This is a genomic window from Roseovarius tolerans, assembly GCF_028885395.1.
Lineage (GTDB): Bacteria > Pseudomonadota > Alphaproteobacteria > Rhodobacterales > Rhodobacteraceae > Roseovarius > Roseovarius tolerans.
Genome location: NZ_CP118494.1, coordinates 1,235,041 through 1,345,181, shown reverse-complemented (window position 1 = coordinate 1,345,181; position 110,141 = coordinate 1,235,041). Strand labels below are relative to the sequence as shown.

Below are 110,141 nucleotides of genomic sequence, written 5' to 3'. Positions count from 1 at the left end.
TACGAGGAAGAAAAGCACGCGCTGCTGTTCGGCCAATGGGCCGGGCTGGCCGTCTACGCCGATGTCCCCGAGCCGGGCGATGCCAAGCCGCTGGAATTTCTCGGCATGCCGCTGCTGCTCATCCGCGACAAGGATGGCGACGTGCGGGTCTTTCAGAACATCTGCCGCCATCGCGGCATGATCCTCGTCGAAGAACCGCGCAAGATCGAAGGCGCCATTCGCTGCCCCTACCATTCCTGGTGCTACTCGACCAAGGGTGCGCTCGTCTCCACCCCGCATGTCGGCGGGCCGGGCCACAACACCCACGCCTCTATCCGCCGCGATGAGCTTAGCCTCAACGAGGTCCGCAGCCATATCTGGCGCGATATCGTCTGGATCAACGTCTCGGGCGACGCCGCGCCGTTCGAGGAGGCGATGTCCGATCTCATCGCCCGCTGGTCCGAGTTCGACCTGCCGCTCTATCACGGCGGCCATGACAGCCGGTTCGAGCTGGAGGTCCAGACCAACTGGAAACTCGCGGTCGAGAATTACTGCGAGAGCTATCACCTGCCCTGGGTGCATCCCGGCCTCAACAGCTATTCCAAGCTGGAAGATCACTACCACATCGAGAAACCCGGCGAATATTCCGGTCAGGGCACGATGGTCTACCGCCAGCTGACCAACGAGAACGGCGAGAAGTTCCCCGATTTCGAGGATGTCGGCGCGAAGTGGAACGAGCAGGCCGAATATATCGCGGCCTATCCCAACGTGCTGCTCGGCGTGCACCGCGACCACGCCTTCGCCATCATCCTCGAACCCAAGGGGCCGGAGCGCACGGTCGAGCATATCCACCTCTATTATTCGGTCCCGCGCAGCGACGAGGGGCTGCGCATGCGCAACACCCAGCTGTGGAAGACCGTTTTCGAAGAGGACATCTTCGTCGTCGAAGGCATGCAAAAGGGCCGTCACGCCACCCATTTCGACGGCGGGCGCTTCTCTCCGGTGATGGACAGCCCCACGCATTGCTTCCACGATTGGGTCGCAGGCAAGGTCGAGGCGCATCGCGCCATGAAACAGGCAGCGGAATGAAGGATCTCGACGCCAACATGATCAGCGCGCATCAGGCGGGCGACCGCCGCGCGCTGATCCGGCTCTATGCGCAGGCGGCCAATGCGGTCAACGACCTCGACGCGTCCTGCTTCTACCTGACCCACGCCTACGTATTCGCGCTCGAGGCGGGCGCATCCGAGGCCCAGACCCTCCACGCCCGTTTGAAAGCACACGGCCGCGAGGCGTGATCTGACCTGCAGCCAGCCTAGCGGAGCGGCAGCGCGGCAAATATCGCCGCGCCGATCTCGGCAATCGCCGCGTTCCGATCTGTCATATCCGCATCGGCCCCGGTCATGAATATCGTGACCAGAGCCGGGTGGTTCGGTGTCGGCCAGACCACGGCAATTATGGAGCGAGAGCCATGACCGCCCGCGCCGGACTTGTCCCCGATGATCCAGCCCTCGGGCAGGCTGGCACGCAGCAGATCATCCGCGACCGCATCCGCGATCATCCAGTCCGAGAGTTGCTGACGTGACGCGGCCGTCAACATGTCACCGAACAGCAGCGCCTGCAACGTGGACAGCGCCGCGCGTGGCGTCGTGGTATCCCTCTCATCGCCCGGTGCGCCCTCGTTGAGCGCGGTCTCCCAGCGATCGAGACGGGTGGTGGCGTCGCCCATGTCGCGCAGGGTTTCGGTAAATCCCTCTGGCCCGCCTATCGTTGCCAACAGCAGGTTGCCCGCCGTGTTGTCGCTCATCGTAATCGCGGCACGGCACAATTCCCCGACGGTCATTCCGGTCCCGAGATGCCGGTCCGTCACCGGAGAATAGGTGACCAGATCGTCGCGCCCAAAGGTGATGCGGCGATCCAAAGCCTCCGCCCCGGCATCGACGCGGGCAAGAATCACACCGCAGAGCAAAGCCTTGAACGTGCTGGACATCGGAAAACGCTCGTCGGGCCTGGAGCCCCACTCCTGCCCACTGTTCAGATCCGTCACCGCATAGCCGATGCGCCCACCGATCCGCGCCTCGACGTCTTGCACGGTTTGCCGCAAAGCATCTTGCGCAGCGGCGGCGGGGCCGCACGTCAACACGATCAGCGCCAGGAGTCCGACCCCCGACAGGGTGAACTCGCGTATCATCTTCAGCATCGTGACGTCCTCGGTCTGCGTTCAGGTCCTGATCGGCACCTGCCGGGCGCACACTAGGCCGCCTCCGCCTCACACATCAACTTGTAAAGATGCCAGGTCGCGTGCCCCAGCAACGGCAGCACGAAGAACAGCCCCAGGAACGCGGGCAGCATCGCCACGAAGGTCAGCCCCGCGATCAGCGCCGCCCAGATCAGCATCGGCACCGGGTTCTCGATCACCACATGCAGGCTGGTGATCATGGCAGTCACGAAATCCACCTCGCGATCCAGCAGCATCGGCAGCGCCACCACCGTCAGGCTATAGAGCAGCAGCGCAAAGACCGCCCCCACGCCGGACCCGACCGCCAGCATGCTCAGCCCTTGGGACGTGAAATAGATCTCCAGCGACGAGGACACGTTGGTCATCGTCGACAGCCCCAGAAAGAGCGCAAAGATCATATGCGCGAGGAAGAACCAGAACAGGAACACCATGATGATGATCGCGCAGATCGACGGCAACTGCCGCCGCCGCTGATACGCGATCACCGCGAAAATCTCCGCCGCCACCAGCGCGCGGCCCTCGCTCAGCCGGTGGCTCACCTCGTAGAACCCCACGGCGGCGAACGGCCCCACCAGCGGAAAGCCGACGGCGGCGAAAATCAGCCAGTAACTCTTGCCCGTGGCCAGCGTGATCCAAGCCAGCAGCATCCCGATCACCACATAGACCCCGGCGAACGTTACCGCATAGCCCGGCGCCTGCCGCATATCCGCCCAGCCCCGGCGCAGCGCCTCGCCCAGCATGCCCGTCCGCACCGCGCCCATCTCCGGCACGCCCAGGGGCTTTACCTCTCTTGCTGGCATCGCGCATCCTCTCCCGTTTCGGCAAAGGTTAGCGGCAGGCGCATCTTATAAAAAGATGCAAGTTGAACTCAGCTTAGCACCGGCGAGCGCTGTCCCGGCCAATCGGTCGACGCGTGCCAGGCCTCGGCCAGCTCCAGCAACTCGCGATCCGCCCCGCGCTTGCCGATCAGTTGCAACCCCATCGGCAGGCCCTGCGGCCCGAACCCCGCCGGCACCGCCACCACCGGCAAGCCCGCCAGCGAGGCGGGCACCACCACCTCCATCCAGCGGTGATAGGTGTCCATCGCCTGCCCGGCTATGGCAGCCGGATAGACCTCATCGGCCGGAAACGGCCAGACCTGCGCCGTCGGCAGGGCCAGCACGTCATGGCTCTCGAAAAGCCGCGCGGCGGTGGAAAACCACCCGCTGCGCGCCACGCTCGCGCGGTGCACATCGAGCGCGCTCAGGCGTTGCCCCGCCTCCACCTCCCAGACCGCCTCGGGCTTCAATCGCCCGCTCTCCAGCAGCGGCGAAAGATTGGCCGACACCGCCCAATGCCGCAGCGTCACCCACGCCTCCCACAGCGCCTCGCGGCTATAGGGTGCGGCCAATGCCTCGACCTGCGCCCCCAGCCCCTCCAGCACGCCAAGCGCGGCCTCGCAGAGCGGCAGGATGCCCTCCTCATAGGGCCAGGCCCCGCCCCAATCGCCCAGCCAGCCGATCCGCACGCCCGCCGCACGCGGCGCGATATCCGCCAGGTCCGGCACCTCCATCCCATGCGGCTGCCGCCCGTCACGCCCCGCCATCACCGACAGCAAGAGCGCCAGATCGCGCGGGTTGCGCGCCATCGGCCCGTTCGTCGACAGCTGATGCAGAAAGGTATCGGCGCGCGGCTCCGAGGGCACCAGCGACCAGCTTGGCCGCATCCCGTAGACATTGCACCAGCCCGCCGGATTGCGCAGGCTGCCCATCATGTCCGACCCGTCCGCCAGCGCCAGCATGCCACAGGCCAGCGCCACCGCCGCCCCGCCCGACGAGCCGCCACAGGAGCGCGCCGGATCATAGGGGTTCACCGTCACCCCGTGCACCGGGTTGAACGTATGGCTGCCCAGCCCGAATTCGGGCGTGTTGGTCTTGCCGATGAAAATCGCCCCCGCCGCGCGCATCCGCGCCACGTGGCAATCATCGCGCTCCGCCACCTGCCCGGCGAACAGTGGCGAGCCTTGCGAGGTCGGCAACCCCGCCACATTCGCCAGATCCTTCACGGCCATCGGCAACCCGTGCAGCACTCCGCGCGGACCGCCCTGATCCACCGCGCGCGCCTCGGCGATCAGATCGGCGGCGTCGCGCAGGCTGACGATCGCGTTGACCTTTGGATTGACCGCCTCGATGCGGTCCAACGTCTCGCGCATCACCGCCTCGGCGCTCACCTCGCGCCGCACCATCCGCCCGATCACCCCTTCCGCTGTCTCGCTGATCATCTCCACGCCCCTGCTTCATCTTGCCATAAATATTCCGGGGGAGTCGCCGCCCCGCGGCGACGGGGGCAGCGCCCCTCACATCGCCTCAGCCCGTGCTCCCGCCCGCCTTTTTCTTCTCCGCCACGACCTTCTCCGCCAGATCGCGCGCGATGGCAAAGGCGCCCTTGATCCGGTCCGCCTCACCCTTCCAGTCACGCCGCACGACGATCTTGTTGTCGCGCACCTTGGCCAGACCTTTCTGATCGTTGATGAATTCCACCAAGCCCTGCGGCGAGGCGAACTTGTCGTTGTGAAACTGGATCGTCGCGCCCTTGGGCCCGCCATCAAGCTTGGCAATCCCCGCCCGCTTGCACATCGCCTTGATCCGCACGACCAGCATCAGCATGTTGACCTCGCGCGGCAGCTTGCCGAACCGGTCGATCAGTTCTGCCGCAAAGCCTTCCATCTCGACCTTGCTCTCCAGCCCGCTCAAGCGGCGATAGAGGCCCAGCCGCACATCGAGATCAGGCACATAGGTCTCGGGAATGAGCACCGGCACACCGAGATTGATCTGCGGTGCCCATTGCTCATCGGCCTCCGACAGCCCGTCAATCTGCCCCGACCTGATCTTGGCAATCGCCTCTTCCAGCATGGATTGATAGAGTTCATAGCCGACATCGCGCATCTGCCCTGACTGTTCCTCGCCCAAGAGGTTCCCCGCCCCGCGAATGTCGAGATCCTGAGACGCGAGCGTAAATCCCGCCCCCAGCGTGTCGAGACTGCCCAGAACCCGCAGCCGCTTTTCCGCGCCGGGCGTCAGCGGCACGCGCGGCTTGGTCGTGAGATACGCATAGGCGCGCGTCTTGGAGCGGCCCACACGCCCCCGGATCTGGTAGAGCTGGCTCAGCCCGAACATGTCGGCGCGGTGGATGATCATCGTGTTGGCCGTCGGGATATCCAGCCCCGATTCCACGATGGTCGTGGCCAGCAGCACATCGTATTTGCCGTCGTAAAAGGCGTTCATCCGGTCGTCGAGCTCTCCGGCCGCCATCTGCCCATGCGCCACCACATAGGACACCTCGGGCACCTGATTGGCCATGAATTCCTCGATCTCGGGCAGGTCCTTGATGCGCGGGACCACGAAAAACGACTGCCCGCCCCGGTAATGCTCGCGCAACAGCGCCTCGCGCACGGTGACGGTGTCGAACTCGCTCACATAGGTGCGGATCGACAGGCGGTCGATGGGGGGCGTGCCGATGATCGACAGATCTCGCACGCCCGAGAGCGACAGTTGCAGCGTGCGCGGGATCGGCGTCGCGGTCAGCGTCAGCACATGCACGTCCGAGCGCAACTGCTTCAATCGCTCCTTATGCGCCACCCCGAACCGCTGTTCTTCGTCGATGATCAACAGGCCCAGATTCTTGAACCGCACGCTCTTCGCCAGCAGCGCATGCGTGCCCACCACGATATCGGCCTCGCCCTTCGCCATCGCCTCGCGGGTCTTGTTCGCCTCGCCCGCGCTCACAAACCGCGAAAGCGGCCGCACATTGACCGGAAAGCCGCGAAACCGCGCCGCGAATTCCTGATAATGCTGCCGCGCCAGCAGCGTAGTCGGCGCGATCACCGCCACCTGCAGGCCTGACATGGCCGCCACAAAGGCCGCGCGCATCGCCACCTCGGTCTTGCCAAAGCCCACATCGCCGCAAATCAGCCGGTCCATCGGGCGGCCCGCGCCCAGATCGGCCACCACATCCTCGATCGCGCGCAGCTGATCGTCGGTCTCCTGATAGGGAAAGCGCGCGGCAAACGCCTCCCAGGCGTGATGCTCGGCCTCGACCACCGGCGCGCGGCGCAATTCACGCTCGGCAGCGACCCGGATAAGGCGGTCCGCCATCTCGCGAATGCGCTCCTTGAGCCGCGCCTTCTTGGCCTGCCACGCGCCGCCGCCCAGCTTGTCGAGCAGCCCTTCGTCATGGCCATACCTCGACAGCAGTTCGATGTTTTCGACCGGCAGATACAGCTTGGCGCTCTCGGCATATTCCAGCACCAGGCACTCATGCGCCGCCCCCGCCGCCGTGACCACCTCCAGCCCCAGATAGCGCCCGATCCCGTGATCCACATGCACCACCAGATCGCCCGCGCTCAGCGCCTGCGCTTCGGTCAGGAAATTCTCCGCCCGCCGCTTGCGCTTGGCCCCGCGAATAAGGCGCTCGCCCAGCACGTCCTGCTCAGCGATCACCGTCAGCCCGGGCGCGATGAACCCCTGTTCAAGCGGCCAGACCGCCAGATGCAGCCCGCGCTTGCCCAGCGCCTTGGCGCTGCGGATGGTGACCGTCCCCAACAGCCCCTCATCCTCCAACAGCCCCTCGATCCGCTCGCGCGCGCCCTCGGAATAGGATGCGACCACCACCGGCCCCTCGGCCATGCGTGCGTCAACATGATCCTTCAGAACTCTGAAAAGGTTGATGTTTTCCTGCTGTCGCTCAGGTGCGAAACTGCGCCCGATGCGCCCGCCCGCGTCGATCACCCCCGGCCCGGTCGCCTGCGGCAGGGCCACGAATTGCAGCACCCGCCGATCCGCCACCGCCGCCTGCCAAGCGTCGTCATCAAGATAAAGCAGCCCCGGCGGCACCGGCTTGTAAACCGTGTCGCCGCGACTCTTCTGGCTCAGCGCATGCTGGCGCGCCTCGTATTGATCGGCAATGCTCTCCCAACGCGCCACGCGCGCCGCGCCGACCTGATCATCCAGCGTGATCGACGCCTCCGGCAGATAGTCGAAAATCAGTTCCAGCCGCTCGTGAAAGAACGGCAGCCAATGCTCGACCCCGGCATGTTTGCGCCCCGCGCTCACCGCCTCATAGAGCGGATCATCGGTGCCCGCCGCGCCAAACTCGATCCGGTAATTCTGCCGGAAGCGCCGGATCGCGGCCTCATCCAGAATGACCTCCGACACCGGGGCGAGCTCGATCCGCTCCAGCGTCTCTGTGGTGCGCTGCGTGGCCGCATCGAACCGGCGAAGCCCGTCCAGAATGTCACCGAAAAGATCAAGCCGCACCGGCCCCGCCTCGCCCGGCGGATAGATGTCGATGATACCGCCGCGCAGCGCGTAATCGCCGGGTTCCGTCACCGTGGGGGCCTGCGAAAACCCCATCCGCACCAGAAAATCGCGCAACGCCTTCTCATCGATGCGCTCGCCCACCGCGGCGGCAAAGGCGGCCTCGCGCAGGACATCGCGCGCGGGCACGGCCTGCGTCGCGGCATTGAGCGTGGTCAGCAGCACGAACTGCTTCGGCGCGCCATGCACCAGCGTGGCCAGCGTCGCCATCCGTGTGGCGGAGATATCGGCATTGGGCGACACCCGGTCATAGGGCAGGCAATCCCAGCCCGGAAAGCGAATGACCGGCATTTCGGGGGCAAAGAACTCCAGCGCGGCGGCCATCGCCGCCATCCGCTTGTCGTCGCGCGCGACATGGATGACCGGCCCGCCGCGCACCTCGGCCTCTTTCAGCACCAGACGCGCGTCGAACCCTTCGGGCGCGCCGCCCACCTTGATGTGATCGCTCATTGCCTCACCCGTTCCGTCGCGCCGTGCCGTTCAGCTCAGCACGTTCGCGTTCATGTTCTGATACATGCCCCACATCGCGGTGACAAAGATCGACGCCATGCCGATCAGCTGGATGTGCAACCTGTGGCGCTGAATGCGCTTGACCAGCGCCTCGCCCGCCAGCGCCTGATCCTGGATGATATGCGCGGTGCGCACCGACAGCATCGCGACCATCAGCAGCGGAAAACCCAACAGGAAAATCGCCTGCGCGAACTCGTTGCCATAGACAAACGCCAACAGCGCCACGCTTGTCACCGCGAAGGCCACCAGCCCGGCCAGCAGCAACCCGCTCTCGCGCGCGACATAGAGAATGCGATTGGTATTCACCCGCACCAGATCCTGAAAATCGTGCATCGGCGCGTCGCTCTGGCTCTTGCGCGCACGGATCGCCATGTCCCACGGCACCCCCAGCACCCAATGCGAGGCCGACGACCACGTCACCGCCAGGGCGATCCAATACCACAGGTTGCTGAAAGAGCGCATGTCGATGAGCTCGAAAACATTGTCGTACCAGTCCAAGGCCACGCCCCTGTTTCACTTCCGTCGCCTCTCTTAGCGCCGGTGCGCGGCAATTCCTACCCTTGAGATGTGCGAATTTCCATGCCACTCAATTGGCACCCCGAGATCACCAGAAAGTCCGCCCATGCGCCCGACCCAAGCCGCCTTCCCCGCCACCCGCCTGCGCCGCACTCGCCAGTCGCCCGCAATCCGTGACATGGTGGCGGAAAACACGCTGACCTCGGCCGATCTGATCTGGCCGGTCTTCGTGCGCGATGGCGAGGGCGTCGAGGAACCGGTGCCCTCGATGCCCGGCGTGATGCGCCGCTCCATCGACCGCGTGGTCGAGGCCGCCCGCGAGGCCGCCGATCTCGGCATTCCGGCGATCTGCCTCTTTCCCTTCACCTCCGCCGAGAACCGCACCGCCGATTGCGCCGAGGCCTGGAGCCCCGACAACCTGAGCAATCGCGCCACCCGGGCGATCAAGGCAGCGGTGCCCGACATCGCGGTGATGGCCGACGTCGCCCTCGACCCCTATTCCGACACCGGCCATGACGGCTTTGTGGTGAATGGCGAGATTGTCAACGACGCCACCGTCGAGGCGCTGGTGAAACAGGCGCTGAGCCAGGCCGAGGCGGGTGTCGACATCATCGGCCCCTCGGACATGATGGACGGGCGCATCGGTGCCATTCGCGCGGCACTCGAGGCAAACGGTCACCCGAACGTGATGCTCATGTCCTACGCCGCCAAATACGCCTCGGCCTTCTACGGGCCGTTCCGCGATGCGGTGGGCGCGGGGGCGGCGCTCAAGGGGGACAAGAAAACCTACCAGATGAACCCCGCCAACTCGGATGAGGCGCTGCGCCTCGTCGAGCGTGATCTGCGCGAGGGCGCCGATATAGTGATGGTCAAACCGGGCCTGCCCTATCTCGATATCTGCAGGCGGGTGAAGGATAATTTCGGCGCGCCCACCTTCGCCTACCAGGTCTCGGGCGAATACGCGATGATCATGGCCGCCGTGCAGAACGGCTGGATCGACGAGGAGCGCGCCATGCTGGAGAGCCTGATGTGCTTCAAGCGCGCAGGCTGCGACGGGGTGCTCAGCTATTTCGCCCCCAAGGTGGCCCGCCTCTTGTCCTGACAAGCCCCACACGCGCAAGAACCCGCGTAGACACGCAATCCCTAGTGACAGCAGCGGACAGCCTGTCTATACTATGTGGCATCAAACCCGGCATCAGACCGGCATTTCCAGAGGCAACGAAACGGGCAATGACATGAGCAACCTTTCACGACGCGGATTCACCTTCGGCCTTTTGGCTGGCACCCCGCTGCTTGCGGCCTGCGGCAACGGCGTCGGCAGTCCGGGCGCGGCCCGCATCGACGCGCGCGTCGCATCCACCAAAAGTCACATGTTCGCCAACTATCCCGGCACCCGCGATCTCGCCGAGAAATCGACCGGCATCCTGATCATGCCGGTGATCACCGAAGGTGGCTTTTTCGTCGGCGGCGGTTATGGCCAGGGCGCGCTTCAGATCGACGGTGTCACGGTCGATTACTACTCCGCCACCAAGGGCAGCTTCGGCCTGCAATTCGGGGCCCAGCAATTCGCCCATGTGCTCTTTTTCATGACCGACGAGGCGCTCCAGCGTTTCCGTCGCTCTTCGGGCTGGGCCGCAGGCGCCGATCTTGAATACGTCTTCAACGATCGCGGCGACAACCTGCGCGCCGAAACCACCACCTCCACCGCCCCCGTCGTGGCGGTGATCTTCGGTCAGGCGGGCCTGCTTGCCGGGGCTTCGCTCGAAGGCATGAAATACAGCCGCATCATCCCCTGACACAGGGCAAAGCTCAGACGGACGGCCGGTCTTGCACCGGCCGTTTTGCATTGCCCCCGCCCACCGTCCCGGCACAAGTGCTTTCTTTTTGGCAAAAATACTCAAATCCCCCGCCTGCGCCCTGTGCCACATCGGGCAATCTTCCCCCTAGCAAGCCCGCCCCCCATCGCCTAAGTTCATCCCCAAGTGAAACCGGGCCCGGGGGCGTCATGAGTGAGACCGGACTACAAAAACTGGCGTTTTTCCTGCTGGTGGCGCTGATCCTGTTCGTCGCCGCCGCAGGAGGCGTGTGATGGCACAGCGCTTCGGCGGAAAGTTCAGCCCCGACGGCAATGGCACCACGCCCCCCGCCCAGACCGGCGGCTATCGCGGCGCGCGGCGCACCCGCGCGGGCGGGCGCGTCAACCTGCTCTTCATGGCCCCGCTGCCCCTCGCCGTGCGCGCCTTCACCTCCGGCCCGGTGGACATGGCGTTCAACCTCGCCGCCCTCGGGCTGTTGCTGCTCGCCGCATGGCTCACCCGTGAGGGCATTCTTGCGCAAGAGGCCTATGAGGCGCGCAAGATCGCCCGCCGTCCCGCCATCCCGCGCAAGATCTTCGCCTCGCTGCTCACCGGCGCAGGTCTCGGCGTCGCGGGCTTCGCCACCGGCGGCGGCCTTCTGGAGCCGCTGATTTACGCGGTCGCGGGCACCGCGCTGCACAGCCTCGCCTTCGGGTTTGACCCGCTGCGCGACAAGGGTGCCGAGGGCGTCGACAGCTTTCAGACCGACCGCGTCGCCCGTGTCGTCGATCAGGCCGAGGATTATCTCAAATCCATGTCCGACACGATCCGCCGCACCGGCGACCGCGCGCTCGAATCGCGGCTTGATCAGTTTCAGATCACCGTGCGCGACATGCTCCGCACGGTCGAGGACGACCCGCGCGACCTTACTGCGGCGCGAAAATACCTGGGCGTCTATCTCATGGGCGCACGCGACGCTTCGGTCAAATATGCCGATCTCGCCACCCGCGCCCCCAACCCCGAGGCCCGCGAGAAATACCTCGCGCTGCTGTCCGACCTCGAACAGAATTTCACTGCCAAGACCCGCGCGCTCATGGCCGACAGCACCACCGATCTCGATATCGAGATCGAGGTGCTGCGCGACCGGCTGGAGCGCGAAGGCGTTCACCTTGAGACCAAAGATTTAGCGTAAGAGGACCAACCCATGTCAGAGACCACCCGTCAAAAGGCCGAAGCCGCCCTCGCCGATGTCGAGGCCGTCAGCCGCGCGATCCTGCCCGAGCCGTCGGAGGCCAATGCCATCGTCGCCCTCGATCAGGCCGACGCTCCCGCCAGCGCCGAGATCACCCGCCGCATGGGTGAAATCGACATGGCCGACACCCAATCCATCGTCTCCTTCGGCTCCGCCGCGCAGGCCGAATTGCAGGAAATCTCGCAGAGCATGCTGCAGGGCGTGCGCAACAAGGATGTCGGCCCGGCGGGCGACTCCTTACGCGGCATCGTCACCACGATCCGAGGCTTCTCGGTCTCCGAACTTGACGTGCGCCGCGAGCGGTCGTGGTGGGAGAAACTCTTGGGCCGCGCCGCCCCCATCGCCAAGTTCACCGCGCGCTTTGAAGAGGTGCAGGGCCAGATCGACAAGATCACCGACGACCTGCTGACGCATGAGCATACCCTCCTGAAGGATATCAAGTCGCTCGACATGCTCTACGAAAAAACGCTCGCCTTCTATGATGAGCTGGCCCTCTACATCGCGGCGGGCGAGGCCAAGCTCAAGGAACTCGACGAAAAGGACATCCCCGCCAAGGAGGCCGAGGTGCAGGCCGCCCCCGAGGCCGATCAGGTGATGACCGCGCAGGAGTTGCGCGACCTGCGCGCCGCGCGCGACGATCTCGAACGCCGGGTGCATGACCTGAAACTGACCCGTCAGGTCACCATGCAATCCCTGCCCTCGATCCGCCTCGTGCAGGAAAACGACAAATCGCTGGTGACCAAGATCAACTCCACCCTCGTCAACACCGTGCCGCTCTGGGAAACCCAGCTGGCACAAGCGGTCACCATCCAGCGTTCGGCAGAGGCCGCCAAGGCCGTGCGCAGCGCCAATGACCTGACCAACGAGCTTTTGACCGCCAACGCCGCCAACCTGCGCGAGAGCAACAAGATGATCCGCCAGGAAATGGAGCGCGGCGTCTTCGATATCGAAGCGGTGAAAAAGGCCAATGCCGACCTTATCGGCACCATTCAGGAAAGTCTCCAGATCGCCGACGAGGGCAAGGCCAAACGCGCCAAGGCCGAGGAAGACCTCAAGAAGATGGAAGCCGAGTTGCGCGACACGCTGGCCTCGGCCAAGGCGCGGCGCGATGGCACAGGCGACACCGCCGGCACCGCCGTGCCCAAGGGCTGAACCGGGGCATGCGGGCAAAGCAGTACACGGCATGGATTGCGGGCGCGGCCCTTGCCGCGCTCGCGGCCTGCGACGTGCCCGCCCCACCCCCCGCAGAACGCCCGACGGCGCGCCCGCCGGGCGGCGCACCCACACCCGCCCCCGGCCCCTCCTACGACAGCCGCGCACTCGCCAGCTATTACGAGCGGATCGAGCGCAACCTGCTGTCGCGCGGTCTGTTGCGCACCGATGGCGGCGGGCCGGACACGCCCTATACCGACACCGATCTCCTCCGCAATTTCGAGCGGATCGTATTCTTCGACGAATACGCCCCCGGCGGCGGCTATCGCCCGTCCTCGGGGCGCGCGGGCGGCTTGCGCAAATGGCAGGGGCCGGTGCGCATGGGCATCGAATTCGGCGCCTCGGTGCCGCGTGATCAGCAGGTGCAGGATCGCAACACCATCACCGCCTATGCCAACCGCCTGTCGCAGGCCGCGCGCCACCCGATAAGCGCAAGCACACGCAACCCCAATTTCCACGTTCTCGTGATGTCCGAAGATGACCGCGCCGAGGGGCTCGCCCGCATCCGCCAGATGGTGCCGGATATCGACCCGGCCACCATGGGCATCTTCCGCTCCATGCCGCGCAGCATCCACTGTCTGGTCGTGGCCTTCTCCGGCAAGGGCGACCCCCACACCTATACCCAGGCCATCGCCTGGATCCGGGCCGAGCATCCGCCGCTGATGCGCGAATCCTGCGTCCACGAGGAACTGGCGCAGGGCTTGGGCCTCGCCGATGACAGCCCCGCCGCCCGGCCCTCGATCTTCAACGACGACGACGAATTCGCCTGGCTCACCACCCAGGACGAGGAATTGCTGCGCCTGCTCTATTCCCCCGACCTGCGCCCCGGCATGACCCCCGACCAGGCCCGCCCCATCATCCGCCGCCTGCTGGATGAGCGCGCGGGCGGGCCGGTCTGACCCCCGATCACAGGAGCTTTTCATATGCCCATCTTCGATTTTCTTTCCGGCCAGTTCATCGACGTCATCCACTGGACCGACGACACCCGCGACACCATGGTCTGGCGCTTCGAGCGCGAGGGCCACGAGATCAAGTACGGCGCAAAGCTGACCGTGCGCGAGGGGCAGGCCGCCGTCTTTGTCCATGAGGGGCAGCTGGCCGACGTGTTCACCCCCGGTCTCTACATGCTCGAGACCAACAACATGCCGATCATGACCACCCTGCAACACTGGGATCACGGCTTTCGCTCGCCGTTCAAATCGGAAATCTACTTCGTCGCCACCAACCGGTTCACCAACCTCAAATGGGGCACCAAGAACCCGATCATGCTGCGCGATCCGGAATTCGGCCCCACCCGCATCCGCGCCTTCGGCACCTATACCGTGCGCGTGAGCGATCCCGCGAAGTTCCTCTCTGAGATCGTCGGCACCGACGGCGAATTCACCATGGACGAGATCAGCTACCAGATCCGCAACATCATCGTGCAGGCGTTTTCCCGCATCATCGCAGGCAGCGGCATCCCGGTCCTCGACATGGCTGCCAACACCCGCGATCTGGGCAAGCTGGTGGCCGGAGAGATCACCGCCGTGGTCGCCGAATACGGGCTGGAGATCCCAGAATTCTACATTGAAAACATATCCTTGCCGCCCGCAGTTGAAGAAGCTCTTGATAAACGCACCTCGATGGGGCTGGCGGGCGATCTGGGCCGCTTCACCCAGTATTCCACCGCCGAGGCGATGACATCAGCGGCCAAGAACCCGTCGGGCGGCGGCGGCATCGGCGCCGGTCTCGGCATGGGGATGGGCATGGCGATGGCGCAGCAGATGGCCGATCAGAGCCGCGGCCAGGGACCATGGGGCACGCGCCCCGAGGCCGCCGCCGCCGCCCCCCCGCCGCCACCGCCCGTCGAACATGTCTGGCACATCGCCGAAGACGGCCAGACCCACGGCCCCTATTCCAAGGCCCGTCTCGGGCGCATGGTGACCGAAGGCAGCCTCACCCGCGACAGCCATGTCTGGACCGCCGGTCAGGACGGCTGGAAACGCGCCGAGGACGTGACGGAACTGGCGCGGCTCTTCACCGTCATGCCGCCGCCCCCGCCGGGCGCGTAAACCCATGCGCCGCCGCGCCACCATCACGCTGCACTGGCTGAACCTTCTGCTCCTGCTCTTCGTGCTGGGCGATGGCGGCGCGACCCAATGGCTCTCACTGCTCTACGCGGCTTGCGCGCTCACCATGTGCGCGCTGGCGCTGGTCTTCGGGCTGATGAGCGGGCCGGGGCCGAAACTCGAAGGCGCGGTGCGCGCCCTGCACCCGTGGCTGCACCGGGCGATCTATGCACTGCTCGGCTGGGGAGCGCTGGCGCTTCTGGCAGAGACGCTCGCCACGCACCTTCCCGGCCCCACCGCACGCAAGCTGCTTCTTGCGCTGCTGGCGGTCACCGCGCTGCACGCGGTCTTCAACCTCTGGCGGCACACCGCCCTTGGCGACGGCGCGCTGCGCCGGATCACCCCGCGCCGCATTCACCACATTCTGTGATCGCGCTGCGGCCCCTCTGCCGGTCAGCGGCTCGCGGTCATGCGCCAGCGCGACACCGCTGCGGTCAGCGCCTGCGACGCTTCGGTGAAGTCCGCCTCAAGCATATCACTCGCGGCATCCGGTCGGCCCTGCTTGATCAGCTGCGCCGCGCGCGACGCCGCACGATGAAACGCGGCATGCCGCACAATCGTTTCACTCGCCTCCTGCTCCAATCGCACGTCGCTCGGCAGACTGTCCAGCCACCGCCCGAAGGCACAGCCGTGATGGTCGCCAGCCTGCGCCACAAGCGCCTCATCGGCCCCCTTTCGGATCGCAGCCCGGAGCCGGAATTTCCATGCACCATGCGCGCCGATGGCGTCGGTCAGATTGTCGTAGAGCGCGAGGTCAGTCATTGTGCATCCTTGTCTTGCGGGGTCATTCAGGTAAACGGTCACATGACCTGTGACTTTAGCAAGAAGGGGGGCAGGACATGTCGGTGACAGATCACCGCTTTCCCTGTGCAAGCTGCGGGTCGGATTACCGCTATGATCCCGGCGCGGGCCAGCTGATCTGCGACCATTGCGGCGACGTGGCCGAGATCGAGACCGGCGGACCTTGGCAGGGCGGCATCAAGGAACTCGATTTCCGCGCCGCGCTCCGCGACCAACTCCCCGCGCAGGAGATGGAAGAGACCCGCACCACCAAATGCACCAGCTGCGGCGCGCAGGTCGAACTGGGCACCGACACCCACGCCACCGAATGCCCGTTCTGCGCCTCGCCCGTGGTCACCGATACCGGCACGCACCGCCATATCAAGCCGCGCGCGCTCCTGCCCTTCGCGCTGGATGAGGCACAGGCGCGGAAGGCGATGACCGACTGGCTCGGGCGGCTCTGGTTCGCGCCGAACGGCCTGCAGGACTACGCCAGAAAAGGCCGCAAGATGGAAGGCATCTACGTCCCCTACTGGACCTTCGACGCCGACACCAAATCGCACTATCGCGGCGAGCGCGGCACCGTCTATTACGAGAGCCGCACCGTCATGCGCGACGGCAAGCGCCAGACCGTTCAGGTCGCAAAGGTCCGTTGGCGCGCCGTCTCGGGCCGGGTCGCGCGGTTCTTTGACGATGTGCTGGTGTTGGCCTCCACCTCGCTGCCCAAACGCTTCACCGACGCGCTGGAACCGTGGGATCTCTCGGCACTGGAGCCCTACACGCCGGAATATCTCGCCGGTTTCCGCGCCGAAGGCTACAGCGTCGATCTCGACGAGGGCTTCACACAGGCCCGCAACAAGATGGACGCCACCATCGCCCGGGATGTGCGCTTCGACATCGGCGGCGACCGGCAGCGCATCCACGACATCGACACCGCCGTGAGCGACGTGACCTTCAAGCATATCCTGCTCCCGGTCTGGCTCGCCGCCTATAAATACCGGGGCGAAACCTACCGTTTCGTGGTCAACGCCCGCACCGGCCGGGTGCAGGGCGAACGGCCGTGGTCGGCGTGGAAAATCGCCGTCGCGGTCATTCTGGGTGCGGCCCTTGCAGGCGGCATCGGCTATCTGGTCGCGCTGGAACAGGGCGGTTTCTGATGCGCTCCACCGTCGCGATCCAGATCACCACGGCGCATGCCGGTGGCGAGGTGGGCGATGTCATCACCGGCGGCGTCGCCCCGCCCCCCGGTGCCACCATGTGGGAGAAATCCCGCCACATCGCCCGCGATGACCGGCTGCGCCGCTTCGTGCTGAACGAGCCGCGCGGCGGCGTCTTTCGCCACGTCAACCTGCTGGTTCCGCCCACCGAGCCCCGCGCCGACATGGGCTTCATCATCATGGAGCCTTGCGACACCCCGCCGATGTCGGGCTCCAACACGATCTGCGTCGCGACCGTGCTGCTGGAAACCGGCATCCTTGCCATGCAAGAGCCCGAAACCCGGCTGACACTGGAGGCCCCCGGCGGTCTGGTGGCGGTGCGCGCGCGCTGCGAAGCAGGCCGTGTCACGGAAATCGCACTGGAAAACCTGCCCTCCTTCGTCGCCCGCCTCGACGCCACGCTCGACGTGGCCGGACTGGGGCACATCCCCGTCGATACCGGCTTTGGCGGCGACAGTTTCGTGGTGGTCGATCCCGCCACGCTCGATCTGGCGCTGACCCCCGAAAATGCCCGGCACCTAGCCGAGACCGGCACCCGCATCACCCGCGCCGCGACCGAGCAGCTGGGGTTCGACCATCCCACCAACCCCGACTGGCGGCATATCTCATTTTGCCTCTTCGCCACCCCGCCCGAGCGCGACGGCACCACGCTCCACGCCCGCCACGCCGTCGCCATCCGCCCCGGCAAGATCGACCGCTCGCCCACCGGTACCGGCCTTTCAGTGCGCATGGCGCTCCTGCATGCACGCGGGCAGATGACCCAAGACGACCGCTACAGCGCCACCTCGCTCATCGGCGCGCGCTTTGACGGGCGCATCCTCGGGACCACCACCTGTGGCCCCTTGGCGGCGATCCGCCCGGAAATCGCGGGCCGGGCATGGATCACCGGGCAATCAACCCTTATGCTGGACCCCGAAGACCCCTGGCCCGAGGGCTATCGTCTCTCCGACACATGGCCCGGCACAGAGGAGCCTGAATGACCAACGCCTACGACACGCTCCACACCATTCTCGATGCGCGCCGATCCTGCCGCGCCTTCCTGCCCGATCCGGTAGCGACAGACGTGACAGAACAAATCATACGGTCTGCAGGCCAAGCGCCCTCATGGTGCAACGCGCAGCCCTGGCAGGTGACGGTCACGCGCGGGGCCGAAACAGACCGCTTTCGCAGCGCCCTCCTTGATGCGGTCGGCAATGACACACCCGCCCCCGACCTGCCCTGGCCCGACAGCTATCCGGGCGCGCACGGCGCGCGCCGCCGCGAATGCGGGCTGCAACTCTACGAGGCCGTGGGCATCGCCCGCAACGACCGCGCGGGCCGGGCCGAGCAGAGCATGCAGAACTATCACCTCTTCGGCGCGCCGCATGTGGCCATCGTCCATTCCACAGCCGCCCTCGGGCCTTACGGCGCAATGGATACCGGCGGTTTCATCACCGCGTTCATGCTGGCGGCGACGGCGCTCGGTGTGGGCAGCATCGCGCAGGCCTCGGTCGCAGCCTACGCCCCGATGATCCGGCGGCATTTCGATCTGCCCGAGAGCCGGTTGATCCTCTGCGCCATCTCCTTCGGCCTGCCCGACCCGGCCCACCCCGCCAACACGTTCCGGACCACGCGGGCAGACCTCGACGAGGTGCTCGATCTGCGGGGGTAACGGGGGGCTGGAGCGGTCGTAGAATGACCGGCAGAAGGTGCTGCGCGGTCGCAGGGCCGGGGACTGGCGATGCAACAGCTGATGCCTGCGCTTTATCCCAGCCAAGTCAGCGGCCTTATGTATCAAACGCACCAACCGGATTCTGGGGTGGGCCAATAAAATGACTCCACTTGAGGCTAGGCTCTATGTCATGTTTCTCAAAAGGGAGTTTTTGTATGTCCAAAAAGAATATGTCCGAAAAGAACGAAACTGGGACTCAGCCCCAACAGCCGCATCAAATTATAGGCGACCCGGGCATTGTGCCGACGATATTTGTAGACGGCTTTCAAGGGATTTCTACGATCAACGAAGTTACGAAGATCAATTTGTTTCAAGTCGTTCAAGACCTTCGGTCTCCAGACGAGATGGCGCGAGTCGTTGTGGCGCGCTTGGCTATGTCGCCTGCGACCCTAGTTCAATTCCGAGATTGGCTGAACAAGCACGTGCAGACCGTCGAGTCAGACACAGAATAGGCCAACTCAAATGGCCCCCAATCAAAGCAATGACTCGGGCACGTCGCCAAACATCAAGCCATCTATTATCGCTGGTTCGCGAAGGCGTTTGTATGCCCAAGACGAGCATAGTGTTATGATTAACAGGGATAAATTCGAGGCACTTGAGGGTGTGTGGGCCGACCAGAACCTTTTAACGCATCTCAGTTTGGCGTTGATTGTTTTTGGTGTTTCACTTGGCGTTGAGATGGGGGTCGCCGCGTACAAAACAAAAGATGATGTTGCGCTGGCAACCCTAATTGTATGTATTGGGGCTATTGTTTTAGGCGCTATTCTTGGTTTTTTCGGTTGGCGGAAGAAGCGCAAATACAATAGTTTAAGAAGCAGTTTGTTTGACGATCAGCAACTAGTTTCCGATGAAACCACTTTGATTTCATCTGACGGGACAGAGATAAAAATAGATAACCTCAGTCGAGGCTGACGAGCCTCCGATCAATCACTGATAAGCATTGCAACATAAACGCTGCGCTAAACTTCCCCCTGGAGAGCTTGTTGGCAATGTTCACTTCTTTCTCGTTGATTCCAATAGCCGCCAGCTTTTCAACAAGTTGGGCGTAAGTCACCCCCTGACGTTTCAACTCTGCTTTGAGAAGGCTAGCGGCCTTCTTTTCCCATTCCGTTTGCTCTGGCATATATCACCTATGGTGTAAAAACTAACGTATTTAGTATATAACCTATTGCAAACAGTATGTCGCTATACTATATTCGATATGTAAATAACGGATATAGTAGAAAATGGCCCAACACTTCCTTCTCTCAGCAGCATCGCGCACCCTCAGCCTTCGCCAGATTTACAAGGCGGGCGAGGAAGCGGCTTACCAGACGTTTTGCGAAATGCGCTGGCCTGAGACGAATGGCGAGGCGGTTTGCCCGCGCTGCGGCCATGACGATACCTATTCGATCAGCACCCGCCGCAAGTTCAAGTGCAAGGCATGCGCGCACCAATTCAGCGTGACCAGCGGCACGATCTTTGCCAGCCGCAAGATGGACTTTGTGGACCTTCTGGCTGCGATCTGCATCATCGTGAATAGCGCCAAGGGCGTCTCCATGATCCAGCTTTCCCGCGATCTGGACTGCCAATACAAGACCGCTTTCGTGCTGGCACACAAGCTGCGCGAGGCAATGGCGCAAGAGGTCCAGACCGGCGAAGTGCTGGAAGGCCACGTCGAGATTGATGGCGCATACTTTGGCGGTCACATTCGCCCCGAGAACAAAAAGGCAGACCGCAAGGACCGCCGCTTGAAGGCTCACCAGACCGGCAAGCGCCGCGTTGTGATCGCCATGCGCGAGCGTGTTGGCCGCACCTTGCCCATCGTTGCCATGACTGAGGGTGAAGGCGTTGCGTTGGCAAACGAGAACATCTGCCGCATGGCAACCATGTCAGCCGACGAGGCCAGCCATTGGGACATGCTGCACATGGGCTGGAACGTTGACCGCGTGAACCACAGCGAGTGCTACAGCGACCACGGCAAGCACACCAACATGGCGGAAAGCTATTTCTCGCGTCTGCGCCGCATGGTCTCAGGCCAGCATCACCACGTCAGCCCGCAATACCTGCACCAGTATGCGAACCACGCCGCATGGCTTGAAGATAACCGCCGCTTTGACAACGGCGAACTGGCGCACCGCCTTGTTGCTAATTCGATGGGCGCGCCGGTCAGCCGGAACTGGAAAGGGTATTGGCAGCGGGCGGCTTGATGGACCTACAATTGATTGTGGATAACAGTTGACAAACGTCAACATCTGGACCCATCGCGCCGAATCAGATAAAAGAAAAGGCGACGGGTGGTCTAGACCCGTCGCCTTAAAGAGAAACCGCCGTTGGTGGGCGGTGATTTTTACGAATTCGTGGCGGTACTATCCACTTTTTCGCACAGATCGTCAACCCATCAACGGCTCAATATAGGAGCCTAACGATGGCAAACTTTATCGTTACTTACGACCTAAATGGCCCTGATCCGTCTCACCAAGAGATGGATCAGACAATGCGCGCTCTGGGAGCGTCTCGCATACTCGAAACCGTATGGTGGCTTGACTACAGCGGGTCGGCCTCTGGCCTTCGCGACCATCTTCTTGCCACTCTCCGCGCTGAGGATGGGTTATTGGTGTGCAGGTGTTCTGCTGCTGCATGGAATAGTCTCCTTGTAAAGGGTGAAGCATTCAAAAACGCCTTTGAGAAGGCGGCATAATGACTCAGGCTGGCCCTTTATTGGGCCAGCCACATTCGCCCTTCACGCTTCACCACCCCCTTGACCCGCAACTTGTTCAACGCAGAGGCTGTGCGCCAGTAGACCCGTTCATGCGGCACGTCAGGCCGCTTGGCTGCTATGTGCGCCACCAGTTCCTTGCGGGTCATAGGGCGGTTGCTAAGGGCTTCTAGGATTATGTGGGCCATGTGGCCCCTGCGCATTGCGTCACCAGCCCTTGGCCTGAACACTCGGGGCAATCTGACGCCGCGCATTTTTAGCAACGCCTCGACCTTATCGCGCCCCTTGTCATCGCCAAGGATCATCTGCTTTCGCAGCGCCAATAGCGCGTTGTCTATCGTTATGTCCTTCATACCCAACATTATGATTCACATGCGGAATCTATGCATGTAGAATGTTGGTGCGTTTGATACATAAGGCCGCAAGTCAGTCGTAATTCAACACGCAGCGCACCCTATCAAATCGCCAGGCCGCTGGACGGCGTCATGCCGGAGGCATGCCTCTGGCATGACGATCGCGCGGCACCTTCGGTGCGTTTCGCGCGGGAGGCGCGGCTGTCGGGTCTAGGCCCAAACACCCCCCCCGCTCGATCGCCACCGTGCGCGCCCCTGATGCGCCTTCACGTTGAACACGGCGCAAGCCTGCTCTAACACCTGAACCACGGCCTTGCCCCGTATCAAACCCAAAGGTTCCCCCATGCGCGCCCTTCTGCAACGTGTCTCCCACGCCTCCGTCACCGTCGACGGCGAGACAATCGGCCAATGCGGCCCGGGCCTGCTGATCCTCGTCTGCGCCATGCAGGGCGACACCGACGCCGAGGCAGACCGGCTGGCGGCAAAAATCGCCAAGCTGCGCATCTTCACAGACGACGCGGGCAAGATGAACCGCTCGATCCTTGACGCGGCTGGCTCTGCCCTCGTGATCAGCCAGTTCACCCTCGCCGCCGACACCTCGCGCGGCAACCGGCCCGGCTTCTCCACCGCCGCCGCCCCCGACGAGGGCCGCCGCCTTTACGAGTATTTCGCCGCCCGGATCGCGGCCCATGGCATCGCCATCGAAACCGGGCGCTTCGGGGCGGATATGAAAGTGTCGCTACTCAACGACGGCCCCGTCACCATCTGGATCGAAAGCTGAGCCGCGCGCAAGCCATTGCCCCCGCCGCCCTTGGGCGCTATCACCACCTCTGATCACCCCACACGCAACGGAGGGCCAGCGCGATGGCAGCCTATCAATACGTCTATCACATGCAGGGCGTCTCCAAGACCTACCCGGGCGGCAAGAAATGCTTTGAGAACATCCATCTCAGCTTTCTGCCCGGCGTGAAAATCGGCGTCGTCGGCGTGAACGGCTCGGGTAAATCCACCCTGATGAAGATCATGGCCGGGCTCGACACCGACTTCACCGGCGAGGCCTGGGCCGCAGAGGGCGCCAAGGTCGGTTACCTCCCGCAGGAGCCGCATCTCGACGAGAGCCTCACCGTGCGCGAGAACGTGATGCTGGGCGTCGCGGGCAAGAAGGCCAAGCTCGACCGTTTCAACGAGTTGGCAATGAACTACTCGGACGAGACCGCCGACGAGATGGCCCAGCTTCAGGACGAGATCGACAGCGACAACCTCTGGGATCTCGACGCCCAGATCGACGTCTCGATGGAGGCGCTGCGCTGCCCGCCCGACAATGCCGACGTCACCACCCTCTCGGGCGGCGAGAAACGCCGCGTCGCGCTCTGCAAGCTGCTGCTCGAAGCCCCCGACATGCTGCTCCTCGACGAGCCGACCAACCACCTCGACGCCGAAACCATCGCCTGGCTGCAACAGCACCTGATCGACTACAAGGGCACGATCCTGATCGTCACCCATGACCGCTATTTCCTCGACTCGATCACCGGCTGGATTCTGGAATTGGACCGCGGCCGCGGCATCCCCTACGAGGGCAACTACTCCGCCTGGCTGGAGCAAAAGGCCAAGCGGCTGGAGCGCGAGGCCAAGGAAGACAAGTCCAAGCAGAAGACGCTCGAACGCGAACTGGAATGGATGCGGCAGGGGGCCAAGGCGCGCCAGGCCAAGCAGAAGGCCCGGATCAACGCCTATAACGAACTGGCAGGCCAGTCCGAGCGCGAAAAGGTCGGCCGCGCCCAGATCATCATCCCCAATGGCCCGCGTCTGGGCAGTAAGGTGATCGAGGTCGAAGGGCTGAAAAAGGCCATGGGCGACAAGCTCCTGATCGAGGATCTCAGCTTTTCGCTGCCCCCCGGCGGCATCGTCGGCGTGATCGGCCCCAACGGCGCGGGCAAATCCACCCTCTTCAAGATGCTCACCGGGCAGGAAAACCCGGATGAGGGCAGCATCGACTACGGCGACACGGTGGAGCTGAGTTACGTCGACCAGTCCCGCGATGACCTGAAACCCGATGAGACGGTGTGGGAGGCGATTTCCGGCGGGGCCGAGATCATCCAGTTGGGCGACGCCCAGATCAACTCCCGCGCCTATTGCGGCGCGTTCAACTTCAAGGGCGGCGACCAGCAGAAAAAGGTCTCGCTGCTCTCGGGCGGCGAACGCAACCGCGTCCACATGGCGCGGCTCTTGAAAGAGGGCGGCAACGTGCTCCTGCTCGACGAGCCGACCAACGACCTCGACGTCGAAACCCTCCGCGCTCTGGAAGACGCCCTCGTCGATTTCGCCGGCTGCGCCGTGGTCATCTCCCACGACCGTTTCTTCCTCGACCGCATCTGCACCCATATGCTTGCCTTCGAGGGCGAGGCCCATGTCGAATGGTTCGAAGGCGCCTTCTCGGATTACGAGGAAGACAAGAAACGCCGTCTGGGGCCGGATGCCCTGGAGCCGAAGCGGGTGAAGTATAAGAAGTTTGCGAGGTAAAGGGGCGAACACAGCCTACAATTGAAAACTGACACAGCGCGCAGTAAGTTGCCTCTCAATTGAATTGGAGGCATGTGCGCTTTGAAATTTATTGACGTCCCTTTGACTGACCTTGTTGTCAATCCGAACAACGACCGCCATGGGCCGAAGGGCGATGAACAAAGTGCCATTGATTGGCTGTTTTCCGAACATCACGGCAAAATGTTATCCTTAGCCAAGGACATTGTGTTGCAAGGGTCTGTGTTTGATCCGCCATTGGTCAAGAAGAATAATGGAAAATTCACAGTTTACGATGGCAACCGCCGAGTGACATGCCTTAAGGCACTTTGCGGCTTGTGCAGCTTGCCTGACGAACTTCAAAGTCAATTTTCGAATTTGCAAAGGCGTTTCGACTGTTCCTCAAACATGACAATAAGCTGTCAGCTAGAGGCGGACCAACACACAATAGATCAAATCGTGAGCCGCCGACACAACGGCACAGACGGCGGTCGTGGTCAACTAGGCTGGGACACGAGAGCCAAGCAAAATCATGCAAAGCGCATCGGAGTAACGACTCAATATCCAATAGCAGAAGCAGTCGAAGAATTCTTGGCTGATCACGGTTATCCTTATGCACGTCAAATAAAGCGTTCAACGATTTATAGACTAATCAATGCAAAACGAAGGCAAAGGCAATTTGGTATCGAGTTAGAAGCCGATGGAAAGTTAAAGCTATTGCGTGATGAAGATGATATTTTGGCCGCCCTTTCCAAAGTTGCAGACGATATCTTGGAGAAAAACCTCACCCTAAAGAACGTTCTGAATTCCGAAGGTGTTGATAAATATATGGGTAACTTGGAACAAGCTGGACTGATTGAACCGGCTAATACAAACGAACAAGGAAATTCAGCAAAAGAGAAAGAGGGGAGAGACGGTCGGTCAATAAGGCCGAAAAGAAAACCTGAACGCGAAAATCTAATCCCCAAAAAACATTATGACTTTGAATGGCCGCATGGGTTACACAAAGTTGAAATGATTTGGCAAGAACTGCAATTCACTCTGCGATTTGACAGACACGCGATATCTATACCAATCCTATTCCGGACTTTAATCGAATTGCTTACAGATTACGCTGCCAGCAAGATTGATCAACCTTCAAAACAACAAGACAAGTTGTCATCACGCGTTAAGAAGGTTGCTTCTTACTTTTGCAGCGTTGAACTTATGACGATAAAAGAACGAGACGATCTTGAGCGCTTGCTTGGATATACAAAGTCGCCACGGGAGCTAGAAGTGTTAAACCGTTGCGTTCACAGCAAAACAACGCTTCCAGCCAAGGAAGATTTAGCTGCGCTTTGGACAGAATTCGAACAATATCTATTGCTCTGCATCGAAGTAAAGCGGCAATAAGCCGCGCGATCGCCGACGCGCGCCCACGCGGTGGCGATTTGGTGAGGCTGGGTGCACCGCTCAAAAGTCACACGGATGTGGCTGAGATAAAGTGCCCCGAACCCCCGTCAGATCGCCCCCGCGCGCGTCGGCCATCGCGCGGCGGGCCGGTCGCTCTCCTGTCTGCCCACCTGTCCGGCAACTTGGTTTTTAATATCCGTCATCCTCGGGCTTGACCCAAGGATCTCCCTGCCAACAGATCCTCGGGTCAAGCCCGAGGATGACGATCAGACAGCACCCGTAGGGTGGGTTTCCAACCCACCACCCCGCGTCACTCCTCCCCCGTCACCCGCTTCTCCAGATAGGCATCCAGCCGCACCTCGCCCGCGATCTTCATCTGCGCCCATGTCCGCAGCAGCCGGTTGATCCGCGCGTGGTAGCCCCGCCCCATCCCGCGATAGAACCGCGCCACCGACCGGTCGAGGTAGAGCGTCACCTTCTCGCGCGGCTCCTCGACCTCCAGATCGGCCTCCAGCGTGTGCCAGGCCTCGGGCACCGTCTCGGCCAGCGTGGCGGGCACCCAGTCCTCGCGGCTGAGATGGATGAGGTCGCGCATCAGCATGTCGCGGGCGCGGGCTTCGGTCTTGGTCATGCGGGCCATTGGGGGTCTCCGGTTTTGGCGAAAACTCACCCTGCCCGCAGCCACGTTAACGCCGCCCTGCCCGCGCGCACGGCCACCGACGCGATACCGACGCAATACCGACGTGATACAGTCCCCGCCTCAGGGCTCCGCGCTCACCTGCAACGGATCGACCCGCGCCTCGCCCGCGCGCATCCCCGGCACCGCCCGATCAAAGCGCAGATAGGCAATCGCCCGGCCCCCGGCCTGGGTGAAAAGCGTGCCCGCCGCCTTGCCCTCGGGCGTGGTGACGGGCGTGCCGATGGGCGCCTCGCCATGCACCGCCACCAGCGTAAGTCCTTTGCGCAGCTCGGTTTTATGCCGCATCCGGGCGGTCACTTCCTGCCCCACGTAACAGCCCTTGCGGAAATCCACCCCATTGATCCGGTCGAAGCCGGCCTCCAGAATGAACGTATCGGGGGTCAGCTCTACGCCCGTCTCGGGGATGCAATGCGCGACGCGAACAAGGTCGAAATCACTGCCATCGTCGCCCTCCTCCGCGCCATAGAGCCGCCAGCCCAAATCCGGGTGCCGCGGGTCGGTTAACGCCCCGTCCGGTGCGTCTCCGGTGCCTCTACGGACCCGCAGATCACTCTCGGAAATCGTCACATCGGCGCGCAATTTATACATGTTGAGCCGTTGCGCCAAACCGTCGGCAAGGCTCTCATCCACATCAAGCAGGATCGCATCGCCTTGTCGCAAAAGGAAAAAATCGGCGAGATACTTGCCCTGCGGGGTCAGCATCGCGGTGTAGACAAGGCCACGATCCAGCCCGCTCAGGTCATTGGTGATCAAGCCTTGCAGAAAATGCTCCGCATCCGTGCCGGTGATCTCGAAAATCTTTCGCGCCATGCCGTTCCCCTGCCGTTTGCGGTGTAATATAGGGCGTCATGCCTGACACGAAAGGGGTCCTCGCATGCGCGCCGCACTCTCGGTGATCATTCCCACGCTCGACGCGGGCCAGGGCCTGCCCGCCTGCCTCGGCGCATTGGTCGAAGGGCTGGAGGCCGGGGTCATCCGCGAGTTGATCGTAAGCGACGGCGGGTCCGGCGACGCGACCCTTCAACTCGCGGACGCGGCAGGCGCAATCATCGTCCAAGGCGCGCCGTCACGCGGCGGGCAACTGCGGCGCGGCGCACAGGTCGCGGGCGGCGACTGGCTCCTCTTCCTGCACGCCGACACGGTGCTGCCGCCCAACTGGCCCCAAGCCGTGCAGGCACAGATCGCCGAAGGCGGCCCGGCGGCGTTTCGACTCCGCTTCGACACATCCGGCCCGATGCCCACACTGGTCGCGAGCTGGGCCAACCTGCGCAGCCGTCTGTTCGGCCTGCCCTATGGCGATCAGGGCCTGCTGATCGCACGCGCCGATTACGAGGCGGCGGGCGGCTTTGAGGATATCCCGCTGATGGAAGACGTCGCGATGGCCCGCGCCCTCAGGGGTCGGATCAGGCTGTTGCCACTGGCGGTGACCACCTCGGCGGCGCGCTACCGGCGCGACGGCTGGCTGCGGCGCGGGACACGCAACGTGTTGACGCTGATCCGTTATCTCTGCGGAACGGACCCGACGCGGCTGGCAAAGGCCTATCGACGCTAGTGCGCTGCGGGATGGCCAGCGCCCACAAGCCGGAGCCGGATTGACGCCGCCCGGCAAGGGCGTAAGGTCTGCCCGACCCGCACAGGAGACCGACCCAGATGAGCCTTGCCAACGGCCGCCCCTATCTCGCTATTCCCGGCCCCTCCGTCATGCCCGAAGAGGTGCTGCGCGCGATGCACCGCGCGGCGCCCAATATCTATGAAGGTGACCTGATCGAGATGACGGCGGGCCTCATCCCCGACCTGCGCTACGTGGCGCGCAGTCAGGGGCATGTGGCGATCTATATCGCAAACGGGCACGGCGCATGGGAGGCCGCACTTGCCAATGTCATCGCCCCCGGAGAGCGCGTTCTTGTGCCCGCGACAGGCCGGTTCGGGCATGGCTGGGCCGAGGTCGCCGAGGGTCAGGGCATCGCCGTCGAGATGCTCGATTTCGGCAAACGCACGCCGGTTGACCTGAACCGTCTGGAAGCGGCGCTGCGGGCTGACAAAACGCATAAAATCAAAGGTATACTTGCCACCCATGTCGATACCTCCACCTCGGTGCGCAACGATATTGCGGGAATGCGCGCGGTGCTCGACGCAGTGGGCCATCCGGCGCTCCTGATGGCCGATTGCATCGCCTCGCTGGCCTGTGACCGGTTCGAGATGGACACCTGGGGCGTCGATGTGATGGTCGCGGGAAGCCAGAAGGGACTGATGGTGCCGCCGGGCCTCAGCTTTGTCTTCTTCTCTGACAAGGCAGCGGATGCCCGGCGCAGGATGGAACGGGTGAGCCGCTACTGGGATTGGACCAATCGGGCCGATCCGCAGATGTTCTACCAGTATTTCGGCGGCACCGCGCCCACCCATCACCTTTTCGGCCTGCGCGCCGCGCTCGACCTTATCAAGACTGAAGGTATCGAAGCGATCTGGACACGGCACGAGACGCTGGCCCGCGCGATCTGGGCCGCCTGTGAGACATGGGGACAGACCGGCCCGCTGGAGCTCAATATCGCCGATGCCGATCTGCGCAGCCGCGCCGTGACTGCGCTCCGGATCGGTGCGCCGCATGGATCGGCACTGAGGCAATGGGTGCAGGACAATGCCGGTGTGACGCTCGGCATCGGGCTGGGCATGGCAGAGCCCGGCGACCCGGCCTGGCACGGATTCTTCCGCATCGGTCATATGGGGCATGTGAACGCACATATGATCCTCGGCGCGCTTGGCGCGATCGAATCCGGCCTGATCGCGCTTGATATCCCGCATGGCCCGGGGGGCATGGCGGCGGCGGCGCGGGTGATCGCCGGGCGCTGAATGGCAAACGGGCCCCGAAACGGGGCCCGCGTCAACTTCTGTCGTGGCAGCGCCGATCAGGCGCGTTCGGCGTATTCCATGGTTTCGGTGTTGACGATGATATCCTCGTTCTGCCCCACGAAGGGCGGCACCATTACCTTGACCCCATTTTCGAGGATCGCGGGCTTGAAGCTGTTGGCCGCAGTCTGGCCTTTGACCACCGGCTCGGTCTCGGCGATCTTGCATGTGACTTTCTGCGGCAGGGTCGCGTTCAGCGCCTCGCTGTCGTGGAATTCCACGGTGATCGTCATGCCGTCCTGCAGGAAGGGGCGACGCTCGCCAAGGATCTCGGCAGGCAGTTCGATCTGCTCGTAGGTCTCGGTATCCATGAAGACGAGATTCTCGCCCTCCTGGTAGAGAAACTGCTGATCCTTCTGCTCCAGCCGCACACGCTCGACCTTGTCGGCGCTGCGAAAGCGTTCGTTCAACTTCGATCCGTTGCGCAGGTTGCGCATCTCGACCTGAGCAAAGGCACCACCCTTACCGGGCTTCACGTGATCGACCTTGACCGCGGCCCAGAGGCCACCGTTATGCTCCAGCACGTTGCCGGGGCGTATCTCGTTTCCGTTGATCTTGGGCATTGTGTTCAAACCATGACAAAAGGTTGATAAATCATCAGGGGCACCTATATCTCGCGTCATGCTGGGTGGCAAGACAACGAGATATCGTCTGGTGGACAGCGAAGCTATGCAAAAATTGCATAGATGTTATGCGTTTCTGCTCTATCCGAATCGTTCAAACTCCCTCATAACCACCCTCACGCCCAAAACGCAAGAGCAATAAGAACAGGACGAATGATGAAGGATTTCGTTGACGGCACGGCTTTCAATGCTGAACAGGGCAACCGTGCGCGCAAACTTTTTGCAGCCGTTGTACTGGCTGCGTTGGATGATGCCATTTCCGACGACAAGAAATATGGCAATGGCCCCGAGCAGATCGCTCGTTGGGCACGCTCCCGCGACGGCCGTGAGGTTCTCAGCTGTGCGGGTATCGATCCGAACGAGCGCGTTGTCTCTGGCCTGATGGACTTCGTGTCCAAGGGGGTTCGCACCTCCGTGGCGCTGTCGCGCGAGGAAAGCGAGCGGCGCAATGCCGCCGCACAGGCCGAAGCCGCCTGACCACCGATCGAACGACCGGTTTCAAGGGCCCTGCCGCACGCGGCGGGGCCTTTGCTTTATGGCATCCGGTCGGTATCACGACACGAGCGGACCACAGCAGGGGCAGGCCATGACACGCGCAATCATGATACAGGGCGCCGGGTCCAATGTCGGAAAATCCATGCTGGTGGCCGGCCTGGCGCGCGCGTTCACGCGGCGTGGACTGAATGTCGCCCCGTTCAAGGCGCAGAACATGTCCAACAACGCCGCAGTGACCGAGGATGGCGGCGAGATCGGTCGCGCGCAGGCCTTGCAGGCGCTCGCGGCGGGCCGCGCGCCACATACCGACATGAACCCGGTGCTTCTGAAGCCCGAGAGCGAGACCGGCGCGCAGGTGATCGTGCAGGGGCGGCGCGTGGGCACCCTCGGGGCGCGCGACTATACCGGTGAGAAGCCCCGCCTGCTGGCCCCGGTGATGGAGAGTTTCAAGCGCCTGAGCAGCACCGCCGATCTGGTTCTGGTCGAGGGCGCGGGCAGCCCGGCAGAAATCAACCTGCGTAAGGGCGACATCGCCAATATGGGCTTTGCCGAGGCGGCAGGGGTGCCGGTGATTCTGGTCGGCGATATCGACCGGGGTGGCGTGATCGCTCAGGTGGTCGGCACGCAGGCCGTGCTTGCCCCACAGGACGCCGCGCGCATCAGGGGCTTTGCCATCAACAAGTTTCGCGGCGATGTCAGCCTCTTCGATGAAGGGCTGCAAGAAATCGTCACCCGCACCGGCTGGCCCTCGCTCGGCGTGGTGCCGTGGTTCCACGATGCCTGGCGCCTGCCGCCCGAGGATGTTCTGGAATTGACCTCATCCCAAGGCGGCCCCTGCAAGATCGCGGTGCCACATCTTGGGCGGATCGCCAATTTCGACGACCTGACACCCCTGGCCAATGAACCGGACATCACCGTCGAGATCGTCGAACCCGGCACCGCCCTGCCCGGCGATGCCGACCTAGTGCTGATCGCGGGCAGCAAATCGACCATCGCCGATCTGGCGGCCTTCCGCGCCAACGGCTGGGATATCGACCTCGCCGCCCATATCCGGCGCAAGGGGCACGTGCTGGGGATCTGCGGCGGCTACCAGATGCTGGGCCGCAGCATCGCCGACCCGGACGGGATCGAAGGCGCGCCCAGCAGGGTCGACGGGCTGGGGCATCTGGACGTGCACACCGTGATGCAACCGCACAAGCGCCTCGCGCTCAGCGACGCACAGGACATTGCCACCGGCGCGCCCCTTTCGGGCTATGAAATCCACTTGGGCGAAACCACCGGGCCGGATTGCGCCCGCGCCTGGCTAAAGGTGGGCGAACGGCCCGAGGGCGCGATGTCCGATGACAGGCGCATCCGGGGCACCTATCTGCACGGGCTCTTCGGCAACGACGCCTTCCGCGCCGCCTATCTGGCCGGGCTCGGGGCGTCCTCGGCCCTGCTTTATGACAGCGCGGTCGAACGCACGCTGGATGCGCTCGCCGCGCATCTGGAAATGCATATGGATCTGGATTTGCTGCTGTCGCTGAGCGCAGACCTGCCCTAGTCGAAGTCCTGGCTCGTCAAGGCACGGTGGATTTCGCGGCGCACCAACTTGCGCACGTTGCGCGTGATCCGCTCGCCAAGGGTGCCCTGCAACTCCTGCCGGACGATCTCCGCCACCATGTCGCGCAGCGTGTCCTCGTCGATCACGGCATCATCGAGGGAAAAGGCGTTCTCCGACGTGCGATCCTCTTTCGGCTCGTCCGTATCCCATGCCTGCGCATAGGCATCAGAAGCCTGCTCGTCCGCAGGATCAAGATCCGGGTCCGATGACAGCTCGTCCGCATCCTGCCAGTCAAGCGCCGTTACCGCCCCGCCGGCGTAGTCATCCTCTGACAGGCCATCCGGCTCCCATTGATCGTCGCGACCGGCCACGGCCGTCTCGAACTCCGCCGCCTGTGCACCAAGAGGCGTTGTCTCGTCATCGCCCGGCGTGTCGCACGCGTCATCATGCGCTTTGAGCACGCTGGTTTCAGCGGCGCTTTCCGCCTCCTCCGAACCATCATCCTGCGTCACCGGACCCTGCGCGCCGGTCTCCTCGACCGCGGGGCCGTCGCCGGTGGAAGTATCATCGCCGTACTGAGGAGCCGCGTCTGCGACCGAGGCCGTGGTTTGTGGCCCCGCATCAGCCACAGGCGCGATTTCCTCGGCGGCCGCCTCGGCCCCGGTTGCCTCGGCCGCCGAATCGTCAATCCGCAAGGACGGGGTCAAAACAAGCTTGTCCGACTTGCTCTCACGAGGCGACGCATGGTCACCCTGTCCATCATTGCTGTTGGACACGAGACGGCGGATTGAGGACAACACATCCTCAATATCAACATTGGTCACGGGTTCGGACATGCTCTGCTACCATTCTTGCCTCGCCCGAGTTTACCCCCGGGTGCCATTTCACACAACCGATTCAGAAAGTTTTCACTTTTTCCCAAGAGCGCGCAGCACTTTGTCGAGCTTTTGACCCTGCGGGCTGATCGGAACCGGGGCTGTCTTGACCAGATCGTAATAAGCCGCCGGATCGTAGGTCTGCACCCCAAGGTTCAGATCCCCCGCCGTCAACTCTCCGATTGCCGCCAGCACCGAGTAGGCGGCGATCACCACGTCGGCATTGGCCGAGATCAGGTTCGCCTGCGCGTCAAGCAGGTCCTGCTCGGAATCGAGCACGTCCAGCGTGGTGCGTGCGCCCAGCTTGGCCTCTTCGCGAGTGCCCTCGAACGCGACCTGTGCGGCGCGCACCGCCTCGCGGCTCGCATCGCGGCTGGCCCGCGCGGCACGCAGATTGGCATAGGCATTGCCCACGTCCTGCTTGACCTGCAGCCCCACCAGATGCAGCTGCGATCTCTGTGCATCACGCTGCGCCATGGCCTGCCGGACCTGAGACGAGAGCCGCCCGCCCTGATAGATCGGACCAGTCAGCTCCAATCCGACACTGCCGCTGCGCGACCGGTCGGAATCCATGATGTCATCCGAGGTTCCCAGACGTGCGGTCAGGTTGAGCGTCGGCTTCATCGCGGCGTCTGCCGCACGCATGTTCAACTCCGCAGCCGCAACATTGCGCTGTGCTTCCAGGATATCAGGATGACGACGCACCGCGACAGCCTTGGCCGCGTTCACGTCACCCGACAGGCCGGGCAGATCTCCGGGTGCGCGCAACGCGCCCGGATCGCGGCCCACGGCCTCGCGGAATTCCTCGATTGCACGGGTCAGATCACCTTGCGCCGCCGCCAATCCGCTCTGCGCGAGCGCCACCGCTGATTCGGCCTGGGCCACATCGGTCCGCGTCACCTCGCCGACCTCGAACCGGTCCCGCGCCGCGCGCGATTCCTCGCGCAAAAGCCTCAGGTTGTTCTGCCGCAGCGCAACGAATTCCTGATTTCGGATCACGTTCATATAAGCCTGCACCGCAGTCAGCAGCACCAGCTGCTCGACGCTGATCAGCGTCTGCCGCGTGGCGAGAACGGTCTCTTTCGCGGCCTCGACCAACAGGTCGTTGCGCCCGAAATCATAGAGCAGAAGGCTACCGGTGATCCCCAGATTGGCGGTTGTTCCAGTGCTTGCGGTGTTACGGGTCCGGCCAGAGATACGAGCACTGCTGAAATCGCGTGTTATATCCGCCGTCCAGTTGATGATCGGCCGCAGCGCCGATAGCGCCTGCGCGACATCCTCATCCGCCGAGCGCAGCAGCGCGCGGTTCTGCTCCAGCAAACCACTGTTGAGATATGCACTTTTAAGCGTATCCGCCAAGGTTTCCGCGCGTGCCGCAACCGGCGCGGTCAGCATCCCCACCATCGCAACAGCGGCACAAAGACCTGCGGGGTTCCACCTGAACGTCATGTCTTCGCCCTTTCTGCGCGGCGCGCGGTTTCAGAGTGTAAAGGCCGCGTGCCGCTCAAAGCCCGGAAGCACGGGTGCCCCGGCATTGAACGCATAGCGCCAGTTGAGCCGGCCATCGATCTTGTAACCGATGCGCACCACGCCAAGCGCCCCCTCGAGGAACAGGCACGCCATGCGTCCTCCCTCCTTGAGCTGGTCCGTAATCGCCTCGGGCAAATGCTCCACCGCACCTTGCAGCAGTATAACGTCATAGGGGCCGTGATCCGGCGCACCTGTGGCCAGATCGCCCTGCTGCATGATGACATTGTCTGCACCATGCTCAAGCAGCGTGCGCTGCGCCTCCTCGACGAGGTTCGCGTCAGCCTCGACCCCGACAACCGCTTCGGCCATCCGTGCGATCACCGCCGACGAATAACCATGCGCAGCACCGATATCGAGCACAAGATCGTCGCCTTCAATGTCGAGCGCATCAAGCATCTTGGCCAATGTGCGCGGGTCGAGCATCACACGCCCCTCTCCCAGATCGAGATTCTCGCCAAGGTACGCGGCCTCGCGCAGACGATCCGGGACAAATGCCTCACGCGGGACCGACAGCATGGCGTCGATGATCGGAAACTTGGTTACATCGGAGGGGCGAACCTGCGTGTCCACCATCATGGTGCGACGGGCGGCATAGTCGGTCATGAGCTAAACTCTCGCGTTCGGAATCCTGTGGTTCGGTTCTGACACAGAACCCGGGCGGCGGCAATGTCTATGGCCCCGCCTCCCGGTCAAAACGCCGCTTTGACCACTTGCGCCGAGGCATCGGATCGGATAATCCGGCGCAACCACCTGGAGCGGCGAGTTGGCGGAGTGGTGACGCAGCGGATTGCAAATCCGTGTACACCGGTTCGATTCCGGTACTCGCCTCCATTTTAAATCAATCACTTAGCGCAAGAACACTTCTAACCGGTCGCCACCGTTTACAGGGCCGTTTACAATCTTGTTCACGATCCACCCTGTTTCGCCTGTGCCAACTTGCTCAATACCTTGTCAGTTTCAGCCGGTGATACCTGGGCATAGTGTTCGATGACATTCGCGGCATGGCGCAGCGACCATCCCATATGATTGGCTATCTCAGACAGGCTCAGCCCCGCGTTGAGCAGCCTGGTTGCCGCCGTTCCCCGGCAATCCTGCAGACGAAGGTCAGGGCTGAGCCCCGCCTTGTCTCGCCATTGCCTTACCCCTTCTGATGCCCTGTGTTCTGTGAGTTGGCCGCCACTCGCATTTGTCAGAATCAAAAGCCGATCTTTTGGAGTGGCGTCGATGACCTCTGCCAAGGCCGGTGTAATGGGAATATGCGCGATCCGTCCTCTTTTATTGGTCCGTACGCGCAGCCTGCGTCCGTGCGGTGTCTGTTCGACGGCAGTCCGCGTCAACTTTATCAGGTCACCCGGACGCAGCCCTGTCTCACATGCCACGCACAAAACGCGCCGAACCCATTCGGGTGCCCTCGAGTTGATCGCCTCACGGTCGGATGGCGTCCATACAACTTCGGACCGGTCTACGGTGTAAAGGCGAGGAAGCTTGTGACAGTGATGTTCTGAGAGATGCCCCTCTTCAACAGCCCAGTTAAGGACACGGGCCGCATGCGTGCCTGCCATATCGTGTTGCTTTGGAGAATGCTTCCATTCTGCACGCCACTTGTTCACCTCACCTCGTGAGGCACGCTCTTCAAAGATGATTGCGGGAGCATCATGGAAATATGCGGCAAACCGAAGGAGCCACTTTCGTTGGTCCGCCAGTGATCGCTTTGATTTAGCCCGTGCCGCGCTAGACAAAAACAGGTCCACCATTGTCGGTGTCATCAGGCTAACAGGCTTCGGGCGCGCCATGGCTTCGGCAAAAGCTAGGTGAAAATCTTGATCGTTCGGGACTGCGATGTCATCGACCCAGAACTTGGGGCCACCCCGCCATGCGTAGAAATGAAAACGGCTCCGACCGCTTGCCAACTTTCTTCTGACCCGATGAACTCCCTTAGGAAACGCCACGCTTCGCCTTCCACTTCGCAAGCGGAGTCACGTTCTCACGGCCTTCGATTTCGCCAATTGTAATTGAAACGCGGCCATCGGGCGAGGTCTCAATACAGATTGACTGGAAGCCCTCAGCCCTGAGCACCTTCGCAATACCGGCGACCTCTTCGGCTTTTGGCAACATGGGCCTGGGCATTAAACACCCTCCGTGACTTCATGGATCCATTTCAATACAGCGCCATTTATCGACGTAGTCACCTTCACATTGATTGCAGACTCCGGCTTTGAGACCGTCTTTTGTTTTAGTGAAAACGTCTTGGGGAAGCAGCTGAAACGCAGATATTGGGTTGTGAAGTCGGCATCATATTCGATTCCAGGCACGCCACCTTTTTCCAAAGATATCCACACACGGTTTGCTGGAAATTGTTCTGCCGCCAATTGACTAGCAAGCATGGATGTAACATCCAGGAAGTTAACTCCCTCAAGCTCGAACTCTTCACGGCCAAAAAGCTCCGGAAAGCGCGAGTTCTTATGTCCTGTATACTCGTAATCAGAAGCCGTCGTGACCTGAGGGATACACCGCTCCAGGCGCTGCACATCATCGGCCGCCAGCGTAAGGCTCTTTGCAGCTGCCCATGCACAAATCAATTGGACACCTTCTCGCAGAGAAATATCCGGACGATACCTGCCCCGGGCCAGCTGCCTCAGGCCATGCTTTGCCAATGCCCGGTCTACAGTTGCAATCTCTGTGCGCTCGACAGACATAACCCCAGCCAAGCTCGCATTGAATTCAGTCGGGGTCATATTGCGGTATCTTCCAGAAATAGGACATATCACGGCCTAGGGTAAATCATATTCAGCCCACGTCAATAGGGTGAATTCATTTTATTCTAAAGGTTACTTGATGAGATCTGTAACCGAAGCAAGACAGCGGCTCTTCGGATACTCGAACTTTACAGTCGTGCTAGCATACACATTTTCAAGCAACCACCACGCAGCGAGGATTCCATGGACGCGGCGCATGTCCAAAGCCGCCACCTGATCACACGTTGCAGAATTGGCCCTCCGGGCCACTGCGCAATGGCACGCGCTATGGCACTTGTGACCTGCCACTGGCCTACTTTTGCACCGCAACATTGCCGGTTTTGTCTCCGCCGCTGACAAACGCTCATGCATTTCGTTTCAAATCGGCAAAGTGCTTGGAAAACGACGCGTGCAACAAAAATCCGGCCAAGCGACAGCAGAACACTTGGAGAAGCTTCGAGGGTCGCTACTCGCGGTTTTTTTGCTGACATCAAGCTTCTGCAGACGTTCCTCGAGAACAATCTCGCAGATCATTACCAGGTGCGCCTCAAGCAGGATTTCACGGCTCCTGGTCTGCCCCCACTGAGTGGTCCGTTTTAAATGTTAGTGCATGGTCGGCCTTTGGTCTATCGGAACGATGCTTTCGGGCGCTGGTGGGCGGTATCCCAGAGCGCTGTGCGGTCTGACTGTGTTGTAGTGGCGGCGCCACTTCTCGATCAGAATCTGGGCCTCGCGTAGCGAGTAGAAGACCTCACCGTTCAGAAGCTCATCCCGGAACCTGGCATTGAAGCTTTCGCAGTAGCCGTTCTCCCACGGAGATCCTGGCGCAATAAAGGCCGTCTTGGCGCCCACCGCGCCGATCCAAGCGCGTACCTTTTTGGCGATAAATTCCGCGCCATTGTCGGATCTTATGTATTCCGGCGGACCGCGCAGGATGAACAGGTCGGTCAAGGCGTCGACCACATCGACGGAATTGAGTTTGCGTTTGACGCGGATCACCAGGGCCTCCTTCGTGAACTCATCGATGATATTGAGCGTGCGATATACCCGTCCGTCGTGGGTCCGATCCTGGACGAAGTCGTAGGACCAGACATGGTTTGGGCGCTCAGGTCGGAGCCGGATGCATGAGCCATCGTTCAGCCAGAGCCGCCCCTTCTTTGGTTGTTTTTGCGGGACTTTCAGCCCTTCCTGCCGCCAAATGCGTTCGACGCGCTTGTGATTTACATGCCAGCCGCTGTTGTTCAGCATCCCGGTAATCATGCGATATCCATAGCGCCCAAACTCTCGCGTCAACTCAATGATGTCCTCAGTCAGCCGTTCTTCGTCCGGCAAACCGCAAGGAACCTTGCGTTGTGTCGAACGATACTGTCCGAGTGTACGGCAGGCCCGGCGCTCAGATACGCCAAGGGTCTGCTGCACATGATCAATGCACTGACGGCGACGGGAAGGGCTTAAAAGTTTCCCCGTGCAGCCTCGGCCAGGATCATCTTATCCAGCGTCAGATCTGAAACCGCACGCCTGAGCCGGGTATTCTCGGTCTCCAACTGCTTCAAACGTTTGAGCTGATCCCGGCTCATGCCACCATATTCTTTGCGCCATCGATAATAGGTCTGCTGCGTCACGCCAATCTGGCGCACGGCATCGGCAATCGAGCTGCCTTGCCCCTGCAACACTTCAACCTGCCGCAGCTTCAGCACGATCTCTTCGGGTTTGTCTCTCTTTCCAGCCATCTCTGCTCCTCCTGAAATGGGATAATACTATCCCAGTTGGTGGACCACTTCAGTGGGGGCACTCCACTCACCCCGTCTGGCCAGTTTCGGACGCCTGACGGAAGCTTTCAGATGACGGCAGCAACCCCAGAGCAGGCCGTCGCAGCCAGTTGTTTATACCCCTAAAAACGATCTTGCCCAGTTGAATCAGCAATCCACTTGGGAAGGGCAAGAAAAGCCGTTTTCAGATCAAATTTCCGACACAACCATATGGTGATGGTGCTGCCTAACTAAGGATTAAGGCAGAATGCTTGTGATGTGCTTTGAGGGAGCAACAACAGATCCAGTCTTCTTAGGCGTAGCCGGAATCAGTGCCGTCGCTGCATTTGTTATGCTCTGGGTGCTGAAATTTCAGAGATTTAATGGCAAACTCTATTACGTGCTTACATTCGTCGCCATGATCTGGACTTTGCTGATGGTCGGATTTGAGGCTGCATCAAGCACTTTCTCTTGTCAGTTCCAATGGGCGACCATGGCTTGGCTTGGCAATGCTTTAGTGCCTATTGCGTGGTGTTTTTTCGTCTTTGCCTATGTGGACAATGCCTCATGGCTCAATAAGCGCAGCGTCAATGTCATATTGGCGATCGCACCCACAGTTATTTTCGCTTTTGCCGCCACAAACCAATGGCACAACCTCGTATATACAGATGCTTCGATCATTCCGCCGGGCGGGGACTATATTGATTACTCTCATGGGCCAGGTTTCTATGTGATTATCGCAGCTTTATACGCATTCGTGCTCGCGACCCTTTTATGTCTTGCTAAGGCATTCGTCCGAGCGAGAAAGGCTGTCTGGCCACTGCTGACTATGCTGGTCGTGGTCACGATAATTCCTCTTGCTGCAAACGCCGCTTATGTAGGCTTGAATTATACCGTCTTTGGGCTCGATCCCACAGCCTTCATGTTCACGCTCGGGATCGTCGCATTCACTTGGCTGCTTGCCACAAACAAGACAATGGATATGGCCACTGTTGGCCAGTCCATTCTATTCAATACGATAAGCGAACCAGTTGTTCTGATTGACAGGCACCGAAGCATAGTTTTGATGAACACAGCGGCTAAACACAGCGGGCTGCTTGATGGCGCGGATGGTCTTCCAACGGACATGCTTGCAAAAATCGAACGGTTGAGCCAATCCAACGACGTCACCCACCTGACCTTCGGACTGCGGGCGTATGAACCCAGACTTCAAGAGATTGAAAACCCACTTGATCCATCAGGCAGCGTTCTTGGATGGAGCATTACATTTATAGATATCACCAATCGGATCGCCATCAGCTCAGCCTTGGAACAGGCGCTTCAAAGGGCAGATGATGCCAGCCGGGCAAAAGATGAGTTCGTATCAGTGATTAGTCATGAGCTCCGGACACCTTTGACATCGCTCAAAGGGGGCTTGGCACTCGCGCTCAGCGGTCGCCTTGGGGATCTGGCCGCACCGATCCGTTCCTCGCTAGAGGTCGCTAGCCGAAACGGCGACCGTCTGTCACGATTGGTTGACAACATTCTTATGGCACAGAAAATCGACATCGAAGCGTTGGCCTTGGCACAAGAGCAGGTCGATCTCGGAACTCTCCTAGAAGAGAGCATCGAAGAAAATAGAATGTTCGCTTCTGCGCGGAGCGTGACACTCACTAAAGCACAAGTCGATCATTCTGCGCTCATTATGGGAGATGCCTTCGCCGTCCGGCAGATCATCGACAACCTCATATCAAATGCGATCAAGTTTTCGGACGATCAAGGTGTCGTCGAGTGCGGCGTCACGATCAATGACGAACGAATTAGGCTATCAATCAAAGACAGCGGCCAGGGAATTCCCGAAGGCAGTGAAGACCAAGTCTTCGGGCGTTTCGGGCAGATTGGAAATTGTGGACGAACCTCTTCCCAAGGATCAGGGCTCGGTCTGCACATCTCGAAAAATCTCGCGAAGCAAATGTCCGGAAACCTCTATTACGAAAGTCAAGTCGACCTTGGCACGACGTTTTATCTCGAGTTTTGGTTAACGGACCAACAAGCTCAAGGGCCCGCACAGCTCGCAGGGTGAAGAGTGTTGTGCTATCGTAAATCCAAGCGCCGCAAACCACCAAGGGCCACTCAGCGCGCTCCTGTCAACGCCGGAGTAAAATCCAGCCACAGGGCGGCGCAAAAACCGGCCACTTTGGGTTTGGGCGTAACGCGCGGCACGAGGCGGCGGCCAGTCAGCCGCGCTTCCCAAATAGCTGGCGGTTGACTGGCCGCTTTGGCCCGTCAGGGCCAAATCTGGATAGGCTGGATCAGGCGTTGTTGTTGGACTTGCGCGCGCGGCTTTGAGCGAGACGATAGCTCTCGCCGTTCATCTCGAGAATGTTGACGTGGTGCGTCAGCCTGTCGAGGAGCGCGCCGGTCAGGCGCTCGGTGCCGAAGGTTTCGGTCCATTCGTCGAACGGCAGGTTGCTGGTGATCAGCGTGGCACCACGCTCGTAGCGCTGCGAGATCAGCTCGAACAGCAGCTCGGCGCCGGTCTTGGAGAGCGGCACGAAGCCCAGCTCGTCGATGATGAGCAGCTTGACGCTGGCCAGTTGCTTTTGCAGGCGCAGCAGACGGCGCTCGTCGCGGGCCTCCATCAATTCATTGACCAGCGCTGCGGCGGTGGTGAAGCGGACGGGCAACCCCTTCTGGCAGGCCGCCAACCCGAGGCCCAGGGCGATGTGCGTCTTGCCGGTGCCGCTTGGCCCGAGGGCGATGGTGTTCTCGCGCCGCTCGATCCATCCGCAGCGGGCCAATTCCAACACCTGCATCTTGTTGAGCTTCGGGATCGCCTTGAAGTCGAAGCTGTCCAGGCTCTTGGCGGCCGGGAACTTCGCGGCCTTGATGCGACGCTCGATCATCCGCCGTTCGCGGTCGATCATTTCCATTTCGACGAGGCGCGCCAGGAACTGGACGTGATCCAGCCCTTCAGTGGCGCATTGACGTGCCTGCTTCTCGTATTCGCGCAGGAAGGTGGGCAGCTTCAGCGTCTTCAGGTGATGGTTGAGCAGGATCTGCGGAGCCTCCGTCATCCCGTCGCCTCTGTCATCAGGGTCATGTAGCTGGCAGCCGAGGTCGTCCCAACATCGGCACGCGGCAGGTAGGGATAGCTGGCCAAGTCAAGCTTGGGCGGGCGCTTCTCGATCCGACAGAGCAGAATGTGCTTGACCGCATCGAAGCCCGTCGCGCGCAGGCGCAGGGCCTCCTTGACCGCGCCATGCAGGTCGTCGAGGCCGAATGTCTCCAGCAGTCTCAGGACTTGCACATACTCACGCCGTCCCATCTTCAGCATGTGTGCCTCCATGAGGCGGCGCAGGGTCTGGAACTCTTCGGGCAGATCCCACGCTGCCAAGGGCGCAGCCTGATCCAGGGCATTGATCTTGCGTTCGATCAGCGGGAGATAATGAATCGGATCGAAGACCACATCCTCGCGCGCGTAACACCGCGGATGCCGGGCGATCACGTCTCCACGGCAGCCGATCACGACCTGATCGACATAGCCGCGCACCCAGACATTCTGATGACCATAGGCGACGGGAACCGAGTAATCGTTGGTCTCGTAGCGCACGAGCGATTGCGAACTGACCTGGCCGCTGGCTTGCGCGCAAGCCTCGAATGGAGCCCCGGGCAGTGGCTTCATCGCCGCCAGATCGCGCTGCAGCCGTTCGCCAATCGTTTCCTTATGGCCACGCAGGATCTCGTTCTGGCGATTGCGGCACTGGGCCTCCAGATCCGCGTTGAACGCGTCCCAGCTGGCAAAACGCGGGACCGGCACCATGAAGTTCCGGCGGGCGTAACCAACGATGCCCTCGACTTTACCCTTGTCGTTTCCCTTGCCCGGCCGCCCGTAGCGGTCATGGAACAGGTAATGCGACTGCAGGGCACTGAACAGCGTGGCGCGCTGGCGCGTCCCGTCGGCCAGGATCTTCGAGACCAGGCAACGATCGTTGTCATAAAGGATGGAGTGCGGGACGCCGCTGAAGAAGGCAAAGGCGTGGACGTGGCCATCCATCCACGCCTCCGCCGTCGCCGCGGGATAGGCCCGCACAAAGCAGGCGTCGCTGTGCGGCAAATCCAAGACGAAGAAATGGGCCTTCTGCTCGACGCCATCGATGATCACCATGGCTTCGCCGAAATCCGCCTGGGCATCCCCGGGCGGGTGGGCGAGCGGCACGAACATCTCACGTCCACGCCGCTCGCGGTCCCGGATATAGTCCTTGATGATCGTGTAGCCGCCGGTGAAACCGTGCTCCTCGCGCAACCGGTCATATACCCGCTTGGCGGTATGGCGCTGCTTGCGGTGGGTCTCACGATCCCCGTCCAGCCACGCGTCGATAATCTCGGTGAACCCGTCCAGCTTCGGGCGCTTGATCGGCTTCTGGCGCCGGTAACCGGGCGGCGCTGAAAACGCCAGCATCTTGGCTACGCTGTCGCGCGAAACATTGAAATGACGCGCTGCTTCTCGCTGGCTCATGCCTTCGCCACACGCCAGGCGAACCTTCAAATACAAATCCACGGTATGCATCTCCACGCCCCCTCTTGCCGTCACAAGAAGAGCAAAATGGCCGGTTTTTACACCGCCCGCAGCAGGACTATCCCGCCGCTACCGTGGCCGAGTTTTGCACCGCCGTTCTCAACTTTATCTGAAAATGCAAATCTGCTTTTTCGTCGATCCGACAAAACTTAAAGCTACCTGCATTAAATAAAGTAGTGTCCGCATTTTGTGTTGGTAAGTCTTCGTTTCGCCAAAAACTGAGCTACTCCCCGATTGTTGGACAGGACTTGGCGTAAATTAAGCTACTCTTTGCTCCTGCTGATCGGGTTGGGTTGTTTCATTTCGCTGCCAATAGACCACAGCCGGTGGTTTGCCGCCAAGGGAAGAGTGTGGTCGCTTGTGGTTGTAAAACTCCATCCATTTCCCGACGCCGGCCCTGGCCTCTGATCCGGTCTCCCAAGCATGCAGGTAGACGCACTCGTATTTCATCGACCGCCACAGTCGCTCCACGAAGATGTTGTCGAGGAACCGGCCTTTGCCGTCCATGGAGATGCGGATGGTTGATCTGCGCAGCCGGTCGGTCCAGGCAAAGGACGTGAACTGAGAGCCCTGGTCAGTGTTCATGATCTCAGGAGGCCCGAACTTGTGGATGGCCTCGTTCAGGGCTGCGACGCAGAAGTCTGCCTCCAGCGTGTTCGAGATGCGCCACGCCAGAACCTTGCGTGTGTGCCAGTCCATGATGGCGACCAAATAGAGGAATGGCCAAAGGCAGGTGGCAGGTCGCGCCATGGCGACCCGGTGTGTTGATTTTCACTGAGAACTGACCCGGCAACTGCAGAAATTGTCATTGAGAATTGACCCATGTGCAACCTTGCCCCTGCTTGATTCAGCTGGGTGCTATTGGAGTGGTAGGCATGGGATTTTTGAGGGTTATTCGGAAATGGGCGCTGCGAGACAAGATGCCCAAGGCGCGCGCCATTACCGCCTTAGTTTTGCCAAGTTCACATAGCATTTTATAAGATACCTCGGCCATGCATCGCATCCGAACCACTTCCTTTTGAAGGGGGATAAGATGAAAATTCTCGCAGTAGATGACGATCCACTCATCTTGGAGCTTCTAACTGAAGTACTCCGAGCGGCTGGCTTTTCCAATCTCTCGGTATGCCATTCTGCAACCGAAGCACTAGAGAAAATACATCAAGCCGATACCCCATTCGATTGCTTTCTCCTTGATATCCAAATGCCCCGGATCGATGGGATCGAATTGACTGAGCGACTTCGCCGGATGGCAGACTATCGCAACACCCCTATTCTGATGATCACTGCGATGTCAGACCGTAGCTACATTGACAGAGCGTTTGCGGCAGGTGCCAGCGACTATATCACAAAGCCGTTCGACGTTGTGGAGATCCACTCCAGATTGCGGCTGATTCAATCTCTACTCGGAGAGCACCTCAGCCTCGAGGAGCGCAATCCCACCGCTCAGGAGAAGTCGCCAGCATCGATAGTTACTTCTGCTGACCTTGAAAAGCGGCTCGCTCTTCTAGATATCGATGGATTCATCGACTATCTGGCGCTTGAAAACTACTTGATGCAAGTGTCACGAGTCTCGCTTTTCGGGATGATCACCTTTGGGATTGTGGTGCCAGATATGGCTCGTACATTCCGCGCGAGCAGCGTCTTTGAATTTGAAGCCGCGGTGAGTGACTTTGCAGAAGCTATTTCTGAAACCCTGAAACCAGAGAGTTTCTTTGCAAGCCATGCTGGAGAGGGCCATTTTGTTTGTGTGCTAACCAATTCGCATACGTTCGCCCATGAAGAATTTGAACGACAGCTGTCCCAAACAGTACGCGAAATGGACCTTCATTTCTGCGACGGTCGCGCAATCTCGTTGCTGCCCATAGTTGGTGAAGGCATTTCGCTGCAGCTCAAGTCTTCGCGGGGCATATCCAACGCACTCGTTCAAGCACTGCAATCCGCAGAGGAACGGGCGATGAATCCAAATGCACAAAATCGCGCTCCGTCAGGCAAACTCATGCGCCTGCTAGGCTTTGGTTAAATTAGGCATCAGGGACAGATCATGCTTCAACAAAACACGGCCATTCGGCTTGAAAAGATTCGAACTCACTTTCTCACCGAACTCGAAAAACAGTATCTTGAAGTGGAAATGCTTCGCGGTCGGTTGGATCAGGTAGCCGATCCTTCAGAAACGTGCTACACGATAGGGCGTATTTGTCATAAGATCGCCGGGACTGCAGCGACCCTCGGATTTCCAGACCTAGGGAATATCGCTGCGGAAATCGACGATTATATTGCTTCGAATGATGCGACGCGCCCTGAAGCCCTATCTGAAATGCGCGACCACGCGGACCATTTGTTGGTTCTTATGTCCCTTATTTTCGACGACGAGTCCATGTTTGCATAAAACTATCAGCTGTGAACACATGCCGACACACAGATGACAGGCTGACAACAACCGGAGCCGAATTATTCAAATCTGGCACCCCAGAAGACTGTCAGATCATGAACCAGACTTTCTAGCCCACAAGCTTGGAAGTATATGAGGGATCCATGTCTCCTGAGCATTGATCAAGGCGCGCAAGAGCAGCTTTCACGGCCCTCTTGAAGTTTAACTTTTGCGTCTTGTTCAAGCTTATTGGACGACCGGAAACAATATCCTCAGATGTCAGGTCAAAGTTCCATCGTTGAGAGTAGTAGCTTTGCAGCTTCTCATGAATGGACGCTTGCGCCCCCTCGGTTACAAACCTACTTTCACTCGTGGTCGCACAAAGAATGGTGCCATTTCCCGCATGTGAAAGAAAAGTGTCTTCGGCACCAAACTCGGCTTTAATCGCCCATGTAAATGCTTCGAAGAATTTCAAGAAACCTGCTGCGTCCGTACTTGCAAAGATCCTGTTAATCTCCCGGATCCTGACCGCAAACAGATGGGCGTCGCAGCCTTCTGTTTCAGCGACTTGTTCAAGGTAGTTTTGAAATACCGAAATGGGTAGGAGCCCTTCTAGCCGGATTTGCATAGCTTTCGATGGGAACAAAGCATCGCTGTCTTGCATATGATTGAACGGTGCAAGAGGCGGTTTACAGCCCATAATATTTCTCACAGCGATGTAACTATCTATCGCAGCCTGCCGCTCTTGAACGAGTCGCTCCGCAACATTGATCCGCGTGAGAACCTCGAAAGCATCAAATGGCTTCTTGATATAGTCAGTGGCACCGTTCGCAAAGGCCTGCGATATCGACACGTGATCTCTATACCTAGTGATCATCAGGATCGGCGCGCTATTGTAAGCCTCAAGGCGTCTAATCTCTCTACATACCTCGATACCATTCATCTCTGGCATCTCGATATCTAGAAGTATGCAGTCGAAAGGCGGGTCTTCTGTCTGAAGAATTTCCAACGCGGCCGAGGCTGAAGATTTTAATGTTACGTCGTGGTGTCGCTCCTTTTGCAGAAAATCGCTTAGCAAGTTCAGCGAAACCAGGTCATCGTCTACCGCTATGATCTTCATGTCGCTCTTAGCTCCTGCATACTGCAGCCTCACACCAAAACTTGACGCCTGTCGGTCGCTACGCCCGCCACAATGTAACGACAGCTCACAGGCCGTTATGCACCTATAGGTAGTATTTCGGAATTTTGTTCAAATTATGGACGGACTTGCAAGATCGGTAAAAGAATCCCACGAGGGCAAACTGACGGAAGACCAAAGCGTGAACCGAGTCGGCCGCATGACTCTAGCCATGTAGATTCACAACTTCGCCCAACTCCTGACAAAGCAAACTCATAATTCAGAGTTTTCGGCTTGCATTCAAGAGCTTGCCTTCTCGATCAATAAGACAATCAAAAAGTAAAACGCCCATAAAATGACATCATTCTGCTTTACTCAATCAGAAGCAGAACAACGGTCTCTATTTACCTGTGGTGAGCTTCGGCAATGCGAATTCTTCTTGTTGATGACGACGTCGTCTTTGCAAAGCTCGTAGTCACGAAACTCGCTGAACTGGGCCTGCACGACGTGACCGTAGCCCACAGCGCCGAGGAGACCCTAGCCCTCCTCGACCAAGAGCCATCACCTTTTGACTGTTTTCTTTTGGATATCGCCCTGGGGGATTCTAACGGCATTGATCTGTGTCAGGTTTTGCGAATGCGCGCCGACAACAAATTGGCACCCATCATCATGGTAACTTCGCAGCGCGGTAGCGCTCTGATGTCGCGTGCGTTTACCGCAGGTGCGACCGACTTTATGCGCAAACCGCTGGATCACAACGAAGTTGTCGGACGCATCAAGACTGCAATGTTACTAGTTGAACTCACAAGAAAAGCTAAAGCGCCGATCGGAGCTTCTGAAATCCCCCCGAGACCCAACTATCTCTCTGATGATAACGTTGCACTCAAACCTGTCTGGTTTCCGCAAATCAAGGGCATGGCACAGTTCTCTCAGTTCCAGAAAAAACTCTCAGAACTGCGCTCTCGAAATGAGACGCCAAAGCTATACCGCGCTCATATCAAAGATTTTGGCGCTTTTTCTAGGCAGCTCGACTTAACGGAGTTGAAGCGACATCTGCACACAGTAAGCTGTGTGATCTCTGACGTAGTAAGTGGAGAGCAGTTCCTATTTTCCTATCTCGGCCGAGGTCGGTTTATCATTTGTTTGCAAGACGGTATTTCAAAGAACTTCGGCGAGACGGCCGTGAACTTGCAAGATCGAGCGAACCTTCTACTGAATCAGCCTCAATACTCTGGGTTGATCGCTTTGCAGCTTCAGGTTTCTGAAATCACCGGACTACTTTCAGAGTCAGCGAATTCAATAACTTCTGATCGGCAGGAAGAGCACTCTCTAAACCAAGACGCGCTTGCTCTTGATCTGCCAAGGGTTGACGAAATCGAAGAGAAAATGTTTCAAAAAGCCTTGGCCGAAGAGAAGAAACAGGACGTGACCTAAGGCCTGTGGAAATTTAATCTTTATCATGCGAGTTATTTCTATACTTGGTTGAAGTGCGACACACTAAGAGGGCGGCGTGATGAGAGAGTTGCAGCGAATACTGCACGTAGATGATGATGATGACATTCGAGCCATAGCAGCTATGGCTCTGGAGTTGATTGGTCTGTTTGAGCTCCTGCAATGTGCTTCTGGCAAACAGGCAACCGAAGAGGCGGCATCCTTTAGTCCAGACCTTCTGCTTCTGGATTACATGATGCCCGATATGGATGGCAAAGAGACGCTCTGCGAGCTCCGCAAACTCCCCGGCCTAAATGATGTACCCGTTGTATTCATGACAGCACGGGTCAACGAAGACTTGTCAAACGATCTTCGCCGCGATGGTGCGTTGGGCGTCATAGCAAAGCCCTTCGATCCGATGGACCTCGCCGCTCAACTCCGCGAACTCTGGCAGATTCATAACGATGTTGAATCTGAGAGGGCGATGTTGGGAAGCTAACTTCCAAGGTGCCTCTAGAACAGAGCCCCCAGGTAAACGTCCCTGACCCGTTTTTCATCCTCTGCCCTCCTATCCCAGTCGGGAAATCGTAGCGGAAGACTCCACCTTCCAACGGTCCAGTTTGCGGGTTTCAGATCACACCCCATTCACCGACAATCTTCGCGGTGGCGTGCGCAAGCTGACCGAACAGGCGATCCAGGCGAAACTGGCTGCGCTCGTGAACGCCTTTTCCTGGCAAAGGCTCGGGGATGGACGCGCACGTCTGGTGCGCCATTGTAACTTACCCGAACCGCACCTTTTCGTCATCCGGTGCGACCGCGCGGTCGCACACGTTCAGGCGGTTCACGTCGAGCGCTCCGCTTCCGGTCTAATGCTGCGCACCGGCCCATAGCCATGACGGACAACCCGCTGACGACCATCAGGCCGCTTGCGCGCCGGGGTCTTGGCCAATGCGTGCGCCTCCTCTTTCTGTGAGGCGGTCAAATTCTATACGAAAAGTAGAACCGACGCCCAGTTCGCTGGCGTAATCAATGGTGGCGTTGTGGCGCTCGATGATCTGCTTGGTGATGTTGAGACCAAGACCAGTGCCGCCGACCTTGCGCACATCGGAGGAATCTACTTGGCTGAACTTTCCAAACACGCGGTCCTTGGCACCTTCTGGAATACCAACTCCTTCGTCTTGGACTGAAATACGTATGCGGGAGCCAAGGTTTTCCACCCACACTTTTACCGTGCTGCCCTCTTCCGAAAATTTCAGGGCGTTCGACAGCAGATTATTCATAACCTGTATCAGGCGACTTCGGTCGCCCATGAAACGGCAATCGTCTTCGCAGGGAATGGTCGTGACATGGATACCCAACTTGGTAGCATACCCTGCCGTCGCTTCAACGGCCTCATCTACCAAGTCGTTCGCCTCGACCGGTTTGAAATGAAACGCTATCTCGCCTGCTTCAATCTTTTGCAGATCGAGCAGATCGTCGATCAAGTTGGCAAGCCGATGCCCGTTCTTGGCCGCCATGCCGATGACGGGCTTTAGTTTATCAGGCACCTCACCAAGTATTCCATTGTTGACTAGGTCAAGCGACCCCGTGATCGAGGTTAACGGCGTTCGTAACTCGTGGCTGACAGTCGACAGGAATTGTGTCTTGACCTCCAAGGCAGCCTTAGTTGCTTCGTGTTCCGCCTTGATGAGTTTCATTTGCTCCAGCCTGTATTGATAGCTGAGATAGAATTTCACTGATATGTCGGCAATAAAGTAGAGCACGAAGATAGTCGTGAAGAACTCCAGCCAGATTACGGAACTGAGCGGCGGGACAAAATGCAACACATCAAGAAGCGCGATGTATAGGAACGCGAAAGCGTAGATACACAGACGCAAAAGCAGAATGCCGATCATTTGGCTATTGTACATTGCCGCAAAGATCGACGCAGAGAATAGGAAGAAGAGAGGCGTGAAATGCCCACCCGGTGTTTGCTGAACAGCAATATTGATCACAAAAAAACTGATCGCGGTCGCGCTGAGGACTGTGTTGCGGGCGATGCGTTTGAGAATCCGTCGGCCCATAACTGGGTCCTGACCACCCCAAGCTCTGGACTGGCGCCCGAGGAGCACGTCTAGCATCTCGGTAATGACCACGACTCCATAGAAAGCGAATATGGAGATGGGGTCAAAGTAGCAAGCCGTCAGCACGGCCGCAGCTAGAAAGCTCGCCTGCCGCTTCCAAACAAGCTGATTGGCAAGGAGTATGTAATCCTTGATCCTCTGTTCGCGACCGTCAGAGCTGAACCAATCGCCCCTGGTCAACCAAAACGATTTTAGGTGCTTCATGCGTACCTCTGCCGCTGTGGTAAGTGTTAACGGTACAGCGCCAATGTGTTGAAAATCAGCCGCTCGACAGGCACGACACGGCTTTTACTTGCACAATCTGAGGCAGAGCCCAGAAAGTATTCATTGCTTGTGGCGGTACGCGCCGCAAGCAGGCTTGGGCATCGATCACCATATGTGACCCGACCAAGGCGCACGCCGTGCTGTGGTCACGCCGCTCGGGAACGAGCCTCCTTCGAAGCGATATAAACCCCCGATAGGTCCGGAAACACAATGTTGGACTGTGGGATTTCGTCCACAGGACCGAAAACAGGCGTGCGTGCCAGAACTGCGTCGCGCTGCTCGCGAAACTTGGCGGTCAAAAGCTGGACGGGCTTTTTCAAACCCGGGTAAATGCGAGGTTTCATCGCCACGTCATAGCCGAGATAGCGGCGGTAAAACGCGGCATGCTCTGGCCGCACGGGGGCAAGGGCCAAGTCAATGTCGTAGAACATGGCAGCGAGAAACGGGATGCGCAGAGCCAAAAAATGCAATGGCACTCGATTCTTTCGGGCCTCGGGATCGATCACGAAGCGGGTCGGATCGAGAACCGTTTGTCCGCGCTTGAGATTATCCAAAACCTCGGGAAAAACTTCCAGCGTCGGCGATATGAGACAGAGCTTCGACACAAGATGCAGCCGTACCGACGCCAAAACCTTCCCATCCATTTCAACCCCGACGTGGACGCAATTCGCAGTCTCGTCGAATGCGTCGGCCATGATTCCGCGCTCGTTTTCCGCAATCGACCGTTCGGCGCGATAGCATTTGTAGCGCAGACGATATACATCCTCGAGGTCCTGGCTTTCCGTGAGAACCTTATAGCGAGAGTGCTTCAACGCCTCGATAACTTGCTTTTTCATGATGGGTCCTTCCATCCGTGCGCGACTACGGCGTTGCCTTGCACACGAGGAGGTCGCTATAGCCGCGGTATACGGAGTTCTGCCTGATAATCTCGAAACCCGCAGACGTGATAGCCGATGCTATCTCTGCCTCGGTGTGCGTCCAGTAGACGCCTTCCTGTTGTGCTTTGAGGATTGCCTTGTTCTGCTTCGCGATTTCTCGCCCCTGCCAGAAGACCTGAAGCGCGCCGAGAAGGCCGCGTTCTTTTTTCAAGTTTGAGAACAGATACCTGCGCCAGTCGGCTACATTCATGTAACGACCGAGATCTACGAGATAAAGCCATCCGCCGGGACGGAGCAACCGCCGCAGGTCGCGTAAACGTAGCTCGTGCTCAGGCATCGCGTAAAGTGCGTGAACGCAGATGACAAGATCGGCAGCACCCTGCCCATCAATCTCTTCAATCGCTCGTGTGTCGTATGTGATATTCCCGTAAGCTGCCAATTTGGCTCTTGCCAATCCGATCATGCCTGCATCGGGTTCAACCAAGCGGATTTCGCTGCCGGGACAGGTGCGAGCTGCGATTTCGGTATAGTTGCCTGTTCCGCCGCCGATGTCATAGATCAAACGCGGCGTCTTGATTGCTGCAAGAAAATCTTCGAACTCGTGCATAAGCGCCAGATACTCTGGGTTGTGTGTAGACAGAAGGTCGTAGGCAACTGCATAGGCGCTCCAATCGACAGATGCCGACCGGTCATCGACTTTAGACCTGTCGAAATTCATGGGGCTACGCCCCTCAACACTCGCGTGTGACGGCATGAACGAGAGACTCCAAGATTTGATTGGGGATGGCTTGCTGAACGACCTCTATTGTTAACAACAGGTTACGTCACGAAGCTGATATTGCAAGGCTTTTGTCAACAATGCGCGCGATTAGGGCTTCAACGTTTCTGATTTCGCAACAGGCGGCATGCCCACTGGTGCATGCGACCTAGGTAATCTCTGGGTAAAAGGTCTATCACAGGTAGATTAATGATCGCCAAAAAATATACTTTAAAATCAAGGAACAATCTTAAATTGCAGAGTGGATCGACTGAAAATTCTAGGATCTTGGAGCCAAATGAGCTCGTCGTTTCGACCGCGTGAGACATTCCCACCCACTCCACAGCGCCTGCGGTCCGCAGCAACAAAAATGTGCTCCAAAAGAGGCAACGAAGGCTAATTCCGAGCGCAAATTGTGCCGATCCGACAAAATGCCACCGCAATTCTGAGCGATACATCAGCGAATCTATTGGGTGGAATGAATCTGGAGGCGGAATGAAAGTACACGCATTCGATGACGACCAAGCCATGCTTGATCTTGTCATGCATTTTCTTGGCATCGCAACTCATCACAACGTCAACGCGGCCCCGTCGGCGATGGCGGTTCTCAAGTCTGTCTCCGAAGAGGAAGTCTAGAATTCTTTTCGATATCGAGAATATCGCACTTGGATGGCGCGTTAGATTTGAGCAGCCTGATCTGACTGTTTCAATTTGATTGTAGGTTTAACTCGCCCACTATCCCTCAGCATGAGACAGAGGCCCGGGCATCCGCTCAGAAATGCGCAAAGGCATAGGTGTAAACATGGGTCCGTTACTCCGGCCCGAGCCGCATGCATGACCCGCCATTCAACAAAGGCGTCTGTTATTCGGTTTTATTGACGGAATGTCGAGACCCTATCTTCTCCACAACCGCTCAATGCGACCGGCACTGACTTACAAGCCAGAATGCTTTAGCAGTGCAGCACACTTCCGATAACCGTGCCTCCCCTATTGCCTCATCAGCCCGATTGCCTCGCCAGCCCGAGCGTGCGCGCTATGCGCACTTCACGGATTGAATCAACCTTCGACATTGCCTGGCCAAAACCCATCAAACTTCCGGATGTTCGAAAGAGACTCTTCAGGCTCGTGCCCTTCGTTTGCCGTTTCCCTAAAACATGACTGTGTACGAGTTCAGCGGAAGCATCCGGCATAGGCCACGGTGAGGTCAGCGCACGTGCTCACGGTCCATTTGGGTGAGCTCTCCGAGGTTGCCACCCGGCCGGCTGCTCATTGGGATTGGTTGCTGACCGGTCGCGGGAAAAGTGGAAGACCGCGGCCGGTGGTGCGCCCCGTTCCAAGGTCGGTCATCACGAACATCGATCCAAAGCCGGGCCTTTTCGCACCACCCCGTGTCGGAAGTGGCTCGGTCGTGTCGTCGCCATGCAGGCGTTGAGCGGCACGCACAGGGTCACCGGCGCGAACGATACCGGGCGAGAAGTACCAAGCTCACCGTTCTGATACTGCCGCCGCTAGGTAGTCAGCAGTGATCGGCCAATGCCATGCAGGCGCTGTGGCTGCCGCCTGGCGGTGGTCGATAAAGCTTTCCTCCAGAATGCGCAGTTCGTCATCATCTGACCAATACCGGCGGCGATCACCATCGGCAGCGAAAAAAGCTTCAACTTGAGGGCGATTGATGAATTCGGACATAAGGTCGGACTTTCCATCGGATCTATGCCGGAATCAGACGGTCGACGCCGGAGGCTTACAGTTCAGCCAAAGAGGCTCAAAAAAGAATGCACCACATTATGAGCCAAACGGTCCCACAAAAATGCCATCATCAAAACCCAACCATAAGGTGAGCGCAAGAGATCTAGAGTTGCAAGCTGGCAGGATATGGAACTATGAGAATTCTCATTGTCGATGACGATAGTACTTTTCTCGATTTGCTCGAAATGAGCTTGGCGGAGAATGGCTTCAAGGAGGTTGTTCAGGCCTCATCGGCGGACGTTGTACTTGAGTTTTTGGATAACGAAGACCCCTATTTCGATTGCTTCGTTCTGGATATCCAAATGCCTGGTACAGATGGGATCAAGCTTTGTTCCGAAATTCGATCCCGCCCGGCTTTCCGGTTGGCCCCGATTATCATGCTGACATCTTCGGACAGCAAACACGCGATGCGGCAAGCATTTAATGCAGGGGCGACAGATTTTCTCCATAAGCCCTTGAACTCTTTAGAGCTTGCCGCCCGGATCAACACGGCATCCCTTCTGGTCGAATCTCTGAAAAGGGAAGCCGCGCCAGTGCTGACAGTCTACGAAAACCCAACTATTGACGGCGAGTTGAATGGGTTCCATCCCGGCACTCGCATCACCTTCTCCAAAATTCGCTCAATGCGTGATTACTTCGAGTTGGAGAACATCTTCCTCCGTATGGATCAGAGTTTGTATGCCGTCAGTCTCTTCACGGTAGAGCTCAAGGGTTTCGAGGCGGTCGCAGAAAGTGCAAACCATCACGACGCCCTCCACTTGGTGCATATGACGGCAAGCATCATTCCACGTGTTTTGATGTCTCAGCGGCTCCTTTTTTCTTACGTCGGATATGGAAAGTTCACTTGCGCACTGATGGCACGCACCCCTGTTGTTCCGCAGTTATTGCAGTCGAGGCTCCGTGAAAAACTAGACTTCCACACAAAGCCGCGGGCCAAACTCAATTGGGAGAGCGATGCGTTGATTGTCACATCCTTGTCCAACCGTAGGATTATGGCTCCCTCGGAAGCAGTGCGGCTTTTGCGACAAGAAACTAAAAAGTTAAAAAGTTGTACAGATAGACCGGTACCCGCGTTCGAAGACGAGGCAAATCGGCTTTTCAGCTCCAAGAGCTAGGCAATGTGAAGTTGTCCCCAGATATGCTAGCGCCTTGCTTCGTAATTTTGGAATCCAAGTATAAGCGCGGATGTCATCCGAAAAATCGTTTCAAGGATGCGTTCAAACCTGACCCTGTGGCGCAATCACTGGGCTTGCGAATGCAGTTATAGTCTTTGGGCTCTTGGCCATAGGTCACCGCGGCAGTCACAAATCTACGTATGGACCGGATTTCTTAGAAGCTGATACTCTTATATTTCCCCTCAGTATCTTAACAAGGGGCCGTTTCTAGCGGCCCCAGTACCAATTGAACTCACCTATTATCGTATCGTTCCGACACCCGGCCTCGGGTCCGCAACAAAGCCGTCGGCATTTGGCATTTAGATTTCGGCCAGCATATCTGTCTCAAGCCTCTTATCGCGATCATCACTTATGATGTCCCCCGCCCGAGAACATGGACGCAGACGGCAGACACGAATGAGCGAAATGCCTTTCTACTAAGGGCCACATATCCCTGCGTCCCCTGTCAACTACAAGAAGCCTTCACCACCGCAGTGTCTGCACCGCATCGTTTTCAAACCAAAACAAGCACTGCATCGAACCCATTTGGAATTGCCCTGAGTATCTCTTCCAATCACTATATCACCTTTTCCGCCGCAGATCTCACAGGCAATCCGGCCAGTCGAATGACAGCGGGCGCACCTTTGCTTATCGGATTTTCCTGGATCTTGAGGGTTTTTTCCTGACATTTTGGTGACAGTCCTTTGTAGCACCGGCAAACATCGCGACAGTATATATCGGTCCGACTGTCACTCAAGAAACAACATGACGCTGATCTTGTTTCGGCAATTCAAGCTATTTGCTCAGCTCGCGGCCGACATCTAGTACGGCGCTGCATCTGGCTTTGGGTGCACCATATCGAATGCATAGACGGCCCACAGGAGACCTCTAATGAGGGCAGCGATGCCGCGCCGCAGCTTAACTAGACCTGCCGTTTTCAATGCATCATGGCAAAGCGGAAAGTTATTGAAAAGGGAATAGACTCCATCTGACTTAACTCGGGTTACCCATCGTGGGTTTGCGCGGCATTTGCCACGAGCCGCTTGGTGACCAAGCGCATCACGGCCATAGCGAATTCGGGATCTTCATATTGCAATCGCGTAAAGCGTTTCTCGTCGAGTTCGTAGACAACCGTATCCTCCGGGCATCGAACCGTCGCCGACCGCGCGGCACTTTTATTGAAGAAGGCCATCTCGCCGAAAATCTTTCCGGCGGTCACAGATACATGCTGATCCTCGATTTCAACACGACCCTCGGCCAGGTAATAGAGGCTGTCGACTGGATCACCCTTCTTGAAAATGACATTGCCCGCCGGAATGACGCGTTTCTTACCGTAAGCCATAGCGGCGGAGAAATCGGGTTCCGACTCGTCCGTCATATGCGTCACCAACCTGCGAAGCGCGATGAGTTCGTAGAGGCGATAGGCGTTGATGGAGAGCAAGATGACTTCAATCGCCAGAAGCGGCCAAATCTGAAACAAGGCGCTATAGATGATGAAGCAGACCGAAGACAAAATTACGAGGACACGAAGCCAGATCGTCGAATGTATCGAGAAAGTCGCCAATTTGAACAGAACAGCGAGCCAGCCAACGGCCTCAATGATCTGGTGTGTGGTGATGAATTCCATTGGCTTACCTTCCTGGTGCGCCTTTCGAGCCAAAACCATGTCAAAGATTTGGTCAAACGCTACCGTATCAGTGTCGCTTCGATTCGGAATTATGAGTTAGTATTTGATACCAAGGTTTTGGTCCCACGGTCAGGATCATTTGTCTCCCATATGCTTTTGGAGGGTATGGGCAATGAGGCTGCCATGGCCAAAGATCGCGCCGTGGCTGCGATGCCGCATGTTTTCTTGCGGGGGGGTCTTTATCAGCCGCCAGCCCAACCATATCGCGATTGATGCAAAGATGACGCTGCCGAGCGCCTGTCCGATCAAAACCCCATGCGCTCCCATCAAGACCCCGCCAGCGACGACAAAGGGCCAAGTGCCCAGGGTGTGTTGCCCCCAATTCAACCAAGTCGAATAAGACGGGCGGCCCAGCGTGTTGAAGGACGCGCTTGCCACAAAGACCGAGCCACTGAAGAACGATGACAGTGCCAGAGGGAAGCAGTAGAGGTAAATCAATTCCCTCGTCAGGTTCTCCGCATTGAAGAGATCAGAAATCGGGCCACGGAAGGCGAACAGTATCATGGTTATAAAGAGCACATAGATCGCAACAAACTTGATGGCATCGAGATACGTGCGTCTAACCCGATCAACATGGCCGGCACCGAAATTCTGTCCGATGATCGGCCCGATGGCCCCTGAAAGTGCCCAGATCACAGAGAAGGCGACCGGTGCCATTCTCCCGATCACGGCCATCCCGGCCACCGCTTCTGGCCCGTATTTCGACATTTCGCGGGTTACGATCGCCGTTCCAATGGGCGTGGCCACACTGGCCAGCACGGCCCGATTGGCAAAATGTGTCACCGTCTGGAGGTCACGCCAGAGCAAGCGCAAGCGTGGACGGACAAACGCATTGTGCTTGCGCAACGCTGGATAAAGGGCAAGGCCGAGCGTCACGAGCCGTGCTGCCACCGTTGCCCAGGCCGCACCCGGCAAGCCCATGCCGAGGGAGAAGATTAGAATTGGGTCAAGCACCGCATTTGTCAAAGCTCCGAAAAGTGCTGGGTACATTGCCAGCCGGTTCTCGCCTTAGCACCGCAATGAGACGACGGTGACCATCGAAAGGCCCGACACCCACGTGAAGGGCAAGACAATCCAAAGATAGGTCGCTGCAAGTTCAGCCACCTGTCCCGTGGCACCGAGAAGGCCCACGAAAAACTCAATATTTGTCAGCAGAACCAGAGGTATGGCGATCCCGACCACCATGACAAGCATCACTGTGCTTGTGGCGTATTCACGGGCCTCCAGCTCATCATCCTCGCCGATTGATCGCGATACCAAAACGCTAGCTGCGACCGACAGGCCAATATTGATTGCACTGGTAAAGAAGAGGAGAGCGCTGGCATAGCCCGCCGCAGCGGCCATTTCCTCATACCCGAGCATCGAAATGAATATCAGGTCAATCAGATCGACCGCATAGATCGCCATCAGGCCGATGCTAGCCGTAAACGATGAAACGGAAACGTGACGCATAATACTGCCGGTCGTGAATTTCGCGTTTTTCCCTCTCGTCATCTCAGGCCTTTCGTAATTGGGCCGGTCATCGACAGCAAAAGCATTTCAGGGCTGCATAAATACCCTATTGCAAAAAACTAGTGTACGAAGGTTACGCAGATGCTGGTAGCCTAAAGTATCATAGGCCGCCAAAGGCTAGCCGCTCGCCACAAACGCTGTCTACTGCAGATAGGGCATACATCTTGCCTAGCTTCAGGTTCGCCTAGCATGATTAACTTGGTTTGAGACGCGCCTGGTTTTTCCGAGTAAGCATGTCTTCAATTGCCCTGTAGACCGACCATTTTGGACATTCTAGGCCGCTGGGTTTCCGTGACCAAAGGCCCCATTATAGAAAATTCGAATGATTTCGCGACTCCGCGGCAAAATCTAATGGTGCTACATTCAACACGCTGGACTCATGGGTGCTTTGATATTGCAGGGAGTTACGCGCGACGCCAATTCACCGGCACGTCCGTCGCTCAGACGTTGCAAGCTTCTGGCGTGTATGCATGACGTACCGCCGAAGCTCCTCTGTAATCAGGCCCTGGGCTTTACTTGGTTCAGACTTTTCTTTTGAATAAGCTTTTCCAAGTAGAACCCCGCGACGATTTTCCTGATCCTTGCGGTCTCTTTCTCCAAGTTCTTCAACTCCGACAACTGCGGGCAGCCCATCCCCCCAAACCACTTCCGCCAGTTGTAGTACGTTGCGTCGCTGATCCCGACACTGCGGCACGCCGAGACCACATCTCCACCTGCCGTCAGCTTATCGGCCCCTTTCTCATCCTTGATGGCTTCTTCGGCACGGAGATACATCTCTCGGCCCTCTTCATCACTTGGAGTTTTACCCCGTTTCTGATCCGGGTTTCACGCGACCTTTAGGTTTATGGAGTTCACATCAACCCCATGTTTCGGGGACCCGCCCGATCCCGCCAGGCGGATGAAGGATGCGAAACGAATTCAGCGGCGGATAAGTTGGCACCTTCAGTCGAAGATAAAGCGATGGGAGACGAGGTATGTGTCATCGCAAGGAACTGGGGTCTTTGGGGGCGGCAGAAATCAGGCGGTCAAATCGCCCATATTCTCCCTTTAACCAAAGAAATTCCTTGCACCGCGATGCCATTCGTCCGCACTAAAATACGGAATAAGTCAGTTTACAGTACCTCGCTAAGTTATTGAAAAATATAGTAGCAATAAGCGTCTGGTTTACATTTTTTTCCAAAAGAATCTGATGTCGCCTACGGATTGCAAATCCGTGTACACCGGTTCGATTCCGGTACTCGCCTCCATTATGCATCACCAACCTGCATCAATCGTCCGAACCCAGCCCATGGCTCACGCGCCACGTCCGGTGCCAAGTGGCGACCGAATGCCACCCTCGCCTTCCATCTATGCCATCCGTTGACACCGACCGAAGGCAAGGACTTTCAAGGACCTGCGGGTTTCCCTGCCTTGAACACGGCGCGAAACTGCGACATCGTGACCGGGCAGTCTTTGCTCTTTGGAAGGGTCGGCTGTCGGCGCGACAAACCAAGGCAGAGAGTATCATGAGCGGATTACTGGCGCTTTTCGACGATGTGGCGGCGATTGCCAAGCTCGCGGCGACGCAGCTCGACGATGTCGCTGCACAGGCCAGCAAGGCCGGGACCAAGGCCGCGGGTGTGGTCATCGACGACGCCGCCGTGACGCCGAAATACGTGACCGGCCTGCCTGCGGCGCGCGAATTGCCCATCGTGTGGAAGATCGCGCGAGCGTCGTTTTTCAACAAGCTGGTGATCCTATTGCCCGCAGCACTGCTGTTGCAGGCATTTCTGCCCTGGATGCTTACGCCGCTTCTGATGATCGGCGGGGCGTATTTGTGTTTCGAGGGGGCCGAGAAGGTCTGGCATCTCATCGTGCCGCACAAGGACAAGGGGCCGCAGCAGGCCAAGACGCTGGATGCGGCGCATCTGGAAGAGCAGCGAGTAAAGGGCGCGATCAAGACCGATTTCATCCTGTCCGCCGAGATCATGACCATTTCCCTGTCACAGATCGACATCGGCAGTTTCTGGATCCAGGCCCTCGCGCTGGCGGCGGTGGCGATCGGGATCACGGCGCTGGTCTATGGCGCTGTGGCGCTGCTGGTGAAAGCCGACGATCTGGGAATTTTCCTGAGCGCGAAAGGCCGACTCGCCGCGACCCGAGCTTTGGGCCGCGGCATCGTCAAATCCATGCCTGCCGTGATGGCGGGGATCGCCACCATCGGCACCGTGGCGATGCTCTGGGTCGGGGGCAGCATCCTCGTGCACGGGCTGCACGATCTGGGCTGGCATCTGCCCTATGAGCAGATCAAGCAGGCCGCCAAGCGGGTGGCAGAGGCGGTCGGTTCTGCCCCGGGCTTCGTGACATGGGTGGTGACGGCGGGACTGGACGGCATCATCGGGCTGGCCAGCGGCCTCGCGTTGATCCCCGTTGTCACGCGCGCCCTGGTTCCTGTCTCGGGGTGGCTGTTTCCGGAGAAGGCCTGATTTGACAGCGCAATGGATTGCGCCTTGCGCGAGACGTCGCGGAGCGCCTTTGGGCCTTCACTGAAGCGTCGCATCGAACGTGATCACGCGACGCTCGCCCTCGCCTGCGACATCCGTCGCGATCTTCGCGTTCAGAATGTCACGACCCGAGAATTCGATCGCGGTCTCGTCCAACTCGGCTTGCTGCGCGCGGATGGTGTAGCCGTTTTCCTCTAGCGCCACGGACCAATCGCCGAACAGAGCCTCCACGTCCTGCGCCGTGCTGAACGAAAACATCCGGATACTAGAGCCAATCGCCCTGTCCATCATGACCTCAGCGTCATCAGGCAACACAAGCACGTCCGGCACCCAACCCTGCGGCATGTCCTCCGCATAGACGATCACGGTCGCAAAGAGCGACAGGACAAGAGCGAGCAGCATTTCCTTGATGTGCCCGCACACGCGGCGCAACGACGGGCGATCATGACGGGCGAGCGGAGAGAATGGGACGCAGATCGCGCCCGATTGGGGAGATAAAATGCACATACCGCCAGAATATCGCCGCCCCGAGGATGTTCAACATCGTTTCGAGACCCGACAAAGACAACGGCGGTTTTTTGCAAGCCGCAGCACAGGTCAGTAGGCGGTGCTGCATTTGGCAGAGGTCCAATCCCCTCAGGGCCGCGTGGTCAGCCTTTGACGATATGTGGCGAGGGCCTCCTGATCTTCCGGAATGGCTCGTCCGAGGGCCTGCGCCAGATCGAAGAACCCCTTGCCCGGCAAGCCGGAATGCCGGTTGACCACCCCCGCTGCCACGAAGGGCCGGTCTGCCGCCGCGTCCTCGCGCATAGTGGCTTCGAGCGCCTGTGTCACCTTGCGCACAGAACCCGGCAGGTAAAGCCCGAGCGCCCGGGCCAAGGCGCTGTATGTTATCGGTCTGGCGTCGGTATCAAGGCTGTTCAAATGCGCGCGCACCCGGTCTGTGAGGGTCGCGGTCCGGGCTTCGGTCCGGGCCTCGCGGCGCGGTGGCGGCACTTCGAAAATGCGGCCATTGTCATGCAGGTCCGCCGCCCAGGACCGGGTCGGCGCAAATACGCTGACGCGCGTGATCGGGCCACTCTGACCGGTGCGGGTCTCGACATGGCGCTCGATATCGCCATTGGCGAGGCCTGCCGAAAGCGTTTCCGGGGTAAGCCCGAGACGCCGTGCCAGAAACTCGGGGTCGATCCGCAGCTCGCCCTCGCTGTGATCCACGACCGAGGCGGGCACCGGGCGTGTCAACTTTGGCGACGGGGCATCATTGGACGTGTAATAGGGGTTCACCCCGGCGTCGTGATCGGTCACGTCGATGATCTCGGCGATTTCCGGCAGCGCCGCCCGCAGCATCGTCTCGATCCCCTCGCGAAGGGTTTGGGACGAGGCCGCACAGCCCTGGCACCCCCCGGCAAAGCGCAGATGGACGCGGGCCTTTTCCACCCGATCCACGCTGACACTGCCGCCATGCGCCGCAATCGCCGGATTGGCCTGCCGGTCGAGCAGGTCCTGCACCTGATCTAGGAGGCGCGCATCGTCATCTCGGGGCGGCTGCGCCGTGCCAAGCGGATGATCGCAGGTATCAAGTACCCTGCGTATCGCCTCCGCGATGCGCGGCTTAAGGTCCGTCCACTCTGCCCCCGCGCCGCGCCGGACATGGATCGATGCCCCGCCGACCTGCACTTGCTCCACCCCGTCGATGGCGAAAAGGGCGCTGGCCAAGGGGGCGCTCTCGGCCTCGGCCGCCGTGAAGCTCGCACTTGATCCGGGCTGAACATCGCTGTCGAGCAGGAACCGCATGGTCATCGGGTCACGGTCAGAGGCCTGCACGCGAACCCGGCGCTTGGGGGGTGTAAGGTCAGACATCTTCGAGATCGCTTGCCTCCATCTCCCGCAGCGCCTTGAAGGTGTAAATCCCCGAACTGTGGCCATCGCTGAACGCCACGCCAATGCCGTAATTGCCGACATTCCAGATCCGCGTGGGTGCCACGTCGAGCGGCACGGTCGCGGGATCAAGCAGTCGCGCGCCCGACATCTCGTCGCGGCAGGCCGCACACTGGCAGGCCAGCCGCATGTCGCGCGGGTTCACCGCCATCTCGGCCCCGTCTTCCCAGGTGATCCGCAGGGTGGCGTCGTCATAGCGCATCGCGACGGGCAGTTCCGGGTTTCCATCCGGGTCGACGGCCCCGGGGGCGGGCTGTCCCGTGCCCTTGGCCACCTGCCAGTCGAACGGCGTCTGAAGCCCACGTCGGCCACCCTCCACCCGGCCTGCCAAGGCCGAGGCAACATCACGATACGCCTGCGCGGCCTTGCCCTGAGGTGCGCTCAGGATCGCGGGCCGCCCGGTATCGCCGCTCTCTACCACCTCCGGGTCCAGCGGCACGCTGCCGAGGAAGGGAACGTCGAGCGCCTGCGCGATCCGCGCACCACCGCCCTGCCGGAAAATATCAGTGACCGTGCCGCAGCACGGGCAGGTAAACCCGCTCATGTTTTCAACCACGCCGATGATCGGCACGCTGACCTGTTCCATCATCCGCAACCCGCGCCGCACGATCCGCAGGCTGACATCCTGCGGCGTGGTCACAACCACCGCACCGTTAAGCGGAAAGGCCTGCGCCAAAGTGAGTTGGATATCACCCGTCCCCGGCGGCAGGTCGAGCAGCAAGAGGTCGATGCCCTCCCAATCGACCTGCGTGATGAACATCTGCAGATACTTGGTCACCATCGGCCCGCGCAGCACGGCGGGCTTGTCATCGCTCGTAAGCATGGCCATCGAGATGACCTTAATGCCATGCCCCTCCGCCGGGATCACTTTCTTGGCGGGCGACATGGCGGGAGGGCCGCTGTCGGAAAGCCCGAGCATGCCGGGAATGGAGGGGCCGTAGAGATCCGCGTCGACGATCCCAACACGCAGCCCGCTTTCGCGCAGGGCGAGCGCAAGGTTGACCGTCACGGTCGATTTGCCGACACCGCCCTTGCCGCTGCTGACCGCGATCATCGCGGGCAGGCCGCTGCGCGGGTCCGCATCCTGCTGCTGCGTCTGGCTCATGGTTTGGATCCTGTAGGTTCGGTGTTCGTGGAAGTTGTCGAGAAATTCGCGCATAGCTGGCCGATCTCGAACGGGGCGAGGTCGCTTGCCACGCAGGCGCAATAAGCGGCCCCGTCACGATCCTCGAAATAGCGGCAGTCGCCACAGGTGCCAAAGCCGCGATCCCCCCGGTGCCGCGCAAGGTTTGAGGCGATATCCGGCAGGGCGCGCGCGAGGGTGGCGTGATCGGCGTCGCTCAGACCGGCCAGTGCCGAGACAAGGTGGCGCAGCGGATCGCGCGCAAGGATCTCGCGGCCCTGCCCCGTCACCTCGAAACGCACGCTGCGTTTGTCGGTGTCCGAGGCATGGCGTTCCAGAAACCCGCCCTGCACCAATGACTTGATCACCTGCGAGGCCGTGCCGCGCGTCGTCGCCTGAAAGCTGGCAAAGGCCGAGGGCGTGCGCGACGCCCGATTGGCGCGCGCGAAAAATCGCAGCGCCGTCCATTGCGCAGCGGTCAGCATATCCTCGCGCCCCTCGGCGCGCGCAGACCGCCCGACATGCACGAGCATTTCGGCCAACTGCTCAAGGTGTTCAATGTGGGGGATACGGGATGACATGATGATTTGATAGCGATTCAAAACCAGTTTGACAAGGGCCGCCTGATCTATATGATTTCGATTCAAAACTAAATCTCACCGTAGACCGAGCCCATGAACAAACCCATCATCCCGAGCGATCCAAAACACCATCGCAACCGGCCAAGGCCGGGCTTTCTAAGTGCCGATGACGAACAGCGCCTCGCCCGGGCATGGCAGGACAACCGCGATGTCGACGCGCGCAACCGGTTGGTGCGCGCCTTTGCACCGCTTGCCATGGCCACGGCCAAACGTCACTCCAGGGACAAGAAACTGGATGACCCAGACCTGATCCAACATGCCCATATCGGCCTCATCAAGGCCGCGAACGGCTTTGATCCGGACAAGGGGTTCCGCTTCTCGACCTATGCAGCCTGGTGGATCAGGGCCGAATTGCAGGAGTATCGCCTGCGCACCTGGTCGATGGTGCAACGCACACGCACGGCAAAATCCCGCAAGGTTTTCTTCAATCTGCATCGCCTCGAGGATGACGTGAATGCGCCTCCAGGCGAGACCCGCGATGAAAAGAATCGCCGCGTCGCCACGGCCCTCGGTCTTGAACCATCCGAGCTCGACGCCTTCAGAACCGAATTCGCCGGGAATGACAGTTCGCTCAACCGGCCCGCCTCGTCAGAGGATGGCGATGACATCATCAATTTGCTGCAAGACCCAGATTGCGACGTCGAACAGCAGGTTTCCGACCGGCTGGACCGCAACAAATTCTGGCAAGAGGCAAAGACCCATTTCGGCAAGCTGCCCGACCGCGAACGCGTGATCGTCGTCTCCACGGTTTTGAAGGATCCGCCGATGACGCTCGAAGAACTCGGCACGGTCTACGGTATATCGCGCGAGCGGGTGCGCCAGTTGCGCGAGCGTGGCCTCGAACGGCTGCGCGGTTCGATGGGCGACAGTCTGGACCATCACCGCCCTGCCCTCGCGCCCCGGTAAGGCAGGGGACTGCGCGTTCGACTTATGCGTTTGCAAACCGACACCGGACAGATTACGCGTCAGGCACATGCGCTGACGCGGGCGCACGATCGCCCCGCCCTGATACGGCCATCTTCGGTCCGCGCAGTCGCCAGACACTGAAAGGGGATTCACATCACCGCCAAGTTCAAAAAATCGCCGGATTTTCCAAGTGCGCGACCCAGAACAGAGACGCCGATGGAAAAGACCAACCGCGCCGTCAAGTTGATCGCCGAAGAGGAAAACACCCAACGGCAGGAAAAAATGGCCCGTCTTCGCAAGGCCCGTCACGAAAGCGAGAAGAGCGCGGCGACACCGGCGGATGAGACACAAAAGAAAACCTGAGTCAGCACGCGGCTTCAACGGCGCGGGGTCAGGCACTGCCACGCGTCGTATTGCGACAGGAACACCTGACCGCCCATTTCGTCGAGAAAATGACTGCGCTTCAGGCGGTCCATCACCGGCCCCTTGACCTCGCTCAGGTGCAGGGTGATGCTCGCCGCCTTGAGTCGTTCATTGATCGCCTCAAGGCTTTCCAGCGCGGAAAAGTCGATCTCGTTCACCGCCGAGCACATCAGCACCACGTGCCGCAATGCGCAATCCTCGGCGATGCGGTCCTGCACCAGATCCTCGAGAAACCGCGCATTGGCGAAATAGAGGCTCTGATCCACCCGCAGCGTCAGCAGCGCGGGATCGGTATCGACGGTGTGCCGCAGAATGTTGCGGAAATGCTGCGTGCCGGGCACCAGCCCCACCTCGGCCACATGCGGGCGTGAGGTTTTGTAAAGATGCAGCGCCAGCGACAGGATCACCCCGGCGGACACGCCCGCCTCCACCCCCATTCCGAGAGTGAGCAGGATAGTGGCCAGAACGGCGGTGAAATCGGCCTTGGAATAACCCCAGGATTTGCGCAGGATCGAGAAATCCACAAGGCTGAGGACGGCCACTATGATCGTCGCTGCCAACACCGCCTTGGGCAGGAAGAAAATGAGCGGCGTCAGCGCCAGTGCAGCGATGGCCAGCCCCACGGCGGTGAACGCCCCGGCTGCGGGCGTCTCGGCGCCCGCGTCGAAATTCACCACCGAACGCGAAAAGCCCCCGGTGACCGGATAGCCACCGGTAAAGGCCGCGCCAAGATTGGCCGCCCCCAGCCCGATCAGTTCCTGATCAGGGTCAATCCGCTGGCGTTTCTTGGCGGCCAACGTCTGCGCCACCGAGACGGATTCAACAAAGCCGATGATCGAGATGAGCACCGCAGGCAAAAGCAGCGTAGACAAGAGATCAGATGAAAGATCGGGCAATGTCAGTGGCGGCAGGCCCTGCGGCACCGTCCCCACGATGGCCACGCCACGCGCATCCAGCCCAAAGAGCCAGACGGCAAGGGTCGAGATCGCAACCGCCGCCACCGGCCCGGTCTTGGCCAGAATATCGGCCATGCGCGGCGCAAGGCCCGCGCGCAACAAGAGCGGCTTGAGCCCTTTGCGCACCCAGAAAAGGAACCCGGTTGCCAGCACCCCGACAATCAGGGTCGGCCAGTTCACTGCACCGAGATGCGCGACAAGCGTGCGCAGCATCTCGATCAGGGTATGTCCGCCCGCAGGCACGCCGAGGATATGCTTGAGCTGACTCGTGGCAATCAGGATGCCTGACGCGGTGATGAACCCTGCGATCACCGGATGGCTGAGGAAATTGGCGACAAAGCCCAGCCTTAGCAGCCCCATGCCCAACAGCATCGCCCCCGACAAAAGCGCGAGCGTCAGTGCCGCTGCAGCGTAGCCCATGCTGCCGGCCTCAGCGACCTGCCCGATGGCCGCTGCCGTCATCAGCGACACCACCGCCACCGGCCCCACCGCCAGTGCGCGGCTGGTGCCGAACAGCGAATAAAGAATGATCGGCACGATCGAGGCATAGATCCCCGCCTGCGCGGGCAGCCCCGCCAAGAGCGCATAGGCCAATGATTGCGGGATCAGCATGATCGTCACGATCACCGCCGCCACCAGATCATTGGTCAGCGTGGCGCGACTATAGCGGCGCCCCCAGTCGAGGGGTGGGAAGTAACGGGCAATGCGGGTCATGCGCGGTGGTCTTTCAGTAAAGAGATATCAGGCGGGGAGAGGGGGCCGCCACCTCATCCCCCGGCGCTGATCTTCTCGGGCCGCGCCAGCCATTCGCGTCCGCGCAGCATCGCCTTCCAATAGATCGGCGGCAGCATCTTTTCCTTGAGCAGCCAGGCCAGACGGCTGGGTTTGGTGCCGTCGATGATAAACTTCGGAAAGCTGGGCTTCATCACCCCGCCATAGCCGAACTCGGCCAGCACGATCTTGCCGCGCTCCACCGTCAGCGGGCACGATCCATAGCCATCATACTGCGCCACCGGTTCGCGACCACGGATGTCGGCGACGATATTCTCGGCCACCACCGGGGCCTGAATCCGCGCTGCCGCCGCCGTCTTGGCATTGGGCGCATTCATCACGTCACCCAATGACCAGATGTTGTCATGGGTCTTGTGGCGCAGCGTCGCCTGATCCACGTCGATCCATCCGGCGGCATCGGCCAAGGGCGAGACCCGGATGAAATCCGGCGCGCATTGCGGCGGGCAGACATGGAGCATGTCGAACTCCATCGTCACGCGTTCGGGGGCGCTGTCGGGCTTTGCCACCTCGAAAGTGGCCTGCTTCGCCGGGCCATCCACCGCCACGAGATTATGAAAGAAATCCAGTCGTGCGCCGTATTTGTCCATGTAGGATTGCAGCGCGGGCACGTAATCCTTGACCCCGAAGAGCACCCCGCCCGCGTTGCAGAACCCGATCTCGATATCCCTCAGACGGCCCGTGCGGTGCCAGTGATCCGCCGAGAGATAGAGTGCCTTTTGCGGCGCACCCGCGCATTTGATCGGCATCGGCGGTTGGGTGAAAAGCGCGCGGCCCTCCTTCAGCTCCTGCACCAGTTCCCATGTGTAAGGGGCCAGATCATAACGATAATTCGAGGTGACGCCATTGCGCCCGAGGGTCTCCTCCAGACCTTCGACCCTTGCCCAATCGAGCTTGAGCCCCGGGCAGATCACGAGGCGGTCGTATTTCACCACCCGACAGCCATCGAGGATCACGGCGTTGTCCTTGGGCTCGAACGCGGCCACGGCGGATTTGATCCAATGCACCCCGCGCGGGATGAGGCTGCCCATGGTCTTCGCGGTCTCGGCAGGCTCGAAGATGCCGCCACCGACCATGGTCCAGCCGGGTTGATAGTAATGGATTTCCGCAGGGTCGATCAGGGCGATCTCCAGCCCCGGCTTGCGCGCCATGAGGCTGGCCGCCACCGCGATGCCGCCCGCGCCGCCGCCGACGATCACCACATCGAATTTCGCATCGCCGGTATCGGTCGGCGTCTTGCCGCCATTGACGATCCGCCGCGCAACCCCGGCCATGTCGTAACCGGCGGCCTTGGTCGCGGCGAGAATTTCGGGGACCAGGCGGGTCTTGGCCTGACTCAGCGACCAGAGTGTGGCCGAGCGCGTACCGGTGCGGCAGTAGGCCAGCACCGGACCGGGCAGTTCCATCAGCGCCTGCCCGAACGCGTCAGCATCACCGTCCTGCACAATGCCCGAGGTGACGGGCAGATAGCGCGCCTCCAGCCCCGCCGCCTTCGTCGCCGCCTCGATCTCGTCGAAGGTCGGCTGATCCGCCCCCTCCCCATCGGGACGGTTGCAGATGATGGCACGATAGCCCGCCTCGCGGATCGCCGCCACATCCCCGGCGCTGATCTGGGGGCTGACCGACAGAGCGTCGGTCACCTTGTTGAATTGCATTGCGTTTCCTCCCGTTCGGGGTCCTGCGCCCTGACCTCAGAGTGCGTTGACCGGCACTTTCAGCATCGGATTGCCGTCGCGGTCCGTCGGCACCTCGCCCGCGCGCATGTTGACCTGAAGCGAGGGCAGGATCAGGCGCGGCATGTCGAGTGTCGCGTCCCGCTCGGTGCGGAACTTGACGAACTGTTCCTTTGTCTTGCCGCCACCAACGTGGATGTTATGCGCCTTTTCTTCGGCCACCGTGGTTTCCCACCGGATGTCCCGGCCATTCGGGCCGTAATCGTGACACATGAAGAGGCGCATGGCGTCGGGCAGCGCCAGCACCTTTTGAATGCTGTCATAGAGCGTCGCCGCATCGCCGCCCGGAAAATCCGCCCGCGCCGATCCGCCATCGGGCATGAAGAGCGTATCGCCCACGAAGGCCGCGTCCCCCATGACATGGGTCATGCAGGCGGGGGTATGGCCGGGGGTGTGCATCGCGAAACAGGTCATGCCACCGACGGTGTAGGTATCGCCATCCTTGAACAGCCAGTCGAACTGGCTGCCGTCGCGCTGAAACTCGGTGCCCTCGTTGAAGATCTTGCCGAACACATCCTGCACGATCAGGATATTCTCTCCGATCCCGATCTTGCCACCAAGTTTGTCCTGAATATAGGGCGCGGCAGAAAGGTGATCGGCATGGACATGGGTCTCGATGATCCATTCGAGGCGCAGCCCGCGCTCCTTCACCGCCGCGATCATCGCGTCGGCATGCGCATAGGTGATACGGCCCGCCGCATAGTCGATGTCCATCACCGAATCGACGATCGCGCAGGCATCCGAACCCGGATCCTTGACGATGTAGCTGATCGTATTCGTGGCCGCGTCGAAGAACGCCTCGACCTCTGGTTGCACGTCTATGTTCACAGGATAATCGGCCATGGTTTGCTCCTCGGTAGACAGGTTGCAGCGTCCCTAGCACGTCCGCGCATAACGGTCGGTGACTCCGTCACAAACATTCTAGAAACAGAATGTGTAAAACGCGCAAGAAACCGCGCGCCACCAGAGGTGCTGATGATTTGCGTCAAGGTCGCGCTGTCGCAGTCGTCTATGCTGCCTTTAGGTGACGGCACCGGGCCCGCGTCGGTGGACCGGGTCGCACGCCCTGTCGGAAAGGAGGCCAATTTGGCCCCGGCTGATGAACATTCCAGGACCACGGACGGCGCGGAGTTGTCTGCGCCGCAGCAGACGCACGGGCAGCTTGTCCCGTCATCGCGACGCGAACGTCCCAAAGCATCGCGCCGCTGGCGGATCTGGGTCCTGCTCGCTGCTCTTGGGCTGGTCTTGACGGCACTGGTCCTGGCCCAGAGTTGGATGAACCGCCCGCCAGTCGTGCCGGTCGAGACTGTCGCGCCTGCACCGATCACCCGTGTCCTTGCCATCAACGGGCGGATCGCGGCGGATAACTCGGTCGAGGTCACACCGACCATGACCGGCACACTCACCGCGCTGCCGGTGGCCGAAGGCGATGCGGTCGAGGCCGGTGATACCCTCGCTCAGGTTGACCCGAACGCGCAGCGCACGCTGTTGCGTCAGGCGCGGGCCCGTCTGGACGCGGCCCGGGATGCGCAGGCCGAGGCGCGCGCCGAATTCGACCGCGCCGCTGCCCTCGACACGACCGTGGCGCGTTCCGTGCGCGATACCTACGCACACAAGCTGGAAGCCGCCACGCAGGAGGTCGCCCGCCTCAGCGCCGCACTCGATCAGGCACGCATCGCGCTGGAAAATCATACCATCCGCGCCCCCGTCTCGGGCCACGTGGTGAGCCTCGATGTCGAACAGGGGCAACTCGTCAGCCCATCCACCCCGCTGATGACCCTTGCCGATCTCGGCACCCTGCTGGTCGAGGCCGATGTGGATGAGGCCTATGCCACCCAGATCGCCACCGACCAGCCCGCCGTGCTGCAACTCGCCGGAGAAACGCAGATCCGCTCCGGGCGCGTCAGCTATGTCTCGCGACGGGTGGACATCGCCACCGGCGGGCTGGCGGTGGAGCTGTCCTTTGACACGCCGGTCGTGGCCCCCGTGGGTCTGACCGTCGCGACCAACATCATCGTCGAAACGCGCGCAGCGGCCCTGACCGTGCCGCGCACTGCGCTGACAGAGGTGGAGGGCGAGACCGGCGTGTTCCTCCTGCGTGAGGGCCGCACCATGTTTCGGCCTGTCTCGGTCGTGGACTGGCCCGCCGCCCGGCTGATCGTGACCGAGGGTCTGGCCGTGGGCGAGCGCCTTGTGACCGAGGCCAGTGGCATCACTGCCGGTCAGGCCGTGACGATGGTGCAGCCCTGATGCTCTATGCACTCAAGATCGCGGCGCGTTACCTGACCGCCAATATGGCGCAGACCGCGCTTCTGGTGGTGGGCGTCGCGGTCGGGGTTTTCATCTTCATCTTCATGTCGGCGTTGATCGGCGGACTTGCGCAATTCATCCTCGCGCGCACGGTGGGCGATATCGCGCATATCACCATCGAGGCCGAGCCCGACGATCCGGCAATCCTGATCGCGCCGCAAGGGCATGTGCTGGTGGTCACGCAGCGCGGTCGTACCCGCACCGCCTCGCTGGCCGAGGCTGCCACCTGGCTGTCGCTGATCGAAGGCGTGCCGGGGGTCAAGGCGGTCTCGCCGCAGATCACCGGGGCGGGGTTTCTCACGCGCGGCGCGCAGGTGGCGCAGGTCAGCGTGACCGGGATCGAGCCGGGTCGCGAGGCCGCGATCCTCGATCTGCCCGGCTACATGCTCGAGGGGCGGGCGCGCTTGGGCTCGGGCCTGATCGTCCTTGGCCGGGAACTGGCCGAGGATCTCGACCTGTCGCTTAATCAACCGCTGCGCCTGCAAAGCTCCGAAGGTGTCACCGCCCTGCTGACCCTCTCGGGCATCTTCGAGACCGGCAACGGCGCGATCGACGGGGCGCGCGCGTTTGTCAGCCTCTCGAGCGCGCGCACCCTCTTTGCCATGCCGCAGGGTGTCAGCCGGATCGAGATCAAGCTCTTCGATCTCAACGCCGCTGGTACCACGGCAGCGCGCATCCGCAGCCTGACCGGGCTGGATGCCGTGCCCTGGACCGACGGTGCCGAACAGCTGATGGAGGCGCTCGCTGCGCAGGCGCAGACCGGCTATTTCCTCAAAACCTTCGCGCTCATCACCATCGTGATCGGCGTTGCCTCGGCGCTTTTGCTCTCGACCTATCGCCGCCGCCCTGAAATCGGCATCATGCGCGCCATGGGTGCGGGGCGCGGCTTTGTGGTCTTCGTCTTCGTGGCGCAGGGCGCGCTCGTTGGGTTGATGGGGGGCGTCATGGGGGCGGCCTCGGGGTATCTCGCGCTACTGCCCTTCCCCCCGCGCGAGGCGTTCGAGCCGGGCACCCTGCCGATGGACATCACCCAAGGCTCCTACGGCCTGGCCATCACTCTAACGGTGATCGGCGCGATCCTCGCCTCAATCCTGCCTGCGCGCTCGGCGGCGCGGGTCGATCCGGTCACGGCGATCGGCCAATGAGCGCGCTCCTGGATGTCCGCGATCTGGTCAAGACGTTTGGTATCGGCGAGGCCGAAACCCGCGTGCTGCGCGGCCTTACGCTGCATCTGGAGCGCGGCGAGATGGCGGCGCTGCTGGGGCCCTCGGGCTCCGGCAAGAGCACGCTTCTGACGATCCTGGGCACCTTGATGAAACCAACATCAGGCCAGTACCGGATGCTCGAGCGGGATCTCATTGCCGCCGACGACCGCGCGCTGACCGAGTTTCGCAATGCCCATATCGGCTTTGTATTTCAGTTCCACAACCTGCTGCCCGATTTCACCGCGCTGGAAAACGTGATCTTCCCCACAGCCGTACGCGAGGGCCGCGAGACACCGCAGGCCCGCACGCGGGGGCGCGCCCTGCTCACCCGCATGGGGCTTGCAGACCGGATCGACTTTCCCGCCACCAAGCTGTCTGGCGGCCAGAAACAACGCGTCGCCGTGGCGCGCGCCCTGATGAACAGCCCCGAACTGGTCCTGGCGGACGAACCGACAGGCAATCTCGATCGCGTCTCGGCGATGCAGGTGATGGACCTCATCGCACAGATTAACCGCGAGGAGGGCACCACATTCCTGATCTCGACCCATGACGAGAAGATCGCCGCGCTGTGCCAGAGGCAGATCGTGGTGGGCGACGGTGTGGTGACGGGCTAGGCTGCGGCGTTCACGAAGGGATATACCACCATGCCGCCGAACAGCGAAGCGGTGACAAGAAGAGCAGCCGTCAGCATTCGGGCCTCCGGGGTTTGCGGGCAAAGCCCATGTAAAGGCTGGTGGTGAGCGGCAGGCGGCCAATGGTCAGATCGCCACGGCGGTTGATCCCGCGCGGTCCAGGCCCGGTGAACGGCCCGGCCACGAGCCCGGCATCGGTGAGCGCGCGGCGCAACTCGCGCTGCTTGATGCCGAGCGCCAGAGCGATTCGCCCGCCCCCCGGCCCGGTTCAACGGGCGATGCGTCGCAGGCCGGGGCGCGCGATAAGGCCCCTTTCCGCCTTCCCATCCGTGGCTTACGGTTTATCTGGCTTCCCGAAGGAGACGCCATGCTTCTGCACCTCGATACCGTCACCAAAAGTTATCCGGACACTGAAACCCCGGTGCTGCACGGGGTCTCACTGGATCTCGACGTCGGCGGGATGCTGGCGCTCACCGGCGAGTCGGGTTCGGGCAAGAGCACGCTTTTGCACCTGATCGGTGGGCTCGACACCGCCGATAGCGGGCGGCTCGAGATCGACGGCACCGATCTCACCCCGCTTGACGATGCGGGGCGCGCGGGATTGCGGCGTGGCACCGTCGGGGTGATCTTTCAGCAGTTCAACCTGATCCCGTCACTCAGCGTGGCGGGCAACATCGCGTTTCAGGCCCGGCTGGCTGGGCGGCACGACCCGGCACGCGATGCCGAATTGGCGACACACCTCGGGCTGCAGGAGCATCTCCACAAATATCCCGAACAGCTGTCGGGCGGGCAACAACAGCGCGTGGCCATCGCCCGCACCCTTGCCGCCGGGCCGAAGCTTGTGCTGGCTGACGAGCCGACCGGCAATCTCGACGAGACAAGTTCCGATGCGGTCATGAGCCTCCTGCAGGAACTGGTCGAGGAAACCAGCGCGGGCCTCATCCTCGTCACCCATTCCGAACGGCTCGCCGCGCGCCTGCCCCGGCGGTTGCATCTGCGCGCCGGGCGGCTGACATGAGCCGCGTCATTCTCTCGGCGCTGCTGTCGCATTGGCGGCGCAACCCGTTGCAGCTGATCACCTTGCTGGCCGGGCTGGCGCTCGCCACCGCGCTCTGGTCGGGCGTGCAGGCGATCAACGCCGAGGCGCGCGCCAGCTATGACGCAGCGGCGGCCACCTTGGGCGACGGGCAGTATGCGCAAATCACCGCGCGGGACGGTGGCGCGATCCCGCAAGAGACGTATGTCGCCCTGCGCCGTGCCGGTTGGACCGTCTCGCCGGTGATCGAAGGGCGCATCGATGGCGTGCGCCTTATCGGGCTGGAGCCGCTGACCACCCCCGGCGGGCTGGGGCCGGTGCGGGCGGGCGGCGAGGCTGATCTCGGTGCGTTCCTCTCGGGCAGCGGTCAGGTCTTCGCCCGTTCCGACACGCTCGCCCGCCTGCCGGATCTGGCAGCTAAGCCGGTGACCGCCCCCGATGTCGCCCCCAATACCGCGCTGACCGATATCGGCGTGGCGCAGCGCCTCCTGGATCGCGAGGGGCAGATCGACCGACTGATCGTCCTGCCGGACCAGCCTCTCACACAGCGCCCGCTGTCGGACATTGCCCCCGATCTCATCCGCAGCGCCCCACAGGAGGGCGGCGACGTGGCGCGGCTGACCGACAGCTTTCATCTCAACCTCACCGCCTTCGGCCTGTTGTCCTTCGCCGTTGGCCTCTTCATCGTGCAGGGCGCGATCGGTCTTGCGTTCGAGCAACGCCGTCCGATGGTGCGGACCCTGCGCGCCCTCGGCGTGCCGCTGCGACGGCTGATCCTCCTCATGGCGGTGGAACTGGCGCTGCTGGCACTGCTTGCGGGCGGGATCGGCGTGGCGCTCGGTTATCTCATCGCGGCGGCCCTCCTGCCAGATGTGGCCGCCACGCTGCGCGGCCTCTATGGCGCGGATGTAGCGGGGCAACTCAGCCTGCGCCCCGTCTGGTGGCTCTCGGGTTTGGGCATCGCCTTGGGCGGCACGGCGCTGGCCGCAAGCGGTGCGCTCTGGTCATTGGCTCGCATGCCACTTCTGAGCGGGGCACAGCCGCGGGCGCTGATGATGGCGCGCTCGGGCACCGGGCAGGCCACGGTCGCCGTATTGCTCCTTTTGGTCTCCGGCGCTCTGGCGCTCTGGGGTGATGGTCTGCTTGCGGGCTTTGCCATGCTCGGCGCGCTGTTGATCGGCGGGGCGCTTGCGTTGCCGCCGCTGTTGGGGCTGGTGCTGAGATGGGCCGAGACACCCGCGCGCAGCGCCACCGCAGAGTGGTTCTGGGCCGACACGCGACAACAGGTGCCTGGGCTGTCGCTGGCACTGATGGCGTTCTTGCTGGCGATGGCGGCGAATGTCGGCGTCTCCACCATGGTCTCGTCATTCCGGCTGACCTTCACCGGCTTTCTCGATCAACGCCTTGCCTCGGAGCTTTACGTCAGGGCTGCGGATGCCGCGCAGGCCGAGGTGATCCGTGAGGTGGCGCGCGATCACGCCGATGCATTGCTGCCGCTTTTGTCGACCGAGCGGCAGGTCGCCGGGATGCCCGCCAAGGTCTATGCCGCGCGCGATCATGCGACCTATCGCGACAATTGGCAGTTCCTGGACGCCGTTTCCAACCCTTGGGACAGGCTCGCGCGCGGCGAGGGCGTGCTGATCAATGAACAGATGTTCCGCCGCTCCGATCTGAGCCTTGGCGATGAGGTGACCATCGCGCCGGGCACTCGCATGGCCGTGCTGGGTATTTATGGAGATTACGGCAATCCCATCGGGCAGGTCATAGTGACCGAGCCGCTCTTTCGCGATCTCTACCCCGAGGTGGTCGCCCTGCGCTTTGGCCTGCGCAGCGACCCCGGCCAGGTCGCAGCCCTGCGCGAGGCCCTGAAGGAGGCCGGTGTTCCGCAGGCCGCCATCACCGATCAGGCCGCACTCAAGCGCATGTCGCTCGCGGTGTTCGAGCGCACCTTCACCGTCACCACCGCGCTCAACGTGCTCACGTTGGCGGTGGCGGGCTTCGCCATCCTGATGAGCCTGCTGACGCTCGCCGCAATGCGCCTGCCGCAACTGGCCCCGGTCTGGTCGCTCGGCCTCACCCGGCGCAGCCTCGCGCGGCTCGACCTTTTGCGCGCGGTGGTGCTCGCGGCGCTCACCGCCGCGCTTGCTTTGCCTTTGGGCCTCGCCCTCGCATGGGCGCTTCTGGCGGTGGTCAATGTAGAGGCGTTTGGCTGGCGGCTGCCGATGTATCTCTTTCCGCTCGATTACTTGCGGCTGACCGGGCTGGCGCTGCTGGCGGCGGCGTTGGCGGCAAGCTGGCCCGCATGGCGGCTGTCGCGCACCCCGCCCGCGCAGCTGCTCGGAGTGTTCCGCAATGAACGTTAAGACGCTTTTTCTGCTGCTTTTTCTGCCCGCACAGGCCATGGCGCAGGGTTTTGCCGGGCTGGGCACCACCGCCGACGGCTTTGCCACGCCGCAGCCGGACCGCGCGCTGGAGTTTCCCGCCGATCACGGCCCACACCCCGCCTATCGCATCGAATGGTGGTATCTGACCGCCAACATGACCGGCCCTGACGGCACTCCCTACGGGCTGCAATGGACGCTCTTTCGCTCCGCCCTCGCCCCGAGGGATGGCGAGGGTTGGGAGACCCCGCAGCTTTGGATGGGCCATGCCGCCGTGACCACGCCCGAGGCGCATCACGTGGCCGAACGGCTTGCGCGCGGCGGGATCGGTCAGGCGGGAGTGGAGCCCGCACCATTCCACGCTTGGATCGACGATTGGGCCATGCAGGGCCCCGATTTCGATACGCTCACCCTTACCGCGTCGGGCCCGGATTTTGCCTATGATGTCGATCTCGCAGCTACCGGCCCGCTGGTCCTGCATGGGCAAGACGGCTATTCGGTGAAATCGGCGGCGGGACAAGCCAGCTATTACTATTCGCAGCCCTTCTACGATCTCACTGGCACGCTGACACTGCCCGAGGGCAATGTCGCGGTCACAGGGCAGGCGTGGCTCGACCGGGAATGGTCTTCGCAACCGCTGGCCGAGGATCAGGACGGCTGGGACTGGTTCTCGCTCTCGTTTGACAACGGTGACAAGTTGATGGGCTTCGTGCTGCGCGGCGCCAGCGATTTCACCGCCGGCACCTGGATCACCGCCCAAGGCGCGGTGACCGCCTTGCCCGATGGGGCGTTTTCCGCAACGCCGCTCTCATGGCACGAGGTGGCCGGGCGCGATGTGCCGGTCGAATGGCAGGTGCGCCTGCCCGAACAGGGCCTGGACGCTACGGTGACGGCGATCAATCCCGATGCCTGGATGACCACCTCGGTGCCCTATTGGGAAGGGCCAGTGACCATCAGCGGCAGCCACACCGGCACCGGCTATCTCGAAATGACCGGCTACGATGAGTGATCCGGTCACGCCGCGCGATCTGCGGCGTGACCGGCTGACCCTTAGCCGCCAGGTGTGAGCTTGTGGATCGAGCCTTCTTCCATGGCGGTATAGAGACTGCCATCCGGCCCGAGAACCAGCGCGCGGAAGCGGCCCGATTGCATCGGCAGGGTCATTTCGGTAACATCGAAAACCGATATCTCCTCGTCGAGTTCGATCACGTCGATACGCTGGCCGATCGGCGTGCCGCCAAAGCCGATGCCCATCAGGCTGACCGCCAGGGCGCCGTCCCAGTCGCCCCATTGCTCACCCTCCAGGAACGCCGCCGCAGAGGTGCCCTGCGACCAGCCATTGTTGGTCCAGATCGGCGGCATTGCGTCGGGATAGGTCTCGAAATCGGTCATCGGCATGAAAGAGGCGCGCTCGTAGCGGTTCATCCCCTCCGACTGGTTGGGCATGTAGCCGCAATACCCGTCCGGGCAGTCGCCGCGCCCAGCCATGTTGTCGCGCGGATCCCAGCCGCCATTCCCGCCATTCTGCAAGACGGTGATCTCGTCCGAATGCCAGGGCCCGTGTTCAGCCACAATCGATGTCCCGGTGCCGGGGTGAAAGGCGATGCCCTGCACATTGCGATGGCCATAGGTATAGGTCCGATTGTCAAAACCTTCAGGCGGCGTGTTGTCTTTATGGGCATTGCCGTCGGTATCGAGCCGCAGCACCTTGGAGCCCATCATCGTCGGGCTTTGCGGGATCTCCGGATTGTGGTTGTCGCCCGTGGTCAGCCACAGCGCCCCGTCGGGGCCAAAGCGCACGCGCCCGCCATTATGCGCACCGGGGCCGCCGAACGGGTGATCGCTGGCCTCCACCTTGTAGGGCACGTCATCGACAATGTCGGTGCGCTCGGACACGGCGGAGAAATCTTCGCCCACCACGAGGCGCATCAGGCGGTTGGTGCGCGGATCGGATTTCTCGGAGGTCGAATAGACATAGATCCGGCGGTTGTCGGAGAAACCGGGGTCGATGGCGACGCCCATCATGCCCGCTTGCCCTTCGCAGACAAGATCCTCGGCGGTCGAGGCATAGTCCTCGCTGCCGGACATGCCGAGAAGCGCATTCACGGTGCCGTCGGGCATCCGGACCGAGAGCCCATTGCATTTCTCCGTGAAGAACATCGTGCCATCCTCGAGAAATGTCATATCCCACGGGCTGTCGAGCCCGTCGAGCACGATCTCGTGTTGCAGGCTCGTGGTGTTCATGCCGGATTGCGCAAGCGCGGGGCTTGCGCCGATCACGGTGGCGATGGCCCCTGCGGTCAAGCTGGCCAAGGCGCGTTGGGTTGGTCGAATCATCATGGTTTCCTCTCTTCAACGGCCGTCGCTTGCGGCCGTTTTCCTGGTTCGCGGCTCGCAGCATAACCCGGAATGCGTGTGTCGCAACACCCGACTGGTCATAAAAGGGGAAACCACCACATCCCCGCCCATGCTCAAAGGCGTGCCTCCCCCGGCCTCGCGCTTATACCCCTTTGTTGGTGCTGACAGCGGTTTTCAGCGCCATTGCCACAGTCCGGTGAGGCCCCGCGCGCGGGCTCGACGCGACGGTCCGGGCGATCAATCCCGATGCCTGGATGACCTCCTCGGTGCCCTATCGGGAACGGCCGTTGACCATCAGCGGCAGCCATTCCGGCGCCGGTTGTCTGGAGATGACCGGCTATGACGAGTGATGCACACACGTGTCTGTGACACGGCACCGGGCCATTCCCCCTACAGCCCCGCGCCGATTTCGGCTATGACGGCACATGCCGCAATGCAGCAAGAAAGGGCGCCCCATGCCGAAGAACCAAAAGCCGATCAACCTCGCCCTTCAGGGCGGCGGCGCGCACGGGGCCTTCACCTGGGGTGTGCTCGACTATCTGCTGGAGGATGGACGCCTGCGCATCGCGGGCGTCTCGGGCACCTCGGCGGGAGCGATGAACGCCGTGGCACTGGCCGACGGCTATACCCGCGCAGGCCCCGAAGGCGCACGCGCGGCGCTTGATCACTTCTGGCGCGCCATGAGCACGAGTGCGCAACATACCCCCCTCCGACGCACGCCGATGGACCGGCTGACCGGCAACTGGGGGCTGGAGAACAACCCGTTCTACCACTTCATGAACGCGCTGACGGGCGTCGCGTCGCCCTACCAACTCAACCCGATGAACATCAATCCGCTGCGCGACCTGGTCGAGGAGAGCATCGACTTCGAGATGGTACGCAAATGCACGGCGTTCGAGCTGTTCGTTTCGGCCACCAATGTCGAGACCGGGCGCGTCAAGGTTTTCCCACGCGAGGACCTGACGGCGGATATGGTCATGGCCTCGGCCTGCCTGCCACACCTCTACCGCGCGGTCGAGATCGACGGCGTGCCCTATTGGGACGGCGGCTATATGGGCAACCCGGCGCTGTTTCCGCTCTACGGAAAGACCGGCACCGACGACATTGTCGTCGTCCAGATCAACCCCGTCGAGCGGAAAGGCGTGCCGCGCTCGGCGCAGGAGATCGAGAATCGGCTGAACGAGATCAGCTTCAACGCCAGCCTGCTCAAGGAACTGCGCGCCATCGACTTCGTCGACCGGCTTATCGCGCAGGGCAAGCTCTCAACCGATCACTATCGCCCCGTCAAGGTCCACCTGATCGAGAACGAGGACGCGCTCAAGCCGATGGGGGCATCGTCCAAGATGAACGTGGAATGGGCCTTCCTCACCCGCCTGCGCGACATCGGACGCGAGACGGCGGCGACATGGCTCGACACCTTCCATGATCGCATCGGCGTCGACAGCACCGTCGATCTGCGCGCCATGTTCCAGGGGATCGGGGCCGAGCATCAGGGCTGACGCGCGGCCCCGACCGCTCAGGCGACGCTGCTGGCCTTACGGTCAAATGTGTAGACGGCGACCGCCGACCGCTCCGAGTAGCGCAGCGAGAACGGCATCTTCAGGCTGTCGAACACCTCGAACTTTCGCTTAACGAATTGGTTCATGTCCTCCAACGTGTCGAAACGGATGGTCACGACAACCAAGCCTTCCTTGTCCAGAAGAATGCTCAGGCTGGCGATATTCGATTCCAGGATCGCTCCGCCGATCTCTTCCGACAGGAACGATACGCCGACCTTGGCCTCGGTGATCGACGTGAATTTCAGGTTGTAGATTTTGCTGTACATGCTCAGGTTTCCGCCTCGTCCATCATTTCGAACATCGCATCAAGCAGATCAGCATCGCGGATCGGCGATGCCTGGACCTTGTATGCCGCCGGACCGAGCCCCTGCCCGGTCCGTAGAGTGTTGCCCTCGGCCGACAGCGCAAGATCAGCCCCCTCCTCGATGGCCAGCCCGGCCTGCACCAGCCGGGCGCGCCCGGTCTTGTCGATGGGTCCGTTCATGCAAAGCCCCAGAAATGCCCGCGCCGTCGAGATATCTACGATCTCTGCCCCGGCAAGCGCGTCAAGCACGCCTGCGCATTTCTCGGCCAGCATCTCCTGCTGATCGGCCTGCATCTGGATCGTCAGCGCCATGTCCGCGGCAACCCCGCGCAGCAGATCAACCTGCTCCGAAGACATATGCCTCGGCTCGAAATCGACGGCACAGACCGTGCCCAGCACATAGCCCTCCTGCGTCACCAGCGGAAAGCCCGCCCAGAACACCCACTGCGGATCACCTGTCACCAGAGGGTGATGGCGAAAGACGTCATTCTCGCGCAAATCCGGCACGATGTAGGGTTTTGTGTCAAGCAGCGCGTGCTGGCATAACGTCGCCTCGCGAGCCACCTCGCTCACACCTGTCAGGCAGCCCGTGAAGTTCTCCGACAGGAAATATTGTCGGGCCTCATCTAGAAGGCCGGTATAGGCGACCGGCACCCCCGCGATGTGCCTGAACACGCGGGTATAGATATCAAAGCGCGCCTTATTGGCGGTGCCCATCAAGCCGGTGCGCCTGACCGCCGAAAGTCGACGGTTCTCATTGGCAGGCAAGCGCGCCGAGACGAATTCATGGTGTGACATTCTTCCTCCGTGAGGTTGGTACGTGGATCAACGGTCACGGGGTCCGGAAGTTTAACATTGACTGTACGAAACGGCTCTACCTTCCCTCGATCCTGACGGAGAACCTGCGCTGTGCGCCGGCAGGGGGCGCGGGAAACGGAGCCGCGCGCTGCACCACGGTCAATGCGGCGCGATCGAGCCGGGTGGACCCCGACGACTGCGCCAATCCCAACGAGGCAAGCCGACCACCGGTCGCGATGCTGAACTGCACCAGCGCGGCCCCCCGGGCCTCGGCACGCGGGCGCGGCACGCGGGCAAGATGGCGCATCACCTCGCCGGGATAGCTGCTCGCGGCAGCGGTGCCCGGTTCGTCGCTTTTTATCGCGGTCTCGCGGCCTGCCCGCGTCGCGGCGGCAGTGTCGCGCCCCGCGGTGCTGCCCCGGGTTGCATCGCGCGTGGCATTGTTGCCGGACCGGCCCTGCACCTCGGCCTTGCGCGCGGGTTTGGAGGTCTGCCGGACCATGGTTTGTTGCTCGATCTCGCGGGGCCGCGCCTGTGGGCGGCGCGAGACCTCCACCCCGTCCACGGTCTCCGGCACGGCCTCGAGCGTCTTTTTCGGCGCAACCTCGGCGGAGGTGCGCGACGATGGAGCGGCAGCGACGGGCGGTGCTGCCTCGACCGGACCAGACTGGCGTGCAGACAGCACCGGCACCGTGGCCGCGGAGGGCCGAACCGGCACAATCTGATCTGCCCTTGCGGGCTCGACAGATTTCGTCACCTCCTCGACGGAGGCCGCCCGCACAGCCGGGGCCTCAACCTGCCGTGCCACGTGCTCCGCTTCTCGGTTGGGCGTCACCGTGCTTTTCGACACGGGCTGCGCCGCGCCCGCGACCATATCGGCAAAGGCGCTGCCCAGTACCACCTCGGACGCGCCTGCCCCGCCTTCGCTTGTGACCTGCGGGCGTGTCTCCATCCGCCATGCCCCCAGCCCGTGCAACACCACGGCAATTGCCACGCAAAACGACAGCATCAGGCGCGACGTGCGGATCATGGTAGCCCCCGCTCGGTCACCATCACCACGCGGCGAGCTCCGGCGCGGCGCAACGCCTCGCCCAGCCGGATCAGGTCGGGCGCAGGCAGCGCGGCATCGGGGACAATGCGCACGATCTCCTCGGGCCCGACCTGCGCCATGTAGGCCGCCGCATCCGCCACCGCCGCGCCGCGATAGGCCAGCCGCCCGTCGGCATGGACCACCAGCGCATCAGTCGGAGCGCGCCCCTCCAGATCGGCGGTGCGCACCAGCTTCAGCGCGCCATCGAGCGGCGGCGCGAGCGTGGCAGCGGCCATGAAGAAGATGAGCATCAGGAAAACGATGTTGATCAGAGCGATCGTCGGCTCGCGGCGGGGGCGTTCGGCTTTCATGACGGCACCAGCACCTGCACCGAGAGCCCCGGCACCCCGCGCAAGGCGATGAGCAGATCAGTCAGCCGCTGCGACGTGACCTGCACGCCGGTGCTGACCAGCGCCCGTGTCTCTCCCTTGATCAGCGGCGCGAGCGCCCCGGCCAATGCGTCGAACGGCACCTCACGCGCGTTCACGCTCAGGCTGTCTTGGCGCAATTGCAAGAAGATCGGAGGTGTCCCGGACACGGCCCCCTGCCCTGCCCCCGCCGTGGCCAGATCGACCTCGGCATATTGCGAGAACGTCGAAGACAGCATGAAGAACAACAGCAGCAAAAAGATCACGTCGATCAGCGAGGTGAGTGACAGCTTGCGCCGCCGGAACGCCTCCCTAGGCATCCTGGGGCACCGCCCGACCCTGCGGCATAGGCTTCGGGGCCCGCTGCAGATCAGGGCCCAGCACGACGCTCAGCGCATGATCGGCAAGCGCCCGTTCCTTGGCGATGCGCGATTCGAACCACGACAGCACCACCGAGGCGGGCATCGCCACCGCCAATCCGGCAGCCGTGGTCAGCAGCGCCACCCAGATTCCCCCCGCGAGCAGCGACGGATCGACCTGCGCGCCCGCCGATTGCAGCGCCTGAAACGCCTCGATCATGCCCAGAACCGTGCCGAAGAGGCCCAGCAGAGGTGCCACCTGCGCCACCGTATCAAGAAAGCGAAAACCACGTTCGAGCCGGGAAAACCGCGCCTCGGCCTCGGCCTCGATGCGCCGGAGCGCAGCGCGGTTGCGCGGATCAGCGGCAAAGGCGCGGGCAATGACCGGCGCAAGATAGCTGCGTGAGGCCTCCAGAGTGCGGCGTGCGGCATTGCTCTCGCCCTGGTCCCACTCCGCCACGGCAGCACGCAACGCATGATGCCGCCCCACGCCCGAAGCCTGGAACTGCCACAACTTGTAAAGGATCACCGCAAGCGTCACCACCGAAAGGCAGGCGATGATAGCGATCACCGGCCCGCCCATCTCGATCAGCGCGGCAAGCCGCGCGAGCATCGCATCCATCCGGGTCATCCCGTCACCTCGATCCGTGTCTCGCTTGCCAGGCGTAGTCCGTCCACACATGTGGCAGGTGACAGACCGTTCCCCTCGCAGGTACCTATGCCGTTGATCAGAACCCCACCTATGGCGTCACAGCCCTGCCCCGCCAAATCGAATTGCCGAACCCGCGGCCGCCCCTCGGGCACGACCCCGAAATCAAACAGGCTCATGGTGGTCACGCGCCCCTCGGCGTCGAACAACACCGCCTCGGCAACAAGACTGTCGATCGCCGTCCCCAGATCGTTGCGGATGACAAAGCTCAGCCGACACCCGCCTGCGTCGGTCGCGGCGGCAGCGTTGAGGGTGATCGTCAGTGCCGCCCCATCGGCGGCTTGCGCGGGCTTCGCTGCGGCCCCGCCCGCCAGCGCGAGAATGGCAGCGAAGGTATGGCAGATGTGTCCCCGGCACGGCACGGTCATGACAGCTCCTTTCCGCCCCGCTCATAAGGGGCATTCGGATCAAGGGGCTGGCACCGAGGCTGGCTGAGAGGGTGAGTTACGCGCACGGCGTGGCGCACCGCTGATGTCTGCATATCAATTCACGAGCAAAAAAGTCAAGTACATCAACCGGACTGCCGCGCCCCTGCTCGCACCACGCCCATGCCGCGCCTCGGAATGTCCGCCGAACGATCGTTCGCACCCCCGTTCCAAGACGTGCCCGGCAGGTGCATCAGAGCGATTGAGCCGGAACGCCCCGCCACGGAAATGACCAACGCCGGGACGGACATGCGGACGCAAAAGCGGGAATTATAATGATTTCAGGATTTTACTGGTGCCCCCACACGGACTCGAACCGCGGACCTACTGATTACAAATCAGTTGCTCTACCAGCTGAGCTATAGGGGCACGAGCGCGTCATTAGCGATGAATCCACGGCGGTTCAAGAGGGTTTGTTCCCGGTGCCACCGCATGGGGATTGCGGTTTCACTCCGCCCAAAACCCCTTATATTGGCCAATGAACCAAAGAAAGAGGCGCAAGGTCCCCATGCAGGTCGCACTCCACGCAGGCGCACATATGACGGATGAGGACAGGCTGATTGCCTGTCTCGCCGAAAATCGCGACACCCTCGCGCGGTTCGGCACGAACGTGCCGCCGCCGCCCAGCTATCGCAAGCTTTTGCGCGACATCCTTCAGCAGGCGCAGGATGCGGGGCTTGCGGGCGATGCGCGCGACGTGGTGATCGACGCGATCAGCACCGAGGACGTCACCGACAGGCTCGTGCTCTCCAACCAGGGTTTCTTCGGCACGCCCAAGATGGCGGTCGGCGGGCCGATCCTCTACCCGGCGGCGGATATGCGGCTCAGCCTCTTCCGGCAAATTTTCGCGGGCGACGAGATCGAGCTTTTCCTCGGGCTGCGCAACCCGGCGATGTTCCTGCCCGCCTTGCTGCACGGCACGCCCTACACTTCCATCGCGCGCCTTCTCAACGACAACGATCCCGCCGACATGCGCTGGTCAGAGTTGATCGCACGGATTCGCAACGCCCATCCCGACATGCCGATCACCGTCTGGTGCAATGAGGATACACCGCTGATCTGGTCGCAGATCGTGCGCGAGATGGCCGGGATTGATGCCACAGTGCCGATCGCGGGCGAATTCGCGCTGCTGTCCGAGATCATGACCAAGCCGGGGCGGCAACGCTTTCACGCCTATCTGAAGGCACATCCCAACATGACTGAGGTGCAGAAACGCCGTGTGATCGCGGCCTTCCTCGACAAGTTCGCCGACGAAGAGGCGATCGAGGAAGAACTCGACGCGCCCGGCTGGACCGACGAGATCGTTGCACGCCTCAGCGATCTTTACGACGAGGACCTCTACGAGATCCAGCGCATCGACGGGGTGCAGATGATCACGCCCTGACCGGGCATTCACCCGCCCTGCGACACGTGTTACCCTCAGCCTGACGTCTGCCGCGCGCAGCGGTGGGATAGTCAAGCAGCAATGACGAGGCGGGTGGTGACCCAAAGACTCAGCATACGGCCCCTGGCACTGATGGTTGCGCTGCTCTTCGGCGGCGTTCCGGTCCTCGCCGAGAGCGGCCAGACCACAACTTCAGCCCAACCGCCTGCCGGGTTGTTGTGGAATCGCACCGGCCTGCCGGCGGTGTTTCCGCTTCAGATCAAGACACCACCGGGGCCGGACTATCACCTGACCCTGATCGACACGCAGACCGGCGAGGCCGCGCTTGCCGCCTATATCGAGGGCGGCGCGTTCTTCAGGGTACTGGTGCCGCCGGGCACATTTCACCTGCGCTTTGCCACGGGCACGGAGTGGCAGGGCGAGGATGTTCTGTTCGGGCAAGGCGAGGCGACCCACCGCTTCGAGTTGCGTCGCGCGCTGACCTTCGAGACGCGCGGTCTGGGCACCAAGGCGGGCCATATCGTAACGCTGACGCCCGGCACATCCGACGAGATCACGCGCGCCGCGCGCAAGGATCAGTTCATTTGCCAGTCCTTCAGACCGGGGTTTGCATCTCCCGCGCGTTCACCTCTCGACCGGCGGGCAGATCAGGGACCGCGAGGCAAGGGTGATCTCATCGACGGCGAGCCCATGTTCCATGAGCCTCTTGCGCGACCGCGCCATGACGTGCGATCCCGCTACTGCGGCTGACCAATCTCCCGGAGATGATCGCCATCTGAGCATTGCATCACGCCATGTAACGGGCCAATCGCACTAGAGACCAGCCGATGTCAGCAGACGTTGATCGTCGGCACGCCACTCACGATTTTGCCCCCAATGGGCAGGAACAATGGCTGCGGGCAAGACCGGCTGCAGCCTTTGGATCAGGTATCAAATGTCGTTGGTGTCAATGCACCGCGCCGACATCACGCCATGCCCAGCGCTTCCTTGTACATTTCCAGCACCGCCTCTTCTTCGGCGATGTCGTCCTTGTCGCGTTTGCGCAGCGCGATCACCTTGCGCATGACCTTGGTGTCGTAGCCGCGCGCCTTGGCCTCGGCCATGACCTCTTTCTGCTGGTCGGCGAGGTCTTTCTTCTCGGCTTCCAGACGCTCGAACCGCTCGATGAACTGGCGCAGCTCATCTGCGGTCACGCGATAGGTGCTGTCGGACGTCATATCGTTCATTGGGGGCCTCCGCTCTGGACAGGGAGCATGACTATCCGTGCGCGGGTCGCCATGCAAGCGGCATCTGCGCGCAGGGCTTGCAGGGCGCAGCGCTTTCGCTTACGCGCAGGCGCAAGCGTCCTCTGACCAAGGAGAGAACCCGCCATGGAAATCCTGATCTGGCTCGGAGCCGCGCTGTCGCTTGGCGGACTGGTGGGATTGGTGTGGTGTATCCTCACCGTCTGGAAGGCCCGCCGCGCAGGCCAATCCGACACCGACCTGCGCGCCACCATTCAACGGGTCATGCCGCTCAATACCGGCGCCTTGTTCCTGTCGGTGCTTGGCCTGATGATGGTGGTGGTGGGCATCATGCTCGGCTGAGCCGCCAACGCCCGCACGCTTACACCTTGGTCGCCGACACCGGCGGCGTTACCCGCCGCTTGAGCACCGCCTCTCGCCAAGAGATGAAGCTGACCGAGCCGACGATGACCGTGCCCCCCAGCACCACAAAGATATCGACACCCTCGCCAAAGACCAGCGCGCCCAACAGCACAGCCCAGACCAGTTGCAGAAACGTGACCGGCTGCGTCACCGTCAACGGGGCCGACCGAAACGCCAGCGTCATCGTGTAATGCCCCCCCGTCGCAAGGCAGGCCACGCAGAACAGCACCCCCAATTCCCACCATGTCGGCGTGACCCATACCGCCCAGGCCATCGGGGCCAGCCCTACCGTCACGGTGATCGACAGCATCGCCACGACCACCCCGGCGCTGATCCGACCCGATATCATCTTGGCCAGCAGATAAGAGCCGCCGAAAAAGATCGCGGTGAACAGCATCGCCAGGTGCCCGGTGCCCACCTCGCGAAACCCCGGCCGCAGGATGATGAGCGCACCGCAGAGCGCCACCACCACCGCCATCACCCGGCGCGCCGCCAGCGTCTCACCAAGGAAAAGCGCCGCTCCGAGTGTTACATAGATCGGCGACAGGTAATTCATGGCCGTCACATCCGCGATGGGAATGCGCGCCATCGCATAGAACCACAGCCCGACGCCCAGAGTATGAAACGCGCCACGAGCGCCGATCAACCCCCAAGTGCCCCGGTCGAGCCGCAGATCGCGCAGCGTGGTCAGCAGCGGCAGCAAGAAGATCAGGCCCATCGCATACCGCAGGAACGCCGCCTGCGGGGCAGGTACCCGCGTGCCCAGAACCTTCACCAGCGCCGTGACCCCCACAAAGAGTAGCCCCGTCACCACCATCCAGAACACGCCCCATCCGGGACGCGCGGCGGCCTCCGCCGAAATACCCTCGTTCGCGCTCATGGCATGCATTAACTCACGCCGCGCATCATCTGTCGAGCGTGCCCGACCTGCTTTCCCATGCGCCAAGCGCAACACCAAGTCCCGCTAGCTGCATAGCTCAGGGCAGAGGAATGAACTCGGCGTCATCTCCCGGCGGCAGTCGGAACCGCCCCTCGGCCCAGTCCCCCGCCGCCCAATCCGCCTTGGCCGCTTCGATCTTTTCACGGCCGGAGGCCACGAAATTCCACCAGATATAACGCGGCCCGCTCAGCGTCTCACCGCCCAAGACGATCAATCGCGCCCCGGCCTCACCCGCGCGCATACTGATCCGGTCACCGGGTCGAAAGACCATCATCTGCCCGGCCTCGAACACCTGACCCGCCACCTCGACCGCACCCGCGATCACGTAAACCCCGCGATCCTCGTGATCCTCGGGCAGCGGCAGGCCTGCCTCAGGCTCCAGCCGGACATCGGCATAGAACATATCCGTAAAGGTGCTGACCGGCGCCGTCGCACCCCACGCCCGCCCCATGATCAGCCGCGCCTGCGCGCCGCCCTCCTCCAGCAGCGGCAGCGCGTTCTTGCCATGATGTTCGAAACTGGCGGTCCGCTCTTCCTCGGCGTCCGGCAGGGCCACCCAAGTCTGGATACCAAAGAGCCTGCTTTCACCGCGCCGGGTGGCGTCGCTCGTGCGTTCCGAATGGGTCACGCCGCGTCCCGCCACCATCCAGTTGACGGCTCCGGGATGAATCATCTGATCGGTCCCCAGACTGTCGCGATGCTGAAATTCGCCGTCGAACAGGTAGGTGACCGTGCCAAGACCGATATGCGGATGCGGGCGCACGTCGATGCCTTGCCCGGTCAGAAACTCCGCCGGGCCCATCTGGTCGAAAAAGATGAACGGCCCGACCATCTGCCGTCGTGGCGCGGGCAGCGCCCGGCGCACCTCGAACCCGCCGATATCGCGGGCGCGCGGCACGATCACCGTCTCTATCGCATCAGGCCCCGCATCGGGGCAGACCGGCTCAACTGTCGGGTTCCAGCTCATCGCGCATCCTCCATGCTATTCTCCATCGTAGCACGATCACGCCCGCCGCTCAGCCGCCAGCCGCGCACAGACCCTGTGCAGGCTCAGCCGGTCAGAAGGTTCGCGGCGATCGCCCACATCACCGCGCCCACCCCGGCGTCGAGCACCCGCCAACTGACCGGACGGCGAAAGACCGGGGCAAGCAACCGCGCGCCATAGCCCAATGCAAAGAAGAACACAAAACTCGCGCAGACCGCGCCGATGCCGAATGCCAGCCGATCCTCGTATTGCGCAGAAATCGAGCCCAGAAGCACCACTGTATCGAGATAGACATGCGGGTTGAGCCAGGTCAGCGCCAGACAGGTCAGCACCGCACGCCGCAGGCTGCCCGCACCATGGCCTGCCTCCAACACGGCCCCACCGCGCCACGCGGCCCAGAAGCTGCGCGCGCCGTAAATCAGCAGGAACGCCGCCCCGCCATAGCGCATCACCCGCTCCAGCCCCGGCACCAATTCGGCCAGCGCGCCAAAGCCGCTGACCCCTGCGGCCACCAGCACCGCGTCGGAACAGGCACAGACCAGCACCACCGCCAGCACATGCTCGCGCCGCAGCCCCTGCCGCAAGACAAAGGCATTCTGCGCCCCGATCGCGAGAATGAGCGAAAACCCCAACGCAAACCCCGCCAGCCCTGCCTGCATGCCCCTGCCCCTTCTTCTTGGCAAAATACTCGAAAACCCGAGGCCGTCACCCGCGCCACGGCTTGCCTACCGCGCCACATCACATTATCCAAATTCACTATGTTTACTCATTATAAGTACATCTGATGCCCCTCCCGTCCGATCACCTCACTACCCTGACGGCGATCCTGCAGACCGGCAGCTTCGAAGCCGCGGCGCGGCATCTCGGCGTCACCCAATCTGCGATCTCGCAGCGGATCAAGGCGCTCGAATCGCGTATCGGCGCGCAGTTGGTTCACCGCACCACTCCCTGCACGGCGACCGAGGCGGGCCAGCGCCTCGCCGCCCATGCCGATCAGGTGGCACTGCTCGACGCCCGTCTCGCCCGGGATCTGGCGGGCCTGGCCCCTACCCCGCAAACCCGGCTGCGCCTCGCGATCAACGCCGACAGCCTCGCCACATGGCTGCCCGACGCGCTCGCTCAGTTATCGGGCCATCTCTTCGATCTGGTGATCGAGGATCAGGACACGGCCCATGACCGGCTCACCCGGGGCGAAGTGCTGGGCGCGCTCACCTCGCGCGCGGCCCCGCTGCCTGGCTGCGATGTGACACCGCTGGGGCGCTTGCGCTATATCGCCACCGCCAGCCCCACCTTTATTGACCGCCACTTCAGCGCAGGCGTTACTGCTGATACCCTCGCCCTCGCCCCGATGCTGCAATTCGACAGCCGCGATCAGCTACAACATCGCTGGATCACCCATGCCACCGGGGCCGCGCTCACGCCGCCCTGTCACCGGCTGCCGTCGTCCGAGGGTTTCGCCACCGCAGCCCGGCTCGGCCTCGGGTGGGGCATGAACCCCGAGCCGCTCGTGGCGCAGGATCTCGCGGATGGCACGTTGCGCGCGCTCATCCCCGACACACCGCTCGACACCCCGCTCTACTGGCAATCCTCGCGCCTGATGAGCACGGCACTCCGCCCTGTCACCCGCGCGCTGCGCCGTGCAGGGCGCACCGGGCTGCTGCCCCCCGACTGACGCAAAGGGCCGCCCAAAAAGAGCGGCCCTTGTGTCATCTTGCCAGAAATACTCAGCCCGAAAGAGCAGCCGTCAAAGCTGCTCGATCACCTCGTCCGAGGCTTCGAAATTGGTGGTGACGCGCTGCACGTCGTCGTCATCCTCCAGCGCCTCGATCAGCTTCATCAGCTTTTCCATGTTCTCGAGGTCCATCTCGGTGGTGGTGGTGGGTTTCCACACCAGCTTGGTCGATGTGCTCTCGCCGAGTTCCGCCTCGAGCGCATTGGACACGTCGTTGAGGTCCGTATCGGCGCACCAGATCACGTGACCGTCTTCGGCGCTTTCGACATCTTCGGCGCCGGCCTCGATCGCGGCCATCATGACTGTGTCGGCATCGCCCACCTCTGCGGGATAGGTGATCTCGCCCTTGCGCTCGAACATGAAGCCGACGCTGCCGGTCTCGCCTAAGTTGCCGCCATTCTTGGAAAAAGTCGACCGCACGGTCGATGCGGTTCGGTTGCGGTTGTCGGTCATTGCCTCGACGATCACCGCGACGCCGTTGGGGCCGTACCCTTCGTACCGGATTTCTTCATAATCCTCGGCATCGCCGCCCGACGCCTTCTTGATGGCGCGCTCGATATTGTCCTTGGGCATCGACTGCGCCTTGGCTTCCTTGATCGCGAGGCGGAGGCGGGGGTTCTTGTCGGGGTCCGGGTCGCCCATCTTTGCGGCGACGGTGACCTCCTTGGAAAACTTGGAGAAAAGTTTCGCCCGCACGGCATCCTGGCGCCCCTTGCGGTGTTGAATATTCGCCCATTTGGAATGGCCGGCCATGGTGCCTTCTCCTGCATCTTCGGAAATCTGACGCCTTTTATCCGCTGTCGCGCAGCAGGGCAACGCCCCTCTCGCACGGCCCAAAAGGGGGGCTGTATCATGTCGGTATCGCGTCGGTATTGCGTCGGTTTGATATATGTCAACTAAACTGGACACCTCATCTGGTAGCCTGAGTTGACAGGACAGGGAGATACCACCATGCGCATCGTGCTCATTCACCCCAACTATCACTCCGGTGGCGCCGAGATCGCCGGAAGCTGGCCACCCGCCTGGGTCGCCTATCTGGCGGGCCACCTGCGCGATGCAGGGTATGACGATGTGCAGTTCATCGACGCCATGACCAACCATATCGACGACGACACCCTGCGCGCCCGCCTGCGCGACTTGCAGCCCGATGTGATCGGCGTCACCGCCATCACACCGTCGATCTACGTGGCCGAAAACATTCTCAAACTCGCACAGGAGGAAGTGCCGGACGCGCTCCGTGTCTTGGGCGGCGTGCATGCCACCTTCATGTACAAGCAGGTGTTTTCCGAGGCCCCTTGGGTCGATGTGATCGTGCGCGGCGAGGGTGAGGAAATCTTTCTCAACCTCATCCGCGCCGTGGATCAGGGCGAATGGCCCGCCGCGCGTGGCGCGATCAAGGGGCTGGCCTATCTCGACGGCGACACGATCAAGGCCACGCCTGCGGCGGCGACGGTCAAGGATCTCGATTCGATCAATCCCGACTGGTCGCTGCTGGAATGGGAGAAATACATCTACGTGCCCTTGGGCAAGCGCGTCGCGATCCCCAACATGGCGCGCGGCTGTCCGTTCACCTGCTCGTTCTGCAGTCAATGGAAATTCTGGCGCGACTACCGCGTGCGCGACCCCAAGAAGGTGGTCGACGAGATCGAGAACCTGGTGAACAACCACGGCGTCGGGTTTTTCATCCTCGCCGACGAGGAACCCACCATCAACAAGAAGAAATTCGTCCAGTTCTGCGAGGAATTGATCAAGCGCGACCTGCCCGCCCGCGTGCAATGGGGCATCAACACCCGCGTGACGGATATCTACCGCGACCGCGATCTGCTGGCCTTTTACCGCAAGGCGGGGCTGGTGCATGTGAGCCTTGGCACCGAGGCGGCGGCGCAATTGAAACTCGACCAGTTCAACAAGGAAACCAAGGTCGAGGAGAACAAGGAGGCGATCCGCCTGCTGCGCGAGGCCGATATCTTCACCGAGGCGCAGTTCATTGTCGGCCTCGACAACGAGACCCCCGAAACGCTGGAGGAAACCTTTCAGATGGCGTGGGACTGGCAGCCGGATTTGGCAAACTGGGCGATGTATACGCCCTGGCCGTTCACGCCGCTCTTTCAGGAGTTGCGCGATCAGGTCGAGATCTTCGATTTCTCGAAATACAATTTCGTCACGCCGATCATGAAGCCCGCCACCATGACGCGCGGCGAGTTGCTGGACGGGGTGATGAAGAACTACCGCCGCTTCTACATGCGCAAGGCGCTGTTTCACTACCCGTGGCGCGGCACAGGCTATCGGCGGCGTTACCTGCTGGGCTGTCTCAAGGCGTTTCTCAAGGCCGGGTTCGCCCGCACCTTCTATGATCTGGGCAAGGCCGGATACTGGGGCCCGCAGACCAAGAACAAGGTCAGTTTCGATTTTGATGAGACCCGCACCATCGCTGAGGCGCAGATGGAGGATTGGGAGGCCAGCGCCGACCGTGCCGCACGGGCGGCAGAGCGCCGCGAGGCGGTGCGCGCACAGATGAAGGATCGCGCGGTTGAGCGCAGCCAAGGCTTCAAGATGCCCAACGGGGCCGAGGTGCGCGCCTGCGGTGGAAGCACCGAGCAGATGGATGCCTGACGGCGGCCATATCGCGGCGCGGATTGGTCCCAACGCGGTGCTGCAACTCGCCCCGGAAATGGATCGGATGGTGGGCGAGGCGGCGCGCCGCGCGCTTTTTGCGCCGCTTGGCTTTGATCCGCTGCCTGATGCGGATGCGATGATCGACGAGCGCCCGGTCGCCGCGCTGCACCGTGCCCTGCGCCGCGATCATCCCGAGACCGCAGAGCGGATCGCGACTGCCGCAGGCACGGCCACCGGCGACTATATCCTTGCCAATCGCATCCCGCGCGCCGCGCAAACCCTATTGCGCGCCCTGCCCGCATCCCTCGCCGCGCCGCTTCTCACGCGTGCGATCTTGGCCCACGGCTGGACCTTCTGCGGCAGCGGTCAGTTGTCGGCGGAGGGCCGTGACCCGGTGATATTCACCCTTGAGAACAACCCGATCCCGCAAGTGGGCGAGAGTGCCATGCCGGTCTGCCACTGGCATGCGGCGTGTTTCGAGCGGCTTTTCACCCGGCTTGTCCACCGCCACTCCAAGGTTGTCGAAACCACCTGCTGCGCCACCGGTGCCGCCGCCTGCCGCTTTGCGGTGTCATGGCGCTGAGGGGGTCTGTGCCGGGGGCAGGCGCGGGCGTGGCTGCACCAGCGCAAGACCGAGGATCATCAGGCCAAGGGCGGCCCAGACATAGCCCGAATAGCGCTCTGACAGCAGGCCCATCGACCATAGCATGCCAAAGAGCGTGACCAGATAGGACGCCTGCGCGGCAAAGACCGACCCCGCCCGTCCGGTCAGCCACACATAGCCCGCATAGACCAGCGCATGCACCACCGCATTGGCGAGGAGGGCGGCATCCGCCAGCCCCCAGGGCGGGCGCGGGTCGATCCATTGCCCCGACAGCACCGCCAGCGGCAAGGCGATCAGCGCCGCCACGATCGAGGCCCCGGTCAGCGCCTGAATCGGATCGAGCCCCGCCGTGCCCCAGCGGGCCACGTAATTGACCTCGCTCGCATAGCAAAGCGGCGCGATCAGCGCGAGCGGGATGAAGGCCGCCATGGCCGCGTCGGGCAGGCTCGCCTCGGGTCCGATCAGCAGGAATATTCCCGCCATACCGGCCAGCAGCCCGGCGATGCGCAGCGCCTGAAACCGGTCATTGCCCAGCATCAGCGCAATCGGAAAGGCGAACATCGGCACGCTGGAAATCAGGATCGCCAACACCCCTGCAGGCAGGTGCTGTGCGGCGCGGTAATAGGCCACGTCGGGCAGGAGCGCGCCGAGACAGGCGATCACCAGATAGGTCCGCCAGATCACCGGCCCGCCGCCGGTGGCGCGCGACAGGGGCAGGCCACGGCGGCGCAGGAAATTGATCGTGCCAAGGAAAAGGGCGACGATCAGCACCTGCCAGAAGATCAGCCCAAGTGGCTGATAGCCGCCGCTTACCGCGATCTTGCTCAGCGGGATGCACAGGCCCCAGCCCAGCCCCAGCAGCACCAGAACGCCGGTCAGCAGGGCGCGGTCGCGCATTGCCTCACTCCGGCCCGGATTGGGTGAGCCGCCCGCCCTGCCGCACCATCTCGATCCGCGTGGCGCGGCCGGTGGCGTCGTCGGTCTCAACATAAACGCCCGAGAGCGTGACCGCCCCCATGGCGGGGGTGAAGCGTTCGCGGCCCATGCCGGTCACGAAGCGGCGCATCGGCTCGGTCTTGTCCATGCCGATGACCGAATTGTAATCGCCGCACATGCCCGCATCGCCCTGAAACCCGGTGCCGCCGGGCAGGATCTGGGTGTCGGCGGTGGGGATATGGGTGTGGGTGCCCACCACGAGGCTGGCGCGGCCATCGCAGAAATGCCCCATCGCCATCTTTTCGCTGGTCGCCTCGCAATGCACATCAACGAGCGCCGCCTGCACCGCGCCGCCCAGGGGGTGCGTGCGCAGTGTGGCGTCGATGGCCGAGAACGGATCATCGAAGGCGCGGCGCATGAAGACGTTGCCCAGCACCTGCGCCACGAGGATCTTGCGCCCGCGTCCGTCGGTAAAGACACGGTGCCCGCGCCCCGGGGCCACCTTGGAATAGTTCAGCGGGCGGATTATGCGGCTGTCGCGCTCGATCGCCTGCAGCATGTCCTTTTGATCGAACGCATGATCGCCGAGCGTCACGCAATCGGCCCCGGCCTCGAACAGGCCCTTGGCATGCGCGCCCGTAAGGCCCATCCCGCCCGAGGCGTTCTCGCCATTGACCACCACGAAATCGAGCTTCCACGCCGCGCGCAGGCCGGGCAGTTTGTCCGCCACCGCCGCGCGCCCCGCGCGCCCCATCACATCACCGAGAAACAGTATTTTCATGGCATCCCTGTTAGGGGCAGGCGGGCCAAAGGGCAAGCGGATGCAATGCCGCCCTGCGCTTCATCTTGCCGCAAATACTCAAGTCGCGATGCGATACCGCGCCTTGTAGTCGACCGGGAAATTCACCGACCGCGCGATAAAGCAATAGTCATGCACCCGCGCATGCAGCGCATCGACCTGTTTGAGATCGCTGCCCGGGGCCACGGTGATCCGGGGCTGCAGGGTGGCGCGGAGGAAGCGGCTTGCGCCCTGCGGATCGGTCTCGCCCACCGCCAGAGGGTCATCCTCGTAGCCCGTCACCACGATACCCGCATCGCTCGCCAGATGCAGGAACCACAGCATGTGACAGGCCGACAGCGCGGCGATCAGCATGTCCTCGGGATTGTGCAGCGCCGGGTCGCCGCCCAGGAGCGGATCATTCGAGCAGTGAATCACCGGCTTGCCCGGTGTCTCGACGTTCCACGTCCGGGCATAGCCCTTGTAATGCCGCGTCCCCTCGCCCCGGTTGCCGGTCCAGATGACGCGGGCGGTATAATCATGCTCGGCCATCGGCCCCACTCCTGTTCAGAACGCGATCACCTCGGTTTCCGTCACCAGCATGTCGAGCGGCTGATCGGTCGGCTCCAGCGGCAACGCGTCGGCCTCTTGCGCGGCATAGGCGAACCCGATGGCCAGTGTCGGGCGGCGGCTGCGCAACCGCTCCAGCGTGCGGTCATAGAAGCCGCCGCCATAGCCGAGCCGCCCGCCCGCGCGGTCAAACGCCACCAGCGGCACGATCAGGATTTCCGGTTCGATGAAGCGGTCAACCTCGGGCACCATCGCGCCGAACGGCCCCTCGCGCAGCGTGCAGCCCGGCTCCCACAGCGAAAAGTCGAGCGGCAGGCCCGCGCCCGCGATCACCGGAACGGCGACCGGGCCATGTGCGGCGGCTTCGGCCATCGCCGGCAGGGGGTCGATCTCGGAGCGGATCGGCATGTAGCCCGCGAGGGGCACGCCGCGATAGCCTGCCAGCACACCGGACAAAAGGCCCGCCCCGGCCCCGGCATCCGCCCGGTGCGCCGCCGCCCGCCGGGCAAAGGCGGCCTTGCGCGCCGCCGCCTTGATCTCTGCCAGATCGGTCATCATTCGCTCACAACAAAAACGCCGCCGCCAGCCCGAGGAAGGCGAAGAACCCGACCACATCGGTCACCGTGGTCACGAACGTGCCCGAGCCCAGCGCCGGGTCCACCCCCAGCCGATCCATGACCACAGGAATGCCCGCCCCGGCAAACCCCGCAACGACCAGATTGATCACCATTGCGGCGGCGATCACGTAGCCAAGTTCCGGCCCGCCGAACCAAATCACCCCCACGATCCCCATCGTGACGGCGAAGATCACGCCGTTGATCAGCCCCACCAGCACCTCGCGCATCAGCACGCGCCAGACGTTCGAGCCGGTCAAATCCTTGGTCGCCAGCGCCCGCACCGCCACGGTGAGCGACTGCGTCGCGGCATTGCCGCCCATCGAGGCCACAATCGGCATCAGCACCGCAAGTGCGACCAGTTGCGCAATCGCCGCCTCGAACTGCGCGATCACCAGCGAGGCCAGAATCGCGGTCAGCAGATTGACCGCCAGCCACGGCACCCGCTGTTTCGACGTCGCGATCACGCTGTCGTTGAGCCCGCCCTCGCCGACACCGGCAAGGCGCATGATGTCCTCTTCATGCTCTTCGTCCAGAACGATCATCGCGTCGTCGATGGTGATGACGCCTACGAGCCGTCCTTCCTCATCCACGACCGGCGCGGAAATCAGGTGATACTGGTTGAAGGCATAGGCCACGTCGCCCTCGTATTGGGTGACGGGGATGACGTGAAACGTCTCTTCCACCATGTCCTTGAGCGGCACGTCGCGCCGCGCCGCCATGATTCGGCCGAGCGTCACATTGCCCACCGGATGCAGGCGCGGATCGACCAGGATGATGTGATAGAACTGCTCTGGCAGGTCCTCGGCATTGCGCATGAAGTCGATGACATCGCCCACGGTCCAATGCTCAGGCGCCATCACCACCTCGCGCTGCATCAACCGGCCTGCGGAATATTCCGGGTAGGTCAGCGATTGCTGCACCGCCAGACGGTCGCTGTCTTCCAGATACTCAAGGATTGCGTCCTGCTGCTTGTCCTCGAGATCCTCGACCAGATCGACCACGTCGTCGGAATCGAGTTCGCGCACCGCCTCCGCCAGAACTTCGGGCGTCAGCAGGCCGATCACCTCTTCGCGAATCGACTCGTCGAGTTCCGACAGGATGTCGCCGTCGAATTCCCCGCCATAGAGCTTGATCAGCCGTCGCCGGTCATAGGCGTTGCTCTGTTCCAGAAGGTCGGCGATGTCGGCGGGGTGCAGCGGCTCCATCTCGGCCCAGAGCATCTCGCGGTCATCGGTATCAACGGCATACATGATGCGCGATACGGCCTGCTTGTTCAGCGGATAGCCGTCCTCGTCACGCTCGTGCTCCGTCTCCTGTTCCTGCTCTGCCATCTCGCCCTCCCGTCACGCCACCTTGGCGCAGGAGTACTCAAGCGCCGCGCGAAAAACAATGACATTGGGATGATTTACCCCGCCTTCTGCCGCGCGTATCGTGGCGCTGCACAGCCCGTCGCCAGACAGGCCCTCAGAGGTGCCCGATGACCGACCAGACCCTAATTACCGCCCAGATCCTGGCTTTTGACCGGACGCCGTTTGACGGTGATCCGGCGCAATCCGCCCGCCTGCACGAGGCGCTGGTGATCGAGGGTGGTCATATCGCCGCCCTCGGCCCGGTATCCGAGGTGCGCGCCGCCTATCCGCAGGCCCGGCATCGCGACATGGGCGCGCATCTGATCACCGCGGGCTTTGTCGACGCGCATGTCCACTATCCGCAGACCGCGATGATCGCCAGTTGGGGCAAGCGGCTGATCGACTGGCTCAATACCTACACCTTTCCCGAGGAAATGCGTTTTGCAGATCCCGCCTATGCCGCCGAGATCGCCGGGCGCTATCTCGACCTGACGCTGGCGCATGGCACCACCACCACCGCCAGCTATTGCACCATCCACCCCGCCAGCGTGACCGCGTTTTTCGAGGCGGCGCAGGCGCGCGGGCTGCGCGCCGTGGCGGGCAAGACCTGCATGGATCGCAATGCGCCCGACGGCCTGCGAGACACGGCGCAATCGGCCTATGACGACTCGCGCGCGCTGCTGGACCGCTGGCACGGGGTGGACCGGCTGTCCTACGCCATCACCCCGCGCTTTTCGCCCACCTCCTCGCCCGAACAACTGGGTGCGTTGGGCCATCTCTGGGCGGAACACCCCGATTGCCTGATGCAGACCCATCTGAGCGAGCAGACCGACGAGATCGAGTGGGTTCAGGCGCTTTACCCTGAGGCGCGGGATTACCTCGACACCTACGAGGCGCACGGGCTTTTGGGCGCGCGGGGGCTCTATGGCCATGCGATTCACCTCACCCCGCGCGAGCGCGACAGGCTGCGCGAGGTGGGCGCGGCGCTGATCCACTGCCCCACCTCCAACACCTTCATCGGCTCAGGGCTCTTTGACATGGCCGCCCGTGTGGCCGAGGGGCAGCGCGTCGGGCTGGCCACAGATACCGGCGGAGGTTCGTCCTTTTCGATGCTGCGCACCATGGCGGCGGCCTATGAAATCGGGCAACTGACCGGCACGGCGCTGCATCCCGCGCAATTGCTCTGGCTTGGCACCGCCGGGTCGGCGCAGGCGCTGCATATGGGCGATCTCATCGGCACGATCGCCCCGGGGATGGAAGCGGATCTGGTGGCGCTCGATCTCGCCTCGACCCCGGCCATCGCCCAACGCGCGGGGCGTGCGGAGGATATATGGGAGGCGCTCTTTCCGACGATCATGATGGGTGATGATCGCGCGGTCGCGCAGGTCTGGGTCGCCGGGCGCGCGGTCTGATCCTGCGACAGGCAGACAATCGGGACCGCCGCCCTATCTCTTGCTGCGGACAGTGACAGGAGCCCGCAATGACCGACAGCACCCCCGCCCGCCATCTCGCCGACGCGGTTCAGGCCATAGACGCGCAGTTCGGCGAGGGCTATGCCCGCGACCATCCCGACCTCGTCGCCAGCCTTATCCAGAGCGCCACAATCGAGGCCGCCGTCGCCACCGGTTATGGTGCGCATCAGGAGGCGCTGGCCGCCGCGCACCGGATCAGCGCCGAGATGGGCGAGACGATCCTGAAACTCAAGCCGCGCATCTTCGGCTGAGGCTACAGCCGTTCCGCCAGGTGCCGCGCCAGCCGGGTCTGCTGCGCGATCACCTGCGGCAGATCGAGCGTGATGAGATGCCCGTCGCGCACCAGCTGACGGCCCTCGACGAAGAGATCGCGCACCTTTTGCGGCCCCGCCAGCACCAGCGCGGCGGGGTCCCAACTGCCTGCGCTTTCGATGCCGCTCACGTCCCAGATCGCGATATCTGCGCGCATTCCTTCTGAGATCTGGCCGCAATCTTCACGCCCCAGAACCTCTGCACCGCCGCGCGTCGCGATCTCCAGCGCCTCGCGCGCACTCATCGCGTCGGCCCCGCGCGACACCCGCTGCAACAGCATCGCCTGCCGCGCCTCGCCGATCAGGTTGCCCGAATCATTGCTCGCCGAGCCATCGACACCCAATCCGACCCGAACACCCCGATCCCGCATCTCACGTACCGGTGCGATCCCCGACCCCAACCGACAGTTGGAGCACGGGCAATGGGCAATGCCGGTTCTCGTTTTTGCAAATAATTCAATCTCCTGGCCATCGAGCTTGACGCAATGCGCGTGCCAGACATCCGGGCCGGTCCAGCCCAGATCCTCGGCATATTGCCCCGGGCGACAGCCGAACTTTTCCAGCGAATAAGCCACGTCTTCGGCATTTTCAGCTAGGTGGGTATGCATCATAACCCCTTGATTACGGGCGAGATTAGCAGATTCTCGCATCAGGTCACGGCTGACTGAGAAGGGCGAGCACGGGGCGACGCCCACCCTGCACATCGACCCCTCTCTTTGGTCGTGAAAGCGATCTATGACGCGAATACAATCGCTTATGATGTATTTCTCATCTTCCACCAACGCGTCCGGTGGCAAGCCTCCGGCGCTTTCCCCGATGCTCATCGCGCCACGGGTGGGGTGAAACCGCAGCCCCAGTTCAACCGCCGCCTCGATGGTATCGTCAAGCCGCGCGCCATTTGGAAAAAGGTAGAGGTGATCAGAGCTTAGCGAGCATCCTGAAAGCGCAAGTTCCGCCAGTCCGACCATCGCTGAGACGCGCATTTCCTCGGGTCCGAACCGTGCCCAGATCGGGTAGAGCGTCTTGAGCCAACCAAACAACAGCGCATCCTGCCCGCCCGGCACGGCCCGGGTCAGTGTCTGGTATAAATGGTGATGGGTGTTCACCAGCCCCGGCGTGACCACGCAACCGGTGGCCCGGATCACCTCGCCCGACGTTTCCAGCCCATGCCCGACCTGCACGATCACGCCATCGCGGATCAGGATATCCGCGCCCTGCAGCTCTTGGCGTGCGTCATCCATGGTCAACAGATGATCCGCATCCTGAATCAGGTATTCTTTCATGAAAACCTCTCCTTACGCGTGCGTCCTCACCCCCTCTGGACGCGAATGCACGGCGGAAAGGGGCCAGAACCGCGCAAGCAGTCGCTAGGCGATCCGTGACAGGACTTCAAGCGCCGCCGCGTGCTGCTCTCGTCCACCGGCCGCCACGGCGCGTCCGCCCGCATGCACGGGGCCACCCTGCCAGTCGGTCACGATCCCGCCTGCCGCCTCGATCACCGCGATCGGGGCCTGAATATCATAGGCGGCCAGTCCCGCCTCGATCACGAGGTCGATCTGGCCAGCGGCGACGAGAGAATAGGCATAACAGTCAAGGCCATAGCGGGTGAGCTTCACCTGGCGTGACACCTCGGCAAAGGCGGCACCCTCGGCCGCGGATCCAACCTCGGGAAAGGTCGTGAACAGGATCGACTCGGACAAGGGGCGATCCCCGATCACCCGCAAATCGCGCTGCCCCTGTGGCCCGCTCATCGCCGCATGGCCCAAGCCACCCTCGAAGCGCTCACCGATATAGGGCTGGTCAATGATACCATAAATGGGGCCGTTTTCATCCGCGACCGCAATCAGCACGCCCCATGTCGGCGCTCCGGACAGAAAGGCCCGCGTCCCGTCAATCGGGTCGAGCACCCATGTCAGGCCGCTCGTGCCGTCCTGCGTGCCGTATTCCTCGCCCAGAATGGCATCCTCTGGCCGTCGTTGCGCCAACACGTCGCGCATCGCGCGCTCCGTCGCGCGGTCGCCTTCGGTCACGGGGTCGAACGCCCCGTCAGACAGCTTGTTATCCGCCGTCAGCCCGGCGCTGCGAAAAAACGGCAAAACCGCCTCACGTGCCGCATCTGCGACCGCGTGGGCGGTTTTCCTGAGATCTTCGATATTCATGCCCACCCTCGATCAAACCTGAGGGAGGGCTTAGCGCGCGGGGCGCGGTGGCTCAAGCCACCTCGCTCAGCACGCGTGCCAGGTCGAACAGACGCCGGCGTTGATTTTCCGGAATCGCATAGTAGGAGCGCACCAGATCCAAGGCTTCCTTGTCCCCGATGATGTCCACCGGGAGATTGCCCGGCTTTGTCACTTCTTCTTCTTTTCCAAGGCCTTCAAAGAAGAAGCTGATATCGACATCCAGCGCCTCGGCGATATCCCAAAGGCGCGATGCGCTGACGCGGTTGGCCCCTGTTTCATATTTTTGAATCTGCTGAAATTTGATTCCGACCGCTTCGGCCAATTGTTGTTGTGTCATCCCGACAAGCCATCGACGATGACGAATGCGTTTTCCGACATGCACATCTACCAGGTGCGCCATTCCATATTCCTCTCACTTAACTATATTTGGGACCCCAAGGGTGGCCTTACCATCCTCAACCACACGCCACGCATCCCAGCAGCGCATTTCGCAAAGTAGCAACTTGGCCTTGAAACACAAGAATTATCGCTAGCCGATAACGTGCCATATACTTAAGACACTCAATCTAAGCGGGCGACTACCCCTTTTGGATAGGCTCTGCGAGGCCCACCGATCGGTGAGCGCACCGCATGGCGGACGCCAGGGGCGAATCGAATTGCAGTTCGCTGCCTGCCCGCGCTAGCATCTGCGCGACCCTAACGGCAGGATTTCCATGCGCGCCTACCATATCCCCGCCCCGGACATCGCCCCGTCCATTCACGACATCGACGCGCCCGCGCCGGGGGTCGGCGAATTGTCCCTGTCGATTGCCGCCTGCGGGCTCAACTTTGCCGATCTGCTGATGATCAAGGGCGAGTATCAGGACACGCCCGCGCCGCCCTTTACCCTTGGCATGGAGGTGGCGGGCGTGGTCGAGGCGCTTGGCCCCGGTACATCAGGCCCCCCCGTCGGTGCGCGGGTCGCGGTTTTCGGGGGACAGGGCGGATTGGCCGAACACGGCTGTTTTCCAGCCGACAGGGCCGTCATTTTACCCGATTCGATGGGGTTCACCGAGGCCGCGGCGTTTCAGATCGCCTATGGCACGAGCCATGTTGCGCTTGATCACACGGCACGGCTGAAGCCCGGCGAAACACTGCTCGTTCTTGGCGCGGCGGGGGGCGTCGGCCTGACGGCGGTGGAGATCGGCAAGCTGATGGGGGCACGGGTGATCGCCTGTGCGCGCGGGGCCGACAAGCTGGAGGTAGCGCGCAAGGCGGGGGCGGATCACCTCATCGACGCCAGCACCGAGGATATCCGTGTCGTCTGCAAGGCATTGGGCGGTGTCGATGTGGTCTATGATCCGGTGGGCGGCGATCAGTTCAGGGCGGCGATGCGCGCCTGCAATCCCGAGGGCCGGATTCTAAGCATCGGATTTGCCAGCGGTGACGTGCCGCAGATCCCGGCCAATCATCTGCTGGTCAAGAACCTGAGCGTCATGGGCCTTTATTGGGGGGGATATCTGAAATTCCGCCCCGAGGTGGTGACCGACAGCCTGCGCACACTCTTGCGGTGGTATGAGGAGGGGCGACTCAAGCCCCATGTCAGCCACGTGCTGCCGCTCGAACGCGCGGACGAGGCGCTTGAATTGCTGCGCAGCCGCCGCTCGACCGGGAAGGTCGTGGTCACGCCATCCGCAGGCTGACCGGCGCGGGCTGTGCGAAAAACCCCTGCCGCAACATGTCCGACAGCGGATCAAGCAAGGCGTCGCCTCCGGGGCGGGCGTAGAGATTGATCTTTTGCACGCCAAGATCGGGCAACGCGGTGCCCGGCTCGATCGCCTCCTGATGCGGGGGGATGCTGTCCTCGAGTAGCGCGCCCACGGCGAGATCGGCGCTGACCAACGCCTCGACCGCGCGGTCATCCTCGGAGAGCACGGCCATCTCCCAGTCGATGCCTGCCTGCTCCAGCTTGCGCAGGACGATCGGGCGAAAGATGCAGTTGGTGCAGAACGCGAGCCGCAACGGGCGGCGTTTCCACGATGTGCCGCCCGGCGCGCCGGTCCAGCGCAACGCCATTTCGGTCAGCGTCTCGCCGCCATCGTCGACGCCCTCTTCGGTGGTCAGGATCAGATCCACCTCGCCGCGCGCGAATTCCTCGCGCAGCTTGACGGTGCTCGACGAGCGCAGATGCACATTGACGCGCGGAAAGGCGGCGTTGAACTGCTTGAGCACGCGCGGCACCACCGGGTAGACGATGTCATGCGGCACGCCGAGGCGCAGCTCGCCCTCGTAGAGATCTTCGGTCAGCCGCCCGACCGCCTCGTCATTCAGCGCGAGGATGCGGCGCGCGTAGCGCACCAGCTGTTCGCCCGACGCGGTGAGCGACACCCGCCGGTTGCCGCGATCGAAGAGCGCCAGGCCCAGCATCTCCTCCAGCCGCTTGATCTGCATCGACACGGCGGATTGCGTGAGGTTGAGCATCGCCGCCGCCCGCGTCACGCCGCCATGATCGGTCACGGCCACAAGGGCCCGCAACGTGGTGATATCCAGATTTCTCATTCATCAACCCTCGTGATGCAATTCCTGACAAACATTCATTTCCAAAATTGAAGCAGTTGAGGCAAAAGATCAACATGAAAAATGAATAGCCATGAAATCATCACCAAAAGGAAAGGAAACGCCATGACGTTCCACATCGACGCCCCCGCTCTGCACCGCACCTGCCGGCCGCAGCGTATCACGCTTGGCCTGATGCTCGATGTCTTCCGTCAGCGGCGCGCCCTGTTGCACCTGGACGACACCGCGCTTGCCGATCTGGGGATCACCCGGCGCGAGGCGCTGCGCGAGGCGACGCGGCCGTTCTGGGACCTTCCCTGACCCTGATTTGCCCGGCATCTGAAGCGTGCCGGGCGAAACATGTCAAAAACTGTCGGAAAAACTTGAAAACGGGTGCCTGCTCTCCGATATTAATGGCAAAGCCTCAATACCGAGGCCGCCATTCACATATCGGAGGTATATATGGCTGAGTTCAACACGATCCGGACGGCGACGGGCACACGCACCGCCCAGATTGACGCGGGCCTGCGCGCGCACATGAACAAGGTCTACGGCACGATGTCCGTGGGCATGCTCATCACCGCGCTCGCAGCGTGGGCAATCGCAGGGCTCGCCGTCACGACCGACCCGTCGGCCGCCGCCGCACAGATGGGCAACGGCAAGATGCTCACAAGTCTGGGCGCTACTCTTTACCTGTCGCCGCTGCGCTGGGTGGTCATGCTGGCACCGCTAGCCTTCATCTTCCTCGGCTGGGGCGCATTGCTGCGCCGGGCACCGGCAGCGGGCGTGCAGCTTGGCTTCTTCGCCTTCGCGGCGCTGATCGGCATTTCGCTCAGCTCGATCTTCCTGGTGTTCACCAGCTTCTCGATCGCGCAGACCTTTATCGTGACGGCAATCTCCTTCGCCGGTCTGTCGCTCTGGGGCTACACCACCAAGAAGGACATCTCGGGCTGGGGCAGCTTCCTCATCATGGGCGTGATCGGTCTGCTGGTGGCGATGGTCATCAACATCTTCCTGCAGTCGCCCGCGATGATGTTCGCCATCTCGGCGATCGGTGTCCTGATCTTCGCAGGCCTGACCGCGTTCTACACGCAGGAGATCAAGAACACCTATGTGGCGCATGCCGCGCAGGGCGATCAGGACTGGCTGGACAAGGCCGCCTATGACGGCGCGCTGAACCTCTACATCAGCTTCCTGAACATGTTCCAGTTCCTGCTCATGTTCATGGGGCAACAGGAATAGCGAACACGCCATTCAAGAGATGGAAAGGGCCGGTCAACGCGACCGGCCCTTTTTCGTGGCCCATCTGCAGGCGCGGTGCGCGGCTTTGGGGCCAGCCCCCAAACGCATGGCAAATTGGGGGCCAGCCCCCAAACTCATTTCCACTTGGGGGCCAGCCCCCAAACCCCCGGAGTATTTCGACCAAAAAGAAACGGGAAGAAACCAGGCCGTGCAAATGAAAAAGCCGCGCCCGAAGGCACGGCTCTTGCGGTATCGACTGGACGGCGATCTTACTTGATCTTGCCTTCCTTGTATTCGACATGCTTGCGCACCACGGGATCGTACTTACGCACGGTCATCTTTTCGGTCATCGTGCGTGCGTTTTTCTTGGTCACGTAGAAATGGCCCGTGCCCGCGGTCGAGTTCAGACGGATCTTGATGGTCGTCGGCTTCGCCATTGTTTATCTCCTGCGCCAGGCGCGACACGCGCCCGTGAATATCTCATGAAGCCTGCCTTTTACCGACGCGCGCGCCCGAGTCAACCGCGATTGTCGGCACAGGGCCAGGAATTCCGGCCTTGGCCCGCCTGCCCCGTCAGTTCCGGGACAATTGCGTGGGTTTGCGATAGAAATGATGCACACCGATCGTCGTGGTGCGGGGATAGACGCGCGCCCAGCGAGGGTTCACGGCGCGGGTGTGGTAATGCGTGGCCCCGTCGGTCAGACGGCGCGGCGCACCCTGCACCATGAGGCTGGCCACCTTGTTGACCTGCGAAAAGGCCACCGGATTGGCGATATGTTCTTTGTGTCCGTCGCAGGTATAGGTGAACTGGCACTGAAATTTGCGCCCTGTCCCCTGATGAATGACATCGCAGACGGTATCGGGAAAGGCGGCACTGTCCACACGGTTCAGGATCACCTCGGCGACCGCGAACTGCCCGCGCACACTCTCGCCGCGGGCCTCGAAATAGAGTGCCTCGGCCAGACAGGCGGATTGGACATTGCCGCCGTCGACATCAAGGCCCGCGAGCCAGTCGCGCGAATATTCGATGCCGATTTCGGGACGGGTGATATAGCTTGCCAGACGGTCGCCGGACATCGAGCGCAGCGCGCGCGTTTCCTGTTCCATCAGCCGGGTCACAGGTGCATCCGCTGCAACCGGCCCGGCCAGCACCGCGAGGGCGGCGATGAGTAGCGCGTGTTTCATGCGTGATCTCCTTGCCATAAGGGAAAGCCCTTTTGTCATTCGGCGGCATTTAGACAAAATGGGTCCATCCGTCCACCCTCAGGGTCGGCGGGGAATCGCTCATGTCGTTTTATGGCTCAAAAAGGCCTTGCGGAGACGCGTATATTGCGCGGTGTGGCGATCGAACTACCCGATCTTGTCGCGCACGGTCAGCTGTGCGGCAGCAAGTCGCGCCACCGGAACCCGGAAGGGCGAGCAGGACACATAGGTAAATCCCGCGTCCCGGCAGAATGCAATCGATTCGGGATTGCCGCCATGTTCGCCGCAGATCGACAGGACCACGTCGGGATTGGCGGCGCGGCCGCGCTCTGCCCCGATGCGCAACAGCTCTCCGACGCCATCGATATCGAGGCTGTGAAAGGGGTCTTCGGGATAGACGCCCTGCTGCACGTAATTCGACATGAACCGCCCGGCATCGTCGCGCGACAGGCCATAGGTCATCTGTGTCAGGTCATTGGTGCCGAAGCTGAGGAACGACACCAGCGGTGCGATTTCCCCGGCCCGCAGCGCGGCGCGCGGGGTCTCGACCATGACCCCGAGACGATAGGCGAAATCGCGGCCCGTCTCGTTGCGCACCGCCGCCGCGACCGCGTCGATCCGGGTCTTGACCAGTTCGACCTCGCGCCGGGCGCTGACCAGCGGGATCATGATCTCGGGCACCACCGGCGCGCCGTCCTTGCTGGACTCGAGCGTCGCCTCGAAGATCGCGCGTGCCTGCATGTCGTAGATCTCGGGGACGGTGATCCCGAGGCGGACGCCGCGCATGCCCAGCATGGGGTTGTATTCGCCAAGCGCCTCGACCCGGCGGGTCACGTCCGAGAGCGGCAGATCGAGCGCCTCGGCCAGTTGCAGATGGCCGGCCCGGTCGGTGGGCAGGAATTCGTGCAACGGCGGATCGAAGAGGCGGATGCAGACCGGCTGCCCCTGCATGATGCGGAAGAGATCGGTGAAATCTGCGCGCTGCATGGGCAACAGCCGCTCCAGCACCGCCGCGCGATCCTCGCTGGCATCGGCAAAGATCATCTCGCGCATCACCGTCAGGCGGTCAGCCTCGAAGAACATGTGCTCGGTCCGGCACAGGCCGATGCCGCGCGCCTTGAAATTGCGCGCCACCTCGGCATCGGCGGGCGTGTCGGCATTGGCGCGCACGGCAATGTCGCGCACGTTGTCGGCCCAGCTCATCAGGGTCTGGAACGAGCCGTCGCGCGCGGCCTCGAGCAGCGGGGCCTCGCCCGCGAGAACAAGGCCGTTGGTGCCGTCGATGGTGATCATCTCGCCCGCCTTGACGACGCGGCCGTCGGGCATGGTCAACTGCTTGCGCCGGGGCTGGAAATGAATGTCCGAGGCCCCCACCACGCAGGGCAGGCCGATGCCGCGCCCGATCACCGCGGCGTGGCTGGTCATGCCGCCGCGTTCGGTGAGCACGCCGGCGGCGGCATGCATGCCGCGAATATCCTCGGGGCTGGTTTCGCGCCGCACCAGGATGCAGGCCTCGCCGCGCGCCTGCGCCGCCTGCGCGTCGGCGGCGGAAAACACCACCCGGCCCGAGGCGGCGCCCGGGCTTGCGGCGATGCCCCGCGCCAGCACGTCACGCTCGGCATCCGGATCGACCTGCCTGTGCAGCAGTTCGTTGAGCGCGCGCGGCTCGACCCGCATCAGCGCCTCTTCGTGGCTGATGATCCCGTCCTCGGCGAGAGCCACGGCGATGCTGACCGCCGCGCGGGCATTGCGCGCCACGCGCAGCCCGTCGAGCAGCCAGACCTTGCCGTTCTCGATGGTGAATTCGGCCTGCATGTCCTCGCGCAGCTTTTCACGCATCAGCGCGGCATAGGCCTTGACGTGGGCAAAGGCATCGGGGGCCAGTTCCTCGAGCGAGGGCCCGCGCGGATCGCGTTCGAGATAGAGCGCATCCGCACCACGCTGCAGCGCATCGCGGCCCTGGCTCTGGCTGAGGTAGCGACCGGTGATCTGGCGCGCGCCGGTCTGGCTGTTCACTAGTTGCATCACGCCCGAGCCGCATTCGCCCTCGCCGAGGCCGAGCGCCAGTTCCTGCACCACGAGACCGAGGCCTGCATCGGCGGGGGCCCCCTTGGCCTGCCGCAGAAGGCGGGC

113 protein-coding genes, 2 tRNA genes and 2 pseudogenes (2 of these 117 only partly in view) are annotated in these 110,141 nt (G+C 61.8%); 52 read left to right on the top strand and 65 right to left on the bottom strand.

Annotation, left to right across the window (positions count from 1 at the left end):
- Both PVU19_RS06630 and PVU19_RS06625 read left to right on the top strand, forming a co-directional pair.
- Positions 1 to 1,068: the 3' portion of an aromatic ring-hydroxylating oxygenase subunit alpha gene (locus tag PVU19_RS06630; RefSeq protein ID WP_050661958.1), read on the top strand. 93 nt of this gene lie to the left of the window's left edge; only the last 1,068 of its 1,161 coding nucleotides appear in the window; the start codon falls outside the window, past its left edge; it ends in the stop codon at positions 1,066 to 1,068.
- Complete coding sequence (locus PVU19_RS06625) at positions 1,065 to 1,277, top strand: hypothetical protein (protein WP_050661957.1); 213 nt, start codon at positions 1,065 to 1,067, stop codon at positions 1,275 to 1,277. Before PVU19_RS06630 ends, PVU19_RS06625 begins: the two co-directional genes overlap by 4 nt.
- A gap of 17 nt (positions 1,278 to 1,294) precedes the next feature.
- Here PVU19_RS06625 and bla read toward each other — a convergent pair whose 3' ends face one another.
- The 5 genes from bla to PVU19_RS06600 all read right to left on the bottom strand — a co-directional run bounded on the left by bla (position 1,295) and on the right by PVU19_RS06600 (position 8,580).
- A complete protein-coding gene (gene bla / locus PVU19_RS06620) occupies positions 1,295 to 2,170 on the bottom strand; it encodes a class A beta-lactamase (protein ID WP_152911605.1) in 876 nt (291 codons plus the stop codon).
- A 62-nt stretch (positions 2,171 to 2,232) separates the two neighbouring features.
- A complete protein-coding gene (locus tag PVU19_RS06615; protein ID WP_050661956.1) occupies positions 2,233 to 3,018 on the bottom strand; it encodes a DUF2189 domain-containing protein in 786 nt (261 codons plus the stop codon).
- 68 nt (positions 3,019 to 3,086) lie between these two features.
- Positions 3,087 to 4,478 carry an amidase gene (locus PVU19_RS06610; RefSeq protein ID WP_050661955.1) on the bottom strand — a complete coding sequence of 464 codons (1,392 nt, stop codon included), beginning with the start codon at positions 4,476 to 4,478 and terminating at the stop codon, positions 3,087 to 3,089.
- An 85-nt stretch (positions 4,479 to 4,563) separates the two neighbouring features.
- Positions 4,564 to 8,022, bottom strand: a complete 3,459-nt coding sequence (gene mfd, locus PVU19_RS06605; protein ID WP_050661954.1) for a transcription-repair coupling factor — start codon at positions 8,020 to 8,022, stop codon at positions 4,564 to 4,566.
- A gap of 30 nt (positions 8,023 to 8,052) precedes the next feature.
- Complete coding sequence (locus PVU19_RS06600; protein WP_162838255.1) at positions 8,053 to 8,580, bottom strand: component of SufBCD complex; 528 nt, start codon at positions 8,578 to 8,580, stop codon at positions 8,053 to 8,055.
- Between the two features lie 124 nt (positions 8,581 to 8,704).
- Here PVU19_RS06600 and hemB point away from each other — a divergent pair, with 124 nt between their 5' ends.
- The 7 genes from hemB (at position 8,705) to PVU19_RS06565 (ending at position 15,336) form a co-directional block, all read left to right on the top strand.
- Positions 8,705 to 9,700: a porphobilinogen synthase gene (gene hemB / locus PVU19_RS06595; RefSeq protein WP_050661952.1), complete on the top strand. Its 996-nt coding sequence runs from the start codon at positions 8,705 to 8,707 to the stop codon at positions 9,698 to 9,700.
- Between the two features lie 133 nt (positions 9,701 to 9,833).
- The gene (locus tag PVU19_RS06590) at positions 9,834 to 10,394 is read left to right on the top strand and encodes a lipid-binding SYLF domain-containing protein (protein ID WP_082237464.1); all 561 of its coding nucleotides are present in this window, start codon (positions 9,834 to 9,836) and stop codon (positions 10,392 to 10,394) included.
- Between the two features lie 292 nt (positions 10,395 to 10,686).
- Positions 10,687 to 11,586 carry a 5-bromo-4-chloroindolyl phosphate hydrolysis family protein gene (locus PVU19_RS06585; RefSeq protein ID WP_050661950.1) on the top strand — a complete coding sequence of 300 codons (900 nt, stop codon included), beginning with the start codon at positions 10,687 to 10,689 and terminating at the stop codon, positions 11,584 to 11,586.
- A 12-nt stretch (positions 11,587 to 11,598) separates the two neighbouring features.
- On the top strand, positions 11,599 to 12,798 hold the full coding sequence (locus PVU19_RS06580; RefSeq protein ID WP_050661949.1) for a toxic anion resistance protein: 1,200 nt from the start codon (positions 11,599 to 11,601) through the stop codon (positions 12,796 to 12,798).
- An 8-nt stretch (positions 12,799 to 12,806) separates the two neighbouring features.
- The gene (locus PVU19_RS06575; protein WP_050661948.1) at positions 12,807 to 13,757 is read left to right on the top strand and encodes a DUF2927 domain-containing protein; all 951 of its coding nucleotides are present in this window, start codon (positions 12,807 to 12,809) and stop codon (positions 13,755 to 13,757) included.
- A gap of 24 nt (positions 13,758 to 13,781) precedes the next feature.
- Positions 13,782 to 14,909 (top strand): SPFH domain-containing protein, encoded by a 1,128-nt coding sequence (locus PVU19_RS06570; RefSeq protein ID WP_274789902.1) that lies wholly within the window; start codon positions 13,782 to 13,784, stop codon positions 14,907 to 14,909.
- Positions 14,910 to 14,913: 4 nt separating this feature from the next.
- The gene (locus PVU19_RS06565; protein ID WP_050664473.1) at positions 14,914 to 15,336 is read left to right on the top strand and encodes a hypothetical protein; all 423 of its coding nucleotides are present in this window, start codon (positions 14,914 to 14,916) and stop codon (positions 15,334 to 15,336) included.
- 23 nt (positions 15,337 to 15,359) lie between these two features.
- Here PVU19_RS06565 and PVU19_RS06560 read toward each other — a convergent pair whose 3' ends face one another.
- A complete protein-coding gene (locus PVU19_RS06560; protein WP_050664472.1) occupies positions 15,360 to 15,728 on the bottom strand; it encodes a CZB domain-containing protein in 369 nt (122 codons plus the stop codon).
- A gap of 77 nt (positions 15,729 to 15,805) precedes the next feature.
- Between PVU19_RS06560 and PVU19_RS06555 the strand changes: the two genes are divergently transcribed.
- The 5 genes from PVU19_RS06555 to PVU19_RS06535 all read left to right on the top strand — a co-directional run bounded on the left by PVU19_RS06555 (position 15,806) and on the right by PVU19_RS06535 (position 19,586).
- The gene (locus PVU19_RS06555; protein ID WP_050664471.1) at positions 15,806 to 16,903 is read left to right on the top strand and encodes a TFIIB-type zinc finger domain-containing protein; all 1,098 of its coding nucleotides are present in this window, start codon (positions 15,806 to 15,808) and stop codon (positions 16,901 to 16,903) included.
- Complete coding sequence (locus PVU19_RS06550; protein ID WP_050664470.1) at positions 16,903 to 17,943, top strand: trans-3-hydroxy-L-proline dehydratase; 1,041 nt, start codon at positions 16,903 to 16,905, stop codon at positions 17,941 to 17,943. The genes PVU19_RS06555 and PVU19_RS06550 overlap by 1 nt, the downstream gene beginning before the upstream one ends.
- Positions 17,940 to 18,614 (top strand): nitroreductase, encoded by a 675-nt coding sequence (locus PVU19_RS06545; RefSeq protein ID WP_050664469.1) that lies wholly within the window; start codon positions 17,940 to 17,942, stop codon positions 18,612 to 18,614. Before PVU19_RS06550 ends, PVU19_RS06545 begins: the two co-directional genes overlap by 4 nt.
- A gap of 215 nt (positions 18,615 to 18,829) precedes the next feature.
- Positions 18,830 to 19,126: a hypothetical protein gene (locus PVU19_RS06540; RefSeq protein ID WP_050664468.1), complete on the top strand. Its 297-nt coding sequence runs from the start codon at positions 18,830 to 18,832 to the stop codon at positions 19,124 to 19,126.
- Between the two features lie 10 nt (positions 19,127 to 19,136).
- Positions 19,137 to 19,586, top strand: coding sequence for a phage holin family protein (locus tag PVU19_RS06535; RefSeq protein ID WP_152911735.1), 450 nt, complete (start codon positions 19,137 to 19,139; stop codon positions 19,584 to 19,586).
- On the opposite strand, the gene PVU19_RS06530 is transcribed toward PVU19_RS06535, so the two are convergent.
- On the bottom strand, positions 19,573 to 19,797 hold the full coding sequence (locus PVU19_RS06530) for a DUF6471 domain-containing protein (RefSeq protein ID WP_050664466.1): 225 nt from the start codon (positions 19,795 to 19,797) through the stop codon (positions 19,573 to 19,575). The genes PVU19_RS06535 and PVU19_RS06530 overlap by 14 nt on opposite strands.
- Positions 19,798 to 19,900: 103 nt before the next feature.
- Between PVU19_RS06530 and PVU19_RS06525 the strand changes: the two genes are divergently transcribed.
- Positions 19,901 to 20,863 carry an IS1595 family transposase gene (locus tag PVU19_RS06525; RefSeq protein ID WP_050664122.1) on the top strand — a complete coding sequence of 321 codons (963 nt, stop codon included), beginning with the start codon at positions 19,901 to 19,903 and terminating at the stop codon, positions 20,861 to 20,863.
- A gap of 508 nt (positions 20,864 to 21,371) precedes the next feature.
- Here the strand turns inward: PVU19_RS06525 and PVU19_RS06520 are convergent.
- Positions 21,372 to 21,560 (bottom strand): hypothetical protein, encoded by a 189-nt coding sequence (locus PVU19_RS06520; RefSeq protein ID WP_152911698.1) that lies wholly within the window; start codon positions 21,558 to 21,560, stop codon positions 21,372 to 21,374.
- A 508-nt stretch (positions 21,561 to 22,068) separates the two neighbouring features.
- On the opposite strand from PVU19_RS06520, the gene dtd reads away from it, so the two are divergent.
- From dtd to PVU19_RS06505, 3 genes are all read left to right on the top strand, one after another.
- Positions 22,069 to 22,506 carry a D-aminoacyl-tRNA deacylase gene (gene dtd / locus PVU19_RS06515; protein WP_050664120.1) on the top strand — a complete coding sequence of 146 codons (438 nt, stop codon included), beginning with the start codon at positions 22,069 to 22,071 and terminating at the stop codon, positions 22,504 to 22,506.
- Positions 22,507 to 22,589: 83 nt separating this feature from the next.
- On the top strand, positions 22,590 to 24,245 hold the full coding sequence (gene ettA, locus PVU19_RS06510; protein WP_050664119.1) for an energy-dependent translational throttle protein EttA: 1,656 nt from the start codon (positions 22,590 to 22,592) through the stop codon (positions 24,243 to 24,245).
- Positions 24,246 to 24,347: 102 nt separating this feature from the next.
- A complete protein-coding gene (locus PVU19_RS06505) occupies positions 24,348 to 25,634 on the top strand; it encodes a hypothetical protein (RefSeq protein WP_152911697.1) in 1,287 nt (428 codons plus the stop codon).
- A 310-nt stretch (positions 25,635 to 25,944) separates the two neighbouring features.
- Here PVU19_RS06505 and PVU19_RS06500 read toward each other — a convergent pair whose 3' ends face one another.
- Both PVU19_RS06500 and ygfZ read right to left on the bottom strand, forming a co-directional pair.
- Positions 25,945 to 26,274: a BrnA antitoxin family protein gene (locus PVU19_RS06500; RefSeq protein ID WP_050664118.1), complete on the bottom strand. Its 330-nt coding sequence runs from the start codon at positions 26,272 to 26,274 to the stop codon at positions 25,945 to 25,947.
- Between the two features lie 120 nt (positions 26,275 to 26,394).
- Positions 26,395 to 27,144, bottom strand: a complete 750-nt coding sequence (gene ygfZ / locus PVU19_RS06495; protein WP_050664117.1) for a CAF17-like 4Fe-4S cluster assembly/insertion protein YgfZ — start codon at positions 27,142 to 27,144, stop codon at positions 26,395 to 26,397.
- 64 nt (positions 27,145 to 27,208) lie between these two features.
- On the opposite strand from ygfZ, the gene PVU19_RS06490 reads away from it, so the two are divergent.
- Together PVU19_RS06490 and PVU19_RS06485 are read left to right on the top strand one after the other, a co-directional pair.
- The gene (locus tag PVU19_RS06490; RefSeq protein WP_050664116.1) at positions 27,209 to 27,886 is read left to right on the top strand and encodes a TIGR04283 family arsenosugar biosynthesis glycosyltransferase; all 678 of its coding nucleotides are present in this window, start codon (positions 27,209 to 27,211) and stop codon (positions 27,884 to 27,886) included.
- 98 nt (positions 27,887 to 27,984) lie between these two features.
- Positions 27,985 to 29,181, top strand: coding sequence for a pyridoxal-phosphate-dependent aminotransferase family protein (locus tag PVU19_RS06485; protein ID WP_050664115.1), 1,197 nt, complete (start codon positions 27,985 to 27,987; stop codon positions 29,179 to 29,181).
- Between the two features lie 56 nt (positions 29,182 to 29,237).
- On the opposite strand, the gene efp is transcribed toward PVU19_RS06485, so the two are convergent.
- On the bottom strand, positions 29,238 to 29,801 hold the full coding sequence (gene efp / locus PVU19_RS06480; protein WP_050664114.1) for an elongation factor P: 564 nt from the start codon (positions 29,799 to 29,801) through the stop codon (positions 29,238 to 29,240).
- A gap of 216 nt (positions 29,802 to 30,017) precedes the next feature.
- On the opposite strand from efp, the gene PVU19_RS06475 reads away from it, so the two are divergent.
- Both PVU19_RS06475 and PVU19_RS06470 read left to right on the top strand, forming a co-directional pair.
- Complete coding sequence (locus tag PVU19_RS06475) at positions 30,018 to 30,338, top strand: DUF6280 family protein (RefSeq protein ID WP_037248548.1); 321 nt, start codon at positions 30,018 to 30,020, stop codon at positions 30,336 to 30,338.
- 109 nt (positions 30,339 to 30,447) lie between these two features.
- On the top strand, positions 30,448 to 31,899 hold the full coding sequence (locus PVU19_RS06470) for a cobyric acid synthase (protein ID WP_050664113.1): 1,452 nt from the start codon (positions 30,448 to 30,450) through the stop codon (positions 31,897 to 31,899).
- Here PVU19_RS06470 and PVU19_RS06465 read toward each other — a convergent pair.
- The 3 genes from PVU19_RS06465 to PVU19_RS06455 all read right to left on the bottom strand — a co-directional run bounded on the left by PVU19_RS06465 (position 31,896) and on the right by PVU19_RS06455 (position 34,907).
- Positions 31,896 to 32,594 (bottom strand): hypothetical protein, encoded by a 699-nt coding sequence (locus PVU19_RS06465; RefSeq protein ID WP_235575885.1) that lies wholly within the window; start codon positions 32,592 to 32,594, stop codon positions 31,896 to 31,898. The two genes, PVU19_RS06470 and PVU19_RS06465, sit on opposite strands and share 4 nt — an antisense overlap.
- Before the next feature lie 213 nt (positions 32,595 to 32,807).
- Positions 32,808 to 34,223, bottom strand: a complete 1,416-nt coding sequence (locus PVU19_RS06460) for a TolC family outer membrane protein (protein ID WP_050664111.1) — start codon at positions 34,221 to 34,223, stop codon at positions 32,808 to 32,810.
- Between the two features lie 30 nt (positions 34,224 to 34,253).
- Positions 34,254 to 34,907, bottom strand: a complete 654-nt coding sequence (locus PVU19_RS06455; protein WP_050664110.1) for a protein-L-isoaspartate O-methyltransferase family protein — start codon at positions 34,905 to 34,907, stop codon at positions 34,254 to 34,256.
- A gap of 154 nt (positions 34,908 to 35,061) precedes the next feature.
- On the opposite strand from PVU19_RS06455, the gene PVU19_RS06450 reads away from it, so the two are divergent.
- Positions 35,062 to 35,135: transfer RNA gene (locus tag PVU19_RS06450), tRNA-Cys, on the top strand.
- Between the two features lie 74 nt (positions 35,136 to 35,209).
- Here PVU19_RS06450 and PVU19_RS06445 read toward each other — a convergent pair.
- The 3 genes from PVU19_RS06445 to PVU19_RS06435 form a co-directional block, all read right to left on the bottom strand.
- On the bottom strand, positions 35,210 to 36,097 hold the full coding sequence (locus PVU19_RS06445) for a tyrosine-type recombinase/integrase (RefSeq protein WP_235575884.1): 888 nt from the start codon (positions 36,095 to 36,097) through the stop codon (positions 35,210 to 35,212).
- 333 nt (positions 36,098 to 36,430) lie between these two features.
- Positions 36,431 to 37,039: a hypothetical protein gene (locus PVU19_RS06440; RefSeq protein ID WP_050664108.1), complete on the bottom strand. Its 609-nt coding sequence runs from the start codon at positions 37,037 to 37,039 to the stop codon at positions 36,431 to 36,433.
- Positions 37,040 to 37,642: 603 nt separating this feature from the next.
- Positions 37,643 to 38,769 (bottom strand): IS3 family transposase gene (locus PVU19_RS06435; protein WP_274789758.1). Its coding sequence is split into 2 segments (ribosomal slippage): positions 37,643 to 38,505 and positions 38,505 to 38,769, totalling 1,128 coding nucleotides; the frame shifts between segments, so codons are not numbered across the junction.
- A 286-nt stretch (positions 38,770 to 39,055) separates the two neighbouring features.
- On the opposite strand from PVU19_RS06435, the gene PVU19_RS06430 reads away from it, so the two are divergent.
- Positions 39,056 to 40,849: a sensor histidine kinase gene (locus PVU19_RS06430; RefSeq protein WP_274789900.1), complete on the top strand. Its 1,794-nt coding sequence runs from the start codon at positions 39,056 to 39,058 to the stop codon at positions 40,847 to 40,849.
- Positions 40,850 to 41,078: 229 nt separating this feature from the next.
- On the opposite strand, the gene istB is transcribed toward PVU19_RS06430, so the two are convergent.
- From istB to PVU19_RS06415, 3 genes and pseudogenes are all read right to left on the bottom strand, one after another.
- Positions 41,079 to 41,843 carry an IS21-like element helper ATPase IstB gene (gene istB, locus PVU19_RS06425; RefSeq protein WP_274789796.1) on the bottom strand — a complete coding sequence of 255 codons (765 nt, stop codon included), beginning with the start codon at positions 41,841 to 41,843 and terminating at the stop codon, positions 41,079 to 41,081.
- Positions 41,840 to 43,336 (bottom strand): IS21 family transposase, encoded by a 1,497-nt coding sequence (gene istA / locus PVU19_RS06420; protein WP_420833234.1) that lies wholly within the window; start codon positions 43,334 to 43,336, stop codon positions 41,840 to 41,842. The genes istB and istA overlap by 4 nt, the downstream gene beginning before the upstream one ends.
- 267 nt (positions 43,337 to 43,603) lie before the next feature.
- A pseudogene (locus PVU19_RS06415) lies at positions 43,604 to 44,065 on the bottom strand (IS3 family transposase); the annotation flags it as partial.
- Between the two features lie 313 nt (positions 44,066 to 44,378).
- On the opposite strand from PVU19_RS06415, the gene PVU19_RS06410 reads away from it, so the two are divergent.
- On the top strand, positions 44,379 to 45,365 hold the full coding sequence (locus PVU19_RS06410) for a response regulator (RefSeq protein ID WP_050661169.1): 987 nt from the start codon (positions 44,379 to 44,381) through the stop codon (positions 45,363 to 45,365).
- A 21-nt stretch (positions 45,366 to 45,386) separates the two neighbouring features.
- Positions 45,387 to 45,731: an Hpt domain-containing protein gene (locus PVU19_RS06405; RefSeq protein WP_050661148.1), complete on the top strand. Its 345-nt coding sequence runs from the start codon at positions 45,387 to 45,389 to the stop codon at positions 45,729 to 45,731.
- Positions 45,732 to 45,843: 112 nt separating this feature from the next.
- Here the strand turns inward: PVU19_RS06405 and PVU19_RS06400 are convergent, their stop codons facing one another.
- Positions 45,844 to 46,833 carry a response regulator gene (locus PVU19_RS06400; RefSeq protein ID WP_050661147.1) on the bottom strand — a complete coding sequence of 330 codons (990 nt, stop codon included), beginning with the start codon at positions 46,831 to 46,833 and terminating at the stop codon, positions 45,844 to 45,846.
- A gap of 423 nt (positions 46,834 to 47,256) precedes the next feature.
- Here PVU19_RS06400 and PVU19_RS06395 point away from each other — a divergent pair, with 423 nt between their 5' ends.
- Positions 47,257 to 48,264, top strand: a complete 1,008-nt coding sequence (locus PVU19_RS06395; RefSeq protein WP_050661146.1) for a response regulator — start codon at positions 47,257 to 47,259, stop codon at positions 48,262 to 48,264.
- 79 nt (positions 48,265 to 48,343) lie between these two features.
- Positions 48,344 to 48,760 (top strand): response regulator, encoded by a 417-nt coding sequence (locus PVU19_RS06390; protein ID WP_050661145.1) that lies wholly within the window; start codon positions 48,344 to 48,346, stop codon positions 48,758 to 48,760.
- Positions 48,761 to 48,890: 130 nt separating this feature from the next.
- On the opposite strand, the gene PVU19_RS06385 is transcribed toward PVU19_RS06390, so the two are convergent.
- The 4 genes from PVU19_RS06385 to PVU19_RS06370 form a co-directional block, all read right to left on the bottom strand.
- The gene (locus PVU19_RS06385) at positions 48,891 to 49,034 is read right to left on the bottom strand and encodes a hypothetical protein (protein ID WP_160316338.1); all 144 of its coding nucleotides are present in this window, start codon (positions 49,032 to 49,034) and stop codon (positions 48,891 to 48,893) included.
- A 144-nt stretch (positions 49,035 to 49,178) separates the two neighbouring features.
- Positions 49,179 to 50,588: a sensor histidine kinase gene (locus PVU19_RS06380; protein WP_050661144.1), complete on the bottom strand. Its 1,410-nt coding sequence runs from the start codon at positions 50,586 to 50,588 to the stop codon at positions 49,179 to 49,181.
- Positions 50,589 to 50,794: 206 nt separating this feature from the next.
- Complete coding sequence (locus PVU19_RS06375) at positions 50,795 to 51,484, bottom strand: N-acyl amino acid synthase FeeM domain-containing protein (protein ID WP_050661168.1); 690 nt, start codon at positions 51,482 to 51,484, stop codon at positions 50,795 to 50,797.
- Between the two features lie 25 nt (positions 51,485 to 51,509).
- Positions 51,510 to 52,244 (bottom strand): class I SAM-dependent methyltransferase, encoded by a 735-nt coding sequence (locus PVU19_RS06370; RefSeq protein ID WP_235575650.1) that lies wholly within the window; start codon positions 52,242 to 52,244, stop codon positions 51,510 to 51,512.
- 534 nt (positions 52,245 to 52,778) lie between these two features.
- Between PVU19_RS06370 and PVU19_RS06365 the strand changes: the two genes are divergently transcribed.
- Positions 52,779 to 52,919: a hypothetical protein gene (locus tag PVU19_RS06365; protein WP_160316337.1), complete on the top strand. Its 141-nt coding sequence runs from the start codon at positions 52,779 to 52,781 to the stop codon at positions 52,917 to 52,919.
- A 614-nt stretch (positions 52,920 to 53,533) separates the two neighbouring features.
- On the opposite strand, the pseudogene PVU19_RS06360 reads toward PVU19_RS06365, so the two are convergent.
- Positions 53,534 to 53,726: pseudogene (locus tag PVU19_RS06360) on the bottom strand (IS66 family transposase); the annotation flags it as partial.
- A gap of 42 nt (positions 53,727 to 53,768) precedes the next feature.
- Positions 53,769 to 53,969: a hypothetical protein gene (locus PVU19_RS06355; protein ID WP_200901834.1), complete on the bottom strand. Its 201-nt coding sequence runs from the start codon at positions 53,967 to 53,969 to the stop codon at positions 53,769 to 53,771.
- A gap of 194 nt (positions 53,970 to 54,163) precedes the next feature.
- Between PVU19_RS06355 and PVU19_RS06350 the strand changes: the two genes are divergently transcribed.
- A complete protein-coding gene (locus tag PVU19_RS06350; RefSeq protein WP_050661143.1) occupies positions 54,164 to 55,144 on the top strand; it encodes a response regulator in 981 nt (326 codons plus the stop codon).
- Positions 55,145 to 56,186: 1,042 nt separating this feature from the next.
- Here the strand turns inward: PVU19_RS06350 and PVU19_RS06345 are convergent.
- From PVU19_RS06345 to PVU19_RS06330, 4 genes are all read right to left on the bottom strand, one after another.
- Entirely contained in the window at positions 56,187 to 56,810 is a 624-nt protein-coding gene (locus tag PVU19_RS06345) for a cyclic nucleotide-binding domain-containing protein (protein WP_050661142.1), read from the bottom strand.
- Between the two features lie 135 nt (positions 56,811 to 56,945).
- Complete coding sequence (locus PVU19_RS06340) at positions 56,946 to 57,860, bottom strand: MATE family efflux transporter (RefSeq protein ID WP_235575649.1); 915 nt, start codon at positions 57,858 to 57,860, stop codon at positions 56,946 to 56,948.
- Between the two features lie 18 nt (positions 57,861 to 57,878).
- Entirely contained in the window at positions 57,879 to 58,364 is a 486-nt protein-coding gene (locus PVU19_RS06335) for an MATE family efflux transporter (protein ID WP_235575648.1), read from the bottom strand.
- Positions 58,365 to 58,880: 516 nt separating this feature from the next.
- The gene (locus tag PVU19_RS06330) at positions 58,881 to 59,156 is read right to left on the bottom strand and encodes a transposase (protein ID WP_050661141.1); all 276 of its coding nucleotides are present in this window, start codon (positions 59,154 to 59,156) and stop codon (positions 58,881 to 58,883) included.
- 731 nt (positions 59,157 to 59,887) lie between these two features.
- Here PVU19_RS06330 and PVU19_RS06325 point away from each other — a divergent pair.
- Positions 59,888 to 60,847, top strand: a complete 960-nt coding sequence (locus tag PVU19_RS06325) for a DUF808 domain-containing protein (RefSeq protein ID WP_050661140.1) — start codon at positions 59,888 to 59,890, stop codon at positions 60,845 to 60,847.
- Positions 60,848 to 60,904: 57 nt separating this feature from the next.
- Here the strand turns inward: PVU19_RS06325 and PVU19_RS06320 are convergent, their stop codons facing one another.
- The 4 genes from PVU19_RS06320 to PVU19_RS06305 form a co-directional block, all read right to left on the bottom strand.
- Positions 60,905 to 61,267 (bottom strand): hypothetical protein, encoded by a 363-nt coding sequence (locus tag PVU19_RS06320; protein WP_152911565.1) that lies wholly within the window; start codon positions 61,265 to 61,267, stop codon positions 60,905 to 60,907.
- A gap of 234 nt (positions 61,268 to 61,501) precedes the next feature.
- Complete coding sequence (locus PVU19_RS06315) at positions 61,502 to 62,725, bottom strand: NifU family protein (RefSeq protein ID WP_050661138.1); 1,224 nt, start codon at positions 62,723 to 62,725, stop codon at positions 61,502 to 61,504.
- On the bottom strand, positions 62,718 to 63,908 hold the full coding sequence (locus PVU19_RS06310) for a P-loop NTPase (protein WP_050661137.1): 1,191 nt from the start codon (positions 63,906 to 63,908) through the stop codon (positions 62,718 to 62,720). The genes PVU19_RS06315 and PVU19_RS06310 overlap by 8 nt, the downstream gene beginning before the upstream one ends.
- A complete protein-coding gene (locus PVU19_RS06305) occupies positions 63,905 to 64,507 on the bottom strand; it encodes a MarR family winged helix-turn-helix transcriptional regulator (protein WP_050661166.1) in 603 nt (200 codons plus the stop codon). Before PVU19_RS06305 ends, PVU19_RS06310 begins: the two co-directional genes overlap by 4 nt.
- 93 nt (positions 64,508 to 64,600) lie before the next feature.
- Here PVU19_RS06305 and PVU19_RS06300 point away from each other — a divergent pair, with 93 nt between their 5' ends.
- Positions 64,601 to 65,473, top strand: a complete 873-nt coding sequence (locus PVU19_RS06300; protein WP_050661136.1) for a sigma-70 family RNA polymerase sigma factor — start codon at positions 64,601 to 64,603, stop codon at positions 65,471 to 65,473.
- 216 nt (positions 65,474 to 65,689) lie between these two features.
- Complete coding sequence (locus PVU19_RS06295) at positions 65,690 to 65,836, top strand: hypothetical protein (RefSeq protein ID WP_160316336.1); 147 nt, start codon at positions 65,690 to 65,692, stop codon at positions 65,834 to 65,836.
- Between the two features lie 14 nt (positions 65,837 to 65,850).
- Here PVU19_RS06295 and PVU19_RS06290 read toward each other — a convergent pair whose 3' ends face one another.
- Genes PVU19_RS06290 through PVU19_RS06280 form a run of 3 tightly spaced genes read right to left on the bottom strand, consistent with a single transcriptional unit; the run spans position 65,851 to position 70,217 of the window.
- A complete protein-coding gene (locus PVU19_RS06290) occupies positions 65,851 to 67,566 on the bottom strand; it encodes a SulP family inorganic anion transporter (protein ID WP_050661135.1) in 1,716 nt (571 codons plus the stop codon).
- Positions 67,567 to 67,619: 53 nt separating this feature from the next.
- Positions 67,620 to 69,296, bottom strand: a complete 1,677-nt coding sequence (locus PVU19_RS06285) for a bifunctional protein tyrosine phosphatase family protein/NAD(P)/FAD-dependent oxidoreductase (RefSeq protein WP_050661134.1) — start codon at positions 69,294 to 69,296, stop codon at positions 67,620 to 67,622.
- A 36-nt stretch (positions 69,297 to 69,332) separates the two neighbouring features.
- Positions 69,333 to 70,217 carry an MBL fold metallo-hydrolase gene (locus PVU19_RS06280; RefSeq protein WP_050661133.1) on the bottom strand — a complete coding sequence of 295 codons (885 nt, stop codon included), beginning with the start codon at positions 70,215 to 70,217 and terminating at the stop codon, positions 69,333 to 69,335.
- 432 nt (positions 70,218 to 70,649) lie between these two features.
- Between PVU19_RS06280 and PVU19_RS06275 the strand changes: the two genes are divergently transcribed.
- Genes PVU19_RS06275 through PVU19_RS06265 form a run of 3 tightly spaced genes read left to right on the top strand, consistent with a single transcriptional unit; the run spans position 70,650 to position 73,503 of the window.
- Entirely contained in the window at positions 70,650 to 71,624 is a 975-nt protein-coding gene (locus PVU19_RS06275; protein ID WP_050661165.1) for an efflux RND transporter periplasmic adaptor subunit, read from the top strand.
- Positions 71,624 to 72,829 (top strand): ABC transporter permease, encoded by a 1,206-nt coding sequence (locus PVU19_RS06270; protein ID WP_050661132.1) that lies wholly within the window; start codon positions 71,624 to 71,626, stop codon positions 72,827 to 72,829. The genes PVU19_RS06275 and PVU19_RS06270 overlap by 1 nt, the downstream gene beginning before the upstream one ends.
- Positions 72,826 to 73,503 (top strand): ABC transporter ATP-binding protein, encoded by a 678-nt coding sequence (locus tag PVU19_RS06265; RefSeq protein WP_050661131.1) that lies wholly within the window; start codon positions 72,826 to 72,828, stop codon positions 73,501 to 73,503. Before PVU19_RS06270 ends, PVU19_RS06265 begins: the two co-directional genes overlap by 4 nt.
- A gap of 70 nt (positions 73,504 to 73,573) precedes the next feature.
- Here PVU19_RS06265 and PVU19_RS06260 read toward each other — a convergent pair whose 3' ends face one another.
- The gene (locus tag PVU19_RS06260; RefSeq protein WP_160316335.1) at positions 73,574 to 73,735 is read right to left on the bottom strand and encodes a hypothetical protein; all 162 of its coding nucleotides are present in this window, start codon (positions 73,733 to 73,735) and stop codon (positions 73,574 to 73,576) included.
- Positions 73,736 to 73,888: 153 nt separating this feature from the next.
- Here PVU19_RS06260 and PVU19_RS06255 point away from each other — a divergent pair, with 153 nt between their 5' ends.
- The 3 genes from PVU19_RS06255 to PVU19_RS06245 are packed head-to-tail and all read left to right on the top strand — an operon-like array spanning position 73,889 to position 77,947.
- Positions 73,889 to 74,539: an ABC transporter ATP-binding protein gene (locus PVU19_RS06255; RefSeq protein WP_050661130.1), complete on the top strand. Its 651-nt coding sequence runs from the start codon at positions 73,889 to 73,891 to the stop codon at positions 74,537 to 74,539.
- Positions 74,536 to 76,920 carry an FtsX-like permease family protein gene (locus PVU19_RS06250; RefSeq protein WP_050661129.1) on the top strand — a complete coding sequence of 795 codons (2,385 nt, stop codon included), beginning with the start codon at positions 74,536 to 74,538 and terminating at the stop codon, positions 76,918 to 76,920. Before PVU19_RS06255 ends, PVU19_RS06250 begins: the two co-directional genes overlap by 4 nt.
- Complete coding sequence (locus tag PVU19_RS06245; RefSeq protein WP_050661128.1) at positions 76,910 to 77,947, top strand: lipocalin-like domain-containing protein; 1,038 nt, start codon at positions 76,910 to 76,912, stop codon at positions 77,945 to 77,947. Before PVU19_RS06250 ends, PVU19_RS06245 begins: the two co-directional genes overlap by 11 nt.
- A gap of 41 nt (positions 77,948 to 77,988) precedes the next feature.
- Here the strand turns inward: PVU19_RS06245 and PVU19_RS06240 are convergent, their stop codons facing one another.
- A complete protein-coding gene (locus PVU19_RS06240) occupies positions 77,989 to 79,275 on the bottom strand; it encodes a PQQ-dependent sugar dehydrogenase (protein WP_050661164.1) in 1,287 nt (428 codons plus the stop codon).
- A gap of 275 nt (positions 79,276 to 79,550) precedes the next feature.
- Here PVU19_RS06240 and PVU19_RS06235 point away from each other — a divergent pair, with 275 nt between their 5' ends.
- Together PVU19_RS06235 and PVU19_RS06230 are read left to right on the top strand one after the other, a co-directional pair.
- Positions 79,551 to 79,646, top strand: a complete 96-nt coding sequence (locus tag PVU19_RS06235) for a hypothetical protein (protein ID WP_420833257.1) — start codon at positions 79,551 to 79,553, stop codon at positions 79,644 to 79,646.
- Positions 79,647 to 79,751: 105 nt separating this feature from the next.
- Positions 79,752 to 80,795, top strand: coding sequence for a patatin-like phospholipase family protein (locus PVU19_RS06230; RefSeq protein ID WP_050661163.1), 1,044 nt, complete (start codon positions 79,752 to 79,754; stop codon positions 80,793 to 80,795).
- A gap of 17 nt (positions 80,796 to 80,812) precedes the next feature.
- Here PVU19_RS06230 and PVU19_RS06225 read toward each other — a convergent pair whose 3' ends face one another.
- The 8 genes from PVU19_RS06225 to PVU19_RS06190 form a co-directional block, all read right to left on the bottom strand.
- Positions 80,813 to 81,121 (bottom strand): hypothetical protein, encoded by a 309-nt coding sequence (locus tag PVU19_RS06225; RefSeq protein ID WP_050661127.1) that lies wholly within the window; start codon positions 81,119 to 81,121, stop codon positions 80,813 to 80,815.
- A 2-nt stretch (positions 81,122 to 81,123) separates the two neighbouring features.
- Positions 81,124 to 81,957 (bottom strand): GAF domain-containing protein, encoded by an 834-nt coding sequence (locus PVU19_RS06220; protein WP_050661126.1) that lies wholly within the window; start codon positions 81,955 to 81,957, stop codon positions 81,124 to 81,126.
- Positions 81,958 to 82,033: 76 nt separating this feature from the next.
- Complete coding sequence (locus tag PVU19_RS06215; RefSeq protein WP_050661125.1) at positions 82,034 to 82,987, bottom strand: TonB family protein; 954 nt, start codon at positions 82,985 to 82,987, stop codon at positions 82,034 to 82,036.
- A complete protein-coding gene (locus tag PVU19_RS06210; RefSeq protein WP_050661124.1) occupies positions 82,984 to 83,358 on the bottom strand; it encodes an ExbD/TolR family protein in 375 nt (124 codons plus the stop codon). Before PVU19_RS06210 ends, PVU19_RS06215 begins: the two co-directional genes overlap by 4 nt.
- Entirely contained in the window at positions 83,355 to 83,735 is a 381-nt protein-coding gene (locus PVU19_RS06205) for a biopolymer transporter ExbD (protein ID WP_050661123.1), read from the bottom strand. Before PVU19_RS06205 ends, PVU19_RS06210 begins: the two co-directional genes overlap by 4 nt.
- Complete coding sequence (locus PVU19_RS06200) at positions 83,728 to 84,405, bottom strand: MotA/TolQ/ExbB proton channel family protein (protein WP_050661122.1); 678 nt, start codon at positions 84,403 to 84,405, stop codon at positions 83,728 to 83,730. Before PVU19_RS06200 ends, PVU19_RS06205 begins: the two co-directional genes overlap by 8 nt.
- The gene (locus PVU19_RS06195; protein ID WP_050661121.1) at positions 84,402 to 84,851 is read right to left on the bottom strand and encodes a hypothetical protein; all 450 of its coding nucleotides are present in this window, start codon (positions 84,849 to 84,851) and stop codon (positions 84,402 to 84,404) included. The genes PVU19_RS06200 and PVU19_RS06195 overlap by 4 nt, the downstream gene beginning before the upstream one ends.
- Positions 84,852 to 85,201: 350 nt before the next feature.
- Positions 85,202 to 85,277 (bottom strand) — tRNA-Thr (locus tag PVU19_RS06190).
- 139 nt (positions 85,278 to 85,416) lie between these two features.
- On the opposite strand from PVU19_RS06190, the gene PVU19_RS06185 reads away from it, so the two are divergent.
- Both PVU19_RS06185 and PVU19_RS06180 read left to right on the top strand, forming a co-directional pair.
- Positions 85,417 to 86,292: a hypothetical protein gene (locus tag PVU19_RS06185; RefSeq protein WP_162838248.1), complete on the top strand. Its 876-nt coding sequence runs from the start codon at positions 85,417 to 85,419 to the stop codon at positions 86,290 to 86,292.
- 96 nt (positions 86,293 to 86,388) lie between these two features.
- Entirely contained in the window at positions 86,389 to 87,042 is a 654-nt protein-coding gene (locus PVU19_RS06180) for a hypothetical protein (protein ID WP_200901833.1), read from the top strand.
- A gap of 215 nt (positions 87,043 to 87,257) precedes the next feature.
- Here PVU19_RS06180 and PVU19_RS06175 read toward each other — a convergent pair whose 3' ends face one another.
- Positions 87,258 to 87,518 carry a DUF2312 domain-containing protein gene (locus PVU19_RS06175; protein WP_050661118.1) on the bottom strand — a complete coding sequence of 87 codons (261 nt, stop codon included), beginning with the start codon at positions 87,516 to 87,518 and terminating at the stop codon, positions 87,258 to 87,260.
- A gap of 144 nt (positions 87,519 to 87,662) precedes the next feature.
- Here PVU19_RS06175 and PVU19_RS06170 point away from each other — a divergent pair, with 144 nt between their 5' ends.
- A complete protein-coding gene (locus tag PVU19_RS06170; RefSeq protein ID WP_050661117.1) occupies positions 87,663 to 87,878 on the top strand; it encodes a hypothetical protein in 216 nt (71 codons plus the stop codon).
- 19 nt (positions 87,879 to 87,897) lie between these two features.
- Here the strand turns inward: PVU19_RS06170 and PVU19_RS06165 are convergent, their stop codons facing one another.
- The 3 genes from PVU19_RS06165 to PVU19_RS06155 form a co-directional block, all read right to left on the bottom strand.
- Positions 87,898 to 88,818, bottom strand: coding sequence for a DMT family transporter (locus PVU19_RS06165; protein ID WP_050661162.1), 921 nt, complete (start codon positions 88,816 to 88,818; stop codon positions 87,898 to 87,900).
- A gap of 97 nt (positions 88,819 to 88,915) precedes the next feature.
- A complete protein-coding gene (locus PVU19_RS06160; protein ID WP_050661116.1) occupies positions 88,916 to 89,845 on the bottom strand; it encodes a pirin family protein in 930 nt (309 codons plus the stop codon).
- Positions 89,846 to 89,928: 83 nt separating this feature from the next.
- Complete coding sequence (locus PVU19_RS06155; protein ID WP_050661115.1) at positions 89,929 to 90,522, bottom strand: LysE/ArgO family amino acid transporter; 594 nt, start codon at positions 90,520 to 90,522, stop codon at positions 89,929 to 89,931.
- 125 nt (positions 90,523 to 90,647) lie between these two features.
- Between PVU19_RS06155 and PVU19_RS06150 the strand changes: the two genes are divergently transcribed.
- Entirely contained in the window at positions 90,648 to 91,535 is an 888-nt protein-coding gene (locus tag PVU19_RS06150) for a LysR family transcriptional regulator ArgP (protein WP_050661114.1), read from the top strand.
- Between the two features lie 72 nt (positions 91,536 to 91,607).
- Here PVU19_RS06150 and PVU19_RS06145 read toward each other — a convergent pair whose 3' ends face one another.
- Positions 91,608 to 92,348, bottom strand: a complete 741-nt coding sequence (locus tag PVU19_RS06145) for a YebC/PmpR family DNA-binding transcriptional regulator (RefSeq protein WP_050661113.1) — start codon at positions 92,346 to 92,348, stop codon at positions 91,608 to 91,610.
- A gap of 198 nt (positions 92,349 to 92,546) precedes the next feature.
- Between PVU19_RS06145 and bchE the strand changes: the two genes are divergently transcribed.
- Both bchE and bchJ read left to right on the top strand, forming a co-directional pair.
- On the top strand, positions 92,547 to 94,208 hold the full coding sequence (gene bchE, locus PVU19_RS06140) for a magnesium-protoporphyrin IX monomethyl ester anaerobic oxidative cyclase (RefSeq protein ID WP_050661112.1): 1,662 nt from the start codon (positions 92,547 to 92,549) through the stop codon (positions 94,206 to 94,208).
- The gene (gene bchJ, locus PVU19_RS06135) at positions 94,201 to 94,794 is read left to right on the top strand and encodes a bacteriochlorophyll 4-vinyl reductase (protein WP_050661111.1); all 594 of its coding nucleotides are present in this window, start codon (positions 94,201 to 94,203) and stop codon (positions 94,792 to 94,794) included. Before bchE ends, bchJ begins: the two co-directional genes overlap by 8 nt.
- On the opposite strand, the gene PVU19_RS06130 is transcribed toward bchJ, so the two are convergent.
- The 5 genes from PVU19_RS06130 to mgtE all read right to left on the bottom strand — a co-directional run bounded on the left by PVU19_RS06130 (position 94,783) and on the right by mgtE (position 99,047).
- Positions 94,783 to 95,712 (bottom strand): DMT family transporter, encoded by a 930-nt coding sequence (locus tag PVU19_RS06130; RefSeq protein WP_050661110.1) that lies wholly within the window; start codon positions 95,710 to 95,712, stop codon positions 94,783 to 94,785. The two genes, bchJ and PVU19_RS06130, sit on opposite strands and share 12 nt — an antisense overlap.
- Positions 95,713 to 95,716: 4 nt before the next feature.
- Positions 95,717 to 96,532, bottom strand: a complete 816-nt coding sequence (locus PVU19_RS06125; RefSeq protein WP_050661109.1) for a TIGR00282 family metallophosphoesterase — start codon at positions 96,530 to 96,532, stop codon at positions 95,717 to 95,719.
- A 78-nt stretch (positions 96,533 to 96,610) separates the two neighbouring features.
- The gene (locus PVU19_RS06120; protein WP_050661108.1) at positions 96,611 to 97,081 is read right to left on the bottom strand and encodes an OsmC family protein; all 471 of its coding nucleotides are present in this window, start codon (positions 97,079 to 97,081) and stop codon (positions 96,611 to 96,613) included.
- A gap of 15 nt (positions 97,082 to 97,096) precedes the next feature.
- Entirely contained in the window at positions 97,097 to 97,654 is a 558-nt protein-coding gene (locus PVU19_RS06115) for a 5-formyltetrahydrofolate cyclo-ligase (RefSeq protein WP_050661161.1), read from the bottom strand.
- A gap of 7 nt (positions 97,655 to 97,661) precedes the next feature.
- Positions 97,662 to 99,047 carry a magnesium transporter gene (gene mgtE, locus PVU19_RS06110; RefSeq protein ID WP_050661107.1) on the bottom strand — a complete coding sequence of 462 codons (1,386 nt, stop codon included), beginning with the start codon at positions 99,045 to 99,047 and terminating at the stop codon, positions 97,662 to 97,664.
- 146 nt (positions 99,048 to 99,193) lie between these two features.
- Between mgtE and guaD the strand changes: the two genes are divergently transcribed.
- Positions 99,194 to 100,477, top strand: a complete 1,284-nt coding sequence (guaD, locus tag PVU19_RS06105; protein WP_050661106.1) for a guanine deaminase — start codon at positions 99,194 to 99,196, stop codon at positions 100,475 to 100,477.
- 68 nt (positions 100,478 to 100,545) lie between these two features.
- Positions 100,546 to 100,788: a hypothetical protein gene (locus tag PVU19_RS06100; protein ID WP_050661105.1), complete on the top strand. Its 243-nt coding sequence runs from the start codon at positions 100,546 to 100,548 to the stop codon at positions 100,786 to 100,788.
- 2 nt (positions 100,789 to 100,790) lie between these two features.
- Here PVU19_RS06100 and PVU19_RS06095 read toward each other — a convergent pair whose 3' ends face one another.
- From PVU19_RS06095 to PVU19_RS06085, 3 genes are all read right to left on the bottom strand, one after another.
- Positions 100,791 to 102,131, bottom strand: a complete 1,341-nt coding sequence (locus tag PVU19_RS06095) for an 8-oxoguanine deaminase (protein WP_050661104.1) — start codon at positions 102,129 to 102,131, stop codon at positions 100,791 to 100,793.
- Between the two features lie 84 nt (positions 102,132 to 102,215).
- The gene (locus PVU19_RS06090; protein ID WP_050661103.1) at positions 102,216 to 103,007 is read right to left on the bottom strand and encodes an inositol monophosphatase family protein; all 792 of its coding nucleotides are present in this window, start codon (positions 103,005 to 103,007) and stop codon (positions 102,216 to 102,218) included.
- A gap of 52 nt (positions 103,008 to 103,059) precedes the next feature.
- Complete coding sequence (locus PVU19_RS06085; protein ID WP_050661102.1) at positions 103,060 to 103,428, bottom strand: helix-turn-helix domain-containing protein; 369 nt, start codon at positions 103,426 to 103,428, stop codon at positions 103,060 to 103,062.
- 313 nt (positions 103,429 to 103,741) lie between these two features.
- Between PVU19_RS06085 and PVU19_RS06080 the strand changes: the two genes are divergently transcribed.
- Entirely contained in the window at positions 103,742 to 104,710 is a 969-nt protein-coding gene (locus PVU19_RS06080; RefSeq protein ID WP_050661101.1) for an NADPH:quinone oxidoreductase family protein, read from the top strand.
- Here the strand turns inward: PVU19_RS06080 and PVU19_RS06075 are convergent.
- Complete coding sequence (locus PVU19_RS06075) at positions 104,691 to 105,566, bottom strand: LysR family transcriptional regulator (protein WP_050661100.1); 876 nt, start codon at positions 105,564 to 105,566, stop codon at positions 104,691 to 104,693. The genes PVU19_RS06080 and PVU19_RS06075 overlap by 20 nt on opposite strands.
- A gap of 123 nt (positions 105,567 to 105,689) precedes the next feature.
- On the opposite strand from PVU19_RS06075, the gene PVU19_RS06070 reads away from it, so the two are divergent.
- Together PVU19_RS06070 and PVU19_RS06065 are read left to right on the top strand one after the other, a co-directional pair.
- Positions 105,690 to 105,884 (top strand): DUF1127 domain-containing protein, encoded by a 195-nt coding sequence (locus PVU19_RS06070; RefSeq protein WP_050661160.1) that lies wholly within the window; start codon positions 105,690 to 105,692, stop codon positions 105,882 to 105,884.
- Positions 105,885 to 106,025: 141 nt separating this feature from the next.
- Positions 106,026 to 106,805 (top strand): Bax inhibitor-1/YccA family protein, encoded by a 780-nt coding sequence (locus PVU19_RS06065; RefSeq protein WP_050661099.1) that lies wholly within the window; start codon positions 106,026 to 106,028, stop codon positions 106,803 to 106,805.
- Positions 106,806 to 107,074: 269 nt separating this feature from the next.
- Here PVU19_RS06065 and rpmG read toward each other — a convergent pair whose 3' ends face one another.
- The 3 genes from rpmG to PVU19_RS06050 form a co-directional block, all read right to left on the bottom strand.
- Entirely contained in the window at positions 107,075 to 107,242 is a 168-nt protein-coding gene (rpmG, locus tag PVU19_RS06060; protein ID WP_007799108.1) for a 50S ribosomal protein L33, read from the bottom strand.
- A 136-nt stretch (positions 107,243 to 107,378) separates the two neighbouring features.
- Positions 107,379 to 107,990: a cell wall hydrolase gene (locus PVU19_RS06055; protein ID WP_050661098.1), complete on the bottom strand. Its 612-nt coding sequence runs from the start codon at positions 107,988 to 107,990 to the stop codon at positions 107,379 to 107,381.
- A gap of 165 nt (positions 107,991 to 108,155) precedes the next feature.
- On the bottom strand, positions 108,156 to 110,141 hold the 3' portion of the coding sequence (locus PVU19_RS06050) for a putative PEP-binding protein (protein WP_050661097.1). The gene runs 555 nt beyond the window's last position; only the last 1,986 of its 2,541 coding nucleotides appear in the window; the start codon falls outside the window, past its right edge — the gene reads right to left on this strand; the stop codon is at positions 108,156 to 108,158.

Bases quoted from the DNA above. Each gene is read 5' to 3' on its own strand.
- PVU19_RS06625 (WP_050661957.1), top strand. From the start codon at position 1,065: ATGAAGGATCTCGACGCCAACATGATCAGCGCGCATCAGGCGGGCGAC.
- bla (WP_152911605.1), bottom strand. From the start codon at position 2,170: ATGATACGCGAGTTCACCCTGTCGGGGGTCGGACTCCTGGCGCTGATC.
- PVU19_RS06615 (WP_050661956.1), bottom strand. From the start codon at position 3,018: ATGCCAGCAAGAGAGGTAAAGCCCCTGGGCGTGCCGGAGATGGGCGCG.
- PVU19_RS06610 (WP_050661955.1), bottom strand. From the start codon at position 4,478: ATGATCAGCGAGACAGCGGAAGGGGTGATCGGGCGGATGGTGCGGCGC.
- mfd (WP_050661954.1), bottom strand. From the start codon at position 8,022: ATGAGCGATCACATCAAGGTGGGCGGCGCGCCCGAAGGGTTCGACGCG.
- hemB (WP_050661952.1), top strand. From the start codon at position 8,705: ATGCGCCCGACCCAAGCCGCCTTCCCCGCCACCCGCCTGCGCCGCACT.
- PVU19_RS06590 (WP_082237464.1), top strand. From the start codon at position 9,834: ATGAGCAACCTTTCACGACGCGGATTCACCTTCGGCCTTTTGGCTGGC.
- PVU19_RS06585 (WP_050661950.1), top strand. From the start codon at position 10,687: ATGGCACAGCGCTTCGGCGGAAAGTTCAGCCCCGACGGCAATGGCACC.
- PVU19_RS06580 (WP_050661949.1), top strand. From the start codon at position 11,599: ATGTCAGAGACCACCCGTCAAAAGGCCGAAGCCGCCCTCGCCGATGTC.
- PVU19_RS06575 (WP_050661948.1), top strand. From the start codon at position 12,807: ATGCGGGCAAAGCAGTACACGGCATGGATTGCGGGCGCGGCCCTTGCC.
- PVU19_RS06570 (WP_274789902.1), top strand. From the start codon at position 13,782: ATGCCCATCTTCGATTTTCTTTCCGGCCAGTTCATCGACGTCATCCAC.
- PVU19_RS06565 (WP_050664473.1), top strand. From the start codon at position 14,914: ATGCGCCGCCGCGCCACCATCACGCTGCACTGGCTGAACCTTCTGCTC.
- PVU19_RS06560 (WP_050664472.1), bottom strand. From the start codon at position 15,728: ATGACTGACCTCGCGCTCTACGACAATCTGACCGACGCCATCGGCGCG.
- PVU19_RS06555 (WP_050664471.1), top strand. From the start codon at position 15,806: ATGTCGGTGACAGATCACCGCTTTCCCTGTGCAAGCTGCGGGTCGGAT.
- PVU19_RS06550 (WP_050664470.1), top strand. From the start codon at position 16,903: ATGCGCTCCACCGTCGCGATCCAGATCACCACGGCGCATGCCGGTGGC.
- PVU19_RS06545 (WP_050664469.1), top strand. From the start codon at position 17,940: ATGACCAACGCCTACGACACGCTCCACACCATTCTCGATGCGCGCCGA.
- PVU19_RS06540 (WP_050664468.1), top strand. From the start codon at position 18,830: ATGTCCAAAAAGAATATGTCCGAAAAGAACGAAACTGGGACTCAGCCC.
- PVU19_RS06535 (WP_152911735.1), top strand. From the start codon at position 19,137: ATGGCCCCCAATCAAAGCAATGACTCGGGCACGTCGCCAAACATCAAG.
- PVU19_RS06530 (WP_050664466.1), bottom strand. From the start codon at position 19,797: ATGCCAGAGCAAACGGAATGGGAAAAGAAGGCCGCTAGCCTTCTCAAA.
- PVU19_RS06525 (WP_050664122.1), top strand. From the start codon at position 19,901: ATGGCCCAACACTTCCTTCTCTCAGCAGCATCGCGCACCCTCAGCCTT.
- PVU19_RS06520 (WP_152911698.1), bottom strand. From the start codon at position 21,560: ATGGCCCACATAATCCTAGAAGCCCTTAGCAACCGCCCTATGACCCGC.
- dtd (WP_050664120.1), top strand. From the start codon at position 22,069: ATGCGCGCCCTTCTGCAACGTGTCTCCCACGCCTCCGTCACCGTCGAC.
- ettA (WP_050664119.1), top strand. From the start codon at position 22,590: ATGGCAGCCTATCAATACGTCTATCACATGCAGGGCGTCTCCAAGACC.
- PVU19_RS06500 (WP_050664118.1), bottom strand. From the start codon at position 26,274: ATGGCCCGCATGACCAAGACCGAAGCCCGCGCCCGCGACATGCTGATG.
- ygfZ (WP_050664117.1), bottom strand. From the start codon at position 27,144: ATGGCGCGAAAGATTTTCGAGATCACCGGCACGGATGCGGAGCATTTT.
- PVU19_RS06490 (WP_050664116.1), top strand. From the start codon at position 27,209: ATGCGCGCCGCACTCTCGGTGATCATTCCCACGCTCGACGCGGGCCAG.
- PVU19_RS06485 (WP_050664115.1), top strand. From the start codon at position 27,985: ATGAGCCTTGCCAACGGCCGCCCCTATCTCGCTATTCCCGGCCCCTCC.
- efp (WP_050664114.1), bottom strand. From the start codon at position 29,801: ATGCCCAAGATCAACGGAAACGAGATACGCCCCGGCAACGTGCTGGAG.
- PVU19_RS06475 (WP_037248548.1), top strand. From the start codon at position 30,018: ATGAAGGATTTCGTTGACGGCACGGCTTTCAATGCTGAACAGGGCAAC.
- PVU19_RS06470 (WP_050664113.1), top strand. From the start codon at position 30,448: ATGACACGCGCAATCATGATACAGGGCGCCGGGTCCAATGTCGGAAAA.
- PVU19_RS06460 (WP_050664111.1), bottom strand. From the start codon at position 34,223: ATGACGTTCAGGTGGAACCCCGCAGGTCTTTGTGCCGCTGTTGCGATG.
- PVU19_RS06455 (WP_050664110.1), bottom strand. From the start codon at position 34,907: ATGACCGACTATGCCGCCCGTCGCACCATGATGGTGGACACGCAGGTT.
- PVU19_RS06445 (WP_235575884.1), bottom strand. From the start codon at position 36,097: ATGGCGCGCCCGAAGCCTGTTAGCCTGATGACACCGACAATGGTGGAC.
- PVU19_RS06440 (WP_050664108.1), bottom strand. From the start codon at position 37,039: ATGACCCCGACTGAATTCAATGCGAGCTTGGCTGGGGTTATGTCTGTC.
- PVU19_RS06430 (WP_274789900.1), top strand. From the start codon at position 39,056: ATGCTTGTGATGTGCTTTGAGGGAGCAACAACAGATCCAGTCTTCTTA.
- istB (WP_274789796.1), bottom strand. From the start codon at position 41,843: ATGACGGAGGCTCCGCAGATCCTGCTCAACCATCACCTGAAGACGCTG.
- istA (WP_420833234.1), bottom strand. From the start codon at position 43,336: ATGCATACCGTGGATTTGTATTTGAAGGTTCGCCTGGCGTGTGGCGAA.
- PVU19_RS06410 (WP_050661169.1), top strand. From the start codon at position 44,379: ATGAAAATTCTCGCAGTAGATGACGATCCACTCATCTTGGAGCTTCTA.
- PVU19_RS06405 (WP_050661148.1), top strand. From the start codon at position 45,387: ATGCTTCAACAAAACACGGCCATTCGGCTTGAAAAGATTCGAACTCAC.
- PVU19_RS06400 (WP_050661147.1), bottom strand. From the start codon at position 46,833: ATGAAGATCATAGCGGTAGACGATGACCTGGTTTCGCTGAACTTGCTA.
- PVU19_RS06395 (WP_050661146.1), top strand. From the start codon at position 47,257: ATGCGAATTCTTCTTGTTGATGACGACGTCGTCTTTGCAAAGCTCGTA.
- PVU19_RS06390 (WP_050661145.1), top strand. From the start codon at position 48,344: ATGAGAGAGTTGCAGCGAATACTGCACGTAGATGATGATGATGACATT.
- PVU19_RS06385 (WP_160316338.1), bottom strand. From the start codon at position 49,034: ATGGCGCACCAGACGTGCGCGTCCATCCCCGAGCCTTTGCCAGGAAAA.
- PVU19_RS06380 (WP_050661144.1), bottom strand. From the start codon at position 50,588: ATGAAGCACCTAAAATCGTTTTGGTTGACCAGGGGCGATTGGTTCAGC.
- PVU19_RS06375 (WP_050661168.1), bottom strand. From the start codon at position 51,484: ATGAAAAAGCAAGTTATCGAGGCGTTGAAGCACTCTCGCTATAAGGTT.
- PVU19_RS06370 (WP_235575650.1), bottom strand. From the start codon at position 52,244: ATGAATTTCGACAGGTCTAAAGTCGATGACCGGTCGGCATCTGTCGAT.
- PVU19_RS06365 (WP_160316337.1), top strand. From the start codon at position 52,779: ATGAAAGTACACGCATTCGATGACGACCAAGCCATGCTTGATCTTGTC.
- PVU19_RS06355 (WP_200901834.1), bottom strand. From the start codon at position 53,969: ATGTCCGAATTCATCAATCGCCCTCAAGTTGAAGCTTTTTTCGCTGCC.
- PVU19_RS06350 (WP_050661143.1), top strand. From the start codon at position 54,164: ATGAGAATTCTCATTGTCGATGACGATAGTACTTTTCTCGATTTGCTC.
- PVU19_RS06345 (WP_050661142.1), bottom strand. From the start codon at position 56,810: ATGGAATTCATCACCACACACCAGATCATTGAGGCCGTTGGCTGGCTC.
- PVU19_RS06340 (WP_235575649.1), bottom strand. From the start codon at position 57,860: ATGTACCCAGCACTTTTCGGAGCTTTGACAAATGCGGTGCTTGACCCA.
- PVU19_RS06335 (WP_235575648.1), bottom strand. From the start codon at position 58,364: ATGACGAGAGGGAAAAACGCGAAATTCACGACCGGCAGTATTATGCGT.
- PVU19_RS06330 (WP_050661141.1), bottom strand. From the start codon at position 59,156: ATGTATCTCCGTGCCGAAGAAGCCATCAAGGATGAGAAAGGGGCCGAT.
- PVU19_RS06325 (WP_050661140.1), top strand. From the start codon at position 59,888: ATGAGCGGATTACTGGCGCTTTTCGACGATGTGGCGGCGATTGCCAAG.
- PVU19_RS06320 (WP_152911565.1), bottom strand. From the start codon at position 61,267: ATGCTGCTCGCTCTTGTCCTGTCGCTCTTTGCGACCGTGATCGTCTAT.
- PVU19_RS06315 (WP_050661138.1), bottom strand. From the start codon at position 62,725: ATGTCTGACCTTACACCCCCCAAGCGCCGGGTTCGCGTGCAGGCCTCT.
- PVU19_RS06310 (WP_050661137.1), bottom strand. From the start codon at position 63,908: ATGAGCCAGACGCAGCAGCAGGATGCGGACCCGCGCAGCGGCCTGCCC.
- PVU19_RS06305 (WP_050661166.1), bottom strand. From the start codon at position 64,507: ATGTCATCCCGTATCCCCCACATTGAACACCTTGAGCAGTTGGCCGAA.
- PVU19_RS06300 (WP_050661136.1), top strand. From the start codon at position 64,601: ATGAACAAACCCATCATCCCGAGCGATCCAAAACACCATCGCAACCGG.
- PVU19_RS06295 (WP_160316336.1), top strand. From the start codon at position 65,690: ATGGAAAAGACCAACCGCGCCGTCAAGTTGATCGCCGAAGAGGAAAAC.
- PVU19_RS06290 (WP_050661135.1), bottom strand. From the start codon at position 67,566: ATGACCCGCATTGCCCGTTACTTCCCACCCCTCGACTGGGGGCGCCGC.
- PVU19_RS06285 (WP_050661134.1), bottom strand. From the start codon at position 69,296: ATGCAATTCAACAAGGTGACCGACGCTCTGTCGGTCAGCCCCCAGATC.
- PVU19_RS06280 (WP_050661133.1), bottom strand. From the start codon at position 70,217: ATGGCCGATTATCCTGTGAACATAGACGTGCAACCAGAGGTCGAGGCG.
- PVU19_RS06275 (WP_050661165.1), top strand. From the start codon at position 70,650: ATGAACCGCCCGCCAGTCGTGCCGGTCGAGACTGTCGCGCCTGCACCG.
- PVU19_RS06270 (WP_050661132.1), top strand. From the start codon at position 71,624: ATGCTCTATGCACTCAAGATCGCGGCGCGTTACCTGACCGCCAATATG.
- PVU19_RS06265 (WP_050661131.1), top strand. From the start codon at position 72,826: ATGAGCGCGCTCCTGGATGTCCGCGATCTGGTCAAGACGTTTGGTATC.
- PVU19_RS06255 (WP_050661130.1), top strand. From the start codon at position 73,889: ATGCTTCTGCACCTCGATACCGTCACCAAAAGTTATCCGGACACTGAA.
- PVU19_RS06250 (WP_050661129.1), top strand. From the start codon at position 74,536: ATGAGCCGCGTCATTCTCTCGGCGCTGCTGTCGCATTGGCGGCGCAAC.
- PVU19_RS06245 (WP_050661128.1), top strand. From the start codon at position 76,910: ATGAACGTTAAGACGCTTTTTCTGCTGCTTTTTCTGCCCGCACAGGCC.
- PVU19_RS06240 (WP_050661164.1), bottom strand. From the start codon at position 79,275: ATGATTCGACCAACCCAACGCGCCTTGGCCAGCTTGACCGCAGGGGCC.
- PVU19_RS06235 (WP_420833257.1), top strand. From the start codon at position 79,551: ATGACCTCCTCGGTGCCCTATCGGGAACGGCCGTTGACCATCAGCGGC.
- PVU19_RS06230 (WP_050661163.1), top strand. From the start codon at position 79,752: ATGCCGAAGAACCAAAAGCCGATCAACCTCGCCCTTCAGGGCGGCGGC.
- PVU19_RS06225 (WP_050661127.1), bottom strand. From the start codon at position 81,121: ATGTACAGCAAAATCTACAACCTGAAATTCACGTCGATCACCGAGGCC.
- PVU19_RS06220 (WP_050661126.1), bottom strand. From the start codon at position 81,957: ATGTCACACCATGAATTCGTCTCGGCGCGCTTGCCTGCCAATGAGAAC.
- PVU19_RS06215 (WP_050661125.1), bottom strand. From the start codon at position 82,987: ATGATCCGCACGTCGCGCCTGATGCTGTCGTTTTGCGTGGCAATTGCC.
- PVU19_RS06210 (WP_050661124.1), bottom strand. From the start codon at position 83,358: ATGAAAGCCGAACGCCCCCGCCGCGAGCCGACGATCGCTCTGATCAAC.
- PVU19_RS06205 (WP_050661123.1), bottom strand. From the start codon at position 83,735: ATGCCTAGGGAGGCGTTCCGGCGGCGCAAGCTGTCACTCACCTCGCTG.
- PVU19_RS06200 (WP_050661122.1), bottom strand. From the start codon at position 84,405: ATGACCCGGATGGATGCGATGCTCGCGCGGCTTGCCGCGCTGATCGAG.
- PVU19_RS06195 (WP_050661121.1), bottom strand. From the start codon at position 84,851: ATGACCGTGCCGTGCCGGGGACACATCTGCCATACCTTCGCTGCCATT.
- PVU19_RS06185 (WP_162838248.1), top strand. From the start codon at position 85,417: ATGCAGGTCGCACTCCACGCAGGCGCACATATGACGGATGAGGACAGG.
- PVU19_RS06175 (WP_050661118.1), bottom strand. From the start codon at position 87,518: ATGAACGATATGACGTCCGACAGCACCTATCGCGTGACCGCAGATGAG.
- PVU19_RS06170 (WP_050661117.1), top strand. From the start codon at position 87,663: ATGGAAATCCTGATCTGGCTCGGAGCCGCGCTGTCGCTTGGCGGACTG.
- PVU19_RS06165 (WP_050661162.1), bottom strand. From the start codon at position 88,818: ATGAGCGCGAACGAGGGTATTTCGGCGGAGGCCGCCGCGCGTCCCGGA.
- PVU19_RS06160 (WP_050661116.1), bottom strand. From the start codon at position 89,845: ATGAGCTGGAACCCGACAGTTGAGCCGGTCTGCCCCGATGCGGGGCCT.
- PVU19_RS06155 (WP_050661115.1), bottom strand. From the start codon at position 90,522: ATGCAGGCAGGGCTGGCGGGGTTTGCGTTGGGGTTTTCGCTCATTCTC.
- PVU19_RS06150 (WP_050661114.1), top strand. From the start codon at position 90,648: ATGCCCCTCCCGTCCGATCACCTCACTACCCTGACGGCGATCCTGCAG.
- PVU19_RS06145 (WP_050661113.1), bottom strand. From the start codon at position 92,348: ATGGCCGGCCATTCCAAATGGGCGAATATTCAACACCGCAAGGGGCGC.
- bchE (WP_050661112.1), top strand. From the start codon at position 92,547: ATGCGCATCGTGCTCATTCACCCCAACTATCACTCCGGTGGCGCCGAG.
- bchJ (WP_050661111.1), top strand. From the start codon at position 94,201: ATGCCTGACGGCGGCCATATCGCGGCGCGGATTGGTCCCAACGCGGTG.
- PVU19_RS06130 (WP_050661110.1), bottom strand. From the start codon at position 95,712: ATGCGCGACCGCGCCCTGCTGACCGGCGTTCTGGTGCTGCTGGGGCTG.
- PVU19_RS06125 (WP_050661109.1), bottom strand. From the start codon at position 96,532: ATGAAAATACTGTTTCTCGGTGATGTGATGGGGCGCGCGGGGCGCGCG.
- PVU19_RS06120 (WP_050661108.1), bottom strand. From the start codon at position 97,081: ATGGCCGAGCATGATTATACCGCCCGCGTCATCTGGACCGGCAACCGG.
- PVU19_RS06115 (WP_050661161.1), bottom strand. From the start codon at position 97,654: ATGACCGATCTGGCAGAGATCAAGGCGGCGGCGCGCAAGGCCGCCTTT.
- mgtE (WP_050661107.1), bottom strand. From the start codon at position 99,047: ATGGCAGAGCAGGAACAGGAGACGGAGCACGAGCGTGACGAGGACGGC.
- guaD (WP_050661106.1), top strand. From the start codon at position 99,194: ATGACCGACCAGACCCTAATTACCGCCCAGATCCTGGCTTTTGACCGG.
- PVU19_RS06100 (WP_050661105.1), top strand. From the start codon at position 100,546: ATGACCGACAGCACCCCCGCCCGCCATCTCGCCGACGCGGTTCAGGCC.
- PVU19_RS06095 (WP_050661104.1), bottom strand. From the start codon at position 102,131: ATGAAAGAATACCTGATTCAGGATGCGGATCATCTGTTGACCATGGAT.
- PVU19_RS06090 (WP_050661103.1), bottom strand. From the start codon at position 103,007: ATGAATATCGAAGATCTCAGGAAAACCGCCCACGCGGTCGCAGATGCG.
- PVU19_RS06085 (WP_050661102.1), bottom strand. From the start codon at position 103,428: ATGGCGCACCTGGTAGATGTGCATGTCGGAAAACGCATTCGTCATCGT.
- PVU19_RS06080 (WP_050661101.1), top strand. From the start codon at position 103,742: ATGCGCGCCTACCATATCCCCGCCCCGGACATCGCCCCGTCCATTCAC.
- PVU19_RS06075 (WP_050661100.1), bottom strand. From the start codon at position 105,566: ATGAGAAATCTGGATATCACCACGTTGCGGGCCCTTGTGGCCGTGACC.
- PVU19_RS06070 (WP_050661160.1), top strand. From the start codon at position 105,690: ATGACGTTCCACATCGACGCCCCCGCTCTGCACCGCACCTGCCGGCCG.
- PVU19_RS06065 (WP_050661099.1), top strand. From the start codon at position 106,026: ATGGCTGAGTTCAACACGATCCGGACGGCGACGGGCACACGCACCGCC.
- rpmG (WP_007799108.1), bottom strand. From the start codon at position 107,242: ATGGCGAAGCCGACGACCATCAAGATCCGTCTGAACTCGACCGCGGGC.
- PVU19_RS06055 (WP_050661098.1), bottom strand. From the start codon at position 107,990: ATGAAACACGCGCTACTCATCGCCGCCCTCGCGGTGCTGGCCGGGCCG.